This window comes from Patulibacter minatonensis DSM 18081 (genome assembly GCF_000519325.1).
In the GTDB taxonomy this organism is placed as follows: Bacteria; Actinomycetota; Thermoleophilia; order Solirubrobacterales; family Solirubrobacteraceae; genus Patulibacter; species Patulibacter minatonensis.
Map to the genome: position 1 here is coordinate 4,080,121 of NZ_KI912613.1, position 111,572 is coordinate 4,191,692.

Sequence of the window (111,572 nt, forward strand, 5' to 3'; positions counted from 1 at the left end):
GCGCCATCTGGTGGTGCGGGATCATCTGCGACACGAACGCCTTGTCGACCTCCGCCGCCGACGCGGTCGACGATGCGGTGGTCGCGGGGGTGGTGGTCGACGAGCCGGAGTCGTCGGAGCCGCAACCGGTCGCGGCCACAGCGGTCAGGGCGGTGGCGCTCAGCAGCGCCACGGTGCGGGTGGGAAACGTGAACATCGGTGGTCCTTCTGGAAGTGATCGTCATGAAGCACGCCAACCCGAGGGAGAGCGTGCGGCAGGTGCTCCGGCGACCCAGGGGGCGGCCGGTGCGATCGATCACCGTCGAAGGACTTCGTACTGCAGATACAGCGGGCTCGAGCGAGCCCGCGGCAATGGGCCCGCCGGCACGATCCGCACGACGGCCGGCAGCAACGCCCGGAGCGGGCGTGGCACCGTGCGTCGCCGGCGCACGACCGCAGCGACCAGGCCGACGATCGCGACCGTGGCAGCGATCGTGCCGACACACATCGCCGTGGCAGCCATCGAATGGTCGCCACCGTGCATCCCGCCCATCTCGTGCGTCGCACCGGAGTGATGCACGACGACCGAGCAGGCCAGGACCAGGACCGCCAACAGCGCCACGAAGCGCTGGTTGGTCTGCGCCCACCGGGCACGGATGGCCATCGGACCCATGACCCAGTTGTACCCACCAGACCTCAACGGCCACCACCGAACCCGTCTGCTAATACCCCCAGGGGGTATAAGCTCGGGGCATGGATCACGTGACGCATCACGACCACGAAGACGGTGGCGCCCTCACCCGCACCGCGATCAGCGCCACGCTGCACTGCCTGACCGGCTGCGCGATCGGCGAGGTACTCGGCATGGTGCTCGCCACCGCGTTTGGGTGGGGCAACGGCCTCTCTATCGCCGCATCGATCACGCTGGCGTTCGTCTTCGGCTACGGCCTGACATCGATCCCGCTCGTCAAGGCCGGCCTCCCGGCCCGGAAGATCATCGGTCTGGCCCTTGCAGCCGACACGTTCTCGATCGCGACGATGGAGCTCCTGGACTCCCTCACGATCCTGGTCGTCCCCGGCGCCATGGACGCCGGCCTCGACGACCTTCTCTTCTGGGGCTCACTCGTCGGAGCGCTCTTCATCGCGTTCTGGGCCGCCGTCCCGGTCAACCGGTGGTTGATCGGACGCGGCAAGGGCCACGCCGTCGTCCACGCCTACCACTGACCCTGCGAGCACCCACGTAGCGAAACACGAAGACCGCGACACAGCGCTGAGAGCTGCAGCCCCGAGCTGTGATGTTGATCGCTCCCTGGCGCGGTTTCGGCAGCGGTGTCTGGCACTGGCTGGGACGTCCGGGGTGTCCCCGGTCCCGGGTGTCCCCGGTCCGGGGTGTCCCCGGTCCGGGGTGCGGTTCCGGTTACGGGTCGACGAGGATGAGCGCGACGGTGGCAAGGCCGAGCAGCGCGCCGGTCGTGGTGATGATGAGGCTGATGGCGCGGTTGACCTCGGCGAACTCGCCTCGCCGCACGGCCTTGGACACGGCGGCGCGGCGGTGCTCTCCGTAGACCATGCAGAGCACTCCGAGGAGCGCGAAGACGGTGCCCAGGACGAGGTAGGGCCACGTGGTCTTCGAGCCGGAGAGCTCGGGAACGACACGGGCGGCCGCGATCGCGACGGTCAGGCTCGTCAGGCCGGTGCGCCACCACGCCAGGAAGGTGCGCTCATTGGCCAACAGCGTCCGCCGGCTGTAGTCGCGCGGGTCCAACGGGCGCCGCGGATCGTCGGCGGCGATCTCCTCATCCCGCGCGGGGGCGTTCATGCGACGTGGAGCGTGACGCGGCCCCAGGCGTTGTTGACGTACCCCTTGGGGTTCCAGAGCGGCCCCGGGTGCTCGGGCTGCGAGGCGGCGGCGCTGTCCCAGGCGCGGACGACGATCTCGTGGTCGCCGCGGTCCAGGTGCATCTCGGTGCTCCAGAGTCGCCAGGCCCAGCGGCCGAGGTCCTCGTCGAGGTCCGCTTCGACCCAGGTCTTCCCGCCGTCGGCCGAGACGTCGACGCGCGCGACGTGGCGCTCTCCGCCGGCGAACGCGTAGCCGCGCACCGCGACCGGACCGGCGGTCACTCGTGCGTCGTGGTCGGGCACGAGGATCTCGGCGTTCAGCGCGACCTCGCCCAGCGGTGTCCCGACCCCGGGACCGGGCTCCTGCTCGGGCTGCAGGAGGCGGTAGACGACGTCCTGGAAGAAGCCCTCCCACGGGCGGTCGCGGACCTCGACGTGGTGCAGCCACTTGACGCTTCGCGCCCCGATGTAGCCGGGCACCACGACGCGGACGGGGGCGCCGTGGACCGGTGGGAGCAGTTCGCCGTTCATCTCGTAGGCCAGCAGCACCTCGTCGCGCAACGCCTTCTCCAGCCGGATCGACCCACCGAACTCCTGTGGAGGCTCGGCCTCCTCCGACACGTCCGCACCGACCAGGCCGACGTGCGTCGCGGTCCCGGTCGGCCGCGCGAGCGCCAGGACGTCGGCCAGCGCGACGCCGCCCCAGGTCGCGGTGCCGGTCGCGCCGGGCCCCCAGGGCTCCTCGCCCGGGATGTCCCGGACCTCGAGGAGGCCGGACCGCCGGTTGCCCGCGCACTGCAGCGTCGCGGCGACCTCGCGGCGCTGGAGGCCCCGGAGGTCGTCCAGCGAGAGGGTCAGCGGCTGCTCGACCAGGCCATCGATGCGGAGCGTCCACGCCGCCGGGTCCGTGTCGGGTACCGACCCGTGGTTGCGCACGTAGAAGCGATCGGCGGGCGTGAGGTCGTGCTCGGCCAGTGCCGCGCGGGAGGTCTCGGCGTTCAGCGGATCGGCCGTGTGGACGATCATCGTGTCGGTCTTGCCGTAAGCAGCCACGAGGTGGTGCTACCCGTCCGTGCCGCTTGCGCACCTCGCGGCCGGTCCCGCGCGTCACCGAGAGCGCGGGGCGACGTCGTCCACGGCGCGGGCGATCGCGTCCACGTCGTCGAACGCCGAGACCCGCGGGCCCGTCGTCGCACCCCGGGGGACGACGTAGACCGACGGGGTCGCGTCGGTGCCGAGCGCCCGGATGATCCGGTCGTCAGCGGCCGTCAGGGCCCGGGAGTCCGGCGTCTCGCGGACGACGACCTGGCCACCGGTCGTGCCGGGCGCGGCCTCGGCGATGCTCCGCAGGAGCGGCTCGGTCGCCCACTCCTCCCGGGTGTCCCCCTGGTTCCAGAACGTCGTCTGGACGAAGCCCCAGAAGCGGTCCGCAGCAACGAGCCCATACGCGACCCGGCGCGCGAGCGCACCGTCGGTCGTGGCCCGCGCGGGATCGCGGAAGTTCGCGAGCACCATCCGCAGGTTCGCGCGTCCCGTCCGCACGAGACGCTCGACGATCTCCGGCTGCGTCTCGATCGCGTGCTCCTTGCAGCTGGGGCACTTCAGGTCCGAGACCTCCAGGATCGTCACGGGCGCGTCAGGGCGCCCGAGAACGGTCCCCCGCTGGGGCAGTCCCCGCAGCAGCGCAGCGGTCTCGTCGGCGCCACGGATCTCGACCCCACGGACGGTCGTCCGCGAGCCGTCGGCGGCGGGGTCGCGCTTGAACGACCCGACGCCCACCAGCACGGCCACGACGAGCACCGCGACGGCAGCGGCCACGCCCAGGAGCCGCAGGCGCTGACGTCGCTGAGCATCAGCAGGCGACGTTCGACCGTCGGTCGCCGGAGGGTCCGTCAGCGGCGGACGAGTCGCACGGGCCATGACCGAAGTCTGCCCCACCACCAACCCCTCGAGCATTCCTTTTCGGCATACTAGGCTGGCGGGAATGACTGGTGGACCGGCTTCTCGAGGCGCATGCTGTGTTCATGGCCACCACGACGAGCGACCACCACATGACCGCCACACCCGTCACGTCGGGCCGCACGTTCCTCCGCGAGCTGGAGGACCGGGGCGCCGCGTTCGCGCACATCGGCCCCAACTGGTTCGCGTCGGTCATGGGCACCGGCATCGTCGCCAACGCCGCCGCGCTGCTGCCCCGGCAGGTCGCCGGACTGCACGAGTTCGCCGTCGGCGTCTGGGTCATCGCCGCCGCCTGGCTGATCACCCTCACCGCCATCACCGCGGTCCACTGGACCCGCCACACCGACAACGCCAGGGCCCACGCGTCGAACCCCGCGATGGCGCCGTTCTACGGCGCACCCCCGATGGCCCTGATGACCGTCGGCGCCGGCACGCTGCTGGTCGGCCACGACGTCATCGGCATGCCCGCCGCGATCGTCGTCGCGTTCGTCCTCTGGACCCTGGGCACCCTCGGCGGCCTCGCCTCCAGCGCCCTGGTCCCCTACTGGCTCTTCACCCGCCACGAGGTCGACGTGCAGCACACCTTCGCCACCTGGCTGATGCCCGTCGTCCCCCCGATGGTCTCCGCCGCCACCGGCGCCGCACTGATCCAGCACCTGCCCGCCGGCCAGGCCCGCGAGGCGATGCTGCTCGCCTGCTACGCCATGTTCGGCCTCAGCCTGCTCGCCTCGCTCGTCATCATCACGCTCGTCTGGGGCCGCCTGGCCTACGAGAAGACCGGGCCCGTGGCCACCGTCCCCACGCTGTTCATCGTGCTCGGGCCCCTCGGCCAGTCGATCACGGCCGCCAACCTCCTGGGCAACCAGGCCCACATCGCCATCGCCGCACCCTTCTCCACCGGCTTCCAGGCCATGGGCGTCCTCTACGGCGCCCCGGTCTTCGGCTTCGCGATGCTCTGGCTCGTCATCGCCGCCGCGCTCGTCGTCCGCGCCGCGAAACAGGGCATGGGCTTCTCGCTGACCTGGTGGAGCTTCACCTTCCCCGTCGGCACCGTCGTCACCGGCACCTCGCTGCTGGCCACGGACACCGGCCTGGACGCCCTCGCCTGGATCGCCGTCGGCCTCTACGTCCTCCTGCTGGCCGCCTGGGTCACCGCCGCCGTCCGCACCGCCCACGGCGCCCTGCGGACCGGGACCCTGCTGCAGGCCACCTGACCCCGATCACGCGTCGGCCAGCTCTCGGGCGCGCCCGAGGACGTCGTCGAGCATCGGGGCCGTGAGGACGCCGGTCGCGGTGTTCTGGCGGCTCGGGTGGTAGCAGCCCAGGAGCAGCGGCCCGGCCGGCAGCCGGTGCTCCGCGCCATGGCCGAAGCGTGGCCGCGGTGGCGCGTCGAACGCCTTCAAGACCGCGGACCACGTCCAGCCGCCGAGCGCCACGATCACCCGCAGCGCGGGCAATGCCGCCACCTCAGCCCGGAGATACGGCAGGCACCGGTCGCGCTCCCCGGGCGTCGGGCGGTTGCCCGGCGGGGGCATCGCACCACCGATGCCATCCACGCGCCGTCGAGGTGGAGTCCGTCTCCCCGGTGCTCCGACGTCGCCCGACTCGCGAAGCCGGCGCGGTGCATGGCCGGCATCAGCGAATCGGCGCTCGGATTGCCCGTGAACGCGCGGCCGGTGCGGTTGCCGCCGTGCGCGGCCGTCGCGAGGCCGAGCACGAAGACTCGGGCGGCGGGGTCGCCGAAGCCGGGGACCGGGCGCGCCCAGTACGCCGCCCCGGGCACCGCGCGGGAATCGTCAGCGGCCTCCTCACGGCGCGTGACCAGCCGCGGGCAGCGGCGGCAGCCGACGACCGCCGCCTCCACCGCGCTGAGCGGACCGCGCTTCATCGCGCCACCGTACCCGGGCCAGCGCGAGGAGGCACGCCCGAACGGATGGGGACGGGTACGAGCAGGGCATGAAGCTGCTGCACCCCTCCCTCGAGGACCTCACCCCGCGCCACATCGAGCTGTTCTGGCGCTACCAAGTGGTCCGCACCGGCGTCGACTTCAGCGCCGCCATGTGCTTCCTCGTCGGGAGCGCGTTCTTCTTCTTCGCCTCGCTGAGCACCCCCGCGGACTGGCTCTTCCTCGTCGGCTCGATCCTCTTCGCGGTCAAGCCGACGATCGACCTCGTCCGTTCCGCGCACCTCCGCCGACTGCCGACCACCTCGTCGCCCGCGGCGGGCGACCTGCGATGATCATGGTGTTCGCGCCCTCGTGGTGCGTCCGAGTGATGAGGCCCGCTCCATAACCGCCGCCCGCAGTTCGGGGGGCTGATGGCTTCTACGACCACGCCCCGCCCGGGGCGCCGTAGAAGCCCGTGCCACGTCCGTCGCCCGCGCTGCCGCCGCGCCCCGTCCAACGACAGGAGCCGAAGTGCGCACCACCAGCAACATCGTCATCGAGGTCCTCGAGGAGAGCACGGTCCCGGGCCTGATCGCCGCCGGCTGCGCGCGACGCGAAGCCCTTACGCGCGCGGAGAGCGCGCATGAGCATCGAGCAGACCGTCGCCCGCGAAGCCAGACGCCACCACGTGCTGATCGCCGTCTTCTGCGGCGGCGCGCTCGGAACGCTTGCTCGCGCCGCCTCGTCCTCGACGTTTTCCCATGCACCGGACCGGTGGCCGTGGGCGACGTTGGCGGTCAACGTCGTCGGCACGCTGCTGCTCGGGTGGTGGAGCACCCGGCTGATGCGCTCCCCCGACGTCGATCCACGGCTGCGGCCGTTTCTCGCGACCGGGATCTGTGGCGGCCTGACGACGTTCTCGACCCTGCAGATCGAGCTCGTGCTGATGCTCGACGCACACGCCTACGCACTGGCTACCGGCTACGCCGCCACCACGATCGTCCTGGGCCTGGTCGCCATCGTCGCCGGCCAACAGGCCGCCCACGCCCACCACCGCCGGCAACGCCGATCGGGTCGCCGATGAACGGCGCGACGCTCTGGGCGGCGGTCACCGTGGCCGGTGGATGCGGAGCCGTCATGCGGCTGCACGTCGACGAGACGATCCGAAACCGCACGCACGGCGACGCACCGGTGGGGATCTTCGTCGTCAACCTGACGGGCGCCCTGCTCCTCGGCATCCTCACCGGCGCCGCACTGCCCCACCACACGTCACTGATCACGGCCACCGCCTTCGTCGGCGCGTACACCACGTTCTCGACCTGGATGCTCGACACCATCGGCGCCGCGAGTCGACACCAGGCCACCGTTGCCGCCGGCAACCTCGTCGGGAGTGTCGCCTGCGGGCTTGCCGCCGCCGCGATCGGGCGACAGATCGGCGTACACCTCTGAGACCGAAGACCGCGAGATACCGACGATCCCACGAAGGGGCGTCCTACGGGGCACCGCCAGTGCCTATCTGGATGCCGACGACAGTGGCCGGTTCGGGGCGGTGTCCGAGGTCCGCGAAGTAGACGTCTCAGGCCTCGTCGCGCGTCTCCCCCACGCGGGTCTCGTTCCGGCGCCGTCACACGTCTCGATCTGGTGACGTTCGACACGACACCTTCCCGAGCGGCACGGTTCGGGCGTCCACAGCGGCGTGACTACGTCGCCGTGTGCTGGTGGTTCGTGGCCGTTGAGTCGCCGACGAGGTCGGACGATTGGATGGTGAGGATGCAGCCGATCGCGCGCAGCACTCGGACGTAGCGTGCGTCGGTATCGGGGGCGATCGCGATCTGGGTGGCACGGTCCACGCCGAGCTGCCGTCGGAGGTCGTGCAGCACGGCGGCGTGGTCGGCGGGCACGCCGGGGTGAAACTGCGGCGGGCAGCCCGCCGCGAGGGCTGCCGCGACGGCGTCCCCCTCCCCGACGGCAGGGGGAATGCGCGGGTCGCGCTCTCCCGCCGCTTCGATCCGCTCGTAGAGGACCTCGAGGAGCGGCCCGGCGATCGCGATCGTCCCGGAGGGCCGGACGGCCGCGAGGCGGTCGGCGGCTGCCGTCACGGCGCTGGTGCCTGTCATGGGCATCGTTCTCTCAGACGTTGGAGGGGCGACGGCGGGTCGCGGCGTTCTGGGTCGGTCAGGCCGTCGCGGCGACGTCGGTCACGGCGGCGGTGGCGTCCTGGCGGATCATGTCGGCGGCCTTCTCGGCGATCATGATCACCGGCGCGTTGGTGTTGCCACGGACGATGCTCGGCATCACCGAGGCGTCGACGACGCGCAGACCGCGAACGCCATGGACGCGCAGCCGTGCGTCGACGACGGGCCCGATCGCGCAAGTCGAGGTGGGGTGGTAAATCGTCATCGTGTTGGCGGTGACGTAGTCCCAGAGGTCCTCGTCGGAGACGTCGGGTGTGGGGGCGAGGAACTCGCCGGTGATGAAGTCCTTCAGGGCGTCCTGCTGCGAGATCTCCAGCGCGACGCGGGCGCCAGCGAGCATCGTCGCGCGGTCCTCCTCGGTCGTGAGGTAGTTGTGGATGATCCGCGGCTTGGAGTGCGGGTTGGCGGTCCGCAGCGTCACGGAGCCGCGGCTGGTCGGCTTGACGACTCCGGGTCCGAAGGCCACGCCGTGCTCGACGGCCGGACCGAGCCCTTCCTGCCAGAACAGCGCCGGGGCGCAGTGGAACTGGCAGTCGGGTGCGTTGAGGCCCGGGCGGGTGCGGATGAAGCCGCCGGCCTCGGCGATGTTGGAGGTCAGCGGCCCGGTGCCCTCGGTCTGTAGCTGGGCGACGTTCTCGGGCGTCAACGCGGTCATGAGCGATTCGTAGTCCGCCGACCAGTTCATCAGCAGCATGCAGTGGTCCTGCAGGCCCTGACCGACGGGCAGCTCCTTGCGGACCTCGATCCCGAACGGCGCGAGACCCTCGGCGGGACCGATCCCAGAGAGCATCAGCAGCTGCGGGGACTGGTAGGCGCCCGCGCAGACGAGGACCTCGCGGGCGGCGTGGACCTCCTCGATCGTGCCGGCGTGATCGATCTCGACGCCCGACGCGCGGTCGCCGTCAAACAGCAGGCGCAGTGCCGTGGCCTCGGTGAGGACGGTCAGGTTCTCGCGGTCGGTCACGGGGTGCAGGTACCGCACGGCGGTGCTTGCGCGCATGCCGTTCTCCTGCGTGGTCTGGTACCGGCCGAAGCCTTCCTGGCGGGCGCCGTTGAAGTCGGGGTTCTTCTCGTGTCCGGCCTGGTTGGCGGCCTCGACGAACGCGTCGACGACAGGGTTCATCGAGCGGCTCTCGCGCACCGGCAGCGGGCCGCCGGTGCCGTGAAAGAGGTCCTCGCCGCGCTCCTGGTCCTCGGAGCGCTTGAAGTACGGCAGGACGTCGTCGTAGTTCCAGCCCTCAGCGCCGAGGGTCTCCCACTCGTCGTAGTCGACGCGGTTTCCGCGGATGTAGACCATCGCGTTCATTGACGAGCAGCCGCCGAGCACCTTCGCCCGTGGCAGGTAGGCGCGGCGGCCGTTGAGGCCGGGCTCCGGCTCGGTGTGGAAGTCCCAGTCCAGGCGGCCCTTGAAGAGCGCGCCGAACGCGGCGGGGATGTGGATCTCCTGGTCGGTGTCGGCACCGCCGGCCTCCAGGAGCGCCACGGTGACGGTGGGATCCTCGGTCAGGCGGGCGGCGAGGACGGCGCCGGCAGAGCCGGCCCCGACGATGACGTAGTCGTACACGTAAATCTCCTGTTCGGTGGAAGGGTCCGGGAGGGTCCCCGGGGTGCGGCGGCGGGCGCCGCCGGACGTCGGGTCCGGCGGCGCGGGGGCGGCGGTCTGCCGCACCGGGCTCAGGCGTTGGTGGTGACCGGGAAGGTCGTGAGCTGGTTGACGAAGATCGCCGTCGCGTAGCGCGGCTGCTCGGCGAACTCGAGGTTCGGGAAGCGCTTGAGCGTCTCCTCGAACATGACCCGCAGCTCCAGGCGCGCCAGGGCGGTCCCGAGGCAGAAGTGGCGGCCGCCGGCCCCGAACGCCTGGTGCTCGGGGTTGCGCAGGACGTCGAAGCGGTCGGGGTCCTCGTAGACGGACTCGTCGCGTCCGGTCGACGGGTACCACATCATGATCTTCTCGCCGCTCTTGATCGGCGTGCCGCCGAGTTCGGTGTCCTTCGTCGCAGTGCGCCGGAAGTGCGCGAACGCCGGGAACATCCGCAGGCATTCTTCGACCGCACTGGGGATCAGCGACGGGTCGTCGATCAGCTTCTGTCGCTCGCCGGGGTTCTCCAGGAGCGCCTTCATGCCGCTGGAGAAGGTGGACTTCGTGGAGTCGTTGCCGGCGGTGACCAGGAGGATGAAGCCCATCACGATCTCCCAGTCGCTGAGCATCTCGCCGTCGATCTCGGCGTGCACGAGGATGCTCATGAGGTCATCGGTCGGCGCGGCGCGGCGCGCGTCGATGAGGACCTGGCAGCGTCCCACGATCTCGGGAATGACCTTGTCGATCACCGACTGCGGGCCCTCCGGGTTCATCTCCGCGTCGTCGCCGCCGACCAGCTGGTTCATCAGCCGCGCCCAGATCGCGTCGTCGGCGGGGTCGATCCCCATGAACGAGCCGATCACGCGGGAGACGACCGGCGCGGCGAGCTCGGTGACGACGTCGAAGCTCTCGCGCCCCGTCAGGCCGTCGAGGACGCCGATGGTGATCTCGCGGATCGCCGGCTCGTGCTCGGCCGTTCGCTTCGGGGTGAACCCGCGCTGAAACAGCGACTTCAGCCGGTCGTGCTTGGGCGGGTCCATGCCGATGAACATGCCGTTTTGGACCTCGAGCTGGACCCATGGCATCCCGACCATGCCGCCGAGCTCGGACGAGAAGGTCTTCCAGTCGCGGCTGACCTCTCGCACGAGCTCCTGGTTGGTGACCGACCAGAACCCCGGCTCGTCGGGGAACGAGCTCATGCCGTCGGACCAGTGGACCGGGCTGGAGGCCCGCAGCTCGCGGAAGAGCTCCAGCGGCGGGCCCTCACGCCAATGCTCGGGGTCGGCGACGCGGACGGCGTCGAGGTTCTGGTCGATGGTGCTCATGAGGGGGTCCGTGATAGTCGAGGGACGGTGTACGACCGAACCTCCCACAGTGCTTTACAAGCTGTCAACCGGGTGTGTCATACGGTATCGTCGAAGGGGTGTCGTCTGTCCTGTCACGCCGGTCCACGAGCCCTGAGGATCAGCGCGGCCAGACCCGCGCGAAGATCCTCGACGCCACCGTGCAGCTGCTGGGCGAGGACCGCGCCTTTGCGGAGCTGAGCGTCGGCGAGATCTCCGGACGGGCCGGCGTCTCGAGGCCGACCTTCTACTCGTACTTCCAGGACAAGCGCGCGCTCATCCTGGCGCTGGGCGACGGCTTCGAGACGGATGCGCGGACCGCGGCCCAGCCGTGGTTGCGCAACGACACCGATGACCTCCGAGCGACCCTCACGGGCGTGCTGGGCGCGTTTGTCACGCACAAGGCGACGGTGGGAGCGGTCGTCGAGGCGGCGACGTACGACGCCGACGTCGCGGTCTTCTGGCGCGAGTTCCACGAGTGGTTCATCGTCAACACCGTCCAGCGCGCCACGACCTCCGACCCGGACCTCGCGCGCGAGGATGCGGAGGCGCTCGCCTACTCGCTGGTGTGGATGACGGAGCGGTCGTTCACCGAATACCTCGCCTCGCCTCGCGTCTCCGAGGCCGCCCTGCTCCGCGCCATCGAGCGTCTCTGGCGCACGGTCGTTCCCGTCGACTAGCTCCCGGTCCCACCGGCGGTCGCGAGGCATCTCTCAACGGCGTCGGGTCTCCGGGGACGGGCACAACCAGAGATGGCGGGCTGGAGGGCGTTTCCGGACCACCTGAGCTGGTTTGTGGCTCGACGCGACTGTGGCACTTGGTGGTCTTCAATGCAGCTGTCTCCTAACGGCGGCTGGTGCTGACTCTCGGCTTCTAGTCGACCTTTCCATCCGGGGGGCTCACTCCCCCGCGCCGGCCGTCAGCGGAGTTGGTCGGCCGTCACCGGCGCCAGGCGCGGATAGACCTTGTCAGTCCCGGGGAAGTTCTTTTGCGGAACGCACGGCGGGCCGCCCATGCCCGGCAGGTCCAAGATCCCGGTGAGGATGCCCGAAGCGTTGCCCGTGTGGTCGCACGAGAACGACGGGTTTCGACCGGTGCCGGCCAGCTCGAGCTCGCCCGGACGCGGGTACGGGGCGAACCGGCTGTTTGGGTTGCGCGTTGTGGCGCCCTGCACCGTCTCACCGTTGATCGGCAGCTGGAGGCGCAGGTACGAACGCTGCACGCCGAGCGCGTCGGGGGCGGTAGCTTGCGTCGCCGCGCCGGTGTTAGCGAAGGTCACCGACAGCTCGCGCTTGTAGAGGTTCACGAAGCGCGCGATCGGCAGCAGGTCCTGCGTGAGGGGCTCCAGCCCGTCGGACACCGGACGCAGCGCGTTCAGCAGCCGACGGATCGGCGGCATCCCCGTACGCACGCGCTTGAGGACCGGGTCCAGCTCGACGAGCGTCTGCTCCAGCTGCGGAGCCAGGACGGCGAGCCGCTGGAGCGCGGGACGCACGAGCGGGGTGACGGGCCGCAGGTCCGCAATCGCGGGCTTCGCCGCACGGGACGTCGCCTCGACGGTGGTCATGAAGCGGCGGGTCTCGCGTCCGAACGACGGCAGCGTGCGCAGCGTGTCGCGCAGCGCCGGCGTGATCGCGGAGGTCGTCTCCAGCAGCTGCCGCCCGCCCTCGGCGATGCCCTGGATTGCACCGGAGCGCCGGCCGACCGCGGCGAACGTCGTCGCGAAGTCGCGGCTGCCCGACCGCACCTCGGCCGACTGCCGATTGAGGAGGTCGAACAGCCCGTCAGCACCCTCGGCCAGCGGAGCGACCTGGCCGACTGCCGCGTTGAGGTTCTTGCCCTGCCCCTCGGTGCCCTTCGCGATCGAGGTCAGCACGACCTTGAGGTCCTTGCGGGTCTTCTCGTCGAACGCGTCGAGGATCTGGTCCAGCTCGACCGTCGGCTGAATGTTCTGCGCCGGGATCGTGCCACCGTCGGGTATGAACGCCCGTCGGCCGATCTGGTCCTTGCGTGACCCGAACGAGAGGTTCACGAACGTCTCGCCGACCAGCGTCTTCGTCCGCAAGGTCGCCCGAGTGTCCTTGGGCAGCGGCGCGAACTTCGGCTCGATCTTCATCGTGACCTTGGCCTTGCCGCCCTCGCGCACGATCGTCGTGACCTTGCCCACGGTCACACCGCTGACGCGGACGTCGGCGTACCCGGCCAGCTGCGTGCCCTGCGCGAACGCCGTCTTCACCTGGTACGGCCGGCCCTTGAGCGGCACGGGGCCACCGAAGCTCGTCCAGAGGAACAGCAACAGACCGAAGCACGACAGCGCGAACGCCACCATGACCCCGATCTGCACGGGGTGCGGACGGTTCTTGTTCACGCTCGAGCGCCCCTCTTATCGCGGTGCAGAACAACGCGCGCGGTCCCGGAGTCATCGGGTGAGGGGGAACGTTCTTCGTGACCCGATCGAGAGCGTTGGTCGATCGAGCAAAGGCGCTTCGCATGTGCGGGGCCTGCTTCGGTCGGAACCTCCGCGGGCGTGTCGCTGCTAGGACCCGACAGGAGTGGGGGTTCAGGCATCGGGGCTCGGATCGGATGCGGGGCTCCAGTCCTCCCACCCGGGAAGGAGTGCGTGTCCGCCGCTTTCGAAGTGGGTGACGTCAACGATCAAAAAGAGGGCCTGGGCTTCAGCGATGACGGTCTCGTTGTCGAGGAGCCGTCCGTGGAGGTGGAGCTTGCGACCGTCGCGGCCGACCGCCCATGCTTCGATCTGCATCGGGCGCTCGAGGAGCGCGGGTGCGCGGAAGCTGACGTTCAGGTTCGCGGTAACCGCCGGTGTGCCGAGCACGATCAGGAGCGACCCGAGGGAGTCGTCCAGCACCGTTGCGACCGCCCCGCCGTGCACGATGCCGGGGGCTCCCTCGTGCCGGCGGTCAAACGTGATGGTCCCGCGCAGGAGGTCGCCGTCGACCCGGAGGCGGAGACCCATCCCGGCGGGGTTCTGCGAGCCACAGCCGAGGCAGTTGGGGTGGTGTTCGGGGATCGTGCCGTCCGCGGCGACCTTCATATGGTGCGCTCCAGCGCTTGGAGCGCCTCGGGCTCGAGGCGCCGGATCTGCTGGATGACGTCGCGTGCTTCGGCGACCTCGTGCGCTGCGGCTCGGGCGCCGAGTGCCTCCCAGGCGTCGCTGAGGGTGCGGTAGCGCTCGGCAGCGGATCGGACCGTGGCGTCGTCCAGGAGCTCGGCGGTCTCTTCGAGGTAGCCGGCCTGCAGCGAGCGGAACATCGCACCGCCGGTCCCGGCCTTGATGATCAGGACCGCGAGGGTGTCGAGCGCTTCGGGAAGTCGGTCACCGAAACGAGCCGGCCAGTCACCGAAGGTGCCGGCGAAGTACTCGACGCCGTCCAGTCCGGTGCGGCCCTCGAGACTTCCGACCGTCTGGGCGCTCTGGCGCATGTTCTTGGACGTCGCGGACGCCACATCGCGGACGACGTCGGCCAGCGCTGGTAGCTCGGTCGGCCACCGGTACGTGAACATCGCGTTGCGGGTCGGCGCGGGAAAGGACTGGGAGTTGCGCGCGCGGTGCAGGCTGTCCAAGGAACAGGCCTGAAGGTCCTCGCGGTCATTGTCGGCGACCCACGCGATCCCACGGCCTTCGTCGTGGTCGACGATCACGATGTCGTGACGGGTGTTGCGCATCCGGACGCGGAGGTACTCCAGCTCGCCGATGTCCGCCCACACCATCGGCGGGTCTCCGCGATCAATCGCGGCTTTCACCGACTCCCACCCTTGTGCGGCATCGTCGGTCTGCTCGAACGTCACGGGCGCCGCGAGGTGTTCGCCGATGTCCCGCTCCATCGACCCGGTGCGACCGACGAGGTAGAACGGGATCCCGGGCACCTGGTCGGAGAAGAAGAACCCCAGTCCACCGGCGAGCCCGAAAACCATCGGTTCGCTCAGCGGCCCGTGCCCGTAGTCCAGGCCATGGAACTCGAGCAGGTCGCGCAAGGCTCCGGACCCGCAATGGCCCGCTCGGCGGTGTGGGAACGCCTGTGCTCGTACCGACGGCGTCGGCGACAACGAGGTCGGCGTCCTAGGCGGCAGGGTGCTCACTGGTTCAGGGCGCCCGGGAGCATCGGTTGGCTGGTGAGCTGCCGGATCACGTAGGTCGACTCGTCGCTGATCGTCATGTTCGGGGAACGCTTCACAGTCTCTCGCCGAGGATCCCCAGCTGCAGGCGCCATCGCAAAACGAGGGCACAAGTGCTGGACGCCGCCGCGAGCGCCCTAAGCTCGGCGCGTTGACATAGTGTCGAACATAGTGACAAGCAGCGTGTATCGTCAACCGCGAGTGCCGAAGGTCACAGTCGGACCCTGCGGCGCTCGGACGTCCCTGACTCGAAAGGCATCTCGTGCGCGCACCGTCGATCGTTCTCTCTCCCGGCCCCTTGCGGGACCAGATTCAGGCCGCAAGGTGGGCGGAGGACGCCGGCTTCTCGTCGGTCTGGACCACGGAGTTCCACCACCGCTCCGCGACCGTGCCGCTCGGCGCGATTATCCAGGCGACCTCGACCATCGGTGTTGGCACTGCCATCGCCTACGCCTTCGGCCGCACCCCCGTCGTTCTCGCCGCCGAGATCCGGGACCTCGACGAGCTCTCCGAGGGACGCCTGCGATTCGGTCTCGGGACGGGTACGAAGCGGATGCAGCAGAACTGGCACGGTTTGGATGGCGAGCACCCCGCCCCGCGCATGGAGGAGCTCCTCCCGCTGGTCCGCAAGCTCTGGCGGCTGCATGAGGGACCGCAGGCCTTCGAGGGCCGGTTCTACCGCGTGAACGTCAAGCCGACCGTGCCCGTCGATCCACCGCTGCGCCCCGACGTGCCGCTGCTGATGGCCGGTGTGAACCCCCGGATGATCCAGGCCGCAGGCCGGGTCTCCGACGGCCTGGTCGGCCACCCGCTCTTCACCGCCTCCTACATCGAGCACGTCGTCCGGCCCGCCCTGGCCGAGGGGGCACGACGCGCAGGTCGTCCGGCTCCGCCGCTGGTCGGCTACCTGACCTGCTGCATCGATGAGGACGGTGACGTCGCCCGACAGCAGGCCGCGGCGGTCATCGCCTTCAACAGCACGGTGAAGACCTACCAGGGCATCCACGAGCACCACGGGTTCTTGAGCGAGGTCGCCGCGATCCGCGAAGCGTGGAAGCAGGGCGACTTCCCCAGCATGGTCGCTGCAGTCTCCCGCGAGATGATCGACACGATCGCCCTCGCCGGAACTCCGCAGGAGGTTCGGGACCGTTACGAGGAACGGGCCGCGGTCTACGACGACGTGCTCCTCTGGCCTCCGGCCTTTGTCGGTCAGGACGGCATCCGCAAGGTCATCGACACTCTCAGCGTTCGTGACACGTAAATGCTGCTGAACCCCCCTACCGTTATTGGGTGTTCGGGCGCCCTTGCCCGTACGATCAGCTGATGGCGGTCCTTTCGAAGCGCGACGACCCTGAAGCTCGAGGGCGCGCTGAGGCGGAACTGATCGAAGCGGTCGTCGCTCTGCTCACCGACGGGACTCCGTACGCGTCACTGTCGATCAGCAAGATCGCCGAACGAGCGGGACACACCCGCACCGGGTTCTACTTCTATTTCCGCGACAAGCGCGACCTCCTGATGAGCGCCACGAGCCGCCTCGTCGAGGAGCTCTTCCGGGGCACCACCACCTGGCTGGAGGGCCCCGGCGGCAGCGCCGAACTGCAACGCGCGCTTTCTCAGGTCCTGCACGCTTATCGTCGATCCAGCGCGCTGCTGCGTGCGCTCATCGAAGCCACGACCTACGACGCCGTGATCGCGACGTACTGGCACGACGAGATCGGCAGGTTCATCGCCGCCACCGCCCAGCGTCTCGAACGCGACGGTCTCCCCGCCACGCAGGCCCGCGGCACCGCGGACGCCCTGGTCTGGATGGTCGAACGGGTCTACTACCAGCGTGTCCTCAACGACGACCCCGAAGAGGACAAACTCGCGATCGACTCCCTCACCGCGATCTGGGCCCGCACCCTTAACCTCTCGACTTAGCCCTTCGCTCTTGACGGCCGGGGCGTGGAGTACGGCGTGGGAATACACAGAGAGGCGGCGCGGCGTGTTTGGTTCACGCCGCCTGAGCGGAACCCGCGATGAGCGGCCGGACGATCGCGGGCATCCGCCGCCACCGGGCGTCGCGAAGGGCGGTGGTGTCGAAGCCGGCGTTCCGGAGCGCTTCTATGGTGTCGCGGTTGCAGTTGCAGCCGTAGCCGATCGCCCGCCACGGACGGTGCAGCCGGTCCTGGATCCGGGCCAGGCGCGGCCTCGACGAGCGGACGTGCTCGATGAGCAGCAGCCTCCCGCCGGGACGAAGGACCCGGCGGACCTCCCGAAGTGCCTGGTCGGGGTCCTCGACGGTGCAGAGCACCAGCGTGCTCACGACCGTGTCAAACGCGTTCTCATCGAACGGGAGGTCCTCGGCGCCGGCCTGCACCACGCGAGGGTGGCCGCCGAGCCGTTGAAGACGTTTGACCATCGAGGCCTCGGGTTCGGTGAGCGTCAGGCTCGCCACCGTCGGCGGGTAGGCGTTGATGTTCAGGCCGGTACCGGCACCGAGCTCGAGGACCTCACCGGTCGCGCCGGAGAGCACGTCGCGGCGGAGGTCACGCATGCCGGTCCGCTCGCCCCAGGCGAGGAGAGGGTCGTAGATGGCGGTGAAGACGGGGGCGTAGAGCGACACGAGGCGATCGTCCCTGGATCGGAGGGCTGGCTGGATGTGCGCCGGACCCATCGGGTGGGTCCGGTGGGAGGCGGCGGGGTCGTTCAGCGGGGGCGGTAGCGCGCGTCGGCGGCGAGCTCGGCGTCGTGGTGCTCGGTGATGAACGCGTCGATCCTCCGCAGGTCGTCGACGGCCCGCTTGGCCATCGGCAACAGCTGGTGGCCCAGTTCGGTCGGTCGGACCTCGGACGGCAGCCCCTCGGCGAGGACGACCGCGGCGCGTTGCTCGAGCTTGCGGATCCGGCGAACCAACGACGTTGCGGTCACGTCCAGCTCGGCCGCGGCCGCGGCGGTGGTGCCGTGCTTGACGCCGACGACGAACGCTTCGAGGTCCACCAAGGTGATCGGGTAGGGCTGCGAGCGCCTCCCGGGCCGGCGGGAGAGCCGTGCGGCGCCGCGGGTCGAAGCGGGAAGGATCTCGTGCTCAGCGCTCATCGGTTCTGGGTGAGATGGGGTCGGAGGAACTGGTCGACCTGACGGTCGGTGGTGAACTCGCCGGCCTTGATCGCCGTCACGTCACCGGTGGCGTCGACGAGGATCGTCTGCGGGAACACGCCGCCGGCCTGAAACGCACCGGCGATCTGCTCGTCGGGGTCCTGCACGTGCGGGTAGATCGTCGGGTTGGTCTTGAGGAACCGCCGCGCGTTCTGCGCCTTGTCGGCGGCGTTGAGGCCCAGGAACGCGACGCGATCGCCGTAGCGAGCGGCCGCGCGGCGCAGGAGCGTGAACTCCCGCCGGCACGGCGCACACCACGACGCCCACTTGTTGATCAGGACCACGTGGCCCTGAAGGGCCTTCATCTTCGCCACGAACGCGTCGCCGTTCAGATGCAACAGCTGGCCGTGCTGGCGGTACAGCCTCCGGATCGGGGCCGGTGCCCGGGCCGCCGCGCTCTGCACCGCCACCGCCGACGGGGGCGTCCCGCGCGGTGTCCTGGCAGCAGGATCGGACTGCGCCAAGCCGATCACCGCCACGACGGCTACCAGCAGGGCTGCTGCGAGCAGCCGCGCTCGGGTGCTCGTCGCCCGCAGGGCGGTGAGGACTCGTCGAACCATCGACAGCACCGTATCTACTTTCAGTGCTCTACGTACGAATTGCTTTCACAACGGTTCAGTAGTAAAGTGGTGACTATGGAGATGCCCCGCCCGATCCCTGCACCTCTCGTCGAGCTGATCGCGCAGCGCTTCCGGGTCATCGGCGACCCGGTGCGCATCCGCCTGCTCGACCACCTCCGCGACACCCCGTCGACGGTCGGCGAGCTCAAGGACGCGCTGGGCGCGAGTCAGCAGAACGTGTCCAAGCACCTCGGCGTGTTGCACCAAGCCGGGATCGTCTCGCGGACCAAGGAGGGCACCGCGGTGCGCTACGCGATCCAGGACGAGTCGGTGTTCGCGATCTGCGAGCTCGTGTGCGGCGGCCTGCGTCAGCAGCTCAACGAGCTCGACGCGCTCCTCGGTGGCCAGACCGAGGCGACGTCGTGAGCGCCCCGACCATCGTTCCCGCCGCGCCGGCGACCCGTTCTTCGCGGTGGCCGCTGGAGCGGGCACTGTTTCTGATGGCCGGCACCGTGACGATCGTCTCCGTCCTCCTGGCCGTCTCGATCTCGCAGTGGTTTCTCCTGCTGACCGTCTTCGTCGGTCTGAATCAGTGGGTCTTCGTCGCCGTCGGGGCCTGCCCGGCGTCGCTGGTGATGAGTCGTGTCCTCGGCCTTCAGCCCGCATGTGATCGGAGGATTCGATGAGCACCGTTGGTCCGATCGGCCGTCTGGGCCGCTACACCGCCACCCACTTCAAGCAGGTCGCGATCGGCTGGGGCATCCTCGTCCTGGTCCTCGCCGTCTTCGCCCCCCGCGTCGAGTCCGCCCTCTCCGGTGCAGGCTGGGAGGCCTCCGGGTCGGAGTCCGTCCAGGCCCGCCAGCTGATCGACAAGAACGTCGGCGGGCTCTCCAGCTCCGCGTTGCAGGTCGTGGTCCACTCGGAGACGCAGACCGCCACCGACCCGGCCTTCCAGGCTGCGATCGCCAAGACCGAGGCGACGCTGAAGGACACCGAGTTCGTCGGCCGCGTCGTTCCTCCGCAGCCCGGGATGTCGATCTCGAAGGACGGGCACACCGCGATCGTGCAGGGTGCCGCCGCGGGCACGTCCAACGACATGGTCCGCGCCGCCGACGACGCCAAGAAGGGCCTCGAGAAGGCCGGCGCCGACGGGGTCGAGGTGCACCTCACCGGCGCGTCGGGCCTGTGGTCGGACTTCAACCACGCCAACCTCACCGCGATGCTCAAGAGCGAGGTGATCTCCTGGCCGGTGACGATGGCGATCCTCGTCGTCGCGTTCGGGTCGCTGGTCGCCGCCGGGCTGCCGCTGATGCTGACCATCACCGGCCTGGTCGCCGCCGCCGGGTCGCTGTTCCTCGGCGCGCAGGTGCTCGACATCTCGGTCTGGGCGTTCAACTTCGCGATGATGTTCGCCCTCGCGCTGGGCATCGACTACGCCCTCTTCATGGTCATGCGCTTCCGCAGTGCGAGAGCCGAGCACGGCGACCCCGTGCGGGCAGTGACCGAGACGATGGACACCGCCGGCAAGGCCGTCCTGTTCTCCGGCATCACCGTCCTGATCTCGCTGACCGCGGTCATGCTGGTCCCGAGCCCGGCGTTCCGGTCGATGGCGCTGGGGATCATGCTCGCCGTCATCTTCGTGCTCGCTGCGACCCTGACGCTGCTGCCGGCCGTGCTGGGCCGCCTGGACGGCAAGGTCGACAAGGGTGCGCTGCCGTGGCTGCGCTCCGGGGAGGCCCGCTCCCCGCGCTTCGAGGCCTGGGCGACCACCATATGGAAGCACCCCAAGAAGCTCGGCGGTCTCGCGCTGATCCTGCTTCTCGTGGTCATGATCCCCGTGCTCGGCATCAAGACCGGCATGCCGTCGATCAAGGTCGTGCCGTCCGAGGACGGCTCCGCGCAGGGCTACGCCCTGGTGAAGCAGGCCTTCGGTCCCGGTGCGCCCGGACAGCTGCAGCTCGTCACGACGTCGGGCGAGGCGGCCGCGGTGGCGAAGGCTGCCGGCTCCGACCGCGGGATCTCGCGGGTGATGGCGACGATGAACGGCACCGGCGGCGTGGCCGTGGTGCCGGTGCTCCCGAACGTCGACGCGTCGGACCCCGCGCTGGGGACGACGATCGACCGGCTGCGGGCCGAGCTGCCCGCCGGCACGAAGGTCGGCGGTCAGCCGGCCGAGAACCACGACCTCGAGGCCGCGCTCTCGTCGCGGACGCCGGTCGTCGTCGGCGTGGTCCTCGGCCTCGGGTTCCTGCTGCTGCTGCTCGCGCTGCAGGCGCCGATCATCGCCGCCGTCGGCGTCGTCACGAACCTGCTGGCCGTCGGTGCGGCGTTCGGGGTCGGCCGGCTGGTCTTCCAGGACGGCGTCGGCGCGAGCGTGCTGGGCTTCGACTCCCAGGGCTTCCTCGACGCCTGGGCGCCGGTCTTCTTCTTCGCGATGATCTTCGCGATCTCGATGGACTACACCGTCTTCCTGCTCTCGGCCGCCAAGGAGCGCTGGGACCTCACCCACAACCCGCGCGAGGCGATGATCGGCGGCCTCGCCGGGTCCGGTCGGGTGATCTTCGCGGCCGCGGCGGTGATGGTCGCGATCTTCTTCACCTTCTCGCTCTCGGGCCCGATCCCGCCGAAGGAGATGGGCGTGATCCTCGGCGTCGCCGTCCTGCTGGACGCGTTCCTGATCCGCCTGCTGCTCCTGCCCGCCGCGCTGCGGCTGCTCGGGAAGTGGGCGTGGTGGACGCCGAGGTCGCTGGCGAAGGTGCTGCCCGACATCCGCTTCGGGCACGCCTGAGCACCACGCCCGCTCCGGTCCCGCGCTCCGACAGCAGTCGGAGCGCGGCCCCGGGCACCGTCCGCACGACCGACAAGGGAGCACCCCGCATGTTCGGCAGGAAGAAGCACCAAATCATCGACCTCACCCCGAAGGAGGCCGAGCACGCCGCCAAGACCGGTGAGCTCGTCCTCGTCGACGTCCGCGAGGCCGACGAGCGCCGGCAGCTCGCTCCCAAGGTGAAGTCCATGCACATCCCCGTTGGTGGGATCGCCGACAGGACCGGCGAGCTGCCCACTGACCGGCCCGTCGCGTTCGTCTGCAAGGCCGGCGGCCGCAGCATGAAGGCCGCCAAGACCGCCGCCACCGCTGGTCTCGACGTCCGCAACGTGGTCGGCGGGATGACCGCCTGGGACGCTCAGGGCCTGCCCACGAAGAAGGGCTCCGCATGATCTTCCGCCAGATCACCCACGACGACCTCGGCTGCGCCAGCTACCTGATCGGTGACGAGAAGGCCGGCATCGCCGCCGTCGTCGACCCGCGGTTCGAGATCGACGAGTACCTCGACCTCGCGCGCTACATGGGCGTCTCGATCGACCACGTCTTCGAGACCCACAACCACGCCGACCACGTCTCCGGCCACGGCCGCCTCGCCGTCGCCACCGGCGCCACCATCCACGTCCACCGCCTCGCCGAACCCGACTACGCCCACCAGCCGTTCGACGACGGCGACGAGTTCCAGCTCGGCGGCCTCACCGTCCGGGCCATCCACACCCCCGGGCACCGCCCTGAGCACACCGCCTTCGCGCTCATCGACACCAAGCGCAGCGACCAGCCCTGGGCCGTCCTCACCGGCGACACCCTCTTCGTCAACGACGTCGCCCGACCGGACCTCGCGATCGAGAAGGCCGAAGGCGCCCGCGGCATCTTCCACTCGCTCAAGGACAAGCTGCTCGTCCTCCCGCCCGAGGTCGAGGTCTGGCCCGGGCACCTCGGCGGGTCGATGTGCGGCGGCCCCGGCATGGACATGAAGGTCTCCTCAACCATCGGCTACGAGCACCGCGCCAACCCCACGCTCCAGATCGAGGACGAGCAGCAGTTCGTCGACGAGGCCTTGGCGAAGCTCGGGCCGCAGCCGCCGAACTTCCAGGCCATCGTGGAGCTCAATCGCGGACCGCTCGTCACCGAGGGCGTCCAGCTGCTGCCCCTGACGCCCCGCCAGGTCGAGCTCAAGCGCTCCGAGGGGGCACTTGTCGTCGATGTCCGCACCGATCTGCAGTTCGACGAGGCGCACATCCCCGGAGCGATCTGCGCGCCGATGCACCGCGCCGGGTTCGGCTCCAAGCTGGCCTGGCTGGCGGACCGCGAGCAGGAGATCGTTCTGATCGGCCGCGACGACCAGGACGGCCACGAGGCCGGCAAGCTCGCGCTCGCCGTCGGGATCCGCAAGCTCGGCGGGTACCTCCACGGCGGCATGACCTCCTGGCGTCAGGAGAAGCGACCCACCAACACCATCCCGCGCGTGGCCGTGGAGGACCTCGAGGACCACCGCACCGCGTTCCCGGACCTGCAGATCCTCGACGTCCGCGACCAGAGTGAGTACGACGCCGGACATATCCCCGGCTCGACGCTCACGATCTGGCACGACATCACCTCCTGGCCCACGGACCTCGACCCCGAGCTCCCCGTCGCCGTGATCTGCGGTTCCGGGCAGCGTGCCGCGACCGCCGCCAGCCTCGTCGTCCGCCACGGCGGCCACGACGTCGTCCACGTCGTCGACGGCGGCGTCCCGAAGTGGGGACGCCTCGGCAACGACCTCGAGACCACCAGCAGCACCTCGAAGGCGTGAGCCGGGCGACGGACCCTCTCCCGGGACCGTTGGGGTGACGTTGCTGGCGATCCCGTTCGGGATCCTCATCGGACTGATCGTCGGCACCGTCGGCGGCGGCGGCGCGATCCTCGCGCTTCCCGTCCTCGTCTACGTCCTGGGCGAGGACGTCAACCCGGCATCGACCGTATCGCTGATCGTCGTCGCGCTCGCCGCATCCGTCGGCGCCGGCGCACGGGTGCGCGGCGGCCACGTCTGCGCCCGCCTGGCGATCCTGTTCTCGATCCCGGCCGCCGCCGGCTCCCTGGCCGGCACCGTCCTGGGGCAGGAGGTCAGCCCGCGACTGCTGATCCTGACGTTCGTGCCCGTCATGGCACTCGCTGCGGCCCTGACCTGGCGCCGTGCCTGCACCGACCAGACCGGCGACGAAGAGGCCTGCCCCGACGTCCCGATCCGCAAGATCGTGCTCGCCGGAGCGCTCGTCGGGATCCTCACCGGCTTCTTCGGCGTCGGCGGCGGCTTCGTCATCGTCCCCGTCCTGACGCTCTGGTTCGGCATGAGCTTCCGCCGCGCCGTCGGCACCTCGCTGGTGATCATCACCCTCACCGGCCTCGCCGCCCTGGCCAGCCACCTCGCCACTGGCACCACCATCGACCTGCCCGTCACCGCCGCGCTCGCCGGCGCCACGATGCTCGGCGCCCTCATTGGCAGCCGTGTCAGCGACCGGCTCCCGCAGCGTCTACTCGGCCAGGGGTTCGCGCTGACTGTCGGGGCTGTCGCGATCTTCCTCCTCGTCGACACCCTCGCCCTCGGCGGACCGCCCGGCAGCTGAACCCGACGTACCCGGATGTGACATCAACAGTCGCCGCCGCTTGATGCATGGGTGACTGACACGCACGCCTGCACGAGGGCGGTCGCGTTGCTCATGGGGCGCTCCGGGCGGGGGTCTGCAGGAGCGAGATCAGCGGCGTGTCGGGGTCCGCCAACAGCGCGCGGTCGGGCGAGAGCTCTTGGGTGATGGCGCGCTTGCTGAACATGAACTCCTTCGGTCGGTTCACGCAGTCCGCGGCGATCAGCCGGCCGTCGGCAAGGTAGAAGCAGGCGAAGCTGCGGCCGTCAGCGGGGTTTCCCCGCAGCACGACCTCGTCATGGCCGGTGCTCAGGCCGGCGATCTGCAGCTTCAGGTCGTACTGGTCGGACCAGAACCACGGCAGGGCCGAGATCGGCTTCTGCTTGCCGCAGATCGCGCCGGCGATCGCCTTGGCGTGCTCCAGCGCGTTGGCGACGCACTCCAGGCGAATTCGCGTCCCGTACCGAGCGTCGTAGTGGTTGGCGCAGTCGCCGGCGGCGAAGATGCGCGGATCGTCCGTCCGGCCGTGCTCGTCGACGACGATGCCGTTCTCGACCGCCAGGCCGGCGTCGCGGGCGAGCTCGACGTTGGGCAGGACGCCGACCCCGACGACTACGAGGTCCGCGGGGATCTTGGTGCCGTCGGTGAGGCGGACCGCCCGGACGTGCCCGTCGCCCTCAAATCCTGCGACGCCGACGCCGGTGCGCAGGTCGACGCCCTCCTCGCGGTGCACGCGGTCGTAAAACGCCGAGACCTCGGGGGCGGTGACCCGCTGCAGGACGCGGTCGGCAACCTCGAGGACCGCGACCTCGATCCCCAGCTTCCGCAGCGACGCGGCGGCCTCCAGACCGATGTAGCCCGCGCCGACGATGACGGCCCGGCGGGCGGTCCGGAGGGTGCCCCGGATCGCCTCGATGTCGGCGGCGTCCCGCAGGGCGTGAATGCCCGGGAGGTCCGCGCCGGGGACGTCCAGCGGGCGCGGGCGCGCTCCGGTGCAGAGGACGAGCCGGTCGTAGGACAGCGCGTCGCCGTCGTCGAGGGCGACGGTGCCGGCCTCGCGGTCGATCCCGGTGACACGGGCGTGACGGAAGGTCACGTCCTCCTTCTCGTAGAACTCCGGCCCGCGGATCAGGAGGTCAGAAAGCGTCGTCGTGCCGTGCAGGAACGTCTTCGACAGCGGCGGCCGCTGATAGGGCAGCGACGGCTCGTCGCCGACCAGCACGATCTCCCCGTCCCAGCCGCCCTGGCGCAGGCTCACGCAGAGCTGCGCGCTCGCGTGGCCGGCGCCGACCACGATCACCCGGTCGCGTTTCATCCCGTCGTCCCTCTCCGCGTCGCCGTTGCGGCTCAGGCGCCCGAGGTCGCCTCGACGCGGACAGGTGTCTGCTCGCGGACCGGCTTCGGTGTGAGCTGCACCTGCATGTCGCTGTAGCCCTTGACGAAGTTCGACTGCACGTAGCTGGGCTCGCCGATCACCTCGATGCGGTCAAACCGCTCAAGCAGCTCCTCCCACAGGATCCGCAGCTGCATCTCCGCGAGCCGGTTGCCCATGCACCGGTGCACGCCGAACCCGAACGACATGTGGTTGCGCGCGTTCTTGCGGTCGATGATGAAGTCGTCGGCGTTCTCGAACTTCCGCTCGTCGCGGTTGCCCGATACGTACCACATGAGCACCACGTCACCCTTGCGGATGAACTGCCCGCCGAAGTGGACGTCCCTCTTGGCGACGCGGCGCATGTAGGCCAGCGGCGTCTGCCAGCGGATGATCTCCGAGACCATGTTCGGGATCAGCTTCGGGTCGGCCTTGAGCTTCTCGAACTCGTCGGGGAACCGGTTGAGCGCCAGGACGCCGCCGGTCATCGAGTTGCGGGTGGTGTCGTTGCCGCCGACGATCAGCAGCGTAAGGTTGCCGAGGAACTCAAACGGCTTCTTGATCAGGTCCTTGGTGTCCTCCGACGTCTGCATCAGGGTGATGAGGTCAAAGCCGTCCGGCTCGCCGGCGGCGCGACGGGCGGCCTTGTCGTGCCACAACGCCGTGAAGTTGCGCGCCAGGTCCACGGCGGCGGGGAAGAGCTCGTCCTGGTGCGTCGTGCCGCCCGTGGCGTCCGCGGACCCGCTGATCGTGTCGGACCAGTAGGTGAGCTTGTGCCGCTCCTCGAACGGGAAGTCCAGCAGCGTGGCCAGCATGCGGCCCGTGATCTCCTTCGACACGCGCTCGACCCAGTCAAACGGCCGGTCGGTCGGCAGGTTGTCGAGCACGTCCTGCACGCGCTCGCGGATCAGCGACTCCATCTCCTTGAGGTTCTTCGGCGCCACGACGCCCTGCACGGCCCGGCGCTGCACGTCGTGCTTGGGCGGGTCCATCGCGATGAACATCTCGGCGTTGAACGGCGGAGGCCCCAGGACGATGTAGGGCTCGGCCGAGAACACCTCCGCGTTGGAGTCGACGGCCTGGATGTCGGCGTAGCGCGTGACCGACCAGAACGGCCCGAACGGGCTCTTGGGCTGGTAGTGGACGGGGGCCTCCTCACGCAGCCGCGCGAAGTAGGGGTACCACTGGCCCTGACGGTTCATGAACGGGTTGCTGACGTCGATCTCCTCCAGCGGCACGTCCGCCGGATCGGGGATCGGTCGTTCCTCAAACCGCAGCGCCTTCATCATCCCGGCCAGGCGCTTGGCCTTCAGCGTAAGGGCCACGCTTTGGATCACGCGGTCGACCGGCACGGTCGCCTGCACCGTGTCGGTCACGCGGACCTTGGTCCGCTGAAAGAGGGTGCTGTTGGTCGTCATGGTCTCTCGCTTGGTGGTCGTCTGCTCGAACACGGGGTGGGCTACATCTGAAACTCGGGGAGGTGCACCGTCAGCCCGTCGAGCGCGGGGCTGGCCCGCAGCTGGCACGCCAGACGCGAGTTCGGGCCGCACTCCGGCGACATCTCCACCATCTGGCTCTCGAGGTCGGTGCGCGTTCCGGTCGTGGTGATCCAGGCGTCGTCGACGATCACGTGGCAGGTGCCGCACGACGCCTCGCCGCCGCAGTCGCCATCGATCCCCGGAACGCCGTGGTTGGTCGCCAGCTCCATCAGCGACGAGCCGTCCTCCAGCTCGACCTGGTGCGGCGTGCCGTCGTGCTCGACGAACGTGATGGTCCCCATGACTGCCCTCACTCAATTGGTTTGACGAAGCCTGCTCAGCGTCCGGGGCGCTCGCTGGGCGACCCACTGACAGGAATGCGCCGACCGTACCATTTTTCTGCACCGTGCGGTACGTTCTGGGAGTGGATGCAGAATACGACCGATGAGCACCCCGACGCATCTGACTCGCAAGGGCGCCCGGCGTGCCGAGGAGATCCTCGAGGCCACCGTGCGCTGCCTCGCCCGCGACGGGTACGCCGCCACCTCGCTGCAGCGCGTCGCCGAGGAGGCCGGGGTTCCCAAGCGCGCGATCCCGTACTACTTCGCCTCGCGCGAGGGCCTGTTGACGAACGCGGCCGAGCACCTCATCGCCCGCCTCGTCGACCAGATCCTGCAGGCCGTCGCCGCGCTGAAGGACGCCGACAGCATCATCGACGTCGGCTTCGAAGCGTTCTGGGCCGGCCTGACCCGCGACCGGGCGTTCCTGGTCGCATGGCTGGGGCTGCAGACCGAAGCGATCACCAACCCGTCCCTCGCACCAGCAGCCGCAACGGCGACCGACCAGCTGCGCCGGATGATCGACGGCCTGATCGCCGGGCACCGCGCCCGCGGCGGCCATCTCGCGTACCCGGCGCAGACGATCCAGATCACCATCCTCGCATGGGTGCAGGGCCTCGCCCTGGATTGGGCCATCAACGGCAGCACGCCCGCCCTTGAGGACTCCATCGCCGTCTTTCGGACCTGGCTGAAGACCGCAGCACACCCAGACATGGTGCGGTCCGACACCTGAGGCACCGCCGCGCACCAAACCGAAGAGCACCCCGGCGGAGACCCTTCGATCGTGCTCCTCATGGCCGGCGCCGGCCTGTGCCGCGGAGAGGTCGCAGACCTCCACCACGGCCAGTTCGAATACCGACGCCGCTCCAGTTCCCCCGCTCTAGGCGGGCCGTCCGCGGTTCCACCACGATGGCACTCCCGATCCGCGACAGGGCGGAGTCGAGCGGACCGGACCGCCCACCGCCGCCACCGTCGACGCGATCGCCGCTCGAACAATGAGCCGGTTTGATTCCCGGGCAAGGGGCGTTATACGAGGCGCTGAGAGTGCGTTCTGGACGCCGACCGCCAGCGGTGGGTTCGCCGCGGCCGTTCCGAGGCCTGCGGGGTTGACGTTTCGAGTCTTATCGAACGTTCGCCCGCGCTGGTCTCATTTCGGCGCCACCGCCGCTCTCGATCTGGTGACGTTCGACACCGATCTGCTCAAACGCCTTGCAGTACTCGGATCTCATCGGCATATGCGCGCCCTCCGAGCGCGGTGGTCGGCGCGAACAGCTCAAACGCATGCGGACCGCCTGGGTGGAGGTGCAGCTCGACCTCGACGCCGGCCTGCGCCAGCCTGGCCGCGTACGCGACGTCCTCGTCGCGGAAGATGTCCAGATCGCCGACCATCACGTACGTGGCGGGCAGTCCGGAGAGGTCGGTGGCGCGGGCCGGCGCGGCGTAGGCAGACACGTCCGGCCCGCCTGCTGCGTCCCCGAGCAGCGCACCCCATCCGGTGACGTTGTCGTCGTAGCTCCACGTCTGGACCGGCGACGCGTCCGCGGGTGCCTCGACGTTGCGGTCGTCGAGCATCGGGTAGATCAGCACCTGCCGCGTCAGGGCGGGCCCCCCGCGATCACGGGCCAGGAGCGCGACACCGGCGGCGATTCCTCCCCCGGCGCTGTCGCCGGCAACGCCCAGCCGGCCAGGCTCGCACCCGATCGATGTGGCGTTCTCGGCCGCCCACACGAGGGCGGCGTAGGCGTCTTCGACCGGTGTCGGGTGCGGGTGCTCCGGTGCGAGCCGGTAGTCGACGGCAACGAGCGTCGATCCGGACGAGCCTGCGAGGAACCGCAGCAGCGGGTCGTACAGCTCGACGCTGCCGAGGATCATCCCGCCGCCGTGGACGTAGAGCACCAGCCCGCCGGTCGCCGACGTGGGCCGGTAGACGCGAAGCGGGACGGTCGCACCTCCGTGGCCGACGCACGTATCGTCCTGAACGTCCACCGGTGGTGCGTCGGGAAGGGTTGCCATGAACGTCGCCATCAAGCCACCGACGAGCTCGCGCCGCGCGGCGACATCGCCGGGCGGCGGCGGCTCCATCGTCGCCAGTTGGCCGAGCACCGGTGCGAGCACCTCGGCGATTTCGGGGTCGAGCGCTCTTGTCATCGTCCAGGCTCCTTCGGGTTTTGTCGCTGACCAGTGGTGCGCCCAACAGGCGGGTGCGGCATCGGACCGGGGCCGTGCGCAGCCCGCCGTCTGGCCGACCTATTCACTCTGCCCAGGGTCACGGCGACGCCAGTGGCTGGGCCTTGAGGCCCTTGAGCATTACGAGCATCAGACCAGACTCCTCGACCTGGTCGCGTGCTTCGTTCGCCGCCGCAAGGCGGACGCCGCGAAGCCGGGCGGTGCGCGAGGCCTCGCCGGCCATCTGGATTCCGCCCTGGTGGTGGCGGAGCATCAGCTGCAGGAACAGCCGATCGAATGCCCTCCCGCGGAGGCCACTGAGCCGGTTCATTTCGGTCTGGGACGCCATTCCGGGCATCGCGGCAGCTGGTCCACCTGTGGTTGGCATGGCGTGCCCGCCAGAGGTCATTGAGTGGTTCGTGGTCGCCATGTGATGATCCGCCGAGGCCTCGGGGCACGTCCCGGCCGAGCCTCCGGAGTGGGTGCTGTGGCCCGCACACGAGTCATCGTCGGCTGCTTGCGCGTGTCCCATCCAGGTCATCGGCGGCCCGGCGGCGACGATCGGCTTCTCCCAGAGGCCGAGCCAGCCCTGCATCGTTCCGATCTCGACGAGCTGCGTCGTGGCGATGCCGTTGGCAATGGCCCGCACTCCCGGCGTGGCCCGGGTCGGCGCGAGCTGCGCCATCGTCACCGCCTGTTGGTGGTGGACGATCATGTCCTGGCTGAACCCGATGTCGACCGGGCCGGGAGCGGACGCTGCGGCGGGCGCGTGCTCGTGGGCATCGCCGCCACTTGCCACCAACGCCACGCCGATGGCGATCAGGGCGGCAACGACGACCGCGGCGAACGCCACGCGACCACGCCGGCCTGTCGGCCGGATCGTGCCCGCGGCCGCGCCGACCGCGGGCACGACGGATTCAGCTCGTGCGGCCGACACCGCAGGTCCTCAGGGTGCTCGTAGTGGTGACGGTGCGGCGCGTCGTCGACAGCCGTCCGGTGACCCGGACCTTGTACTTCCCGCGGGCCAGCCCGACGAGCGTGACGCGGACGGTCCGACGTCCGACCTTCCTGACGGTGATGCGGCGACCGTTCGCCGTCGCACGTAGCCGCGTGATTCGAGCACCGGTCGGAACCTTCCGGAATCGACGGAGGATCTTCCGGCGGCTGGTGCACGCTGCGGGCGCTGCGGTCGGGTTCAAGGGGTAGGCACCGTTCTTGAACTTGAGCGCCAAGAACCCGTTGTCCTGGCAGGTCGCCCATAGCTCGTCGGAGCCGTGGAACACCGGCGGTGAGGAACACCAGTCCGCGGTCAGGGTGCTGACCGGCCGACCGGACGCGATCGAGCCAGCACGTCCGGCGATGCCGTCGACGAGGCCGTTGAGCGAGCCGGAGATCGCCTGGTCGAGCGTCGGCAGAAGCCCGGCGAGCCCGGCGGCGTGCTCGGAGTCGGGAAGGTCGCCGTTCTTCCCGGTCTGGGCGCCGGGGTTGTAGTAGGCGATTTCCTTCGGGTTCGCGATGTCGCGGATGTCGAACACGCGGATCCCGGAGTTGAAGTAGCCGCACGCCAGGGCGGTTGGGTCCTTCGGCCGATCGACGGTGCAGTAGTGCGCGTCGTAGTGAAAGAGACCGTTTCCGTCGAGGTCCGCGGTGCTGGCGGCGACGTTCTTGGGCAGCTGGATGGCAAGCCGGAGCGTCGAGACCACCTTGGGATCACGCTCGTTGCTGATGTCGACGAAGCGGACGGCACCGCCGCTTCGCGCAACGTTGCCGATCTCGTCGATCGAGATCAACAGCGGCTTCCCGGCTTTCGTGATCGGGACGGTGACCTGCGAGATCAAGCCGTCGTCCCACTGCGCGCCCGAGATCTGGCGGACCGTCGCCCCAGCCTTGCGGGTCTGGATGTCGCTGACGTCGTAGATGTTCACGCCGCCGGGGATCGTCGAGAGGTACATGCGGCTGCCGTCATCGCTGAACGAGAAGCCGTGGTCGCCGACGGCAGTCACGATGCCGGTCCAGAAGATGCGCGGTGCTTTCGGATTGTCGACGTCGATCGCGGTCAGCGAGCCGGGGACCAGGCCGGTTGACCAGTAGGTGCGGCCGTCCGGAGACCAGCCGCCCTCGTGGGCCAGGGCGTTGGCCGGCAGGGTGAGGTCGGAGTCGCCGACGCCGTTGAGGAGCTTGGGGTGGGCGCAGTCGTCTTTGATGTCGTAGACGGAGAACAGGCCACCGGCGACGACCGGTCCGACCGCGACGCCGCCGAGCAGGCCGCGCTTTTCGTTGACCTTCAGCGACTCCCAAGGACCGAACATCATCGCCGGGCTCTTCAGCGTCGCGCTGCGAAACGGTCGTCGCGGGTCGGAGGCATCGATGACGTGCACGCCTGGATCGCCGTCGGTGAAGCTCGCCGGGAACGAGCTCGGGGTGTACGTGCAGTGCTTGTAGGTGGGGCTGACCCACGATGCACCCTTGCCCTGATGCTGGCCGACGAGCTCGAGGTTGCACGACGTCCCCGTCTTGCTCGCCCCCCTCCTGCGTTGGTCGATGCTGACCCGGCCCTGCAACCCGGTCTCGGGCCTCGAGCCCGGGCCACACGTGGCGGGAGCCGCCTGACCTGGGGCAACCCCGGGCGTCGCGGCAGTCGCAGCACCTGGATACACGGCGAGGAGACCAAGGAGCACCGCGACCGGCCCGAGCAACCGGCGGGTGGCAGGGACAGAACGCCGAACGTTGACCCTGACGGACGACGATGAGGCCGGCGGCCCGGAATGTGATGACGAGGACATGCGAGCTCCTTCGGGGGCGGTCTGGCTGACACGCCGCGCGGCGGCGAGGCGGCCACGGTGCGCATCTCGAACCTCTCACCCTCTGTGAGCCCTGTCACCATCCTCGCGCGCCAAACGATGTTCCGCCGAGGAGTACGCAGCATCCGTGGGCCTGGCGTCAGCGCCCGTATCGGTGGTCTGCGGTTGCGTGACCTGCGGCCACGAAGTCGCTGACCATCGTCGGGTCCGCGTAGTACGGGTCGCCGTCGCCCGATTCGTGGCGTCGGCGTCCGTACTCGAAGAGCACGGCCAGACGCCAGAGCGCGAACGCTCCGTACCACGACAGCTCCGAGATGTCGCGGCCTGTCTTCTCGGCGTACCGTGCCGCCAGCTCGCCCGGTGACGGGTAGCCGTCCTCGGTCGTGACCATGCAGAGCCGGGTCAGCGGATGTTCGGGTGCGCCGGGGTACGCCCAGGTCGCGACCAGGTAGCCGAGGTCGGCGAGCGGATCACCGATCGTGCCGAGCTCCCAGTCGAGGACTGCGACGACGGGCTGCTCCTCGTCGGGCCGGAGCATGAGGTTGCCGATCCGGTAATCGCCGTGCACGATCGTGGACGGGCCGCTCTCCGGAATGGTGGCGCGCAGCCGGCCGCCGAGCTCGTCGAGCCCCTCGGGCTGCACTCCGCCGTCGATGAGCTTCCCGAGGCGGCGGAGCTGCCGCTCGAGGTAGCCGTCGGCTTTGCCATAGCCCTCCAGTCCCTGAGCGCGCCAATCAACGGCGTGCAGCGCGGCCAACGCATCGACGAGGCGCTCACCGACGTGACGGCGCGTCGCAGGGTCGGCGTACGGCTCCGGGGTGTCGTCGGTTAGGACCACGCCGGCGACGTGTTCCATCACGTACATCGGGACGTCCGCGACCACGGGGACGTCGTCGACGCCGAGGACCTTCGCAACCGGCACGCCGGTCCCGTCAAGCGCCTGCAGGACCCGGGCCTCGCGGAGCACGTCGTGCGCACCGGGCGGCAGTGGCGGCGGCGGCGGACGGCGCACGACGACCCGCCGGGCCCCGTCGCCGACCAACAGCGTGATGTTCGAGTGGCCGTCGCCGATCGGCCGCATCTCCTCGATGCGCTTCAGCACGCCGCGGTCCACGAGCCACCGCTCCAGCGCGTCGCGATCGACGGCCGCCGGCACCTCGGTGGCGGTCATCGGGCACCGCCCGTCGGGGTATGCGCCGGCGCGTAGAGCGCGTCGATGTCGTCGGCGTAGAGCGCCACCACGCTGCGGCGTTTGAGCTTGCCCGTCGCGGTCAGCTCCTCACCCCCCGGCGTCCACTCGGCGGGGACCACCCCGAAGCGCTTGATCTGCTCGACCCGCGAGAGCCGGCCGTTGCCCGCGGCGACGATGCGCTCGAGCTCCGCCCGCACGACCGGGTCGTCGGCCAGCTCGGCGGGCGTCGCGCCCGCCAAGCCGTGGCGGTCCGCGAAAGACCGCAGGACGTCGGCGTCGAGGACGAGCAGCGCGACGTTGTACGGCCGCGCGTCGCCGACGCACACCACCTGCGCGACAAGCGGGGCACCCAGCTTGATCGCGGACTCGATGTTCGTCGGCGACATGTTCTTGCCGGCCGAGTTGATAATGATGTCCTTCTTGCGGTCCACGATCTTCACGTAGCCGTCCGCGTCGAGCACCCCGACGTCGCCCGTGTGGAGCCAGCCGTCCGGATCGATCGCCTCCGCCGTGCGCTCGGGGTCCTTCAGATAGCCCGGCGTGATGTTCGGGCCGCGCAGCAGGACCTCGCCGTCGTCCGCGAGCCGCAGCTCGACGCCCGGCAGCGCCGTCCCCGCGGTCCCGAGCTTCATGGCGCCGGGCGGGTTGCTCGTGCCGGAGATGCTCTCCGAGCCGCCGTAGAACTCGTTGACCCGCAGTCCGAGCGCATGGAACCGCAGGAGCAGCGCGGCGGGACACGGGGCGCCGGACATGATCAGCCACTCGGCTTGGTCCAGGCCGATCTCCTCGCGGGCGGCGTCGAACGCGACGCGCGCGGCGTTGGGGACGCCCGCCTGCGGGTCCTCGAGCGGACCGTTCTCGGCGATCCACGGCATCCGCTCGTCGAGCAGCGCCTCGAGCGCCGCCACACCGTCAGGGCCCGCCGCGCGCGCGGCCGACGCCTCGGCGGCGACGAGGAGCTTCTCGTAGATGCGCGGGACGCCGAAGAAGCGGGTCGGTCGGACCTCTCGCAGTGCCTCGGCTAGCCGGGGCATCTCGGGCAGCAGCGTCTGCGTTGCGCCGTACGCCATGCCCATGTAGTAGCCGAGCAGCCGCTCCGCGATGTGCGCCATCGGCAGGTACGCGACCACGCGCCCCTCCGGGGAGAGACCGAGCCGCTCGCGAAACGACCGCAGCATGAACATCACGCTGTCGTGCCGGTACTGCACGCCCTTCGGCGGGCCCGTGGTGCCGGAGGTGTAGACGAGCGTGACGAGGTCCTCCCCCGCCACGATCGACGCACCCTCTCGTGCGTCGAAGGCCGTGTCGCGGCCGCGCTCCACGATTTCGGCGAGGCCGATCTCGCCCGGCACGGCCCCGGCGGGGTCGACCTCAACCCCGTCCGCGGGGACGATCACCAACGTCTCGACGATCTCAGGCCTGAGGCCGACCAGTTCGCGCGCGACCGACGCGTACCGCGCGCCGGCGATCACGACCGGTGCCTCGGAGTTGTCGATGTTCTCCAGGATCTGCGTGACTGGTGCGGTGTTGTAGAGCGAGAACGGGACCGCGCCCAGGATCACGGCGCCCATGTCGGCGACCGGGAAGTCCACATCGTTGTCGAGCAACAACGCGACGGGCTGCCTGGGGCGGACGCCAACGGCGTGCAGCCCGGCCGCGAGCTCGGACGCGCCCTCGGCCCATTCCGCGAACGACAGCGACCGCTCCGACCCGTGCTGCCGCACCGCTGTCCGATCGCCGTATGCATCGACTGCGGCGAAGAACGCCGCCGCCACCGTCGGCCGGTCGAGCACCCGCGTCATCGTTTCCTGTGCCATCGCCTGCTCCTCGGTCATTCGCTGGCCGCGAGGTGCTGGACGTAGGAGGTCGGCCAGAGGCACTCCCACTGGCCGTGGCCCGGGGCGCCGTCGATCGTGACGGTGCAGGCGGCCTCGGTCACCGTCGTGTCGGTGCCGAACGGCATGTTCACCACGGCGTAGCGATCCATGACCATCGCGGTGGTGCCGCCCCGCTCGTCGTCGAACTCGACCTCGATGTGCCGCTGGGTCATGTCGTCGTCGTAGCTCGCCGACTGCCGCACCCCGGTGAACGCGACCGGTTCGCCGTCCCGCAGCACGTAGCCGTTGACGCCGAGCTCCCCCCGGGCGATCCAGAGCATCGCGTTCAGGCCGACGCCGTCCGGCGTCTGGGCGCAGAGCCACTTCCAGTGGTGCGGGAAGCGCCAGTTGCGCCGGCCCCAGGAGTGGTCGCGGTGCACCAGCGTGTCGAAGTCGATCGTGCGGCCGTCGACCTTCAGCGTCCCGGTCGCCCTGCCGGTCTGCTCGAACCGGTCGATCGCCATCCACTGCGGGCAGCCGACCGGGTTGCGGGTGTAGCTGAACGGCGCGTGCAGGCCGGTGTAGGAGTACTCCAGCGAGACGCCGTCGCCGGCGTACCGGATCTCGGCGCGCGAGAGCGGCTCGGGCAGGTCGATCTCCAGGCCGCCGACGCGCCAGGCGTCGAAGTCCTGGTCGTCGGGGACCTTGATCCCGTGCTCCATCTCCAGCGCCAGCGGCTCCGGCCCGGGGCCGAAGACGGCGAGCTGCCGGCCGGCCCAGCCGTTGTGATCGACCATCGTGTAGACCTGCAGCCCGAGCTGCTCCTCCGGCAGGATCAGGTTCCAGAACAGGCTGTCCCGGCCCTTCACCCCCTCCGGGACGCGGTGGCGGAGGTCGTCCTGGGCGGTGAGCGTGCTGACGGTCATGGGGTCGTGCGGCGGCATCGAGGCGTCTCTTCTTGAGCGAGGAAGCAGGATCCGGTTGGGCTTTCAGTTCGAGGCGACGTGCACCGTGATGCCGTCGAGCTCGTCGGAGATGACGAGCTGGCAGGAGAGCCGGGAGCGCTCGTCGGCACCCTCGAGGAACTCGAGGAGGTCAGTCTCCTCAGGGTCCGGCTCCGGCACCCGCGGCGCCCATTCGGGGTCGAGGTGAACGTGGCAGGTCGCGCACGAGCACGAGCCGCCGCACTCGGCCACGATCCCGGGCACGTTCTGGGCAACCGCGATGTCCATGACGGTGTTCCCGGAGGCGCCCTGGGCGGAGGTCACGACGCCGTCAGCGTCGATGAAGTTGATGGTCGGCATACGAAGGTGTGGGTCGAGTGGTCGTCAGGATTCAAGCCACGAGCGCAACGGCTCGGAGCGGTGTCTCGGTGTCGGCGAGACGGCGGCGATCGACAGGGACCGCGTCACGGATGAGCTTGCGCCCGGCCATGTAGTCGCGTGCGGAGTTGACCGCCTCCACGGCGACGATGCGACCGTCCTTCAGGTGAAAGAGCGCGAACCGGTCCGTTGCGCGATCACCGCGCACGACGGTCTCCTCCCCCATGTGGACGAAGCCCGCCATCTGCAGTTTGTGGCCGAGCTGATCGGACCAGAACCACGGCACCTCGGTCGCGGGACGATCGTGTCCGAGCATTGCCGCGACGGCGATGCTCGCCTGCTCCGTGGCGCTCGGGATGCTCTCCAGTCGCACGGCCGCGTCTGCTCCGCGCACGAGTCGGCGGGTCGCATCGCCGACGGCCCAGATCGAGGGATCGTCGGTACGCGAGTCCTCGTCGACGAGAACACCGTCGTCGCAGGCGAGTCCCGCATCGCGGGCCAGTGCATCATCGGCCAGCGCGCCGATCCCGACGAGCGCGACGTCCGCCTCGACGCGCCGACCGTCCCTGAGCTGCACACCCGCAAGGGCACCGTCGGGCCGGGGCACGAACGCAGCGACCTCAGCGCCGCATCGGACGCCGATCCCGCTGTTGCGGTGGGCCGCCTCGAGGTGCGCCGAGAGCTCCCGGCTCGCCACCCGCGCGAGCAACCGGTCCTCGCGTTCGATGATCGTCGCGTTGATGCCGTGGGGAGCAACGGCGGCGGCGACCTCGAGACCGACGTACCCGCCGCCGACCACGACGAGCCGCGTCCCGGGGCGCAGCAGTCCCCGCAATCTCTCGGCATCGGTTGCGGTCCGGAGCTCCACCACTCCGTCCAAGTCGCTCCCGGGGACCTTCAGCGGCCGGGATCGGGAGCCGGTGGCCAGGACCAGTGTGTCGTAGCCGATAGTGCCGTGGTGCGCCGTTTGGACGTTCCGATGGCGGCGATCGATTCCGACCACCGACACCCCCGACCGCAGGTCGATCCGCTGGTCCGTGTAGAACGACGTGGGCTTCAGCGGCTGGGCGTGCGACTCGCCCAGGAGCGTCTTCGACAGCGGCGGCCGGTGGTACGGCGCACCGGGCTCGTCCCCGAGGAGCACGATCTTCCCGTCGTACCCCGCCTGCCGAAGCCGTCCGGCGACGGCGACGCCGCCGTGGCCGGCGCCAACGATGACGACGCGGGAGTTCTCGTTGAGCGGACCGGCCATGCGTCGGTCGGCTCAGGCCGCGTTGTAGCGCACGGGCAGCGTCTTGAGGCCGCCGACGAAGTTCGTCTGCAGCCAGGTGGGATCGCCGGTGAGCTCGAACGACGCGACCTTCGGCAGCATCTCCTGCCACAGGATTCGCATCTCGAGCTTGGCGATGTGCTGGCCGATGCACATGTGCGGGCCGTATCCGAACCCGATGTGCCGGTTCGGGCGACGCGACGGATCGAACTCGTCGGGGCGCTCGAAGAGGTCCTCGTCGCGGTTGCCCGAGCCGTAGAGCAGCATCAGGCGCTCCATCGACTCCAGCCGCTGGCCACGGAACTCCGTCGCCTGCGTCGTGTTGCGCATGAAGTGCTTGACCGGCGACGTGTACCGGATCGACTCGTCGACCAGCCCCGGGATCAGCTTGTCGTCGGCCTTGACCGCGTTCCACGCCTCGGGGAACCGCATCATCCCGAGCAGGCCGCCCGCGATCGAGGCGGACGTGGTGTCGTGGCCGGCTGCGGCGATCGCGACGTAGTAGCCGTTCTGGATGTTCTGCGCGAGCGGCTCGCCGTCCAGGGTCGAGTTGGCGATCAGCGACAGCAGGTCTCCCGTCGGCTTGCGGCGCCGTTCGTCCGACAGGGCCGTGAAGTAGTCGTGGAATCCGTCGATTGCCGTCTTCCACTGCTGGGCTGCGGCGGTCGGGTCCATCGCCAGGCCGGCGGCCTCCTGCTCGTCGGGGTCCTGCGTGCCGAAGAAGTCCTGCGTGAGCTGCAGCATCAGCGGCTCGTCCTCCTTGGGCACGCCGAAGAGCGACATGATCACGCGCAGCGGGTAGTGCAGCGCGAACTCGCGGGTGAAGTCCAGTGCGCCGTCGAAGCTGAGGAGCCGCTCGACCGCCTCTTGGGCGTGGCCGCGCATCGCGTCCTCATAGGGCCGGATGCGGGCCGGCATGAACCAGTCCTTGGTGATGCCGCGGACGGCGGTGTGCTCCGGCGCGTCCATGTAGGTCAGCGAGTCGAGCACGCGGATGGTGCCGCCCGCGAGCATCGTCTGGAACTCGTCGCTGGCCTTGTTCTGCAGGATGTTGTTGAGGTCGCCGTTGTGGAAGAGGTCGGCGTTGCGTTCGACCTCCATGATGTCGGCGTGCTTGGTGACGAGCCAGATCGGGTCGTAGCCCTCGATGTCGGCGCGACCGAACGGCATGTTCGCCCGGAGCCAGGCGTACGCCTCGAGGTAGCTCTCGTCCTTGTAGGAGGTCGGGAGGACCGCGGCCTTGGCGATGTCGTCCGGGATGACGGGGATGTCCAACTGGGTGCTCATGTGGGTCAGCCTTGGTTTCGGGGGGTCAGTCGTGGACGAGGACGACCTTCGTCGCCTCACCCCGGTGCTGGGCCTCGACGGCCTCGTTGATGGCCGAGAACGGGAACGTGGTGATCAGGTCCGCGAACGGGAAGCGCCCGTCGCGGTAGAGCTTCAGCAGCTCGGGGATGAACGTCTGCGGGTCGCTGTCGCCCTCGGTGATGCCCTTGACCGTCAGACCGCCGGCCATCGCCGGGATCAGCGGGAGCGCCATGGAGGCGGAGAAGTCGCCCGGGACACCGACGAGCCCGAGGGTGCCGCCAGCCGCCAGGGTGCCGATGATCGACTCGATGACGGGGACCGATCCGCTGGTGTCGAATGCGTAGTCGACACCGTCGGAGAGGTGCGTTCGTACTTGGTCGGCGAGGTCGCCGTCGCGTGGATCGAGGACGTCCGTGGCGCCGAGCTTCAGCGCGAGGGCGCGGCGATCGGCCGAGGGCTCGGACACGATGATCGCGGCGCAGCCTCGGACCTTCGCCGCCATCACGGCGGCCAGTCCGACGGGGCCTGCGCCGACGACCAGGAGCGACGATCCCGTGGGGCAGTCGAGGCTGTTGAAGACGGCACCCGCGCCGGTCTGGATCCCGCAACCGAGCGGTCCGAGGAGCTCCAGTGGCAGGTCCCGGTCGACCTTCACGACGTTGCGTTCCGTCGCGATGGCGTGGGTGGCGAACGACGACTGGCCGAAGAAGCTCGCGGTGACGTCGCGGCCGTCCTGGGTTGTCGTCGTGGAGCCGTCGGGGCGGCGGCCGCCGTAATTGCGGGCCGGGAACTGTCCGCAGTACGCCGGATGGTCCTTCTCGCACGGCCCGCAGTGCCCGCAGCTGTCGAACGACAGGGCGACGTGGTCGCCGACGGCGACGCTCGAGACGTCCGCGCCGACCTGTGCGATGACGCCGCTGCCCTCGTGGCCGAGGACCATCGGGTACGGCAGTCCGAAGATGCCGTCACGTGCCGCGATGTCGGTGTGGCAGATCCCGATCGCGCGGATCTCGACGAGCACCTCCCCCGGCCCCGGATCCGCGAGTTCGACGGGCTCCAGCGCGAACGGTGCCCCTGCCTCATGGGTGACGGCTGCGGTGATGGTGCGGGGCATCAGAGTCCCTCTCCGGAGTCGGCGGCATCGAGGTAAATCGACTTGACCTGCTGGTAGGCGGCGAAGCCCTCGGGTCCGAGCTCACTGCCGATGCCGCTGGACTTGATGCCGCCGAACGGTGCGGTCGGGTCGTTGGCGTAGGCGTTGATGCCGATGGTGCCGGAGCGCACGCGGCGGGCGACGTCGACGCCGCGGCGGGCGTCGGACGTCCAGACGGTGCCGCCGAGCCCGTACTCGCTGTCGTTGGCGATCGCGACGGCCTCGTCGACGTCGGCGTAGGGGATGACGGACAGGACCGGCCCGAAGATCTCCTCGCGGGCGATCGTGGCGGTGTTGTCGACGTCGGCGAAGACGGTGGGCTCCACGAAGAAGCCCTTGTCGAGACCGGCAGGGCGGCCGCCGCCGGTCGCCACGCGTGCGCCCTCGGCCCGGCCCGTGGCGATATAGCCCTCGACGCGCTCGCGCTGGCGGGCGGACGTCATCGGCCCGATCTGCGTGGCGGGGTCCAGCGCATCACCAATCGTGACGCCGCCGGCGAGGCCGGAAAGCACCTCGAGCACGTCGTCGTAGCGGCTCTTCGGGGCCAGGATCCGCGAGTTCAACCAACACGTCTGGCCGTTGTTCATCAGCGTGACGCCGAACAGCGCTTCGAGATTGGACGCCAGGTCGGCGTCGTCGAGCACGATCGCCGCGGACTTCCCGCCGAGCTCGAGCGTGACGGGCCGCAGCAGCTCACCGCACGTGCGGCCGATCGCTCGGCCTGCAGCGGTGGAGCCGGTGAACGCGACCTTGTCGACCCCGGGGTGGGAGACGAGGTGGGCTCCCAGCTCGCGGCCGCCCGGGACGACGCTGACCACGCCCGCGGGAAGGTCGGCCTCGGCCACCGCCTCAGCCAGCAGGAACGCGTCGAATACGGTCTCCGGGGCCGGCTTGATGACGACGGTGCAGCCCGCGGCCAACAGCGGCGCGAGCTTGAGGATCGTGAGCGCCTGCGGGAAGTTCCACGGAACGATCGCCGCGACAACGCCCACCGGCTCGCGCGTCACGAGCGTGTGACCACCGAGCAGACCGGGGCGAACCTCGGCAGCGGGAGTCGTGCGGGCGTGCTGTGCGTAGTAGCGCAGCAACATGGGCGGGAATCCCGCCTCCAGGGCCGTGGAGATCGAGATCGGCATCCCGTTCTGCAGGCTCACCCGCCGGGCCATCTCCGGTCCCCGGGCCTCGAGCGCGACCGCGAGACGCTCGAGCGCCTCCCCGCGAGCGTCGGGGGTCCAGGTGGCCCAGCCGGACGGATCGTCGAACGCGCGGCGTGCGGCGGCGACGGCCCGGTCGGCGTCCGTCTCGGATGCCTCGGGGACGTAGCCGGCGTACTGCTCGGTGCTGGGCGACACGACCTCGATGGTGGACTCGCCGGCGGGTGCCTCCCAGGCTCCCCCGAGGAAGAGCTTGTCGTAGGTGATCGGCGTCGTCGTCGCCTGCTCGGTGGTGGCCATCAACCGTTCCCGGATCTCGTGGTCGCGACCTGTCGGTCGCCCGTCAGTCCGGTGTCCCGGACGTCGTTCGACCCTCCCATCGCGCCGCGTCGCTGCCATTCGCTCCCGACGACAACGTCGACTCCCCACAGGAGCACGTGACCTCGATCACACCCGGGCCGGCGCCGGGCCGCCGGCCGACGCCGGCTCCGTCAGGCGTCGACGCCGATGGCCCGGTGCACGAGCAACGCGGCTTCCAACTCGGTGCGCCGGTCGGCGATCTTCCGTCCGAGCAGGTCCTCGACCTGTTTGATCCGGTAGGCGACCGTCTTCTGATGGACGTGCAGTTCAGCGCTGGCCGCGACGTGGCTCTCGCCGGCTTCCAGATACGCCGCAAGGGTCTCGCGCAGCCGCCGGCGCCCTTCGTCGTCGGAGAGGAGCGGGCCGAGCTCGCTGCGAACGAGCGCCCGCGCTCGCACCGGGTCAGCACAGAGCGCAGAGAGCAGGGCGACGTCGTGGTACCAGGTGGGCCCGGTGCTCCGTCTGAGAGCTGCGATCCGGCGGGCGTCGAGTGCCTCGCGGTAGGTCGAGCGGAACCCGTCGGCGCCGCGTGCCGGCTCGCCGATGCCGAGCCCGCGGACGTTGCCGAGTGAGTCTGCGAGGGCGTTCAGGGTGCGGGTGTCGGGGGTTCCGGAGAGTCCGAACCAGATGACGGTGCCGGCGGCCTCGGAGACGGAGATGGTGAGGGCGCGCACCGCCAGGCGTGCGCGGCTGACGATGCGTTCTGTCTCCCCGTCGGGCAGGAGGTCGGGGATCACCACGGCCACGTGCGTTCGTTCGCTGTCGTAGCTCAGGCGTGCGAGGGCCTCGCGGTCGCCGACCTGTCCGAGGAGGACGCCGCGGACGAGCTCTTCGGGTGAGACGTCGAGGCCTTGGCGATGTCGTCGCCGGGCGTCGGCCCACCGATCAGTGAACTGCTCGGACATGCGGTCCATGAAGGTGAACAGCTGGGCGGTGCTGAGGGCCAGTACCTCGTGGGCCTCGACGGGATCGGAGACCGTGTCGCGGACGTGGGCGGCCCAGATCTGCCAGAGGTCAGAGACGCCGATGCGATACGCCCGGAGGAGATGCAGCAGCCCGTCCTCGCGCTCGGCCATCCGCTCAAACAGCTCCAGAGCGCCGGCCGGGGGCACGATCGTGCTCGCCGGGAGGCCGTAGGCGAGCATCGAGATGACGACACCGATGTTGTCGGCGGAGCTGTGGGCGACGGTCTGCCGCGACACATCGTCGTCGTAGGGCACCAGGGCGGGCACCGCCGCGGTGGCGTGCGCGTTGACGGTCGCCGCGATCTCCGGGACGCGGGGGAGCAGCACGGCGGCGACCTCTTGGACGCGCGCGCCGGTGGCGACGCGGTCCACCACGGTGACCAGGTTGAGGTCACTGAGGTCGACGTCCGGGAGCGGGTTCAGGTCGTCAGGCATTGCGCACCTCGCGAACCCGCGCTCGCGGGGAGAGGAAGATTGTGGAGACGTTCTTGGGGCGAGCATACGCCCGACATCGGCTCCCGAGGGCCGGGGATCCTCCGCCCGCTACGTCGCGGGTCACGCGACCGCCGAGGTGATGGCGTGCTCGGTGAGCGTGGCGTCCGTGAGGATCGCGGAGACGGCACCGTGGCGGATGCAGACGACGCGGTCGCACATGGCGACGAGCTCCTCGGGCTCGCTCGACGCGACCACGACGGTGTGGTCGACGGCAAGCTCCCGGACCGCGGACCACAACTGCGCGCGCGCGCCGACATCGACACCGACGGTCGGTTCATCGAGCACCAGGACACGGACCTCTGCCGCGATCAGCCGGGACACCAGGGCCCGCTGCTGGTTCCCGCCCGAGAGCGCCCCGAGCGGCCGTTCCTGATCGCCCTGGACCGACAGCACGTCGAGGGCTGCCGCTGTCCGTGCGCGTTCGCTCGCGGGCCGCAGCAACCCGATCCGTCCACACCAGCGTTGGAGTGCCGAGAGGCTGACGTTCTCACGGATCGTCATCGCCGTTAGGGCGGCGCGGGTGCGGTCGCCGGCCAGGTAGCCGACTCCGCGGCTCAACGCCGCAGCAGGAGACCGCAGGACGACGTCCACCCCATCGATGCGGACCGTTCCGGTCTCGGGACGGCGTTCCCCGACGAGCAGTTGCACGGCCTCGGTCACGCCGGAGCCCAGGAGGCCGGTGATCCCGAGGACGGACCCCGGAGCCGCGGTCAGCGACAGCCCGCGCAGCCGCTTTCCCGAGACCTCGACAAGCTCAAGCGTGGGCGAAGCCGAGCCCCCGGTCCGGGAAGTTGCGGACTGCGTGTCGGTGGCGACCCCGTCGACCTTCGGGACGTCGGAGGCCGTCACGAGTGGGGCCGCGTCGTCCGCTTCCTGGTCCGTGGCCGGTGCTCCGACGATGAGGGACACGAGCCGCTCGCGCTGCACCTCGTCGCCCGCGATGGTGGCCGCGACGCGGCCACCCCGGATGCAGGTGACACGATCGCAGAGCTCTGCCACCTCGGTGAGGTGGTGCGAGACGTAGATGACCGAGAGATCGTGGTCCAGCAAACGTCGCACCGCGGCGGTGACGAGGGCCGCCTCGTGCTGTGCGAGTCCAGCCGTCGGCTCGTCGAGGATCAGCAGACGAGCACGACGATGCAACGCGCGCGCCATCATCAACATGCGCTGATGCGCCGCCGAGAGCGTCGCAGCCTGCGCGTCGAGGTCGAGGTCGAGGTCCAATACCGCGAGCGCGTCAGCGGCGATCCGCCGGTTGGCGGCGGGGTCACGAAGCCCCCACCGCGTCGCCTCGCTCCCCAGCGTGATGTTGTCGATCACGCTGGCCTCCGGGACCACGGCGATCTCCTGGGGCATCAGCACGATCCGCTGAGCCTGCGCGTCGGCGGGATCATGCAGACGCACGTCCTGTCCGTCGACCGTCACCACGCCCGCGTCGGACGGGACGGCTGCGGACAGCAGCTTGACGAGCGTCGATTTTCCGGCGCCGTTGGGCCCGATGAGGCCGTGCACCTCACCGGCGCGCAGATCGAGGTCGACGCCGTCCAGGGCCAGCACGCCGCCGTAGCGCTTCGACAGACCCCGGCACGTCAGCCACGGCGCGGTCGACGGGGCGGTCACGGCACTCACGCGAGACCCTTTCGACCGCGGGAGGCGATCAGCACGGCCGTCGCGAGCACGATGCCCTGGACGAAGTTCGCCGTCCAAGCCGGGGCGCTCAGCTGCGTCAGTCCGGTCTGCAGCGTCACGATCCACAGGACGCCGAACGCCGCACCAGCGACGGTGAAGCCGCGCCACCGTCCGATCGCCGCCCCGAGGAACGCCGCGGCATAGGTGTTCAGGAGGAAACCGGCGGACGAGTCCGGGTAGTACGACGACGCCCGCGACGTCAGGACGAGCGCGCAGAGGCCGGCCAGGAACGCCGTGATGGCGAACGCCGCGATCCTGACCCGACGCGTCTTCACGCCCGCCAGGTACGCCGCCGTCGCGTTGCCGCCCGTGGCGCGCACGTGACGCCCGAAGCGCGTCCGGTGCAGCAGCACGGCCGCCGCGGCCAGCACGAGCGCGGCGAGCCACACCGGCCACTTCAGGCCCAGGATCGTGTTCGACGCGAGGTCGGTGAACGACGTCGGGATCCCTTGGTAGATCGTCTCGTTGCCGGTGAGCGCGAGCTCCAGGCCGGTCACCGCCGATCCGACCGCGAGGGTCACGATGAACGACGACGCCTGGCCCAAGGTCACGAGGAACCCGACCAGCAGACCCACCACGACGGCGGCCAAGAGCGCGATCAGGCACGCGAGGACCACCGGGACGTCGTGCTGGGCCATCAGAACGATGGCAATGCCGGCCGTCAGCCCCACCGTCGCCGTGAAAGAGAGATCGAACTCACCGACGGCGAGGACCAGCGTCAGGCCGCAGACAAGGATCACCGGGACGGCGGCCTGGTCCAGGACGTCCTTCAGCGTGCCGGACGTCAAGAACGTGTCGCCCGCCGCGATCGAGAAGATCAGCAGCATCACGACGTACGCGCCGACGACGACAGACCGCGAGAACAGCACCGCCAGCCGCGCCGCGCCGGAAGTGGCGGGCGCGGCGCTCGGCGACGCGGCCGGAGGCGCCCCCGGCCCGGAGCCCGGAGCTGCGGTGGCGGGGGTAGCGGCCGACGGCCGCGTCGACGGGGTCATCGCGAGTACTCGGCCTTCCAGCGCTTGACGTACTCCGCGATCTGCGAGTCGGGGTCGTAGACGTACTTGCCGCCGGCCGGCACGTTGCTCTTGTCGATGACCTTGAACTCGTACTTCCCGGCGTCGGCCTTCGGGTCTATCGCCTTCCCGGTGCTCTTCAGACGAGCGATCTGATCGACCGCGGTGAGCACGCCCTGATCCGAGTTCGAAGCCGCGGTGACCACCGGTTCGCCCTTCTCGATCAGCGCGAGCGTGCTCGGGTTGTCGTACCGCGCAGCCTGGATGACGTCGGACTTGCCGGCCTGCTTCAGCGACGCCACCGTGATGGGCGGCGAGAAGTCGCAGCAGCTGAGGATGATCTTCGCCTTCGGGTTGGAGCGGACGAGGTTGACCGTCGCCTTGCCCGTCCCGTTGATGATGTCCGCCGGGTTGATGTCCTGCGTTCCTGCGAGCTTCAGCCCGGCTGCCTGCATCGCCGGGTTGGCCTTCGTGATCAGTGCGTGCGCACCGCTCACGGCCGAGAGGTCCAGGTTCACGTACTCGCTGCCGGCCGGGACCTTGCTCTTGAGGTAGTCCGCGAGGACCTGGCCGAACTGCGAGTCGTCCGGGGCGTACCTCGCGGCGAACAGATCAGAGCCGCTGCCTGCCACCGAGATGCCGGAGGCGATGACGGGGATCTTCGCGGCCTTCGCCGCCTGAAGCTGCGTCGCGACGGCCGGGGGGTCGATCGCCAGCGTGATGATGCCGTCGACCTTCTTGGTGGTGAGGCTGGAGATCGCCTGCGCCCAGCCGGCCGGCGTGCCCTTTCCGTCGATGACCTCGGCCTTCCAACCGAGGTCCTCGGCGGCCTTCTTCGCGGTAGACGCCCACTCAGAGATGCGCTCGGACTGCGCGTTGACCTCGACGATCCCGATCGTCCCGGACTTCAGCGGCGTGCTGCCGGTGAAGTCGGCGTTGGTGCTCGCAGCCGACCCCGATCCACCGCTCGCACCCGTGGACGTCGTGTCGTCGTCGCTGGATCCACAAGCCGTGAGTCCGCCGGCCGCCACCAGCACGGCCGCTGCCGTCGCAATTCGTCGGTTTGCGCGGCTTCCAAAGCCGAGGGTCCTCGTACTCATCGTGTGCTCCTGTCTTCGAGATGCGACCAGCTGGCCGCGTGTGACGCCCGTCTCACTGGGCGCGGCACGACACTCCCAGGGACTCCGCGGTTTGCCATTTGCAGCCGGGGATAGCGCCGACTCCCCGCAGGAGCACCGGAGCAACTTCGAGGCGAAGCCACCGACCACGAAAAGGCTCGCTCGAACGCTGAGGGACTAGGCTTCAGCGTGCTTTTCCTCGCCGCGGAACGATGCCGCGGGCTTAAAGGCCGACACGACACCTGCCTAACCGGCGGCAGCCGTTTGGTTCAGCCGCGGGGGAACGTTCGTCTATTACCGAACCGGAACGCCCCGGCAGGTGGACGGTTCGACGATTATCGAGCGCAGGCTTAATACGGCAGTACCACGTTCGATTCGAGCGAAAGCTGGCTCGCGAGGTCGCGTTATAACGCCCTGGGCCGCCCGACGAGTGTCGGTCCGCGGAAGGCCGTCGTCGATGACGGCGATGGTGATCTGATGCTCGTGTTGGCGATCCCGGTTCAAGGTCGTCTTGACGGTCACGGTGCCGGAGTCGGTGAACTTGATGGCGTTCGAGATGAGGTTCGAGAGGACCTGCCGGAGCCGTCGGCCCGGTCCGCCCTGGTGCGCCCACCGCGTGGGGATCTCGTGACCTAGCCGGCGTCCCGCGGGGCGAGCGGCTGCACCGCCGGCCCCTCGAGCACGCTGCCGTCCCGGGCGTCGAACCGCGACGCGTGGCACGGGCAGTCCCAGCTCTGCTCGGCGCCGTTGAAGTGGACCTCGCACCCGAGGTGCGTGCAGAGCGGGGAGTGCGCGTGCACGACGCCCTCCTCGTCGCGGAACGCGGCCGTCCGCCGGCCGTCGTGGCGGACGACGCGTCCCTCGCCGGGCTGCAGCTCCCCGACCCCACCGCGACGCGCCGGGCGCAGCCGGTCGCCGACGAGGAAGAGCGGCGTCTCCGTGTTCCAGAGCGCCAGGCGCGCGGCGGCCCGCGGCTTCAGCTGGCCGAGCCGCGACGGGTTCCAGAGCGCCGCGTACTCGTCGGACCGCCCGGCGATGCTCCCCGCGATCGCGTGGGCCGCCGCGGTGCCCGCCGACAGCCCCCATTTGCCGAACCCCGTCGCGGTCCACAGGCGGGTGCTGCCAGGGCGGAGCGGCCCGACGTACGGCGCGCGGTCCGGGGTCTGCGGGTCCTGCGACGACCACCGGTGCGTGACCTCGCCGGTGCCGAGCTGCTCGGCCGACCAGGCCTCGAGCCGGGCGTAGCGCTCGGCGGTGTCGGAGACCTTGCCGACGCCGTGGCCCTCGCCGCCGACCACGACGAGCTCCTCGCCGTCCGGACCGGTCGCGGTGCGCACGGAGCGCGACGGCTCGGCGACGTCGTAGAAGCTGCCGAGCGGGAGCGCGTGCCCGACCCGTGCGGCGATCGCGTAGGAGCGCTGGGGCTCCAGGCGCGCGAAGTAGAGCCCGCGGTCGAGGATCGGCACGTGCGTGGCGATCACGACGTGCTCGGCCTCGAACGTCCCGGCGTCCTGGGTCTGCACGCGGCACGGCGCGCCCTCGCGGACGCCCGTCACCCGGACGCCCTCGGCGATCGTCGCGCCGGCGTGCTCGGCGAGGTGCGCGAGCCCCAGGCAGTAGTTCGGCCCGTGCAGCTCTCCGCCGCCGTCGACGCGGACGCCCGCGACGAGCCGCGTCGGCGCCGGGACCGCGTGGACCTCGTGCGCAGGCAGCCCGGCCTCGATCGTCGCCCGCGCCTCGTCCTCGAGCGTCCCCCGCTGCGACGGGTCGCTCGTGTAGGTGAACGCCGGCCGGTCGCGCCAGTCGCACGCGAGCTCCTCGGTCATGATCAGGTCGCGGATCCAGCCGACGGCGTGCTGGTTGGCCTGGGCGTAGAGCCGGGTCCGCTCCGCCCCGATGTCGCGTCGCAGCAGGGAGTAGCGCAGGCCGTGGGCCGCGGTGACCTTGCCGGTCGTCGACCCGGTCACGCCCGACCCGACCTCGCGTGCCTCGAGCACGAGGACGCTCCGACCCTCGCGACCGAGCTGCAGCGCGGTGGTCAGGCCGACCACGCCGGCACCCACCACGATCGCGTCGTACCGCGTCGCGGTGCCGGGTGCGGCGCTCCGGCGGGTCGAGCGGTGGGCGGTCGCGTTCCAGAGGGAGGTCGTCGCAGGATTCGTCATGGGGCGGTCCGGGTCGGGGTGGCGGTCGCTACCCGCCGACCCCCGGACGGACCCGCGGGGTTCGTGCGCCAATCGATACACGAGCGATCTCCGGGTCCGGGCCCTCCGGATGAACGGTCACATGGACCACGGAGCATGATGAGTACGTCTACCGACACCTGCCGCGCCGACCGGGCGACCGCCCCGAGCAGCCTGGCCTGCCGAGGCGCGTCCGAGACGGCGACCCGCCGCTCTATCGGCCAGCTCAACCACGGAGTCTGGTGCTGTGAGAGACGCAGGACGCAAAGAGCGCACGCTCGTGGCCAACGTTCTTGACGTGTCTGGGGATAGGTCCATCCCGAAGCGCGAACGCCGCGTGGCCCACCGCGGTTGCTCACCATGGCGACCGACGGAGCCCGCGTCCTGGTCGGTGCGACGCACCTCGACGAATGTCGGGTTCTGCCGAGGGGGCCCAAGACTTGACAGATCTGGACTCAGATTTCTATTTTTTCGCCGCAAGCGTTCTTCGAACTCGGAGGTGTAAGTCATGACCATCGTTCGTTGGGAGCCCGCCCCCTTCCACGCGGCCACGAGCCACGACGGCGACCTGGTGGTCGCGTCGTTCTCCGATCCGGGCGCGTCAGGCCTGCGGGCCGCGCGATGGATCCCGCCGGTGGACCTTGAGGAGATGGACGAGTCGTATCTTCTCGTCGCCGACCTGCCCGGCGTCGCGCACGACGACGTCGCCATTGACGTCGACAACGACGTGCTGACGCTCAGCGGAACCCGGACCACCGACGCCGCCGGCGACGCTCGTCCGTTCCGTTCGGAGTGCGACCGTGGGGAGTTCGAGCGGCGGGTGAACTTGCCGGAAGGGGTCGATGCGGAGCAGATCAGCGCGTCGCTGGACCGCGGAGTGCTGGAGATCGCAATTCCTAAGCCGACCACGAAGCGACCGCAACATGGGTCGCTCCGCCTCGCCGGCAGCTCCCCCGCTCCCGGCTCCAGGTCCGGCAGCAGCGACGCGCAAACCGACGGTCAGGGTTCAGCGAGCGCGGCGGAAGAACGCGATCCGGAGCCCATCGGTGCCGCCGCGTAGGCCACCGGCAGCGGCCCTGGACAGCCCCCGCCCTCGACCCGTCAGCTTGCGGTGCGAGGGATGTCGGGCGGTGCTTCGCGGCGCACACCCATCGGTCCGGGAGGGTTCCGGGCGAGATGGAGCGCCGTGGGGTTCCGGGCAGATCCGCGGACTTCGGAGCTCGTCGATCTCCTTGAGCTGTTTCGCTGCGGCACCGACATTCACCCACGACGGACGAGTAGCGGCCGGTCGCGTCAGCGATCGGAACCCGTTGGGTGCACCGCGCCCAACTCACCACGGCCCGCAGCACCGGGAACGCCCACGGTCTACGACCATGGGGCCGGACGAATGCGTGCATGCGCGTGGCTCAACGTGGGCAACGTGCGGCCATGTCGGCAACAGGGGAAACCTCCGGCGAACTCGACGGCATGCTGTCGTTGCTCGGACGTCAAACGGTGACGTCGCTCGCCGCCGACCATCCCGGCGCTGCGTACCGTGGAACCGGATGGCGCGGAGCGCTGCAGATTGCCGCTGATCGCAGCGATCAGGATCGCGAGATCCTCGACATCGCTGATGACCTCTACCGGATCGCTCCCAGCATCGAGACCGAGAACGGAGCCCGAGCGTACGCCGAAGCTGCGCTGGTCTTCGTCGGCGGCGTTGCCGCCTGGTCGTTCCTGGTCGGCATGCTTGAGCAACCGACCGGACCGGACCATCGAGCAGGGCACGCGCCATGATGCGCGAGCGAACTGTGTAGGTCGAGCACCCCGACCTGTGCGCTTCTCATCCGCTCGGCTGTCCCCGTTCCGGGCGGGCGACGCCGTTTGCTCGCAAGGGCCGGGGGTATTGATCAGCTCCGGATGGCCCTCCATCTCACCTTCGACGACGGCCCCGACCCGGTCTGGACACCGGTGGTTCTGGATGCCCTTGCCGCCGCCGGTGCGACGGCGACGTTCTTCGTGCTCGGCCCGCGGGTCCGGGCTCATCCCGATCTCGTGCGCGCCACCGTCGCCGCAGGCCACCGCGTCGAGCCGCACGCCGATCAGCACGACCGCCACGACCGCATGGACCGCCATCAGATCCGCGCCGACACCGACGCCGTGGTCGACGCGCTCCGCGCGGTCGACGTGGAGCCCACGCGGTGGCGCACCCCGTGGGGCCTGGTCACGGACGACACACGGCGCGTAGCAGACGACGTCGGACTCGCGCTCGTGGGATGGGACGCCGACACGCACGACTGGCGCGGAGACCTTGCCGAAGAGATGGTCGTCGCCATCAAGCGCGAGGCCCCGAACGGCGGCATCGTTCTCGCGCACGACGGTCTTGGGCCCGGCGCCACACGGCCGGGCTGCGCCGAGACCGCCCGGCTCATTCCAATGGCCGCGGCGTGGGGCGTCGCGCGCGGCCTGACTCTGGAGCCGCTTCCCGAACCTCGGGCTGCGCCCGCGACGCTCGCGTTCGCTGGGAAGCGACCGTGAGCGTCCCCGTGATTCGTGCGGTCGAGGACGTACCAGGCTGGGACCACCTCGTCACCGACGGGCTCACGACAAGCAGCGCCTTTGCCACCCGCGCGGACGAGCACGCCGCTCTGCGGGCCGTTGCTGCCTTGGACCTCGGGCTGGCGCGCGTCCTGGACGGCCATCGCAACGCGCTTGAGCGGTTGCTGCACCACTGCCCCGACCAGGTGGCGGACGACGACCGAGGTCGAGCCGCGGAGGGCGTCGTCCCTCATGGCGTGTGGGGTGCTGACCCCCGAGGGGCAGAGGGAACGCCGGCGACGATCGCTGGCGATCACGTCACGGTGTCTGGTACCAAGGTCTTCTGCTCTGGCGCCGGGCTCGTCGAACGAGCACTGATCCTCGTACGCCCCGAGATCGAATCTCCGGGGAGCGTGTGCGCGCTGGTGGACGTCTCGGACCCCGCGCGCGTGATCGTCGACCGCGACTGGTTCCGCGGCCCCGCTTTGCGTTCGAGCGCGAGCCATCGCGTCGTTCTGGACCGCGCGCCTATCCTCGCGATCCTGGGGCTCCGGCCGGGCGACGGACCCGACCGCCACGGTGCCGGCAACGCACTGCTCGACGAGCCGTGGTTCAGCGGTGATGCGCTGCGCACCGCCGTGACGTGGGCGGGTGCGCTCGACACCGTGTTCGATGGGACGATCGCCGCGCTGCGAGACCGGACGCCGTCGGACGCCGAGGCGGTCCTCGTCGCGCGCGCCGCTGCCGCTCGCGCGACCGTCGACCGGTGGCTTGAGCACGCCACGGCGGTCCGCGACCGCGAGCCCGTCACGGTGGTCCAAAGGGCCGTGCTGCAGGCTCGGCTGGAGATCACCGAGCGCTGCCGCGAGGTGCTGCGCATCTGCGCCGAGCTGACGGGCTCACATCCCATAGCGACCGATGCCCGGACGGCACGCACCCGAGGCGACCTGGACCTGCTGCTGTTGCAGCACCGACTCACCCCCGCCGCAACCCGTCTCGGGCATGACCTCCTCGCCGAAGGCTCCCAATGAGCGCGTTCCCGGAGCGGCCTGCTGCCGACGCCGCGCACTTCGACGCTCGATTTCGTGCGGACCCAGACCCGTGGGGCTACGTCAGCTCGCCGTACGAGCGGACGAAGTACGAACGGACGCTGACGGCGTGCGGGCCGGGACGGTTTGCACGTGCCCTGGAGCTTGGCGCCGCCAACGGCGTCTTCAGCGCATCGCTCGCTGTCCGGTGCGACGTGTTGATCACGATCGACTTCTCACCGACGGCCGTTGAGCTCGCGCGCGAGCGCCTGATCGGTCTGCCGCACGTGAAGGTCCTCGAGGGCCAGATCCCCGGCGACCTGCCGCACGACGGCGCGTTTGACCTCGTGGTGGCGTCCGAGATCCTCTACTACTTGGATGACGACGCGTTTCGCCGCACGCTCGACCGGCTCCCGCGCCTGCTCCGTCCCGGCGGTCGGCTCGTGGCCGCGCACTGGACCGGTCGCGCGCCGGACCTGGCCCGTACCGCTGAGCAGACCCACCGGGCGCTGCGGGCGACGGGGATGCGCGCGGTCCCGGTCGCCGAACCGCCGCACAGCCGGGCGTACCTCCTCGACGCGTTCGAGATGCGATGAGTCCGCTGCGCGCGGTCGTCGTCGTTCCGGCACGGAACGAGCAGGAGCGCATCGGTCCGAGCGTCGACGCGCTGGTTGCGCAGGCTCGCGAGATCGGCCCGTGCTTCGGGGTCGTCGTCGTCGACGACGCGTCGACGGACAGCACGGCCCGCGAGGCCCGAGCGGCGGCCCACCGCGCGCGGTCCGAGCGCGTCGAGGTCCGGGTCATCGCCGGTCCCGGGGCAGGCGTCGGCTGGGCCCGCCGCACCGGCCTGGAGACCGCCGCGGCGTGGCTGCGACGCACCAACACCAGCGCCGGGCTGCGAGACGCAAAACGGGCGCCCGGGCTCCTCGTCACCACCGACGCCGACACCCGGCCGGCGCCAGGCTGGCTCGCCGCGCTCCTCCGCGCAGCCGACGACGGACATGCCGTGATCGCTGGTGACGTCCACATCGATCCGAACACTCCGCTGGACGACGAGCTCGCCCGTCGCCGAACGATGGGCGCCGAGGTGCGGCTTCGTGCCGTTCGTGAGACCGACGGTCCCGACGCAGCCCACCACCATTTCTCCGCGGCGAACCTCGCACTCACCGCCGACGCCTTCGACGCCTGCGGGGGCATGCCGACACCGCGGGCGCTCGAGGACGAGGCGCTCTTGCAGACCGTTCGGGACGCCGACCTCGAGGTGCATCGCACGACGGAAGCCGTCGTGTACACGAGCCCCAGGACGACTGGCCGCGCACCCCGTGGCCTGGCGGCTGACCTGGCGCTCGAGGTCTGGCGCGGCCGCCACCGGCACCACCATCGAGAATTTCGGCTCGACCGCCTCGCCGCGGCCGTCCGTGCGACCGGAACGCGGGTGGTCGTCGTGATCCCGGCAAAAGAGGTCGCCACGACGATCGGCAGCGTCCTCGAGGTCACGGTCGCGCCGCTCGTGGACGCCGGAATCGTCCAGGAGGTCGTCGTGATCGATGCCGCCTCCGCCGATGGGACGGCCGTGACCGCCGAAGCCCACGGCGCGCGGGTCGTCCAGCAAGACACGATCGCGCGGGAACACGGCCCGTGCCGGGGCAAAGGCGACGCGATGTGGCGCGCGATCCAGTGCACCACGGGTGACGTCATCGCGTTTCTCGACGGCGACACCGAGGACCCGTCGTCGGCACACTTGGCCGGCATTCTCGGCCCGCTTCTGACCGATGACGACATCGCCATGGTCCGCGGGTGCTTCGACCGCCCCCGCCGCCAGGGCGACGGCTCCGTGATCGCGCATGAAGGCGGACGCGTCACGGAACTCACGGCGCGTCCGCTGCTGAACCTCCACCGACCGCTGCTCGCCGGATTCCGCCAGCCGCTGGCGGGCGAGTTCGCGGCCCGCCGGACCCTCCTGGAACGGCTGCCGTTTCCGGTTGGCTACGGCGTCGAGATCGCCACCCTCGTCGACGCCCTGGACGCGGTCGGACTCGGCGCGCTCGCCGAGGTCGACCTCGGGGTCCGCCAGAATCGCCACCAGCCGCTGCGGGATCTCGCACCGATGGCGTTTGCTGTCCTGGTGGCGCTGGAACGACGCTTGGGCCGTGACACCATCGTCTCTTCGTCGATGCGCCTGCCGTGGAACGACGACCTGCCCCACGCGGTCCCCGTCGCGGAACGCCCGCCGGTCGCCGAACTCGCCGCGCGCACGGGGCGCCCCGGCCGTGTGCTCCGCAATCCCGATCCGTCGGAGCTTGCGTCATGAGCGGCTCGATCTACCTTGACCTCGACGGCACGTTGCTGGATCCCGGAGGGCTCCTCGTGCAAGACAGCATGAGCACCCTGCAGGTGGTGCGGGACTCCGGCTTTCGCCCGGTGATCCTGACCGGCCGATCGCGGTGGGCAGCCGCGGCGATCGCTCGGACGCTCGGCGTCGAGGACGTCGTGTGCGAGCTCGGCGCCGTCGTACTGCTCCCAGGCATCGTGCAACTCGCAGCGCCCGAGGCCGTCCCATTCCCTCGCGAGGCACTGCTCGCTGCGCTCACCGCGCTCCCTCTGCAAGAGCACGAACCGGGCACGCCGCGAACATCCGGACTGGTCCTGCGCAGCGCCGCGACCGCGGCCACCGTCACGGAGGTGTTGCATGACGCCGGGTTCGGCGAGTGGTGTGCCGTCGACAACGGACCGAGCCATCTGCCAACCGACGACGGCACGCCCTCCAGGGTCGTGCACGTCCTGCCGTCCGGAACGGACAAGGCCACCGGCGTGCGGATGCATCTGCAGTTGCGCGATCTGCTGCCCGAGGCGTGCGGCGTCGTGGGCGATTCGACAGCGGACCTCACCTGCGCGAGCGTCGTGCCGCGAACCTTCTGCGTCCGCTCCGACGACCACGAGGCGTTGCGCCTGGCGGAACATCAAGGCATTCCGGTGACGGAGGCGCGCGGCGCCGGCGGCGCGCTGGAAGCAGTCCGGGCGCTCGTTGCGGGACTCCGACATGACGCTCACTGACGACCTTGGGTTCCCGCGGCACTAACGCGCCCAACGCGACGAGCTCCGGATGCGGTTCGTTCGTCGGCCGCGTTCGTCGCGCGTGCAACGGGGAAGAGATTCCGCAAGACGGCACCCTAGGTCGCACAGAGAAGGAGCGGAGATCGATGCGAGAGAGTCGGGGTCTTAGGCGAGTTCGGGAGACGCTGCGTCAGTCGCGCCGCCACGGACGGTTGTTGTCTTCGCGCGACTCGGATGATGCGGTGCGGCACCCGCCTACTCGGTCCAGACGCTCCGGGTGGAGCCGAGGCCCTGAAGCCGGGAGCCTGCCCGCGCAGCGGCAGGGTAAGAAGGACTCGTAAACGCCCGGCTTGAGAGGTCCGCGCGCGTGCCGGATGTGCGCTCGAAGACGTCCGTGACGTCGGCGCGCGCGGGCGAACTTCATCGGCCGAGGGTGCTCGCAGCGCATCATCGCCGCGCAGCGGGGACCCGCCCGATAGGCAGTGCGCCAGCTCCGACGTGACAAGCTGAGCGACAGAGGATTCAGATCGCCGTCGCGCACTGACCGCGTGCACGGCCTTGCATGTGCATGCTCCTTGCGGGGCGAGCGAGTACGCGGCAACCGAAGGTCACACGTCGGAGGGCTCCCACGTCCGGAGGTCGCGCATCCAGGCCGCTGCGGTCCCGTCGGACGGTGCGCGCCAATCTCCTCGAGGAGAGAGCGATCCGCCGGCGGAGACTTTGGGTCCATTGGGCAGTGCAGAGCGTTTGAACTGGGCGAATTCGAAGAACCGCTGGCAGAACACCTCCAGCCACCGTCGGATCTCTTCGTCGCTGTAGCCGATGCGTTTGGCGTTGGGGAACCCCGGGGGCCATTCACCGGCGTCGGGGTCGTTCCACGCGTGCGACGCGAGGAAGCCGATCTTGGTCGGCCGGAAGCCGCACCGCAGGACGTGAAAGAGCGTGAAGTCCTGCAGGGCGTACGGGCCGATCTTCGATTCGGTGGACTGCAGTTCGTCGCCCGGGACCAGCTCGGGGCTGATCTCGGTGTCGAGGATCGCCTGCAGCGTTTGGTTGACGCGCTCGTCGAACTGGTCGGTCCCCACGACCCAGCGGATCAGGTGCTGGACCAGCGTCTTCGGCACGCCGCCGTTGAGGTTGTAGTGGCTCATCTGGTCCCCGACACCGTAGGTCGACCATCCCAGCGCGAGCTCGGAGAGGTCTCCGGTACCAAGGACGATCCCGCCGCGCTGATTGGCGACGCGAAAGAGGTAGTCCGTACGCAGGCCTGCTTGGACGTTCTCGAAAGTCACGTCGTAGACCGGCTCCCCGCGTCCGAACGGGTGGTCGAGCTCGTTCAACATCAGCGTCGCGGTCTCGGTGATATCGATCTCCGCCTTCGTGATGCCGAGGGCGTCCATCAACCGATGAGCGTTGTCCTTCGTGCCCGAGCTGGTGGCAAATCCGGGGAGCGTGAAGCCGAGAATGTCGGTGCGCGGTCGGCCGGCGCGGTCCATCGCATTGGCCGCAACGATCAGCGCGTGGGTGGAATCCAGGCCCCCGGAGACGCCGATCACGACCTTTGGGTTCCCGATCGCACCAAGGCGCTGCACGAGCCCCGCGACCTGGATGTTGTACGCCTCGTAGCAGTCCAGATCAAGGCGTTCTCGATCGGCGGGCACGAACGGGAACCGCTCGACCCGACGACGAAGACCGAGATCTCCACCCGGCGGTCCTACGGTGAAGCCGATGCGACGAAACGCCCCCGTCGAGGCCGCATGCGACCGGCGGTTGTCGTCGAAGGTGCCCATCCGCATGCGTTCTTGACGCAGCAGGTCCAGGTCAACGTCGGCGACCGACCGCCGGGCGCCATCAGGAAACCGCTCCGTCTCGTCGAGCAGCACCCCGTTTTCGTAAATCATTGTCTGCCCGTCCCACGCCAGGTCCGTCGACGACTCGCCGAGCCCGGCAGCCGCATAGACGTAGGCGGCCAGGCACCGCGACGACGCCGATCGGCACAACAGCCGACGGTCCTCGGCGCGCCCGACCGTGATCGGGCTACCGGAGAGATTGGCCAAAACGGTGGCCCCGGCGAGCGCCGCCGCGGCACTCGGAGGGATCGGAACCCACATGTCCTCACAGACCTCAACGTGCAGCACGAGCCCCGCGATGTCCTCGGCGTCAAACAGCAGATCGGGCCCGAACGGGACGTCGACACCCGCGACCCGGATCGTCCCCCGCTCGTCGACGCCCGCCCGGACCTGACGGCCCTCGTAGAACTCGCGATACATCGGCAGATACGACTTCGGTGCGACCCCGAGAATCCTGCCCCGATGCAGCACGACGGCGCAGTTGTACAGCCCACCCGCACGACGCAGCGGTGCTCCCACGACCACAACGGTCGCCAGCTCCGCACAGCCGGCGACCAAGGCCTGAAGGGCCGACTGCACATCATCGAGAACCGCGTCTTGGTGCAGCAGGTCCTCGATCGAATACCCCGTCAGCGTCAGCTCGGGAAAGACCGCCACCGCGACGCCGTCCTGCGCGCACTCGCGGACCAGGCGCAGCGTCGCTTCCACGTTCGCGGCCGGATCGGCGATCGCCGCGCGTCCGGTGCACGCCGCGACGCGAGCAAACCCGTGCTGGTAGATGCTCCGAAAATCCATGGCGCCGTCCGACCTACCCCGATCCCCACAACGCGAGTCGCCGGATGCTTCTCGAGCGGATCTCACTTTTGCGGTCCGTCGGTTCCGGGCATGCACGCGACATGGAAGAGGGTCTGCCCGATGATCCGCGCACCGAGCTCGGCCGCGGCGACGGTATCGCGCTGGTGATCATCGACATGCTCAACGACTACGACCATCCCGACGGCGACGCGCTTCGTGAGAGCGCCCGAAGCGTCCTTCGCCCGATCGCGCAACTAGTCGACGCCGCAGCCGACGCCGACGTGCCGATCATCCACATCAACGACACCCATGGCCGCTGGGACGCAGGACGCGAAGAACTCACCGCGCTGGCGGAGCAGGGCCTCCCCGACGAGGACGTCGCCGCGATCGTTCCCGCAACGGGGGCACCCCTGCTGCTGAAAGCCCGGCATTCCGTCTTCTACGGGTCGCCTCTGGAGTATCTGCTGCAAAACAACGGGATCGGCCGGCTGGTCTTCACCGGCCAGGTCACCGAGCAATGCGTCCTCTACTCCGCACTGGACGCCTACATCCGTCACTTCAAGGTCATCGTTCCCCGAGACGCCGTCGCGCACATCGACAAGGACCTCGCCGACGCCGCGCTGCGCATGATGGAACAGAACATGCGCGCGCACCTCATCGCGACCAGCGACGACCTCGATCTCTCGAGCTGAGACGGTCGGCAAGCCGACCGCAGCACGTCGCGTCCAGACACCGACACGTCAGACATTCACGAGATCACGCACCGCCCCAGGCACACGCTTTGGGTCGATGGCGCCGATTTTCGAGTTGCAGGTTTGCCTCAGCGTCGATCGGGGTTACGGGTCGGGTGCGTTGCAACGGTGCTTCGCGGGTTCGACGGAACGCTGTCCCTTCTCCCCAGGGACGGAAGTCTGCGCTCTCGCACCGGCCCTCATGGGCGGCTGCCGTTGCTGGCGCCGACACAGCAGAACGGTTCCCCGACGCGACGTGTGCCAGGTCGTCGCTCGCTGGCCGTTCGGAATGCGAACACCCGCCCCCTAGGGAGTCATTCATGCTGCACGAGGCCACCCATCGAGAGCAGATCGATCTCGGGCTGCTGCGGCGCTACCGAGAAACCGGCGACACGTTCGCCCGCGATGAGCTCGCGACGCGCTGCATGCCGCTGGTCAAGTCGATCGCCCGTAAGTACCGAGGACGCGGAGAAGAGCTCGAAGATCTGATCCAGGCCGGCACCGTCGGGCTGGTCAAAGCCATCGACCGGTTTGACCCGGACGCCGGCCACCGCTTCATCTCCTTTGCGGCCCCGAACATCACCGGCGAGATCCGCAGGCACTTCCGCGACACCACCTGGGCCGTCCATGTCCCTCGAGCGATGCAGGAACTCGACGCGAAGGTGCAGCACACGCGCCGCATCTTGACCGCGGCAAGCGGCGAGGAACCGTCCGACGATGATCTCGCGAACGAGCTGCACATCAACGTCACCGACATCGAGGAGGCGAAGTCGGCAGGCAGGGCGTACCGCGCGGTATCACTCGACGCGCCGGTCGAGGACCGCCCCGAGCTGCTGAACACACGGGGCACGATCGAGCGTGGCTACCAGCAGGTCGAGGCGGAAGCGACGCTGGCCGTCGCGATGGAGGCCCTGGACGACCGCGCTCGCCGCGTGCTGGACCTGCGCTTCAACCACGAGATGCTGCAACGCGAAATCGCGGAGGTCATCGGCGTATCGCAGATGCAGGTCTCGCGGATCATCAGCGACTCGATAGACCGGATGCATGATTACGTCGCCCCTGACACGCCGCTCGCTGCCTGAACCCCTCGTCCCCGAGTCCGATGCCGACCGTGAGCACGGTCGGCATCGCTCCGAGGAAGCGTCTCTGACGCGTCGCCGCGCCGGGGGCTGCTTCGCCGACGCGAACTAGGCGTTGGCGTTGGAGGTGTGCTGCTTGACCGTGCTCAACACTCCCGCGCGCCCCTTGTTCGCGCGCTCGTACGCTTCGACGCGATTGGCGAGCTCAGGATCTGCCGTGAGCAGCACCGCCTGGATCTCCTGCACCGTCAGCTCGTCGTACGCCGGCCACGGCTTCTCCTCCGCGGCGCCGGCACCGACGTCCGCGGTACCGCGGCTCTCGGAAGACGAGTCGTCGATCGCGTCCGCGGCGACGTTCGTCGCGTCGTCGGCCACCGCGTCGTCCTTCGCCGCCAGCGAACCGACGACGTCTCGTGCATCTTCGGCGATGTCGGTGGCCTCTCTCCGGACCGTCTTCGTCGCTCGCTTGGCGTTGCCGGCCGCGGACGCCGCGGCCTGGTCGGTGGTCCTCTTGGCGGTGGCCGAGGCCTTCTTCGCCGTCGCCGATCCGCGCTTGGCGGTGCCCTCGCCCTTCGCCTTCGCTACGGTCTTCTGCGTCGTCGCTTTCGCGGCCGACGCGACCTCATCGGCGGACTGTGCGGCCCCGGTCCGGCCGAGATCGAACGACCCATCGCCTTCGACATCGGCCTCGAAGACGGCGTCGGTCAGTGCCGGGAGCTCCTTGAGGACGTGGTCGAGCATGCGCTGCTCGTCGCTGAGGATCGAGGCTGCGAGTTCGGCAGTCTGCGTGTCACCGGCGCGCTCGGCGAGCCGCTTGATGGCGGTGTAGGTCGCGATCTCCAGCGCCTCGGTGGCCGCCGCGTCCTTGGCGTTCTTGAGCACCTTCTCCTCGCCGCCGGTGCCCCGCAGCAGGTCCAGTGGCGTCTTGGTCAGTGCGAGCGCTTGCCCGATCACTGCCTCGGTCGTACCGACCGCCAACGCGATCGGATCGAACCCGTGGTCCAGATCCCGGGCTCGCTGATGCACTCGATCGGCGTGCTCCCGCGTCTCATCGAGGTGCCGTTCCAGTCCGGTGCGGAACGATCCCTCGGGCGTCATCGCGATCTGCGACTGCAGCACGCGCACCAGCGCCAGTTCGCTCGCTCGCGCCTCCTTCAGGTACTGCACGATCTTCTGGTCTGCCGTCGTCATCGAGCTCCCCTCGTCGTGATCGCCGCGCCATGCGGGCAGCGACGGTGCCCCGAGCATCCGAGGCACCACTGGCGGCTACCCGGATGAGGCGGTCACATCAGCCGTTGACCAGTCGCACACGACAGCGACACCCGACCGCCATCCCTGGCCCGAGACGGGTCTGCGCCCTCTGCTCGACGTCTTCGTGTCCCGGGTGAACAGCTGGGTACGGACGGCGCGACTGCGAAACGAGCGGCAAACACCGCGTCTGCGCGACCGACGCAGCCAACCCGAATACCGAAAGGTCCCCCAACCATGATCCTCCGCATCGACCGGTGGCTGACCGAGCTGCCGCCCCCCACCGACCCCGACCCCGCCCAGGCGAAGGTGGTCCAGGAGTTGATGGGCGGGAAGTTCGGCGAGATGTCGACCTTCCTGAACTACACGTTCCAGTCGTTCAACTTCCGCGAGCGCCAGAAGGCCCGCCCGTTCTTTGACCTGATCTCCAACATCGCCGCCGAGGAGTTCGGGCACATCGAGCTCGTCGCCGCGACGATCAACTCGATGCTCACCGACAAGAAGAGCATCAAGGACGAGGTGAACACCCAGAAGTCGCCGCTCTTGGACCTGCCACCGCTGCCTGGCAACGCCCACCACTACGTCAACGGCGGAAAGGGCGCGCTGCCGCAGGACTCCCGCGGCCTGCCGTGGACCGGCGACAACGTCTTCTCCTCCGGCGACCTTCTCTCGGACCTCACGCACAACTACTTCCTCGAGACCGGCGCGCGCTCGGGCAAGCTGCGCGTCTACGAGGCCTGCGACCACCCCGCCGCCCGCGCCCTGACGGGCTACCTGCTCGTCCGCGGCGGCGTCCACCAGGTCGCCTACGCTCGCGCGGTCGAGAACCTCACCGGCGCAGACCTCACCAAGCTGTTCCCCGGACCCAGGGTCCCGTCCGACGCGATCAAGGAATCGCAGCCCTACATCGAGAAGGGCGACCACCGCCGCCTGTACCGGTTCTCGCCCGATGACTACCGCGAGCTCTCCGCGGTCTTCAACGGCAACCACCCCGAGACCGGCGAGCCGCTGGAGGTCGTCGACGAAGATCCCTCGCTGCGGCCGCTGCCGGTCGACCTACCTGCACAGAACGACGTGTTCGCGCCGGGCTACTCGACCGCAGAGATCGACGAGATCGTCGACAAGCTCCGCAAGGACGCCGGCTTCCCCGACGAGGTCATCGGCGAGGTCGCCAACCCCGGGAAGTGATGCTCGGCGGGTCGGCCAACGGCGATCGCGCCGCCAGCCGACCCGCCGCACGCCTCTACGTCGGCGGCGCGTAGAGCTGCAGGTCGTTGCCGTCGGGGTCCTTGAACGGTGCGATCTTGCCCCACGGATGCTCGGTGAGGCCGCCTGGAAACTCGACGCCCTTCTCCTTCAGTTCGTCGACGGCGTCAGCGATCTCGCCGTTCACACCGAAGGCGATGACTGCCCCGCCGTCGCCGGACGGCGACTCGGAGGCGTTGAGGCCGATCCGCTGGTCTCCGGCGGTGACCTCGGACCAGTCGCCGTCGTGCTCCAGGATGTCGAGGCCGAGGGTGTCGCGGTAGAACGCGATGGCGCGATTCATGTCCGAGACCGGCAGCCAGATCGCATCGATCTGCTTGATGGTGGTCGTCACGTGCTGCTCCTCAGTCGGCCGGGGTGGGCTCGTCGTCCTCGGTGCCGGCGGTGCCGTTCTTGGCGACGTCGCGAGCCTGGGTGCCCTCGTCGCTGTCCTGCGGGCCCGCCTGCGGCCCCGAGTTGGGGTGCGCCTTCCCGGTGTCGGGATCAACGATCCCGGTGGTCGGCTCCTGATCGGTCTTCGGATCCGTCATTTCATCCTCCTTCATCGGTCGCACCCTTCACCGGGCGCGTCGCTGGGTCGATACCCACCATGCGGCGCCGCGATCCTGGTGCAGATCCGCAGCGACGGCGAAAGGGGTGAGTCCACCGGGGCGATCCTTCGCGGATATGTCCGCATCAGCCGCGCCGGTCGGGTGCATCGCATGGACCGCATCCGACCGGGCAGTCATAGGGCCACGGGCGTCGGCCTCGCTGCGTGGGGTCGACGCTCGCCGTGCTCTGAGCTACGACTGGATGCCGTCGACGTGGTGTCCATCCTGTGGCCCGGGCCACGCCGGTAGTGCCATCCGGTGAGTGCCTCACACGTTTCTCGAGGCGAGGTTTACGTCGGTCACCGACGGGGTTTTGGGTCGCATACAGAAGCGATGGAGCATTGCGAGCTCGACGGTCTTGGCCCCTGTCGGGGGCTGGTGTCCGCTGGCTCGCGCTCGGCCCTTCGGGGGCTGCTGCCACCGCTTCTGCCGATACAGCAAGGCAGTTCCCCCGGGCGACGTTTCCCCCTCGTGCCTGGTCGGCCGCCGGAATGCACCACCCGTCCCCCTTTGGGAGCCATTCATGCTGCACGAAGCAACCCGCCGCGACCAGATCGACCACGAGCTGCTGCGCCGCTACCACGAGCACGGCGACACGTTCGCCCGTGACGAGCTCGCCGTACGGTGCGCGCCGTTGGTGAAGTCACTGGTCCGCCGCTACAACAACAGCGGCGAAGAGGTCGACGACCTGATCCAGGCCGGCGTGGTCGGCCTCGTCAAAGCGATCGACCGATTCGACCTACGCGCCGGCACCCGGTTCATCTCCTTCGCGGTGCCGAACATCACCGGCGAGATCCGCCGGCACTTCCGCGATCACACCTGGGCCGTCCACGTGCCCCGGTCGCTGCAGGAGCTTGACGCGAAAGTGGTCGGCGCCCGACGCATGATTATCGCCGAGACCGGTCGGGAGCCCACCGACGACGACCTTGCCGTGGAGCTGCAGGTCGATGTTTCCGAGATCCGTGAGGCGCGGGCCGCGAATCGGGCGTACCGCGCGATGTCGCTGGAGACCCCCACCGGCGAGGGCCGAACGATCGCAGACACCCGCGGCGTTCACGATGGCGGCTACGACCAGGTCGACGCTGAACTCACGCTCGGCGTCGCGCTCGAGGCGCTCTCGGACCGCGACCGGAAGGTCATCGACCTGCGCTACCGCGACGGTCTGTTGCAGCGCGAGATCGCGGTGCAGGTCGGCTGCTCCCAGATGCAGGTCTCCAGGATCATCAGCAACGCCATCAACACCATGGGCCATCACGTCGGCGCGACCGAGCCGGCCCCACTCGCCGCCTGACCACCCGCGGCGGGCGCGACGCGACGACCAAACGACACGCGGAGAACCAGAGCGCCGCCGGGAATCGAGATCACCGGCGGCGTCATCGGCGCCTACGCTCGCGCTGATCGACGCCTCCCCCGCCCGTTCCCTGCGGCATCGTCGGAAGGACCCGGTGAGCCGGGCGGTTCCGCGACGTAGGGCGGCACGCCGGCGGCGCCGAAGCACCGGTTGGGTCCACGCCGGAGAACGCCGGCGCGGGTATCCCGAGACCTTGCGTATCCGGGACGGTGCGTCTCGGGTGCGCATCCGTGTCGGTCACGCGGTCCGTACCGAGAGGACGAAGAGGTCCACGAGCCTCGTCGGAGTCCGATGTACGAAGGAAGGTCATCCGATGCGACGAATTCCCCACGCGACCTCCAAGATCACCCTCAGCAGTGACGTCGCTCCCGGTGGGATCATCGGCCGAGGCCGGACTCGGTGTCCGGCGACCATGCGTCGAGTGCGGCGGTGTCTGCGTTCGCGGTGGTGCAACGGCTGCGTCACGTGGCCCGGACCGCCGCGTGGCGGGCCGAGACGGGGATCCTTGACATCGACTCGATCGCCCTCCAGGTGGAAGTGCTGCTGCGCCAGGTCAAGGCCGCGCACCGCACCGATGGGGCGCTGCCGTTGCAGGACGCGACCGCGGCGCGGCGTCAGATCACCGATGCGATGGTGATCGTGGCCGGCCTCTTGGAATGGGCGGAGAACGACGCGACCTGACGCCCGGGCACGTTGGCTCTGACAACACCGCTCCTGTCAGCGGTGCGCGACGTGTCCGGCGCGTCTAATTCCGTGGGGTGCTCGTTGTAGAGATCGCGACGGGCATCGGTCGTGCCGCCCCAGGAACGAGGCCCGGATTCTGTGAGACCTCCGTCCGGGCGCTCCTCAGCAGGTGCCGGGTTGGCCGGGTCCGTCCTGTCTTACCCTGATGCCGAAGGACCGCGATGCCTGAGTCGCTGTCATCCCCCTGTCCGCAACGTCGCCGAACCGGTGCGCGGCGATGACGTCGCACCCAGCCACTCCAGAGGATTGCGACCCCTCGGAAGGGCGTGTCCCGCTCGAGCGGCTGCATGAGCTCCTGGAACGCACCATCGCCACACTTGATCGGCTCATCGAAGAGCTCGAAGACTCCGGTGATGACGATCCCCAAAGCCCCTCAGACCGTTGAGGTGACCGAGCGCCGCGCCCGCACCTGACGCCTTAGGACACCGGGCGATCAACGCGGGTCAAGGATCACGAGCCGGCCGCTGGCGATCGGGCGGCGCGCAGCGATTAGGTCCTGATCTCGTCGGGTCCCGCGCCTGCTGCATTGCGCGGGGAACCCGGGCGAGCTGGTCGATTGCGGCGCCGGTCAGAGATCGCCGTGGCGCAGCGCGCGCTGCCGGGTTCAGGAGATCCGCACGATGAGCGAGATCAGGCGAATCGTCGCCTCGTGACCCCGGGTCGCGGCCGGCTGGGGCGCGACCCGACGTCGCGGGTTGCTGGGGCGCCAGTGGGTAGTAACGGCGCATGCCGAGCTACACCGGAACCGTGCAGAGCCCTAGGCCCGCGTCGGAGGTCTTCCCGTACATGGCGGACTTCTCCAACACCAAGGACTGGGACCCCAACATCACCGAGACCGCCGTCACCAGCGCCGGTAGCCCGATCCAGATCGGGGCGACGTTCCACGTCGTGCAGGGCAGCGGCTTGACCAAGGTCGAGCTGGACTACGAGACGATCGAGCTGACCGACGGCCACAAGGTCGTGCTCCGTGCGGAGACCGACAGCTTGGTCTCGATCGACACCATCACCGTCGACGCCGAAGAAACCGGATCGAAGGTCACCTACGACGTGAACATCGAGCTGAAGGGTGCGCGGAAGCTCGCCGAGCCCGTGATGGCCGTGATGCTGCACCGCATCGGCAAAGAGGCCCGCGAGGGCCTGCAGAAGCAGCTCAGCTGAACCCGAGTCCTTGGCGCCGCCCATGGCTACGAACCGGCCGACCGTCCCCGCGTACAGGTATTGCGAGCAGATATGACCCGAACCGAGACCAAGCCGACCCGCTCGTGTGCGGGGTTCGACCGGTCGCGCGACGCGTGAGTGCGGTCGCTCCGTCGCCTGCCCCCGCGACACCCAGGCCGCCGGCTCCGAACGCCACCGGCGCCGCTTCGGCCGGGCATCGGTCTGCGGGGAGAGCTATCTGGACGGTTCCTGGGGTCTACGCGCCGCAGGACGACACGTGGTTGTTGGCCGAGTGCATCGCGCGTGAGGTCGGGGTCGGTGCCCGGGTGTTGGACCTGTGCACCGGGAGTGGCGCGCTGGCCTGTGCCGCAGCGCGCGCGGGCGCGCGCGGGGTGGTGGCGGTGGACCTGTCGCGGCGTGCCGCGCTGATCGCACGCGTGAACCTGGTGCGCCATCGGTGTCGTCCTGATGTGCGCCGCGGCGATCTGTTCGACGTCCTAGGGGCCGAGCGCTTCGACGTCATCGTCAGCAACCCGCCCTACGTCCCTGCATCGACCGATGCGCTCCCGACACGCGGCCGCGCGCGGGCGTGGGACGCAGGTCGAGACGGCCGAGCAGTGCTGGATCGGATCTGCGCGCAGGCCCCGCAACATCTACGGCCCGGCGGGCGGATCCTGCTGGTCCAAAGCACGGTCGCTGACCCATCCCGAACGGCGGGGATGCTTGAGGAACAAGGCCTGGAGGTGGAGGTGATCGAGCGTCGAGGGGTCGAGTTCGGTCCGGTGATGCGCAGTCGTTCCGCACTGCTCCACGCTGGGGCGATGATCACCGCCGGGCAAGACGTGGAGGACCTCGTCGTCCTGCGCGCGACCGCTCCCCGGTAAGCCGTCATGGACGTCGACGACGTCGTCGAGATCACCCTGCAGACCACCGACCCGGATGGTCTTCAGCGCTTCTACACGGAGGCGTTCGGGCTCGAGGTGCTGTCGGAGGAACGCGACCGGAGCTGGCTGAAGCTCGGCGAACGGACCCGGCTGGGGCTTTGGACCCCCGGCAGGAAGGAGTACGGCGATGAGGGGGGTCGACACGTCCACTTCGCCATGGCCGCAACACCGGGAGGGTTGGACCTGATCTGTCGGCGTCTGACCGACGAGATGGGCGTTGAGGTCAAGGGACCGATCGAGCACGACGGCGGCGACCGGTCGATCTACCTCCGCGACCCCGCCGGCAACGTCGTCGAGGTCTGGGACTACTTCGACCGCCCCCCAGGCCACCACGAAGGCGTCGACGGCCTCGCGTGACCCGGACCACCCGCGCGACCCCGCGAGGCGGCCGGCGAACGACCAGCCCGCGTCCGGGCGGCGCCATCCGGCCGCGCAGGACGACACACCCCGCGGGTTGCGTCATACGGTGACCCACGTCTCGCCGGTCTCGATTCGTGCGATCGCGTCGTGGTGCGTTTCGCCGAGGAGCGTTGCGGTCGCGAAGCTTGCGGCGAGGCCGTCGAACTGGCGGTGGTGGCGGAGCATGGCGTGCTTGCCGCCCTGGACGCTGACGTACGCGACCGACGCAGATGCTCCCAGCCGACGCGCGAGCGCAGCGGAGCGCTCCGGGGACGCGATCCGATCAGCGGTTCCGTGGACGATCAAGATCCGCTGGTCCGACAGGCCACGCGGAAGATCCGACGCGAACACGTAGGGCGCAAGCGCCGCGACGCTGCGGACGTTCGGCTGTGCGGCACTGAGCAGCGCCCCGCGGCCCCCGAGCGAGTGCCCGACGATGCAGACCGGCACCGTTCCGACCCGTTCGGCGATCTGCTCAAGCGCCCACTGGGCGTCCTTGAGGGGTGTGTGGTTGCTGTCCCATCCGCGTCGGGAGTTCAGCAGCCGGAAGACGGCGAGCCGGCCGCGGCCGGCGTGCGCGATCTTCTTCGCGATCGGGATCATCCGGATCACCGACAGCTGCGTCGGGCTGACCATCATGTTCGCCCGACGACTGGCCCCACCGTGGAGCACCAGCACCGCTCCCTCCGGCCGGTCGGGCACGCGGGTCTCGATCAAACGCGGCTGCAAATCCACGCGCCATAGCTACCCACCCGCCGCCCGCCGACGCATCACGAACCCCTTCGTTCGTTCCGTCCGGGGGCGGCGGCGGAGGGGGATCGCGGCAAGGTGGCGTGGGTAGGGACGGCCGGTGCGACGACTCGATCTGGCCCGACACGGCGTCCTGGTGACCGGTGCCACCGGTGGCATCGGACGCGCAATCGCTGAGCACCTGCTGCACCGCGGTTGCCGCGTTGCGTTGATGAGCCGGCCCAGCGAACGCCTCGACGGGCTGCTCGAAGAGCTCGACAGCGACAACGCGATCGCCGCGCCCGCCGAGATCTCCGATCGTGTCCAGGTCACCTCCGCGATCGACGCTGCCGCTGAACGGTTCGGTGGCCTCGATGCGGTGGTCGCGGGGGCCGGGGTCGTGATCCCCGCCACGATCGGCGAACAGACCGAGGAGGAGTGCCGTTCGGTGATCAACACGAACTTCTTCGGCACGCTGTGGACCCTGCAAGCAGCGATGCCGCACCTCAACGCCGCCGGCGGGCACTTCCTCGCGCTCGCATCGATCGCCGGGATCATGCCCGCGCCGCTCTCCGGGGTCTATCCGGCCACGAAGGCCGCCGTCGGCCAGCTCGTCTCGCAGGTCCGGATCGAAACCCGGAACCTGCCGATGAGCGCCGGGGTCGCCTACCTCGGGATGGTCGACACCGAGATGTCCACCAGCATCAGCGACGACGAACGACTCGGTCGAGCGCTCGACAGCACCCCGTCGTTTCTTACCGGGTCGCTGGATCCCGAAGCCACAGCACGGCGCCTGGTCCGCGGCCTACAACGTCGGGAGGCGACCATCATCACGCCATGGTGGCTAACGCCGTCCGCAGCACCGGAACTCGCGCTCAAGCGCGCCACCGAAACCGCCATCCGGTTCAGCGCCCTCGCCCGCGAGCTGCCCACGCGTCGACCCCGCACCCCGCACCCCAACGAATAGCCCGGAGACCGGCCGTGCGCGCCCGGCTTCGGGGCCGCCGGACCAAAGGCAGCGTCATCGCGAGCTCGCGAGATCTCGCTCGCACGGACCAATGGCGTTGGCAGCGGTCGGCGTCACTCGGGGGCGAGGATGAAGACGATCGCGCCGAAGTCGGGGTCTTGACAGGTGTCCGCCAAAACTGCGACGACGTCGCGTTCGATGACCTCGCCGACCGCGGCCCCGAGGGCCGGGGCGATCATGTCTCCGAACACGCGTCGCTGGTCGCGTACGGCCTTGGTCTCACCGGCCTCGCGCAGCGATTCCTCAACGATCGAGAACCCCCCGCGCAACACGGCCAGAACGGTGTCACCGGTCAGGTGAATCTTGACGCTCTCGGGACCTTTCCCGTACCGCGTCTTGTACGCGACGGAGATCGCATCCGAAATTCGCTGCTTCCGCGACCGATCGGACTGCTGCCCCACGGCCGCCTCGTGAGAGTGAGACGACGACATCATCAGCAAAGAATAAGCACCCCAAGGACTCCCAACGCGCTCGCGCACGGCGGCGCCGGCAAGGGCCGCCCGGCCACGAACGCCAGATTGAACTTCGGCTCGCGTTCGATACCAGGCTGACCGCCTGGCGCGTCATGATCATGGTGCTGAAAGTTCGCCCGCGGGCGGGCGATCTTGCACCTGAGGTGGCGGAGGGGCCGATGCTTGTCACGGGGCACCGGCCTTCCAACACCGCCCCTATCGACGCGACACAGACGGCTCCCGTCGGATGATCTCGCCGCCTCGCCGGTCGCTCGCAGAGCGGAGCGCCGGCCGCTGTGGCGCTCGCGAAACCGGGCCACGAGATCCTTGTGGTCCTGCGCGGAGTTCGCGTGCTGCCGCGATTGCGCGTTGCACCTCACGCTCGGCGACCACGGAGCTCACGCGCGCCGAGGCCGCAGGCCTTTGCGGTTTGGGGACTGAGACGGACATGGATCGGTCGTCGCGGTCGGCGGGCCCAGAGCGTCACGGCCGCCGGTGGAGGTCATCGCGCAGGGATGAGCGCGTCATCGCACCGATCGCTCCCCATCCCGCGCAGACCACCAGGTTCCACAGCAGAGGTGCGTCGGCGAGCGCTCCGGTGGCAGCGGAGAACGTTGCGCCGGAGATCGCGATCGAGAGTCCAGCGATCGTCGGGGTCGTCATACATCGAGTCCTTTCGGCATCGGGCGCCGGCCGGGGCCGGTGATGCGGAGAGACCGCCACCGACCCCGGCCGCGCAGGGTCACCTTCGGCACCGGGGCCCGGCCGGACCTCCCACAGCCAGAGCCGGGCCCCGAACCCCGGGGTCAGGCGGTGATCTCGGCGGACTCGCCGCGCTTGCCCGTCGCGGTCTGATCGTCGGTGCCGGCGTCGATCACGTCGTGACCGCCGGTGGTGTCGATCGTGATGCGCCGCGGGCGTGCCTTGACCGGCTTGGGGATCCGGATCTCGAGGACCCCGCGATCGAACGACGCGACGATCTCGTCCGGATCGACGCCGTCGGGCATCGTCAGCTGCCGACGGAACGACCCGTACGAGCGCTCCGCGCGCACCAGTCCCTTGTCCTGCTCGGCACTGCGACGCGACCGCGCGCCGCTCAGCGTCAGGACGTTGCGCTCGACATCGATCGCGACGTCCTCCGCGGACACCCCGGGCAGATCGGCGAGCAGCACGTACCCGTCCTCGGACTCGTGCAGATCGACCTGCGGCACCCACCCCGAACGCCGCGCCCCGGTCCCGCCGGAGAACGACGAGAACAGCTGGTTGATCTCGCGCTGCAGGGACCCGTAATCCCCTGCGGACTCCCAACGAACGATGGCCATGACAAAAACCTCCGTGGTTCGAAGAACAGATCTTGCACCCGGAAAGATAGAAATCTCAGTCGAAGCGTGTCAAGTCTTGAGAGCCCGGAAACCGCTCGAACAGATGCCGACCCCGCCGCATCAAACACGCGCTGAGCGACCACCGACGACCGCGCCACCTGGCCGCCCTCGACACCGGCGACCAAGACACCGCTCCCCTCATCCCGAAGCAGGCGGTGCAGCTCCCGCGACGGCCTGACCTTCCGACCGCTCCCATCGCACGCGCGAAGCGTCGACACTGCGCAGTCGGCTGTTTCCCTGGGTTCGCAGGCCGCGACCCATGGGTCTAGGTGAGGCGATCAAGCAGCCCGTCGATGGTCACCTGCCACCCGCGGCGCTCTCCTGCGGAGGACCACTCGTCGGCGAGCTCGGAGCGTTCGCCGACGATGCGATGGATCGCGGAGCGTGCCAGCGCGCGGACCTCCGGCTCCCCCGCCTCGGGGTGCTTGCTGGCCCACGACAGGACCCCGGCCGGAAGGGCCTCGGGGGTCTCGACCCTGGCGGCCGCGGCGGCGACGACCTCGGCGGCCGCCAACGCTCGCGCGGCCTCGTCCGCGTCGAGGTCCTCGTCGTCCGGTCGACCGGCGGCGACGTTCAATGCGTCGCGGATCCCGCTCAGCGTGCCGTCGGCGGCGAACTCCTCACACCACCTCGTCGCCGTCTCGTTCTCCACCACCGACCCGCCCCACGACTCCACCCCGACCACGTCCTTTCAAGCACCAAACCGTCAACGCGAGTATCGCTCAGGCACGGGCACCGACCGAGCCGCGCGCGAGAACGATCACGAGGCGGAAAACGGCATACGACGCGTCGACCGCACCGGAGCGGCAGAGCGACCAGACATGACCCCGCCAGGCGCAGCATCCGCGCCTCGCCCGGCCGCGTGCGACCGTGGCGCGTAGGGCTGGTACGTCCGCAAGGCGCGGCGAGCGGCCACCACGCGCTGCAGGTCCCGGTCGGTGATCTTCTCCTCAGGATCTCGATCAACGAGCATGCAGCGTCTCTGCCCTGCACCTCTACGGGAAAACCCGAACGCTCGTGCAGTGCTGGACATCAACGAGCGTCCGGCACTCGACGTCCCGGTGCCTGCGTTGAAAGCCCCGTTTGGCCGGTTGATTCGATTGCGTGGCAGGGGGTACGTTCACGGTCGAGACGTCCCCCAACCCGCCGCCTCGGCGACTCCGAGGCAGGCGGCCACGGTCGCCTCCCGGCGTTCTCGCAGACCACAAGCTCCGGTGGGCTGCGAGAACCCGGACACCCCGCGCACCTCTACTCCGAAGCCTCAGTGCTATGCGCTGCCGACACGGATTCGGCATGCCGGCGCGCGGCGAGCTCGCCGGTGGCGTTCGCGCGACCGGACAACCACGCGAAGCCCGCCAGCGCGGTGTCGTTGATCGCACCTATGGTTCCGGCCGCCGCGACCATCCGCGCGGTCTTCGGCGACGCCGCGTGCAGCCCGAGAAGGCCGAGCCCTACCCACGAGCCGGTGCACCTGGTGCACGAAAGCAACTCCCCGATCGCGTAACGCATGCCGCTGCCACGCGGGGTGCGCGAAGCGTCTCCGGGCTCGTCAACGAACGGCCGACGGATCCACTCCTCAACCTTCTGCTCCGACAGCACCCGCGTGAACGTGAACGTCGCCACCCCCAAAGGCCCCAGAGCGCCCGCGCTGGGCGCGTTGCCGGTGCGGCGCGAGATCAGCGTTACGCCCGACAGTGCCGTGGCATAGATCCCGGAGATCAGCGCATAGTTCGCCGGCCGCGTCGGTGTCTGCCGGATCGTCCTCACGACCGGTCCTCCGGCCACCGGCCACGGCGGGCGAAGAACCGACGGGCTCGCGCCTCGTCGTCGCGATCGTCCTGACTGCGGATACCCAATCGGATCCAGAGATCAGCGATGACCGCCACCACCGCGGCCGCCAAGAACACAGACGCCAACGCCAAAGACACCGCGACCCCCGCACCGACCGCCAGCCCAAAAAGAACGATCGGGATCCAGATGCGAGCGACGCGCCGCTGCGTGTGACCGGCAGGCTCGGACGAGGGCGACGGGGACGGCGTTTTAGTGCTCATCAGCTCACCGTCTTCGTACCCGTGAAGAGCGGCGGCTCACAACGACCGCCCGAAGCCCCGGGCTCGAGAGGCGCCCTGAATCGACCGCGAGTACCGAAGCCCTGTTCCCCCCGTCTCGGTCCGGGGACGTCAAGTCCAGTCGAGCGGGTCGACGTTTCGATGCTTATCGAGCGGAGAAGGAGCGGAGAGGGCGAGGTTCCAAATCGGTCTACCGCCCCCTCGGACGTGGGCAACTCCTAGCTGCGGCGGCCGCGACCACCGAGGCCGGGAAACGCAACGCTTCCGTTCATTCTCGACTCGGCGACGACGCCGCTCTCGATCTGCCGACGTTCGACACCTGATCATCCGGGATCAGGAACGCGCGTCTCAGACTCTCCAGCCGAGCGTGCGGCCGACGGCGGAGAGCGCGCGAAAGATCAGGCGCGGCGGGCCGGCCGCGACGATCTCCTCGGGATACTTCGTGAACAACATGGCCGCATAGATCGCCGACTTGGCGTTCCTCGGCGACAGCGCGGTGATCTTGTCGGCGGCGGCGAGCCTCGCGCCGTCGACGAAGAACCCCTCCATGCGCAGAGCCGGGCTGTGCGTGTTGACGACCTTGGCCGGGAACGCGCTGAGGTTCCGGACGGAGTGCCGAGCACCGATCGGGACGACCGCCGTCTCCCCGGCCGTCACCCGACGCCACGTCCCGTCCAGCAGGACCTCGGCCTCGCCCTCCAGCACGGTGAACCGCTCCTCCGCGTGCGGATGGACGTGCACCGGCGGGCCCGCCATCCCGGGCGCGAACCACATCGTCCCGACGAGCAGCGCGCCGTCGGTGTCCTCCGCGCTCTCCGTCGTCTCCCACCGCATCCCGACCCCCGGGCCCCAATCGTGCATCACGGCCTCCCCCACCAAGTAGTACGGACTGACGTACGAAATAGTATGCGGTACCGTACGACCATGTCAACGCCGTTCCCTCCGCCCTCGGCCGTCGCGCTCCTGCGGATGACGTGGGAGGACGCGATCGGCGAGATCCACCACGCACTGAACGACGCGGGCTTCCAGGACATCCGCGCGGCGCACCGCACCGTGCTGCGCGACATCCTCACCTCGGGCCTGCGGCCCACCGAGCTCGCCGGCCGCCTGGGCATCAGCAAGCAGGCGGCCAACGACGTCCTGCGCGAATTCGAGGCCGGCGGCTACATCACCCTCACCCGCGACCCCGACGACGGCCGCGCCAAGCGGATCGTGGCCACCGAACGGGGAGCCGCACTCGTCCGGACCGCCGCACGGACCAGCGCCGGCATCACCGAGCGCTGGATCGACCGCGTCGGCCCCGAACGCTTCGCCGAGTTCGAGTCCGTCCTCCGCGAGATCGCCACCCCCGACGAGGATCTCCGGCGCACCCGAGACCGCCACACCTGACGAGCGCGCCGGGGTCCGTCGACCAACTGGGCTCGCCCTCGTCGGAGGCGACCCTTTCGCACGCTTCCGCCGCCCGAACAGTCCCATCCGTCGAGCGTCGCGGACGCGGGCCGACAGATCAACGGACTCGGGCGCACCCGGGACCGCACCCGCGCCGACCGTCAGTGGTCGTGCATCCCGAAGCCGTCCATGATCTTCGGCGTCGCGCGCTCGATGCGCGCGGTCCGGGTCTTCGACTGCTTGGCGCCGTCGAAGTGGAGCAGCCAGCCGCGCCGCCGACCCGGGGTCAGACGGTCCCAGGCCTCGCGGAGTCCGGGATCCGCCTCGAACGCCGCCTCGAGCTCCTCGGGCCCGGACGACTCCTCGGCCGGCTCCGGCTTCGGGACCTTCAGCCCGGCCTCCTCGACGCGGATCGCGTCGCGGACCAGCGCGACGATCGTGTCCGTCGCGGCGGTGACGTCGGCGACGGAGCCGAACTCGAGGCGCAGCGCCGAGCGGGAGTTCTCGCCCTGCTCCTTCAGCGCACCTTCGGGGTCTTCGAGCAGCGCGCCCTTGAAGAAGAGCAGCGCGCAGAGCTCCTTGAACGGCTGGAAGATGACGATGTTCGCCCCGTCGTGCGTGTAGCACGGCTTCCGCCACTTGACGTCCTCCGCCAGGCCGGTCCCGAACAGCACGGGCCGCAGGGCCTCGAACTCCTCGCGCCACGCGCTCAGCTTCGCGGCGTACTCGTCGACGGTCGGGTTCTTCGGTGCGTCGGTCATGGGCGTTCGAGTGGGTCGGGTCAGGTGGCGCGCGGACGGCCGCGGCGGCGGCACGGAGGCGTCATCGTTCCACGCGCCGCGGTGCCCGGTCGACGACCGCGCCCGGGCGACCGGTCGGACGACGGCCGGCGCGAGGCGTCGGCACGCGCCAGCGGGTCGAAGTCCGCGTCCCACGACGTCGGTCGACCGGGATCGGCGAGCACGGTCCCGGTGCGGCCCCCCGGCGCGCCGGGAACGACGGAGAAGTTCGAGTCGTGCGTGTCGCGCAGGACGATCTCGACGCCGGGGAGCACGTCGATGGACGAGCCCGCGTTGCATTGCCGGCCGAGTGTCGCGAGTCTGTCGAGGTCAACGACCGGAGATGAGCGCGATGCCTTCGATGCAGGTCAACGGAACCACCCTCCACGTCGAGGTCGACGGGCCCGAGGACGCGCCCGTGCTCGTCCTGAGCCACTCCCTGTTCTTCGACCACCGCATGTACGACGCGCAGGTCGCCGGCCTCGCCGCCACGCACCGCGTCGTCCGCTACGACCACCGCGGACAGGGGTCCAGCGCCCGAGCGCCGCGCGCGGAGCTCGACATGGACACGCTCACCGACGACGCGGCGGCCCTGATCGAGGCGCTCGGCCTCGGCCCCGTCACGTTCTACGGCAACTCGATGGGCGGCTTCGTCGCGCTGCGCCTGGCCGCACGGCGCCCCGACCTCGTCGCGGGGGTCGTCGTGGCGTGCTCGAGCGCGGCCACCGAGGGCTCGATCGCCGAGTTCGACCCGCTGGTGACGGCGCTCGGCGAGCACGGCATCACCCCGGTCGTCGACATCGTCGCGCACATCATGCTCGGTGACACGACGCTCACCGATCCGGCCCGCGCGGAGCTGCTCGCGAGCACCCGCGCGCACTTCGCCACGCTCGACCGCGACATCGCCGACGCCGCATGGCAGGTCGTGCACCGCGCCGAGATCACGGGCGAGCTCCCCGGCATCGGTGTCCCGGCGCTCGTGATCGCGGGTACGGAGGACCACGCCTATCCGGTGGCGCTGTCGGAGGAGATCGCACGGCTGGTCCCCGGAGCCGATCTCGTGGTCGTCGACGGCGCCGGACACTCGGTGGCGTGTGAGCAGCCCGAGCGCGTCAACGCACTGCTGACCGACTTCGCCGCACGGACGGCGCCCGTCCCCGGCTGAACGCCGTCCGCGCGCCCGCGGCCGGGACGGCACCCGGCCGAGGGCGTCAGGCGGTCCGCCCGCGCGGGTCCAGTCGCCCGGCGATCCTGCGCGTCGGCAGCCCCAGGCCGGACCGCCACCACCGTCGCCACGCCCGGGGTCGCGTCGCGACGGCCGCGAACAACGGGATCGGGTCGAAGTACGTCGTGCGCCCCTTGACGAAGCCGTCCTCGAACCAGAAGCGGTCGCACGCGACCCAGCCCACGGGTCGCCCGCCGACGGTCCCGCTCAGCCGGACCTCGATGTGGACCCCTCCGTCGTGGACGTGGGCGTCGACGACCTCGCCGCGGAGGTCCGGCACGAGCGCGTACACGCGGGCGAAGAAGTCGAGCATCCCCGCCGGTCCCAGGGCGTCGGGCGCCTGCGGCTGGACCGCGCGGTAGTCGGGGTGCGTCAGCTCCGCGAGCCGGGCGACGCTCGCGAAGTCCCCCGCTCCGAAGGCCCGCCGGAAGACTTCGACCCAGTGCGTCGGGCTCTCCACGCGGGTCGGGAACCCGTCGCCCCGGACCGGTGCGGGCGTCACGAGTCCCCCTCCCCCCGCCGCACCGCGCTCGCGTACCACCCGTCGGCGCGCGCCCGTGCGTAGTCGGCCGGCTCGTAGAACGGCAGGTCTCCCGTGGACGCCGTCCGGTCGATGTAGTCGGCCATCACCTCCCGCGCCTCCGGGCTCGTGAGGGTCGCGAAGAACTCGGCGTTCTCCACGCGCATGCCGGCCTCGAGGACGGCCGAGCCGCCGACGTACGTCGCGCGCTTGACCGCGGCGACCGCCGGCTTCAGCCGCCGGGCCATGTGGGCCGCCAGCTCCTGGGCGCGCTCCAGCAGGTCCGCGGGGTCGAGCACCTCGTCGACGTAGCCCATCTCGAGCGCCGCCCCGGGGTCGACCGCCCCGCCCTCGAGCATGAGCTTCAGCGCCCGTTGCAGGCCCACGAGCCGCGTCAGGCGATGGGTGGCCCCGCCGCCGGGCGGGAAGCCGAGGAGGATCTCCGGCTGGCCGATCACGAAGTCGCCCGACGCCATCAGCCGGTGGTCGCAGGCGAGCGCCAGCTCCGAGCCGCCGCCCAGGGCGGACCCGTTGAGCGCCGCGACGAACACCGCGCCGCAGCGGTTCATGCGCACGAAGGTGTCGTGGAAGTCGACGACCTCGAGGACGCCGCTCAGCGGCGTCGGGCCGGCGGCCCTCCGTCCCCCCGGGATGCGACGCGTGACCTGGGCCGCCCGGACGGCCACCGCGCCGGCACGGGGCGAGACGTTCGGGCTGCCGGCGCCGGCCTCCTGCAGCCACGAGACGTCCGCGTGCGCGGCGAACCGCTCCGGGTGCGTGCCCGTGATCACCACGGCGCCGACGCCGTCGTCGGTCTCCGCCCGGGTCACGAGGGCCGCGAGGTCGGCGGCGATCTCGGGGCCCAGCTCCCCCCGGGGCCCGCCGTGCAGGCGTGCCGTGAGGACGCGACCCCGCTGCGTGACCTCGATCCCGAGGCGGTGTGCGGCGGCGTCGGGCGTCGTCATGCCGCGACCGTACCAGGCTGAGTTGTTTTTTTGTATGTAGATGGAACGGCGCAGCGACGGCTCGGCGCCAACCCGGGACCGCGAGGTCGGGCGGCACCGGCGACGTCAGGCCGGGACCGCCGGGAGCGCGCCCGGCCCGGGGACGATCGCGCCCTCGTCCGGGCTCGTGACGACGTGCCCGTCGGCACAGGTCATCGCGAGCCGCAGGGGTGCGCCGCAGCCGACGTGCTCGACGACGATCGGAGGACCGTCGGGCCCGCCGACATGCCGATCTCCCCACTGCATGAGCGCCATGAGGATCGGCATCAGCTCCTTGCCGGTCGGGGTCAGGCGGTACTCGTGGCGTGCCCGGCTCCCCGGCTCGCGGTACTCCGAGCGCTCCAGGATCCCCTCGTCCACCAGCTTGCCCAGCCGCTCCGACAGGAGGTTCCGCGGGCAGCCGAGCACCGCCATGAACTGCTCGAACCGCGTCGCGCCGAAGAAGCTCTCACGGACGATGAGGAGCGTCCACTTCTCCCCCAGGAGCCGGAGCGTCGCCCCGATGGTGCAGTTGCTCGCCTGGTAGCTGGTGCGCTGCATACCGGCGACGGTAGCAGCGCTGGGTCACGAAACTGAACGGAGCTCCGCCGGCTCCGACACCGGGGGGAGCGCGCCGTCCACGAGCACCCTCGCGACGGCCGCGGCCGTGACGAACGCGTCGGCGTCGAGGACGCGGCTGCGGGCCGACGCGCCGTCGAGGAGCAGCGCCAGCTGCTCCCCGAGCCGCTCGGGATCCGCCGCGCCGGCGTCGCGCGCCGTCTCGACCAGGCGCGCCGTGAAGGCGTGCTTGTAGTCGCGAGCGAAGGCCCGTGCCGGATGGTCCGGGTCCCGGAGCTCGACGGCGGCACCGATGAACGGGCACAGCGGCACGTGCTCGTCGAAGAGCGCGAGGAGCTTCTGCCGGGGCGTCAGATCGGCGCGGTCGAAGAGCTCGGGCAGGACCTCGGGATCGAACCGCCGCAGGTACTCGGCGATCAGCTCGTCCTTGCCGCCGAAGTGCTGGTAGAGCGTCCGCTTCGACACGCCGGCCGCCGTGCAGAGCTGGTCGACGCCGGTGCAGTTGATGCCCTGATCGCGGAACAGCTCCCGCGACGCACCGAGGATGCGCTCGCGCGCGCCTCTCCCCCGGCGCAGGCCCTTCGGCCCCTTCTCGACCTCCGTCATGGACCCAGAGTACCCCAGTTGGAACCGATCGGTGTACGTAACTTGACAGCCCTCGGACTCGCCCCTACGTTACATGCACCGATCGGTGTACTTGACATCGACGCGAAGGCGACGGAACGGAGTCCTCATGGGCAAGCTCGAAGGCAGGGTCGCAGTGATCACGGGTGCGACGAGCGGGATGGCGCTGGCGGGTGCGAAGGTGTTCGCCGCCGAGGGAGCGCACGTGTTCATCACGGGACGGCGGCAGGACGCGCTCGATGCGGCCGTCGCGGAGATCGGTCCGAACGCGACCGGCGTGCGGGCCGACTCGGCCGACCTCGACGACCTCGATCGGCTGTTCGCCACGGTCGGACGCGAGAAGGGGTCGATCGACGTCCTGTGGACGAACGCCGGGGCCGGTGAGCAGGGCGCGCTCGGCGAGATCACACCGGAGCAGTTCGACGCCACCTTCGGACTCAACGCGCGCGGCACGCTGTTCGCGGTCCAGAAGGCGCTGCCGCTGTTCAACGACGGCGGCTCGATCCTCATGACCGGGTCCAACGCGGCGCTCCGCGGCTACCCCGGCTGGAGCGTCTACGCGGCGAGCAAGGCGCTGCTGCAGGCGTACGCCCGGGTGTGGGTGGCCGAGCTGCGGGACCGGAGGATCCGGGCCAACGTGCTCACCCCCGGCCAGGTCGCGACGCCGATGATGACGGCGGTCCTGGACGAGGAGTCCAAGGCGCAGTTCGAGTCGGTCATCCCGCGGCGGGAGATGGGCCGCCCCGAGGAGATCGCGTCGGTCGCGCTGTTCCTCGCGTCGGACGACTCGAGCTACGTCAACGGCATGGAGCTCGTCGCCGACGGCGGCACGACGGCGATCTGAGCTGCGGCGCGTTCGTGATCTTCCCGACCCGCGAGCGCTCGGACCGCGGCCGGACCGGCCACCACCGCATCGGCCTGCGCCACGGGGTCTCGACCGTCACCGCGGGCACCCGCACGGCGCTCGGGACCATCTTTCACGACGCCAAGTAGGCTGCAATACTTAGCCTCGTGGCAAACCATGAGGCACTCGACGAGGTCTTCGCCGCGCTCGCCGACCCCACCCGGCGCGTCGTGATCCGGCGCCTGGGGCGTGGGCCCGCGAGCGTCGGGGAGCTGGCGGCGCCGTTCCCGATCACCCTGCCGTCGTTCATGAAGCACGTCCGCACGCTCGAGGCGAGCGGGCTCATCCGGACCGAGAAGTCCGGCCGGGTCCGCACCTGCACGCTCGTCCCCGAGCGTCTCGCGCTCCTGGACGACTGGCTCGCCGGCGAGCGCCGGGTCTGGGAGGCACGCACCGATCGCCTGCAGGCCCTCGTCACCGACCCCGAGGAGCACCGATGACCCCGACCGACCCCACCCTCGACCTCACGCTCAGCCGGGTGATTCTTGCCCCGCGCCGGGCGCTCTGGAACGCGTGGACCGACCCGGACCTGCTGGCGCGATGGTGGGTCCCGGCGCCGACCGTCGCCCGCATCGACCGGCTGGAGGTCCGGCCCGCCGGGGGCTTCGTCACGAGCATGAGCGACGACGGCACGACGTTCGTCCCGCACACCGACGCGATCTTCCTCGTCGCCGAGCCCGAGGAGCGGCTCGTCTTCACCAACGCGGTCGACAGCGCCTGGCGTCCTGCGTCCCCCGCCCCCGTGGCGATGGCGGCCGAGATCACGTTCTCGGAGCACCCCGACGGCACCGAGTACGGGGTCGTCGTGCGCCACGGCGATCCGGCGGCGCGCGACCGCCACGAGGACATCGGGTTCTTCGACGGCTGGGGCGCGGTCACCGGCGCGCTGGCCGACCTGGCGGAGAGCGGTGCCGCGTCGGGATGACCGGGGTCCCCCGCTCCGCGGACGCGACCACCCGTCCGGACGGGTCCTAGTCCTCGATCCGCACGAACTCGCTCTTCGACGCGCCGCAGACGGGGCAGTACCAGTCGTCGGGGATGTCCTCGAACCGCGTGCCGGGCGGGATGCCGCCGTCGGGGTCGCCCTCATCCGGGTCGTAGGGCGTCCCGCACGACCCGCACTCCCATCGGTCCTCCGGCCCCGGTCCCGTCGACATGGGCGGACCGTACGCGACACCGACCTCGGCGCCGAGTGGCTGGAGCGACAGCGGTCGTCCGTTCCCTGCCACCGAAGCGACCCGCACGGCGGTGTCCCGGAGCGCGACCCCGAGATCGTCCTCGTCGGGATCGATCCGTCATCTCGCCCCGTCCGCGATGTCCTGCGGCCCCGGGCTCCCGGCGAGTTCGTGGTAGGCCACGATCGCCTGCGACCTGTTGATGACGCCGAGTGTGCGCAGCAGGCGCTTGACGTGCGACTTCACGGTGCCCTCCGCCAGTCCCAACTCGGTCCCGATATCGGAGTTGTTGGCTCCCAGGGCGATCAGATCGAAGATCTCTCGCTGTCGCGGCGTCAAGCCCGCGAGAAGTGCGGCGCCGCCATCTGGACCGTACCGGCCTTCGGGGTTGGTGGCCGGGACCGCTCCGTCGAAGTCGATCGCGGCGTCGCAGAACTCGACCACGGTGCGCTCCGTCCTTCGCACGCTCTCGCGGAACAGCGAGCGTTGCTGGTCGAGACGCTCGAGCAGCTCGTTTCGAGCGTAGATGCGCGCAAAGCCGTTGGCGAGCGTTCGAAGAACGTCGCGATCCGCGTCGACGACGAGGGCCACGGACGAGGCCGCGTGGAGGTGGCCGGCTGTCGTTCCGTTGATCACGATCGGCACCCTCGCGGCCGGATGGGGGGCCTGATTGAGAGCGGGCGGCCGATCGGACTCGGGGGCGTAGACGAGTTCCAGGCGCTCGAAACCGAGACGCTCGGCCACGAGCGGGCTGGTCACCATCTCGACGAGGGAGGAGGGAGACGTCGCGACAGAGAGATCCGCGATCACCGCGCGGCATGCGGCGAGGCGCTGACGATGGCGTGCGGCGAGGAGCTCGTGAACGTCCTCGGCGAGCAGTTGCAGGATCGTCAGCCGATCCACGACATCGGCCCGGTGACGAGGGGTCGTGGATGGTGACGCAAGGATCGCGAAGCACTCGTCCGTCAGGGCGGCAAGCACCGCGGGGGCTCGCGCGAGGTCGGCGGACGACCGCTCGATGGGTCCGTGGATCGAGGGTCCCCGGCTCGTTGCTGCGGCGTCGAGCGCCCGACCGAGCCGGGCGACGAGGTCCCGCTCGCGGCCTCCTGCACTTGCGATGGTGCGGAGCCGGAACTGTGGTCTGCGCGTCATCGAAGCTGCCCGCGACGAACTGCGTGGAGATACACGGACACGGCGGACGTCCGGTTGGAGACCTCGAGCTTCTTCAGGATCTGTTTGACATGGGTCGCGATCGTCGAGTCGGCGATCACCAGCCGCTCACGCACCACCGCGTTCGTCGCCCCCGTTGCGAGGAGCTCGAGCACTTCGAGCTGGCGAGGCGTCAGCCGGGTCAGACGCAACGCTGGATCCGCGAGATCGCCGGACCCGGAGGCGACGTCCAGCTCGGGGACCTCCTCGGCAGACCGAAGCGCCCGCGTGTAGGCGTCGCTGATGTTGTGCCGTCGTCGCTTCAGGCGCTCGCTCCCGAGCAGACGTTCGAGGACGATCGCGAAGCCCGCGCCGAAAGCGTCCAACGCGTCCCGATCGTCCTCGTCAGGTGGCTGGCTCCAGGCGAGCGCGTCGGCGTGCAGCAGGCCGAAGACTCCCGTGGGCCCGACGAGAGGGGCGATGACGTGAGCGCGCCTCGACACGACCCCATCCGTGACTCCCGACCCGCGCGCCCGAGCGTCATCGGGCACCAGGGCCGCCGCTCGACGCCGGATGACTGACGCCTCGACGGGTGTCGAGGACAGTGCCACCGGGCCGTTGCCCACGAAGGCGGCCAGCCGATCCGCGTGCGGGGCTGAGACACGCCCGCTGGAGTACGCGGCCCGCGGGAACCACGCCGGGCCGTCGACCCACGAGAGCAGTCCGCTGTCGAAGCCGCACGCCTCGCAGAGCGCGCGGGGCGCGGCGTCGATCGCAGACTCCGCGGACTTGCGCAGCGCGAGCTGGTCCAAAGCCTCGTCGATTCGGTCCTGAGTCCGGAACCGTGCGGCGACCAGACGATCGCGGACGTGTTCCCGGAGGGTCGTGACCTCACGAAGCTGTCGAAGAGCGACGCGTTCGATGCGTGGGTCGCCGGCGGGGTTGCGGAAGGTCTCGGCCACCGCCTCGACCGCGGTCGTCAGCTCGTCCGCGGTCGTGCGGACATCGAGGCGTCCGCTCTCAAGAGCGCGGCGGACCCGATCGATGACCTCGGCGACATGGAAGATGTCGTAGGGCCACGCACACGTGCCGGCGGTGCGCATCCGTGCGGTGTCGTCCAGCGTGGACACGGTCGTGGTCGAGAACCGGGCCGATACGCGGCAGCCGGGGCGAGACGCGCGCCCTAGGCCGCGACCGCCGCCGGGGCGTAGTCGAAGAACCCTCGACCGGACTTCCGGCCGAGCCGGCCCGCGGCCACCATGCGCTTGAGCAGTGGCGGGGGCGCGTATTCCGGCTTCTGGAACTCGCCATGGAGCGACACGCCCACGCCGTAGAGCACGTCGAGTCCGATCATGTCGGCGAGGGCGAGTGGGCCCATCGGGTGCCCGCATCCCAGCTTCATGCCCTCGTCGATGTCCTCGCGCGTCGCGAACCCCTCCTCGACCATCCGCACCGCCGACATGAGGTACGGCACCAGGAGGAAGTTGACGATGAACCCAGAGCGGTCCTTGGTCCGGACTGCGCGCTTTCCGAGGGTCGATGCGAACCGTTCGAGTCTCGCCACGGTCTCGTCCGAGGTTTCGAGCGCGACGACGATCTCGACCAGCTTCATCACCGGGACGGGACTGAAGAAATGCAGGCCGGCGACGCGGTCCGGACGCTCGGTCGCCGCAGCGAGCTCCGCGATCGGGATCGACGACGTGTTGGACAGGAGCAGCGTTTCCGGGCCGACGATCCGGTCCAGACGAGCGAAGACGTCCCGCTTCACGGCGACGTCTTCCTTCACCGCCTCGATGACCACGGACGCGGCCGCGAGGTCGTCGAGATCGGAGGTCCAGGAAACGCGAGCGCGGATCTGGTCGGCATCCAGGGCGGAGAGGTGCCCGCGGTCGACGGTCCGGGTGAGCGACACGCCGAGCCGTTCACGAGATCGCTCCAGGGGGTCGATCGCGGGCTCGTACAAGACGACCGTCGTGTCCGCTCGGGCTGCGGTCTCAGCGATCCCGGTCCCCATCATCCCGGCCCCGACGATGCCTACCAATGCTTCGTTCATGTTCCGTCTGCTCCTCGTCGTCGTGATGCTGCAAGGGATCGCCACCCGACCAGCGCGACGGCGTCGCGGATGAGGCTCCCCGCCTGCAGCTCGTGTGCTGCAGGCGGGGTGATAGCCCGCTCGGCTTGCTCCGTGAGATCGCGCAGGGTGGCTACCAGGCGCTCGCGAAGATCGCTGTCGGCGGCTGCCGCGTCGTCGGCGCCTCGCCCCGGGGCCGGCGGGCCCGGCGCGGCCCTCGCGCACGAGGGCCGCCGCCGTCGCGGCACCGTGCTCAGGCCGGGACGGCGTCCTTCTTCGCAGAGGAGCCCTCGAAGACGAAGCCCTTCCAGCCCTCGTCGATGACCGCCTGCGTCGACGCGCAGTAGGCGGCGACACCCCCGAAGTGGAACAGCACCTTGTGCGGCTTGCCGGGAATGTTCGCCCCGACGAACCACGAGCGCACGCGCTCTCCCTCGGAGAGCACCAAGGCGTTCAGGAGCACGTCGAGGTGCTCCGCCCACTCGTCCATGGCCTCCTGCGTGGCCTCCATCGTCGCGGCGCCGGACTCCTCCAGGTGCGTCAGCGCCTGGGAGAGGAACTCGACGATGTTCTCCGCGACGGGCGGGAAGTTCGCAAACGGCGTCTGGGGACCGAAGACCATGAACAGGTTCGGGAAGCCCTTCGTGGCCACGCCAAGGTGCGTCTGCGCGCCCTCGGCCCACGACTCTTGGATCGTCAGGCCGTCGCGACCGCGGATGTCCATCCGGGTGATGGATCCCGTGGAGGCGTCGAAGCCGGTCGCGAAGACGAGGATGTCGACGTCGTAGTGCGTGCCGTCCGCGAGCGTGATGCCGCTGGAGGTGGCCTCGGCGAGCGCGTTCTCGCTCACGTCGACGAGGTCGACGTTGGGCCGGTTGTAGGCCTCGTAGTAGTAGTGGCCGAGCGGGACGCGCTTGGAGGCGATCGGGTAGCCCTTCGGCGCGAGCTTCTCGGCCGTCTCCGGATCCTTGACGATCTGCCGGATCTTGTTGCGCACGAACTCGGCCACGACCTCGTTGGCCTCGTGCGTGAGGAAGATGTCGTCGAAGGTCTCGAAGATGAAGTGGAAGCCGCCGATCTCCCAGCCCCACTCGAGGATCTTCTGCTGCTCCTCGGGCGTCACGTCGGTGGTGAGGCGGCCGGCCATACCGAGGTCCATGCCGAACCAGTGCTCACGGACGACGTTGGAGATGCGGTCGGCGTCGGCCTTCAGCGACCGCCGATCGGTGTCCGACAACGGGTGGTTCCGCGCGGGGATGACGTAGTTCGGGGTCCGCTGGAAGACCGTGACGTTCGCGGCCTCCTTCGCGAGCTCCGGGATGAGCTGCACGCCGGTCGCCCCGGTGCCGACGATGCCCACGCGCTTGCCACGCACGTCGATGCCGCCTTCGGGCCAGCGAGAGGTGTGGACCCAGGTACCCCCGAAGTCGTCGATGCCCTTGAGGTCGGGCGTGTACCGCGCGGCGAGCGGGCCGCCGGCGACGATGAAGTACCTCGATGTGGACGTGGTGCCGTCCTCGAGGGTCACGGTCCACGTGGACGAGTCCTCGTCGAAGGTCGCACCCTTGACGGTCGCGCCGAGCTGGATGTCCTTGCGCAGGTCGAAGCGGTCGGCGACGAAGTTCAGGTAGTTCTCGACCTCGACCTGGCCGGGGAAGCGGTCGTGCCAGTCCCACTCTTCGAAGAGCTCGCGATCGAACTGGTAGCAGTAGGTCCAGCTCTCCGAGTCGGTTCGCGCCCCCGGGTAGCGGTTCCAGAACCAGGTTCCGCCGATCCCGTCGCCGGCCTCGAAGCACCGGAAGCTGATGCCGAGCTTGCGCAGCTCGATCATCGTCCGCAGGCCACCCAGACCGGCTCCGACGATGATTGCGTCCTGATCGGTGGCGATCGTTTCAGAAGTCATCTTGTTGCTCCTCCGAGCGTCGTGCTGCGACTTCACAGCCACCGTTCTACGATTGGCCGCTGTACCAACCGTATGGTAGCCACTGCAGCCGCAGAGGTGTGAGTTTGTCGTCCCGGTCCGATCCGGGATTCAGCGACGGCGAACGGGTCGCCGCTCCTTCAGGGCACGCGGCTTCAGGAACCGCTCTGGCGCAGCAGGTCGCGCAGCTCTGTGCGCCGGATCTTTCCGCTGACGGTCTTCGGCAGTTCGTCGACGAAGTGGATCTCCCGCGGGTACTTGTACGGCGCGGTCAGGGCCTTCGTGTGGTCCTGCAGCTCCTTCGCGAGCTCGTCGCTCGGCTCGCGGTTCGCGGCCAGGATCACGAAGGCGGTGACGATCTCGGTGCGCTCCGGATCGGGCTTCCCGACGACCGCGGCCTCCATCACCGCGGGGTGCTCGACCAGCGCGGACTCGACCTCGAACGGGCCGATCCGGTACGCCGACGAGGTGATCACGTCGTCGTCACGACCCTCGAACCAGAGGTAGCCATCCGGGTCCCGAGCGGCCTTGTCCCCGGTGAAGTAGTAGCCATGCTGGAAGCGCTCGGCCGTCGCCTTCGGGTTGCCGTCGTAGCCATGGAACAAACCGACGGGCCGTCGTTCGTCCTCGGCCCGGATCGCGATGTTGCCGACCTCACCGTCGGGGACGGGCTCGCCCTGATCGGTGACGACCCGGACGTCCCAGCCCGGCATGGGCAGCCCCATCGATCCCGGCCGGACCGGAAGGGCGCGGTAGTTCGCGACGGTGACGGAGGTCTCGGTCTGGCCGTACCCGTCGTAGACCGTCAGGCCGCCGGTGCCCTCGGACCAGACCTTGATCACCTCGGGGTTCAGCGGCTCGCCGGCGCTGGTGCAGTGCCGCAGCGCCGAGAGGTCGTGCTTCCCGAGGTCCGCCTGCACCAGTGTGCGGTAGAGCGTCGGCGGGGCGCAGAACGAGGTGATCTGCTGGTCGCTGAGGATGCCGAGGATCGTGTCGGCGTCGGGCTTGCCGAGCTGGACCTGCACGATCGTGGCGCGCTCGTGCATCTGCCCGAAGAGCGTGCCGAACGCGGCCTTCGCCCACCCCGGGTCGGTGACCGCCCAGTGCCGGTCGCCGGGGCGAAGGTCGTGCCAGAAGCGTGCGGTCGGGACGTGCGCGAGCCCGTACTCCTGGGTGTGGGTGACCATCTTCGGGTGCGAGACCGTGCCGCTCGTGAAGTACACGAGCATCGGGTCCTCGCGGAGCGTGGGCTCGGACGGCAGGCCGGTCGCGTCCTCGCCGACCGCGGCGAGGAGGTCGTCGAGGGACGACCAGCCGTCGGCCTTCCCGTCGCAGACGATGCGCGTGCGGAGTGCCGGCAGGTCCTGCCCGATGCTCCCGACCTTCTCCGCACCGGACGGATCGACGACCGCGGCCACGGCACCGGATTCGCTGAGCCGGTAGGCGATGTCCTTCGGGGTCAGGAGGTTCGGACCAGGCATGGGGATCGCTCCGATCCGGATCGCGCCCAGGACGGCGACGTACCAGGCCGGCACGCGCGGCAGCATCACGAAGACCCGGTCGCCCTTGCCGACTCCGAGGTCGAGCAGCGCCTGCCCGAACCGTCGGGCGTCGCGCGCGAGGTCGGCGGCCGTCTGCTCGCCGACGACTCTTCCGTCGGGGCCGAGCGACAGCACGGCGAGGTCCTCGGGTGCGTCCGCGGCCCATCCCTCGACGATGTCGACGACGGGGTTGTAGACGCTGGGGACCTCGATGCGGAAGCTGTCGCGCTCTGTCGCGTAGTCCTGCAGCCGGGGCGCCGCGTCGCGGGAGGGGATGGTGGGCTGGGGCACGATGGGTCTCCTGTAGCTGAGTGGCGCGGGTCCTGCCGGCTCATCGCTCGGCGCTCGGCAACCGGCAGGCCGCGGCGATCGCGTGTCCGCAGGTAGGCTTCGGCGAGACGGTACCAACCATTCGGTAGCCGAGGTGGAAATGTGTTGCCGCCCAGCGACTCCCGGCGCCGACGTCGTGGAGCGGGGTCGTCACCGGGCCCTGCCTGAAGGCCGCCGGACCGATCGCCGGGCATGCAGCGACCCGTGACGCCCGTCACTCGTCTACTCGGGTTGACGCAGCTGCTGGGAGCGCGTATACCGCCGGTACCAAACGGTCGGTCCCATCGACGGAACCAGGACCACCCTCCTCCTCGGAGCTCTATGAGCGGCAACCCAGCACCCATTCCCGACCCCTCCCTCCCGAGCGCTGACGATGCGCACGCCACGTCCGTGGTGCACCAAGGCCGGTCGGTCCTTCTCGAGATCATCGGGCTCTCGAAGCGCTTTCCGGGCACCCAAGCGTTGTCGAACGTGGACCTTCGCGTCCGACGTGGCGAGATCCATGCGCTGTGCGGTGGCAATGGCTCGGGCAAGTCGACGCTGATCAAGATCCTGGCTGGCGTCCAGCAGGGCGAGCCGGGCGGCATGATCCGGGTCGGCGACGAGTCGTCTCCGGCGGACGCGGTGACGCCGGCGTTCGCCGACTCGGCGGGCGTTCGGGTCGTCCATCAGGACCTCGGCCTCTTCCCCGACCTCTCGGTGGCGGAGAACATCGCGCTCGGATCGTCGTTCCCGAGGCGTCGCAGCGGCCGCATCGACTGGCGCCGCATGCGGACGAACGCCGAGGAGCTGATCGAGCGCTTCGAGATCCGAGCGTCTCCGAAGACGCTCCTGCGCGACCTCAACCGCGCCATCCAGACGGAGGTGGCGATCGCCCGTGCACTCCAGGGCAGGGAGAGCGGGCACGGTGGGATCCTCATCCTCGACGAGCCGACGACGGCCCTACCGGCTGCAGAGGCGGATGCGCTGATGCGCTCGCTGCGCCGCTACGCGCAGGCCGGTCAGAGCATCCTCTACGTCAGTCACCGTCTCGACGAGATCCTGCGGATCACCGACCGCGTGACGGTCCTACGCGACGGCCACCTCGCAGGCGTCCACGAGACCGCGGACCTCGACGAGGACGCGCTGACGACCGCGATCCTCGGACGGTCGCTCGCCCACGAAGCGGCGGTGAAGCACGTCCCCGTGAGCAGCGCGGGCGTTCCGGTGCTGCAGATCACCGGCCTTCGGGCGGGTCCGGTCCGCGGGGTGGACCTCGAGGTTCGTCGCGGCGAGATCGTCGGGATCGCCGGCTTGCTCGGATCCGGTCGCAGCACGATCCTCCGTTCGATCTTCGGCGATCTCGACCGCGAGGCCGGTGAGATCCGCGTCGCCGGCGCAGTCCTGCCGAAAGGGAGCCAGTCGGCCGCGATCTCCGCCGGCGTCGCGATGGTCCCGGAGGACCGTGCCCGCGACGCCGCGTTCCTCGACCTGCCGGTCGCAGCGAACATCTCCGCTTCCGTCATCGCTCGGTACTACGCGCATCTGCGGATGCAGGACCGGAAGATGACCCGCGACGCGGCGTCACTGATGGCGACCTTCGGCGTCAAGGCCGCGTCGCCGGCCGTGCCGATCAACACGCTCTCCGGCGGGAACCAACAGAAGGCGATCCTCGCCCGCTGGCTGCGCCGCGACCCGGAGCTCCTGCTGCTCGACGAACCGACGCAGGGCGTCGACGTCGGTGCGCGCGCCGAGATCTACCGCGTGGTCCGCGACGCCGCCGACGCCGGGACGGCTGTCCTGGTCGTGACCTCCGACGTCGAGGAGCTCGCCGCGGTCGTGGACCGGGCCGTCGTCCTCCGCGGCGGCCGCTTCGTCGCCGAAATCGCCGGGAGCGCACTGCTGCCCCAGCACCTCAACGAGCTCATCTACAAGGACGTGCCCCATGTCGACAGTGTCTGACGCCGGAACCACCGGTTCCACCCGTCCGCGCCGCAGCGCACGCGCCGCCGGCGTCGACGTCCTCGAGCGCACCGGCCTGGTGCTCTTCCTGATCGCGCTGATCCTCTGGTTCACGATCGACTCGACGAGCGGCGACATCTTCACGTCGGGGGCGAACATCCGGCAAGTCCTGTCGAACCAGTCGGTGACCGGGATCATCGCGCTGGCGATGGTCGCACCGCTCGTCGCCGGCTACTTCGATCTCTCGGTGGCCGCGATCGCGGGGATGGCCAGCGTGACGATGGCGGCGCTCGTCGGCACGCACGGGTATCCGGTCTGGCTCTCGATCGTGCTGACCCTCCTCGTGGCCGGCATCGCCGGCGGCGTCAACGGGGTGCTCGTCGCCAGGTTCAAGCTGAACGCGTTCATCGTCACGCTCGGCACCTACACCCTGATCGGCGGGCTGCTGCAGCTCTACACCGAGGGCCAGAGCATCGCCAACGGGATCCCGGAGAGCTTCGGCAACTGGGGCTCGCTCACGTGGCTCGGCGTCCCCCGACCGTTCTGGCTGCTGATCGTCGCGGGCCTCGTCCTCTGGTACGTCCTCACCCAGATCCCGTTCGGTCGACAGCTCGAGAGCATCGGCTCCAACGAGCGCGGTGCACGGCTCGTCGGCATCCGGGTCGACCGCACGATCTTCCTGGCGTTCGTCTCGTCCGGGCTGCTTGCGGGCGTCGCCGGGGTCCTGCTGACCTCGCGCGCCGGGTCCGCCGACCCGACCGCCGGCTCGGCGTACCTCTTCCCGGCACTCGCAGCGGTGTTCCTCGGGGCCACCACGCTCCGACCGGGCAAGTACAACGTCTGGGGCACGATCGTCGGCGTCTTCGTCGTGGCGGTCGCGGTGAACGGCTTCACCCTGCTCGGCGCCGACGCGTGGGTCACGCCCGTCTTCAACGGGGCTTCCCTGTTGGCCGCGGTGATGATCTCGACGCTCTTCGCCCGCCAACGCGAGTCGATGGCGCGGAAGGTGCTGCTGGACGGATTCAAGCGCGAGGAACCCGCGGATCCGAACACGAACGAACTCGAGCGCTGAGCTTCAGCGCGAGCGTCCGCGGCGCTGTGCCGCGGACGAGGAATGCCGGCTCATGACGGGCCGGCGACACACGGAGGAGAGAGACATGGGAACCAGGATGTTGCGAACGGCCCGCATCGGGCTCACGACGGCAGGCGTCACCGCCGCGCTCGCGATGGCGGGCTGCGGCTCGGACGACGAGGACACGACGAGCAACTCGACGCCGACGACCTCGTCCGACGCCTCCGGTGGCTCGGCGAGCGGCGCGTCCGGTGTCACGTCCCTCGCCGACCTGACCGGGAAGGGGACCGAGGGCACCCCGCCGACGTCCTCCCCGGCCCCGGCAAAGGGAAAGACGGTCTGGTGGGTGTCCTGCGGCGCGGTGGCGCCAGACTGTGCGGCCCCGGCCGCGGCGGCGAAGGAGGCCGCCGGCAAGCTCGGCATCACCTTCAAGGTCGCGGACGGCAACCTCAACCAGGCGGGCAAGTACCTGACGGCCACGCGCGAGGCGGTCGCCGCGAAGCCTGACGGGATCATCGTCCACGCCCTCGACTGCATCGCGATCAAGCCCGCACTGGAGGAGGCGAAGAAGGCGAACATCCCCGTCCTCGGCGTGGAGACGCCGGACTGCGACACCCCGCCGAACACCCAGGCGCCGCTCCTCACCGAGGACATGAAGTACGCCCCGGAGATCCCGGACACCGAGGCCTACTTCAAGTCCTGGGGCAAGGGCGCGGCCGAGTACCTCATCAACAAGACCGGCGGCAAGGCACAGGTCATCCTGAACGAGGGCACCGACTCGGTGTTCCCGCTCATGAACCAGGGCTTCACCGAGACGCTGAAGAAGTGCTCCGGGTGCAAGATCGTCGACACCGTGAAGTTCACGGCGGCCGAGCAGATCCCGAACGGCCCGTGGATCCAGCGCTTCCGCACCGCGGTCACGAAGAACCCGACGGCGACGGCGACGTTCATCCCGTCGGACTACGCGATGACCGCGCTCGGCGGCGGCAAGGCCGTCCAGGAGGCCGGCTCGAAGGCGCTCGTCGTGGGTGGCTCGGGCTCGGCGGCCGGCATGGACGGCGTGCGCTCCGGGGCGGTCGCCGCGGACACGTTCGCCCATGACGTCGCCTGGATGGGCTACGGCGCGATGGACAACATGAACCGGATGCTCCAGGGTGATCCGACGGTCGTCGAGGGGGTTGGCGCCAAGGTGGTGACGAAGGACGCGAACCTGCCCGCGAAGCCCGGAACGCCCTACCAGTCCAAGGTGGACTTCAAGGCCGCCTACGAGAAGGCCTGGGCCGCCGGGAAGTAAGCGCGAGGAGAGAGGGCGTCCGTCGAAGGTCGACGGACGCCGATCGGCCGACCGTTCGGTAGCTTGACGCCTGTGCGGGACCGCGGCCGCCCGGCCGGGTCCTCGAGCTCCAGCACCGTCATGGACGCCCCGGCCCCTCCTCCGCTTCCGTGCCTCGGGGTGTTCCTCGCCTACTGGCCGTGGATCGGGCCCGGCGAGCAGGTCGAGCTCGCCGAGATCGCGGACCGCGGCGGCCTCGACGCGCTCTGGGTCGCCGAGGCCTGGGGGCAGGAGGTCGTCGCGACGCTCGGCGCCCTCTCCGCGCGGACCTCGCGGATCGCGCTGGGGACGGCGGTCATGCAGATCCCCGCCCGTCGGCCCGCCACCGCGGCGATGGCCGCCGCGACGCTGCAGATGCTGAGCGGCGGGCGGTTCCGGCTCGGCCTCGGAGTCAGCGGACCGCAGGTCAGCGAGGGGTGGTACGAGCAGCCGTTCGACCGCCCCGTCTCCCGGACCCGCAGGTACGTCGAGGTCGTCCGCGCCGCCCTGGCCGGCGACGAGCTGCCGCCCGACGACGACGTCGGCGGCGAGATGCCCCGGCTGAAGCTGCTCCTCCCCCGCGATCGTCAGCCGCCCCCGATCTACCTCGGCGCGCTCGGCCCGAGGGCGATCGACCAGTGCTACGCGATCGCCGACGGCTGGCTGCCGTTCATCGTCGGGACGGACATGCTGGGCGAGCGCCCGCGGCCCGACCGGCCGTTCGACGTCTCCCCCGTGGTGCCGCTGGCCGTCGCAGCCACGGTCGAGGAGGCCCGCGACGCCGTGCGACCCTGGCTCGGCTTCTACTTCGGCGCCATGGGGACGCCGAAGAAGCACTTCCTCATCGAGCTCGCCGAGCGTCAGGGTCTCGGCGCCTCAGCGCGTGAGGCCCAGCGGTGCTACCTCGCGGGCGATCGCGACGGCGCAGGGGCGGTGCTCGCCGACGAGCTCATCGACGCCACCGCGATCGCCACCACCCCCGACCGCGTGGCCGGTCGCCTCCGGGAGCTCCGCTCCGCCGGGGCCGACTCCGTGATCAGCGTGCCCCTCGGCGACCGGCGCGCGGCCGTCGAGACCCTCGTCGCGGTCAGGTCGAGCGACGTCGATATCGCGCCCTGACTCCCGTGGCGTCGGACGCGCGCGGCGGTCGTGGGACGACCCCGGAACGCCTCCGCCTAGGGGCCGTCAGCGTCGGGCCGCGCTGCGCCGGACCCGGGGCTCAGCGCCCGTCGATGCGACGGGCCAGGCCCCATGCCGACGGCAGGACCGCTGCCCCCACGGCGGCCTTCACGAGGCCGCCGACGATGAAGACGGTGAACCCGTCGTGCACCGCCGTGGACCACGTGCCCCCGATCACCGCGTGCAGCACGAGGACACCCGGCACGAAGATCAGCAGCTGGGCGAGGACGAAGGCCGCGAACGCGGTCGGGACGCGGCGGTCGGCACCGCGCTCGGCAAGCCACCCGATCAGTGCTGCCGCCAGGACGAACCCGAGCAGATAGCCGCCGCTCGCACCCCAGAGCCGCTCGACGCCGGAGGCGCCGTCGGCGTAGACCGGCAGGACGAACCCCAGGACGACGTAGAGCAGGATCGACGCCGCGCCGCGCCGCATCCCGAGGGTCGCACCGACGACCCCGACGGCGAGCGTCTGACCCGTCATCGGCACGGGCGTCATCGGCACGACCACCTGCGCCGTCAGCGCCGTGAGGACCGCGCCCGCGAGCACGAGCGCCGCGTCGCGAGCGCGCGCACCCGGGAGGGCGTCGGCGAGGACGAGACGCCGGGTCGTGGGAAGGGCTGCGGTGGTGCTCATGGTGCTCCTGCGTCGAGAGTCCGGGCACGGACGATGCCCGGGACCGCGAGGCTACCAAACGGTTGGATCTGTCAGAACCGCGTCCCGACGCGCATGCCCTCCCGACGGGCTCAGCTCCGTGCCGTCGCTCCCAGCGCGATGCGGGCGTCGATCCCGTACTGGTGCGGGACCCCGAGGTTCTCGCGAAGCGTCGCGCCCGCATACTCCTCCGGGTAGATCCCGCGTCGACGGAGCTCGGGCACGACCTCGTCCACGAACGCGTCGACGCCGTCCTCGTAGACGTCGGGGAGGATCCAGAACCCGTCGGCGGCGCCGGCCTCCAGCCAGTCCTGCAGGTGGTCCGCGTGGACCGCCGCAGGGCCGACCGTGGTCGGGTGGTAGTCGATCACCCCGTGGGCGAGGGCGTCGCGCGGGGACCATCCCTCCCGGGCGACCCTGAGCGCGATACCGGACCGGGGGTCGCCCGGGGACGCCCGGGCCGCGGCCAGCTGCTCCGCGGTGAGCGGCTCGTCGTAGCGGCTCGGGTCGATGCGCAGGCCCAGCAGCGCTCCGAGGTGGGGAAGGCGTGCGTCGACGACGTCGCCGCCCAGCGCCAGGCGGCGGTCGAGCCCCTCCCGCGTGGTCGGGGCGACCGTCGTCATGAGTCCGGGGAAGTACTTGACGTCGTCGGGATCGCGTCCCGCCTGCGCGGCCGCGTCCCGCACGAGGTCCCGCTGTGCCCGCGCCTCCTCGATCGTCCACACCTCGGCGATGAAGCCGCTCGCGTAGCGGCCGGCGAGCTCGAGGAGGTGCGGGCTGGGCCCCCCGGAGGCGAAGATCACCGGCTGGCCCTGCTCCGACGGCGGGATCGGCAGCGGGCCGCGCGAGGCGACGTGCTCACCCCGGAGGTTGACGGGCCGGAGCTTCGACGCGTCGAGGAATCGGCCGGCGGCCTGGTCCTGGAGCCAGGCGTCCTGTTCCCAGCTCCCCCAGAGCGCCTGGACGATCTGGATCGCCTCGTGCGCACGCCCGTACCGCTCGGCGCGACCCGCGACGGACCTGCCGTAGTTGGCCGCGACCGTCGGGTCGCTCGTGGTGACGGCGTTCCACCCGGCGCGGCCGTGGCTCATCACGTCGAGCGCCTTGAACTGGCGCGCGGTGTTGAACGGCTCCTGGAACGTGGTCGATCCCGTCGCCACGAAGCCGATCCGCTCCGTCGCCTGCGAGATCGCGGCCAGGACCATCATCGGCTCGAGGACGTTCTGGATGCCGTCGGCCTCGACGTCCCCGCGGACGGCCGGGAAATCCGGGGTGAAGAGGAACGAGAACCCTCCCCGTTCGGCCGCCTGCGCGTAGCGGACGTTCGCCTCGACCTTCGCGTAGTTGCCCGGGTCCACGTGCGGGGCCCGCCAGGAATCGGCGAGCGTGCCGTACCCGGCCGTCATCCCGAGCCCCAGGATCATCGTCTTCCCTGCCATGCAGCGTCCTTTGAACGTCGTGCTCCCGTGTCGCGGGCCCCGAGGACCGCGATGCCGCCGCGACGTCCTCGGAGGTCGCCGACCGCACACCCATGACGATAAGGAGCTAGTCTCCGTTTTACAAGGAGACTGTCTCCGCTTCATGACAGGGCGGTGCAGCACGACGAAGGAGTCCACCATGAAGATCGCCGTTCTCGGAGCCGGGTCCATCGGCAGCACGCTCGCCGGAGCGTTCGCCGCTCACGGCCACGACGTCGCGCTCGCGAACTCGCGAGGCCCGGAGACGATCGCCGATCTCGCGGCGTCGCTGGGTGCGCGAGCGACCACCGCCGAGGAGGCCGTGCGGAGCGTCGAAGTGGTCGTCACGTCGATCCCGCTGAACCGGCTGCAGAGCCTGCGGCCGGTCCTCGCCGCGGTCCCTGCCGACGTGCCGGTCGTCGACACCGCCAACTACTACCCCCAGCGGGACGGGCGGATCGCCGCCCTCGACGCCGGGCAGCTCGAGGCGCACTGGATCGGCGAGCAGCTCGGGCGCCCCGTCGCCCGCGCGTGGAACGCGGTCCTCGCCGGCACGCTCGCCGAACGCGGCGTGCCGGCCGGCACGCCGGGACGGATCGCGATCCCCGTCGCCGGCGACGACCCCGACGCGCGGCGGATCGCGGCGACCCTCACCGACATCACCGGCTTCGACGCCTACGACATCGGCGGCCTCGACAACACCTGGCGGATCCAGCCGGGCAACCCGGCCTACTGCACCGACCTCACCCGGGACGCCCTGGAAGCAGCGCTCGCGCGCGGGGACGCCGCCATCGCCCCGACGCGGCGGGACCTCGTCATGGCCGTCTTCGCGACCTGGGACGGAAACGTGACGGGGAGCGAGATCCTGGCCCTCAACCGTGCGATCACGCGGGTGGCGTAGGGGCCGCCCACCCTCTGCGGAGGAGCTCCTTCAGCGACTCCGCGGAGGCGTCGTCGGCCATCACGGCGCCGCGCGCCCACGAGGTGGCCAGCGCGCCGAGGAAGAGGTCCCGCCCCCGCACACCGGGCTGCGCCTGACCCTGACGCTGGGCCGGCACCAAGAACTCGTCGGTGTCCGTGACGAAGCCCTGGCACGTGATCGCCAGGGGCGAGGCCTCGTCCGACAGGGCAGTACGCAGGGGCTCCGGGAGTCCCCTGAACGCCGAGAGCCACTCGTCGATGGCCTCGAGCCAGAGCCCGAGCGCGACACCCGGATCGTGCCCTTCGGCCCAGATCTCGTCACGGCGATCCGCAAGCACCTCGTTGCGGGCCTGCAGGAGCGCGGCGAGCAGGGCCTCGCGGGTGGGGAAGTGGCGGTACAGGGTGCCCGCCCCCACCCCGGCGCGCTTGGCGATCGCGTCGAGCGAGCCGCTCACGTCCGCCGCGGAGAAGTACTCGTCGGCGACCTCCAGGATGTGCTCCCGGTTTCGCGCCTTGTCCTTGCGCTCCCGACGCACGCCGCCACTCGTCTCACCCATCTGTGCCCCACCTCTCCCTTGACGAACCGGAGATAGTCTCCGTATTGTCCGAAGCGAAACGGAGACCACCTCCGCCGGACGAACGATCGCACCTCGGACGCCCGAGGTCCAGCGGCCCTGCGGCGCACCTCCGCCCACGCGCTCCACGAGGACCCCGATGAGCACCCATCCACACACCGAACGCCGCGACCTGCTCGCGCTCTACGTCCTGTGCCTCGGCATGCTCATGATCGTGCTCGACAGCACGATCGTGAACACCGCGCTGCCCGTCCTGAAGGACGACCTCGACTTCTCCGACAGCACCCTCACCTGGGTCCTGAACGCCTACCTCATCCCGTTCGGTGGCCTGCTGATGCTGTCGGGTCGCATCGGTGACCTGATCGGTCAACGCCGCATGTTCCTCTGGGGCATGTCGCTCTTCACGCTCGCCTCCCTGCTCTGCGGGCTGGCGCAGAGCCAGGAGGTCCTCATCGCCGCGCGCTTCCTGCAGGGCGTCGGCGGCGCCCTCGGCTCGTCGGTGATCCTCGGGATGATCATCACGATGTTCCAGGAGCCCCGGGCGCAGGGCAAGGCGATCGGCGTCTACGCCTTCGTCGCGACCGCCGGCGGCTCGTTGGGGCTGCTGCTCGGCGGCCTGCTGACCGACGTCCTGTCGTGGCACTGGATCTTCTTCGTCAATCTGCCCGTCGGCGTGGCGACCGTCCTGCTGGCCACCCGCCTCGTCCCGCACCGTCCCGGGTTGGGGCTGCGCGACCACCGGGTCGACGTCACCGGCGGCGTCCTGCTCACCGCCGGCCTGATGATCGCCGTCTACGCCATCGTCGGAGCCGAGCGCGAGGGCTGGGGCTCGTCCTCGACCCTCGGGTTCGGAGCGGTGGCCCTCGTGCTGGTCGCGGGCTTCGTCCTGCGTCAGGCCCGCACCGCCCATCCGCTGGTTCCGCTGCGGATCTTCCGCTCCCGCGACGTGACGGGCGCGAACCTGATCGTGCTCGGGCTGCTCGCCGGGGTGTTCGCGGTCTTCTTCTTCGGCGCCCGCTACACCGGCGAGATCCTTGGCTACAGCCCCTTCGCGATCGGCCTCGCGTTCCTGCCGCTCACCGTCGTCAACGGCACGGTCTCCACCAAGCTCGCCCAGCCCGCGAAGGAGCGCTTCGGGGCGCGCGTCGCCCTGATCGGCGGCCTCCTGTGCGTCGCGGCCGGCGCCCTCCTCCTCACGCAGACCCCGGTCGACGGCAGCTACGTCGCGAACCTGATGCCCGCGATGCTGCTCGTCGGCTTCGGTGCGGGCATGAGCTTCCCGTCGATCATGGGCCTCGCGATGTCGAGCTCGACCGCACAGGACTCCGGGGTGGCCTCCGGTCTCATCAACACCTCCCAGCAGATCGGCGGGGCCGTGGCCCTCTCGGTCCTCGCCACGTTCGCCGCGGACCGCACGGCGTCGGAGCTCGCGGGCAGCGCGAACGCGACGGACGCCCTGAACTCGGGCTTCCACGTCGCGTACGTCATCGCCGCGGGCATCGTGCTGGCCGCCGCTCTTGTCGCCGCGTTCGTCGTCCAGGACGAGCCCGACGCGGCGCCCGCGACCGACGCCCGTCCCCGCAAGAAGGCCCACTCCCATGCCTGACCTGTTCGACCCGATCCGCCTCGGCCCGGCCACCCTCGCGAACCGGATCGCGATGGCCCCGATGACCCGCGGGCGCCGCCCCGACGAGCGCGCCGACGCCATGACGGCCCGGTACTACGGCCAGCGGGCGACCGCGGGGCTCATCGTCACCGAGGGGACCACGGTGTCCGAGCAGGCCCGGGGTGGCGTCTCCGTCCCGGGGATCTGGACCCCGGAGCAGACCGCCGGTTGGCGCCTCGTGACGGAGCGGGTGCACGCCGAGGGCGGACACGTCTTCGCGCAGCTCTGGCACGTCGGCCGGTTGTCGCACGCGGCGCTGCAGCCCGGTGGCGGTTCGCCGGTCAGCTCGTCCGCGACACCGCTCGCGGACGACCCGGACAACCGCGTGTTCGCGACCCTCGAGGACGGCGTGCCCGGGTTCGTCCGGGCCACCCCGCCGCGCGCGCTCGAGCTCGCCGAGATCGCCGACGTCGTCGGGGACTTCGCCGCGGCGGCGCGCAACGCGATCGACGCGGGATTCGACGGCGTCGAGATCCACGGTGCCAACGGGTATCTCGTGGAGCAGTTCCTGAACCCGAACATCAACCGGCGCGAGGACCGCTACGGCGGCTCGATCGAGAACCGCAGCCGCCTCGCGATCGAGCTCGTCGACGCGGTCGCCGCGGCCGTCGGCGCCGACAGGGTCGGCATCCGGCTCTCGCCGTTCGGCCGCGGCTTCGACAACGCCGCGTACGCCGAGACCGTCGACACCTACCTGCTGCTCGCGCGCGAGCTCCAGGAGCGGGGCGTCGTCTACGTCCACCTCAACGACCAGCGACCGGACGGGGAGCGCATCGACGAGGGGTTCCTGCGCGCGTTCCGGTCGATCTACAGCGGCGTCCTGCTTCTCGCGGGCGGCCTCGACAAGACCGAGGCCACCGACCTCATCGCTCGCGACCTCATCGACGTCGCCGCGTTCGGCAGGCACTTCATCGCCAACCCCGACCTCGTGCGGCGACTCGCCGCCGACCACCCGCTCGCGGAGCCCGACGTCGCCACGTTCTACGGCGGCGGCGACGCGGGCTACGTCGACTACCCGCCCGCCGAGCGCGACGCCGACGCCGCCCGCCCGTAGGTCGGACGCACCCGCCTGCCGCCCGAGGCCGGTGCGCTCAGACGATCGTCAGCCCACCGTCGACCACGTACCCGGCACCGTGCACGAAGTCCGCCTCGTCGCTCGCCAGGAACGCGATGACCTTGGCCACGTCCTCGGGACCCGCGATCCGACCGGCGGGGACGCCCTCGTACACCGGGACGGCGGGGCTCTCGGGCCCCAGGAGCGCGGCGGTCATCGGGGTGCGGATCGCACCCGGCAGCACGGCGTTGACCCGGATGCCCTGCGGTCCGAGCTCGATGGCCAGCGACTTGGTCATGCCGTGGACGGCGTGCTTCGAGGTGGTGTAGGAGACACCGCCCGCGTTGCCGATCACCGCAGCGACCGAGGAGAGGTTGACGACCGCGGCCTTCCCGCCGGCCGCGAGGAGCATCGGCAGCAGCGCCTTCGTCACGAGGAACGTGCCGGTCACGTTGATGCGCAGCACCCGGTCGAGGTCGTCGCCGGTGGAGTCGGCGAAGGGCTGCCCGTTGTCGAAGACCCCCGCGTTGTTGACGAGGATGTCGACCGCGTCGTGCTGCTCGCCGATCGTCGCGACGAACGCGTCGATCGACGCGGGATCGCCGATGTCGCCCGAGAGGGCGCCGGCGGTCCCGCCCTCGCCCGAGATCAGCTGCGCGGTCTCCTCGGCCCCGGCCTCGTCGATGTCGACGACCACGACGGTCGCCCCCTCGCGGGCGAGCAGCAGCGCCGTCTCCCGGCCGATCCCGGATCCACCGCCGGTGACCACGGCGACCTTGCCCTTCACGCGATCCGTCACGGGTCAGTCCTTCTCGAGGTCGATGGTGATCTTGCCGAAGTGCTTGCCGGCCACGAGGTGGCCGAGTGCGTCACCGATCTCGGAGAACGCGAACGACCGGTCGATGACGGGCTTGACGTCGACGGTCGAGAGGAACTCGACGAACTGCTCCTGGTGCGCATGGCTCGCACAGGCGAGGGGCCGGAGCCGCTGCTGCTTGTACATCAGGGCGGGGAGGAAGATCGTGGCGTCCATGCCCGTCAGGAGTCCGACGAGCACGATGTGGCCGCCGTAGCGGCAGGCCGCGATCGACTGCCCGATCGTGTCCGGCCCGCCGACCTCGACGACGAGGTCCACGCCCCCCTCGGTCAGGTCCCGGACGGTGTCGCCCCAGGTCTCGTCGGTGCGGTAGTTGACGACGTGGTCGGCACCGAGGTCGCGCAGCTTCTGCGCCTTCTCGTCCGACGACGTCGTCGCGTAGACGGTCGCGCCGGTGGCCTTCGCGAACTGGAGCGCGAAGATCGACACGCCGCCACTGCCCTGCACCAGCACCGACTGCCCGGGCTGGAGGTCCGCGATGTCGTAGAGCGCCCGCCAGGCGCTGACCCCGGCGCACGGGAGCGTCGCCGCCTCCTGGAAGGACCAGCCCTCGGGCATGCGCGTCACCCACCCCTCGGGCAGGACGCTCACCTCGGCCGCGCACCCGTCCACGGAGTCGCCGAGGACCCGCGTGGTCGTCTCGAGGGTGGGCTCGCCGTCGATCCAGTCCGGGAAGAACGTGCTCATCACGTGGTCGCCGGGCTTCCAGGCCGTGACGCCGTCACCGACCTCCAGGACCTCGCCGGCGCCGTCGGACACTGGGATGCGCCCGCCGTCCGCCGGCATCAGGCCCGCGGCGACGGCGTAGTCGTGGAAGTTCAGGGACAGCGCGCGCCAGCGGACCTTGATCTGTCCGGGCCCGACCGACGGCTCCTCGCCGGTCTCGACGACGAGGGACTCGAGTGTCGGCGGTGCGCCGACGCGCGCAATGGCGACGGTCATCAGATGCGCCTCGATCCGGTCCGCGGAGTGCGATGAACGACCGCGCGCCGGTGCTCGTCTGCGGTGTGGTGCTGCATGGGTGCTCCCTCTCGTGGTGCTTCGTGACGCTCAGTGCGCGCTGTACCCGCCGTCGACCGGGATCGACGCGCCCGTGACGAACGACGAGCGGTCCGACCCCAGCCAGACCACGGCGTCGGCGATCTCGCGGGACTCCCCGATGCGGCCGATCAGGTGCTTCGGGGTCAGGCTCTCGATGAAGCCCGGGTGCAGGCGCCCCGCCTCCTCGACCATCGGGGTGTTGATGACGCCGGGACAGACCGCGTTGACGCGGATCCCCCGGGACGAGTAGTCGTTGGCCGCCGCCTTCGTCAGCCCGATCACCCCGTGCTTCGAGGTGATGTACGCGCTCTGCTGCGTGAGCGACATCAGACCGGCCACGGAGGCGCAGTTGATGATCGATCCCCCGCCCTGGGCCAGCATCTGCGGGAGCTGGGCCTTCATGCTCAGGAAGACGCCGATGAGGTTGACCGCGATCACGCGCTCGAAGCGCTCGACCGGCATGTCGGCGACGTCGAGGCCACCGTCGTCGATGCCCGCGTTGTTGAACGCGACGTCGAGGCGTCCGAACGCCTCGACCGCCGCCGCGACCGCCCGCTCGTTCGAGGCCAGGTCGGTGACGTCGTTCTGCACGAAGATCGCGTCGCCGCCGGCACCGAGCTCGTCGAGCGTCGCGCGGCCCGTCTCCTCCGACAGCTCCGAGACGACGACGCGGGCGCCGTCCTCGAGCAGCGCGCGCACCGTCACCCGCCCGATGCCGCCGCCGGCGCCCGTCACGATCGCGACCTTGCCGTCCAACAATCCTGTCATCGCTGTTCCCTTCGCCTGGTGGTGGTGATTCGGTGAGCGCGCCCGTGCATCCGCACCTGCGCAGGGCCCGGTGGCCCCGCGAAGGGCCGGGCCGCTCGGCCCTCAGATACGTTCGATGAGCGCAGCCATGCCCAGGCCGCCGGCGACGCACATCGACTCGATGCCGTAGCGGCCGTCTTTGGCCTCCAGGCCGTTGATCAACGTCGTCATGATGCGCGCGCCGGTCATGCCGAAGGGGTGGCCGAGGGCGATCGCGCCGCCGAACGGGTTGAGCTGCTCCGCGTCGATCCCCAGCTCGTCCATGCACGGCACGATCTGCGCGGCGAACGCCTCGTTGATCTCGACGATGTCGACGTCCTCGATCTTCATGCCGGTGGCTGCGAGGAGCTTCTGGATCGCGGGGATCGGGCCGACGCCCATGATTTCCGGACGCAGCGCCGCGACCGACGTCGCGATGATCCGCGCGCGCGGCGTCAGACCGAGCTTCTCGGCCTTCTCGGCGCTCATGATCAGCGTCGCCGCCGCACCGTCGTTCAACGGGCACGCGTTGCCCGCCGTGACCGTGCCGTTCTCCGGGTCGAACACCGGCTTCAGACCCGCGAGCTTCTCGACCGTCGTCCCCGGACGCGGCCCGTCGTCCTGCGAGACGACCGTGCCGTCCTCCAGGGTGAACGGCACGATCTCCTTCTCGAAGTGCCCCGAGTCCCGCGCCGCGACCGCACGCTGCTGGCTCTTCGCCGCCCACGCGTCCTGCGCCTCGCGGGAGACCTTCCACTGCTTCGCGACGTTCTCCGCCGTCAGGCCCATCGGGATGTACACGTCGCAGAGCGCGCCGTCGGAGCCGTCCAGCTTCGGGTTCCGCTCCCACGGCGTCTCGGTCTGGTACCGCGAGACGGCTTCGACGCCGGCGGCGATGAACTGCTCGCCCTCCCCCGCCCTGATCGCATGGAACGCGGTGCGGATCGTGTGCAACGACGACGCACAGAACCGGTTCGTCGTCGCACCCGGAACCTCGAACGGCAGCCCCGCCAACAGCGACGCCGTCCGCGCGATGTTCTGGCCATGCTCACCGTCGCCGGCCGCCGCACCCATCAGAACGTCGACGGTCTCCGCGAAGTCCACCCCCGGGTTGCGCTCGATCAGCGCCCGGATCGGCGCTGCCGCCAGCTCGTCCGCGCGGACGTCCTTCAGCGACCCCTTCACCGCACGCCCGATGGGCGTACGGACGGCATCGACGATCACAGCTTCAGGCACGGTGCTCTCCTCGTGGTCGGCGCCGGAGCGATGTCCCCGGCGCCGTCAGTGTCGGTGTCGATCTACTGCAGCCCGGCGAGGACCCGCCGGGCGTCGGCCATGACGCCGGGCACGTACTCGGCGACGTGGATCAGATCCTTGATGCCGGAGGCCACCTGGCCCATCGGCAGGATGCCGCCGTCGATGTCGCCGTCGCGCTGCGCGGAGATCAGGCGCTGGTCCTTCCACTGCGTGACCGCGTCGACGTCCGCGAACGCACCGGTCTCCTCGAGCTCGGCGAGCTCGGCGAGCCCCGGCGTGCGGAGGGCCCGCGACGGCCCGTAGACGGCCTTGAAGACGACGTCGTCGCCCTCACCCGCCTCGACGACGGCTTTCGCGTAGGCCTCGTTCCAGTCCGGGTTGTCGTGGCTGGCGACGAAGCGCGTGCCCATCGCCACCGCGTCGGCGCCGAGGGCGAACGCCGCGGCGACCGTCCGGCCGTCGCGGATGCCGCCGGCCAGCACGACCGGGATGTCGACCGCCTCGGTGACGTTCGGGCCGAGGACGATCGTGTGGACGGGACGCGAGTGGGTGTGGCCCCCCGCCTCGTAGCCCGACGCGATGATCGCGTCGACGCCGTCGGATTGCGCGCGGAGCGCCTGCCGGGTGCCACCGACCTTGTGCAGGTGGACGAGCCCGCTGCCCTCGATGATCGGCCGGACCACCGACGGCGCACCCGCGGAGGTCGTGATGACCTTCAGCCGCTTCGCGATCTCCGGATCGGCGCGGGCGTCGACGACGGCCTGCACGTAGGCCGCGCTGAACGGCAGGACCTTGCCCGACGAGTCCGCACCGACCGGCACGTTCACGGCGAACGGCTTGTCGGTCATGGTGCAGGCTTCCTCGATGTACCCGCGCAGCACGCGGGCCCCGTCGAGGTCGGTCATGCCCGGCATGCTCACCGTACCGAGGCCGCCGGCGTTCGAGACCGCGGCGGCCAGGTGCACGAGCCGGTACGGCCCGAGCCCCTCCTGGACGACGGGATGCTCGATGCCGACGAGCTCGGTGAAGCGGGTGCTCAGGCTCACGACGCGGTCCACTTCGGGGCGCGCTTCTCGCGGAACGCCAGCGGCCCCTCCTGGGCGTCGTCGGAGAGGTAGACGTGCTCCCAGAGCTCGTCGGCCGCCTCGTAGCCCTCCATCAGCCCGAGCGACGCGGACTGGTAGACCATCTTCTTGCCGGCGCGAACGGACAGCGGGGCGTTCTTGGCGATCGCCTTGGCCATCTCCTCGGCCGCGTCCAGCAGCTCGGCGTGCGGGACGACCCGGTTGACCAGGCCCACCTGGTAGGCCCGCTCGCACGAGATCGGCTGCGCCGTGGTCAGGAGCTCGAGCGCGACGCGCGGCCCGACGATCCACGCCAGCGGCGACGCCCACGGGGCCCCGCGGCCGACCTTCGGCTCGGAGATCGCGTACGTCGCATGGTCGGCGGAGATCACGAGGTCGCACATCTGCGCGATCCGGAACCCGCCCGCGAACGCGTGGCCGTTGACGGCGGCGATCGTCGGCTTGTCGGTCTTCAGGTCGGTGATGAAGTCCAGGAACAGGTTCTTCGGCGGGACGCCCATCTTGTCCTGGGACATCTCCTTCAGGTCCGCCCCGGCGCAGAACGCCTTGTCCCCGGCTCCCGTGACGACGAGGACCGCCGCGTCGTCGTCCGCCGCGAACGACTCGGCGGCGTCGCGGAACGCGTCACGCATCGCCTTGTTCAGCGCGTTGCGGGCCTCCGGGCGATCGATGGTGAGCCACGCGATCCCGTCGCGGACCTCGTACTTGATGTGTTCGGACACGTGTTGCTCCTCTTCGGGGATCAGATGCGCAGCACGCCACCGGGCGTGCGGGTGATGGGTGCGTTCAGGGCGGCCTCGAACGCCAGGCCGAGGACGGCGCGCGTGTCGGTCGGGTCGATGAGCCCGTCGTCGCGCAGCTCGGAGGTCAGGTGGTACGGGTGCGACGTGCGCTCGAAGTAGTCGCCGACGTCGTCCCGGATCCGCGCGACCTCCTCGTCGGTCGGCTCGCGCTGCTCCTCGCGCTTGAGGTTCGCGATGCGGACCTGCGTCAGCACGTTGACCGCCTGCTCGGCACCCATGATCGACGACCGGGAGTTGGGCCACGCGAAGACGAACCGCGGGTCCCAGGCCGGGCCGGCCATCGCATAGTTGCCCGCACCCTGCGAGGCGTTGACGTAGACCGAGATCTTCGGCACCGTCACGTTCGCCTGGACCATGAGCATCTTCGCGCCGTTCTTCGTGATGCCGCCCCGCTCGTACTCCAGGCCGACCATGAAGCCGGTGATGTTGTGCAGGAACAGCAGCGGCACGCCGTCGCGGTCGCAGAGCTGCATGAACTGCGACGCCTTGTTGGCGGCCTCGGAGAACAGCACCCCGTTGTTGCCGAGGATCCCGATCTTCATGCCCATGAGGTAGGCCCAGCCGGTCACCATCGTGTCGCCGTAGTCCGGCTTGAACTCCACGAAGCGCGAACCGTCGACGATGCGGGCGATGACTTCGCGGACGTCGAACTGCTTCTTGATGTCGTCCGGGACGATCCCGTAGAGCTCGTCGGGGTCGTAGAACGGCTCCTCGATCTCGCGCCGGTCGACGTCGGTCTTGGTCTGCTTGGGCCAGGTGCCGACGATCTCGCGGCAGAGCGCGAGGCCCTCACGTTCGTCGTCGACCGCATAGTCGGAGGTGCCGGAGACCCCGGCGTGCATGTCGGCGCCGCCGAGCTCCTCGTTCGTGACGTCCTCGCCCGTGGCGGCCTTCACCAACGGCGGGCCGGCGAGGAAGACGAAGCCGGTGTCACGGACGATGATCGACTGGTCGCACAGCGTGGGCAGGTACGCCCCGCCGGCGGTGGCCGGTCCGAGCGTGAGCGCCAGGGTCGGGATGCCTTCAGCGCTCAGGCGGCAGAGGCTGTAGTAGATGTGGCCGCCGGCCGCGTAGATCTCATCGCCCAGCGGCAGGAACGCGCCGCCGGAGTCGACGAGGTTGAGCACCGGCAGGCGGTTTCTCAGGGCGATCTTCAGCGCGCGGACGATCTTGTGGACCGACAGCGGGTACCACGAGCCGCCCTTCAGCGACGAGTCGCCGGCGGTGATCATGACCTCACGGCCGTTGATGATCCCGATCCCCGTCACGACGAGCCCCTGCGGGGCGTCGCCGTTGTACGCATCCATGGCGGCGAGCGGGGAGAGCTCCAGGAAGGGCGTCCCGGGGTCCAGGAGCAGCTCCAACCGCTGGCGGACCGTGAGCTTGCCGCGCTCCTCGAGGCGCTTCAGCGACCGCTCGGGGCGGTCGTACCGCGCAGCGTCCAGATGCTTCTTCAGGTCGGCGGCGAGGCCCAGGTTGGCCTCGCGGTTCGTCCGGAACTGGTCGGACGTTGTGTCGACGTTCGACACCAGGCGTCGCATCAGGCGATCTCCTCTTCCTCTGCGGCTTCTTCGTCTTCTGCGACGAGCGAGACCAGGGCGGCGCCCTTCTCGAACGACTCGCCGACCTGCAGGTGCACGCGCTCGACGACGCCCGCGCGCGAAGCGGTGATCTCGCTCTGCATCTTCATGCTCTCGATGACGAGGAGCACCTGGCGGTCCTGGACCTCGTCGCCGTCGGCGACGCTCACGGTCACGACCGTCCCGGGGGTGGGTGCGACGACGGTGTCCTCGCCCCCGGCCTCGCGCGCCTTGCGCTCCTCCGGGTCGACGACCGGGACGGCGTGCGCCCGGCCGAAGGCGTGCACGTAGACCGTGTCGCCGTCGACGACGTACCAGATCCGTTCGCTGCGGTCGCCGACCTGCAGGTCGGCGCCGGCGGGTCCGTCCCGCAGCGCGGCGTCCTGCGCGACGCCGTCGATCCAGACCGTTGCGCTGCCATCCGCCTTGCGGACGACCTGGATCTCGTTCTCACCGATGCGGATCATGCGCGCCACCCCCCGAGGGCGGAATGGACGGTCGACAGCGTGTGCCGCTCGTCGAACCAGGGACTTGCGAGGGCTGCTGCGCAGATGAGCGCGCGCTCCTCGTCGACCTCCAGAGGAGGCGTAGCGAGCTCGTCCTCGTAGAGCGCCAGGAAGCCGGTGTGGGTGGCCCCCGAGATGAAGTCCCGGTGGCCGACGATGCGCTCGAGGTAGGCGGTGTTCGTCGTCAGGCCGAGGAGGACGGTCTCGCGCAGCGCCTTCCGGATCTTCGCGATCGCCTCGGTCCGGTCGGCCCCGAAGCCGACGACCTTGGCGATCATCGGGTCGAACGCCGCGCCGACGACCTGTCCGCTCTGCACGCCGTGGTCGACGCGGACGCCCTCGCCGGACGGGAAGTGCACGAGGTGCAGCGTCCCGGTCTCCGGCGCGAAGTCCTCGTCGGGGTTCTCCGCGTAGACGCGACACTCGATCGCGCTGCCGGTGATCGAGATCGCGTCCTGGTCGTACCCGAGCTCCTCGCCCCGCGCGATGCGGAGCTGCTCGGAGACGATGTCGATGCCCGTGACCAGCTCGGTGACCGGATGCTCGACCTGCAGGCGGGTGTTCATCTCGAGGAAGTACGCCTCGCCCTGCTCGTCCATCACGAGCTCGACCGTGCCGGCGGAGGCGTATCCGACCGTCTGCGCGAGGGATACGGCCTGCGCGCCGATTCGCTGACGGGTCTCCTCGTCCACGACCGGCGACGGTGCCTCCTCCACCACCTTCTGGTAGCGGCGCTGGATCGAGCACTCGCGCTCGCCCAGGTGGACGGCGGCACCGTGCTGGTCGGCGAGGACCTGCACCTCGATGTGGCGCGGTCGCTCGACGAAGCGCTCGACGAAGACGCGACCGTCGCCGAAGGACGCCCGGGCCTCGTTCGAGGCGCTGGTGAACGCGTCGATGCACTCGGCGCGGTCGTGCGCGATGCGCATGCCCTTGCCGCCCCCGCCTGCGCTCGCCTTCAGGAGCACCGGGTAGCCGATCTTCTCCGCCCACTCGACGGCGTCGTCGACGTCGGCGAGCGCGCCCGGCGATCCGGGGAGGATCGGCACCCCGGCCTCCTCGGCCAGGCGCTTGGCCTCGATCTTGTCGCCCATCGACCGGATCGCGTCCGGCTTCGGGCCGACCCAGATCAGTCCGGCGTCGATGACGGCCTGCGCGAAGTCGCCGTTCTCGGCGAGGAACCCGAAGCCGGGGTGGACCGCGTCGGCCTCGGAGCTCTTCGCGGCCGCGATGATCTGCTCGACGTCGAGGTAGGCCGAGACGGGCGGCGAGCCATGGAGCTCGACGGCCTTGTCGGCGAGCTTGACGGCCAGCGACTCCGCGTCGGCCTCGTGGTACACGACCACACCAGTCAGGCCCTCGCGGTGGAGCGTCTTCAGGATGCGGACGGCGATCTCGCCGCGGTTGGCGATCAGGACGGACTTCATGCCGGTGCTCCCGGGCCGAGGAGGTCGCTCAGTTCGTGCGGGACGACGACGGGGATCCCGAGCAGCTGCGCGGCGAACGACTTGCCCTGTGCGTCGTAGCGCAGCGTCGAGGTGCCGCCGGTGCCCCCGAGGACGTCGTCGAGGAGGAAGTTGAACGCCGAGATGCCCGGGAGCTCCCAGGCGTCGATCTTCTGGCCGCCGAGCAGGTGCTCGAAGGCGGAGGCCACCCGTTCGGTGCTGACCTGCGCGCGGATCAGCTCCACGAACTCGGGGCGTCGCGCGATCAGACCGATGTTGGCCTTGTTCCCCTTGTCGCCGCTGCGCCCGTACGCGATCCGCCGCAGCGGGACGACGGTGCCGCGCGTCGGCTTCTCGGGCGGTCCGCTCGCGGTCGTCGGAGACGGCTCGGGACGGTCGACCTCGCCCGGCGCGACGTCGATCGACGTCGACTGGTCGCCCACCACGACGGTCACCGGGACCGCGGCCTTGCTCGTCAGCAGGTGGTAGACCGCGAACACCGGGGCGACACGCGGACGACCGGCATAGGCACCGGACATGCCCATCGCGACGAGGGCGATGGCCGCGGACTCGCGGGCGAACACCTCGAGCGCCGGCTTCTCCTTGTGCCGCAGACCGACCTTCAGGACGGCCTCGCCGACGTCTGCGGTGGCGTAGCTGCCGCCGATCAGGTCGCCCCCGCCGACGACCTCGATCGAGACGTGACTCAGCGGCTCGAGGCCGGCCTCGGCGTTCAGCCGCTCCGTCCGGCTCACCATCGCCTCGCCGGCGCGCCGGGCGCGGGCCGCGGCGTCGAGACCGGCGAACATCCACGTGGCCATCACGCGGTAGCCGTCGTTGTACGTCGCCGTGACCTTGTAGGTCGTCGTCGGCGGGGTGCCCTTCGCCCCCGAGACGGCGACGCGGTCCGGGCCGGCCTGCTCGAGGGAGATGTTCCGCCAGTCGCAGACGACGTCCGGGGTGATGTAGTTCCCGGGGTCGCCGATCTCGTAGACGACCTGCTCGCCGACGGTGGCGGGTGTCACGAGCCCGCCGGTCCCCTCCGGCTTCGTGATGATCGCGGTGCCGTCGGCCTTGATCTCCGCCACGGGGTAGCCCATGTCGTCCCAGCCCGGGACGGCCCACCAGTCGGTGTGGAGGCCGCCCATTCCCTGGGGTCCGCACTCGACGAGGTGCCCGACGAGCGTGCCGCCGGAGAGCAGGTCGTAGTCGGTGGCCGTCCACCCGAACTCGTGGATCAACGGGCCGAGAACGACCGCGGCGTCGACGCACCGGCCGGTCACCACGATGTCGGCACCGTCGGCGAGCGCGCGCGCGATCGGGAACGCCCCCAGGTAGGCGTTCATCGACGAGAGCTCGGCGGGGATCTCCTCGTCGGTGAAGAGGTCGCGCGGGTGGTCGGCGAGGAACCGCTCCTTCTCCGGCAGCAGGTCGTCGCCGTGGACGGCCGCGACGCGGAGCCCGGCGCCGGCCTCGTCGACCGCGGCCTGCAGCGCCGTCGCCATCG

At 70.2% G+C, this 111,572-nt stretch carries 114 protein-coding genes, 1 pseudogene and 1 riboswitch (2 of these 116 only partly in view); of the genes and pseudogenes, 44 read left to right on the forward strand and 71 right to left on the reverse strand.

What is annotated here, in order from left to right; translation table 11 throughout:
* Positions 1-196, reverse strand: the 5' portion of a protein-coding gene (locus PATMI_RS31635; RefSeq protein ID WP_051472037.1) for a DUF305 domain-containing protein. Its footprint begins 494 nt before the window's first position; the window shows 196 of its 690 coding nt (coding positions 1-196); it begins with the start codon at positions 194-196; its stop codon lies beyond the left edge, outside the window.
* A 99-nt stretch (positions 197-295) separates the two neighbouring features.
* Positions 296-652, reverse strand: coding sequence for a hypothetical protein (locus PATMI_RS0119030; RefSeq protein ID WP_026912027.1), 357 nt, complete (start codon positions 650-652; stop codon positions 296-298).
* A gap of 80 nt (positions 653-732) precedes the next feature.
* On the opposite strand from PATMI_RS0119030, the gene PATMI_RS0119035 reads away from it, so the two are divergent.
* Positions 733-1,203: a DUF4396 domain-containing protein gene (locus tag PATMI_RS0119035; protein ID WP_026912028.1), complete on the forward strand. Its 471-nt coding sequence runs from the start codon at positions 733-735 to the stop codon at positions 1,201-1,203.
* 193 nt (positions 1,204-1,396) lie between these two features.
* On the opposite strand, the gene PATMI_RS31640 is transcribed toward PATMI_RS0119035, so the two are convergent.
* From PATMI_RS31640 to PATMI_RS35080, 3 genes are read right to left on the reverse strand one after another with little or no spacing between them, the layout of a single operon-like run.
* Positions 1,397-1,798, reverse strand: a complete 402-nt coding sequence (locus PATMI_RS31640) for a YidH family protein (protein WP_051472038.1) — start codon at positions 1,796-1,798, stop codon at positions 1,397-1,399.
* A complete protein-coding gene (locus PATMI_RS0119045; protein ID WP_211241754.1) occupies positions 1,795-2,871 on the reverse strand; it encodes a sulfite oxidase in 1,077 nt (358 codons plus the stop codon). Before PATMI_RS0119045 ends, PATMI_RS31640 begins: the two co-directional genes overlap by 4 nt.
* A gap of 54 nt (positions 2,872-2,925) precedes the next feature.
* Complete coding sequence (locus tag PATMI_RS35080) at positions 2,926-3,636, reverse strand: thioredoxin domain-containing protein (protein ID WP_026912030.1); 711 nt, start codon at positions 3,634-3,636, stop codon at positions 2,926-2,928.
* Between the two features lie 206 nt (positions 3,637-3,842).
* On the opposite strand from PATMI_RS35080, the gene PATMI_RS0119055 reads away from it, so the two are divergent.
* Positions 3,843-4,991 carry a TDT family transporter gene (locus PATMI_RS0119055; protein ID WP_026912031.1) on the forward strand — a complete coding sequence of 383 codons (1,149 nt, stop codon included), beginning with the start codon at positions 3,843-3,845 and terminating at the stop codon, positions 4,989-4,991.
* A 6-nt stretch (positions 4,992-4,997) separates the two neighbouring features.
* On the opposite strand, the pseudogene PATMI_RS38815 reads toward PATMI_RS0119055, so the two are convergent.
* Positions 4,998-5,560, reverse strand: a pseudogene (locus tag PATMI_RS38815) (uracil-DNA glycosylase family protein).
* Positions 5,561-5,733: 173 nt separating this feature from the next.
* Here PATMI_RS38815 and PATMI_RS31655 point away from each other — a divergent pair.
* From PATMI_RS31655 to crcB (PATMI_RS0119080), 3 genes are all read left to right on the forward strand, one after another.
* Positions 5,734-6,015 (forward strand): YrhK family protein, encoded by a 282-nt coding sequence (locus tag PATMI_RS31655; protein ID WP_036726131.1) that lies wholly within the window; start codon positions 5,734-5,736, stop codon positions 6,013-6,015.
* Between the two features lie 22 nt (positions 6,016-6,037).
* A riboswitch (Fluoride riboswitch) is annotated at positions 6,038-6,110 on the forward strand.
* A gap of 195 nt (positions 6,111-6,305) precedes the next feature.
* Complete coding sequence (gene crcB, locus PATMI_RS31660) at positions 6,306-6,746, forward strand: fluoride efflux transporter CrcB (protein ID WP_051472039.1); 441 nt, start codon at positions 6,306-6,308, stop codon at positions 6,744-6,746.
* On the forward strand, positions 6,743-7,111 hold the full coding sequence (crcB, locus tag PATMI_RS0119080; protein ID WP_026912033.1) for a fluoride efflux transporter CrcB: 369 nt from the start codon (positions 6,743-6,745) through the stop codon (positions 7,109-7,111). The genes crcB (PATMI_RS31660) and crcB (PATMI_RS0119080) overlap by 4 nt, the downstream gene beginning before the upstream one ends.
* A 251-nt stretch (positions 7,112-7,362) precedes the next feature.
* Here the strand turns inward: crcB (PATMI_RS0119080) and PATMI_RS0119085 are convergent, their stop codons facing one another.
* The 3 genes from PATMI_RS0119085 to PATMI_RS0119095 all read right to left on the reverse strand — a co-directional run bounded on the left by PATMI_RS0119085 (position 7,363) and on the right by PATMI_RS0119095 (position 10,761).
* Positions 7,363-7,779 (reverse strand): hypothetical protein, encoded by a 417-nt coding sequence (locus PATMI_RS0119085; RefSeq protein ID WP_026912034.1) that lies wholly within the window; start codon positions 7,777-7,779, stop codon positions 7,363-7,365.
* A gap of 58 nt (positions 7,780-7,837) precedes the next feature.
* Positions 7,838-9,421: a GMC family oxidoreductase gene (locus PATMI_RS0119090; RefSeq protein WP_026912035.1), complete on the reverse strand. Its 1,584-nt coding sequence runs from the start codon at positions 9,419-9,421 to the stop codon at positions 7,838-7,840.
* A 110-nt stretch (positions 9,422-9,531) separates the two neighbouring features.
* A complete protein-coding gene (locus PATMI_RS0119095; RefSeq protein ID WP_026912036.1) occupies positions 9,532-10,761 on the reverse strand; it encodes a cytochrome P450 in 1,230 nt (409 codons plus the stop codon).
* 98 nt (positions 10,762-10,859) lie between these two features.
* Between PATMI_RS0119095 and PATMI_RS0119100 the strand changes: the two genes are divergently transcribed.
* Positions 10,860-11,459 (forward strand): TetR/AcrR family transcriptional regulator, encoded by a 600-nt coding sequence (locus PATMI_RS0119100; RefSeq protein ID WP_026912037.1) that lies wholly within the window; start codon positions 10,860-10,862, stop codon positions 11,457-11,459.
* A 239-nt stretch (positions 11,460-11,698) separates the two neighbouring features.
* Here PATMI_RS0119100 and PATMI_RS0119105 read toward each other — a convergent pair whose 3' ends face one another.
* From PATMI_RS0119105 to PATMI_RS0119115, 3 genes are all read right to left on the reverse strand, one after another.
* A complete protein-coding gene (locus PATMI_RS0119105) occupies positions 11,699-13,147 on the reverse strand; it encodes an MlaD family protein (RefSeq protein ID WP_026912038.1) in 1,449 nt (482 codons plus the stop codon).
* Positions 13,148-13,339: 192 nt separating this feature from the next.
* Complete coding sequence (locus PATMI_RS31665; protein ID WP_245604207.1) at positions 13,340-13,834, reverse strand: PaaI family thioesterase; 495 nt, start codon at positions 13,832-13,834, stop codon at positions 13,340-13,342.
* Complete coding sequence (locus PATMI_RS0119115) at positions 13,831-14,880, reverse strand: BtrH N-terminal domain-containing protein (RefSeq protein WP_281171329.1); 1,050 nt, start codon at positions 14,878-14,880, stop codon at positions 13,831-13,833. Before PATMI_RS0119115 ends, PATMI_RS31665 begins: the two co-directional genes overlap by 4 nt.
* Before the next feature lie 298 nt (positions 14,881-15,178).
* On the opposite strand from PATMI_RS0119115, the gene PATMI_RS31670 reads away from it, so the two are divergent.
* Together PATMI_RS31670 and PATMI_RS0119130 are read left to right on the forward strand one after the other, a co-directional pair.
* Entirely contained in the window at positions 15,179-16,177 is a 999-nt protein-coding gene (locus PATMI_RS31670; RefSeq protein ID WP_084270080.1) for an LLM class flavin-dependent oxidoreductase, read from the forward strand.
* Between the two features lie 62 nt (positions 16,178-16,239).
* A complete protein-coding gene (locus PATMI_RS0119130) occupies positions 16,240-16,836 on the forward strand; it encodes a TetR/AcrR family transcriptional regulator (RefSeq protein ID WP_026912040.1) in 597 nt (198 codons plus the stop codon).
* Between the two features lie 73 nt (positions 16,837-16,909).
* Here the strand turns inward: PATMI_RS0119130 and PATMI_RS0119135 are convergent, their stop codons facing one another.
* The 3 genes from PATMI_RS0119135 to PATMI_RS0119145 all read right to left on the reverse strand — a co-directional run bounded on the left by PATMI_RS0119135 (position 16,910) and on the right by PATMI_RS0119145 (position 18,614).
* Positions 16,910-17,521 (reverse strand): class I SAM-dependent methyltransferase, encoded by a 612-nt coding sequence (locus tag PATMI_RS0119135; RefSeq protein WP_026912041.1) that lies wholly within the window; start codon positions 17,519-17,521, stop codon positions 16,910-16,912.
* An 83-nt stretch (positions 17,522-17,604) separates the two neighbouring features.
* Positions 17,605-17,994 carry a LysR family transcriptional regulator gene (locus PATMI_RS0119140; RefSeq protein WP_084270082.1) on the reverse strand — a complete coding sequence of 130 codons (390 nt, stop codon included), beginning with the start codon at positions 17,992-17,994 and terminating at the stop codon, positions 17,605-17,607.
* Positions 17,991-18,614, reverse strand: a complete 624-nt coding sequence (locus tag PATMI_RS0119145; protein ID WP_084270083.1) for a TlpA family protein disulfide reductase — start codon at positions 18,612-18,614, stop codon at positions 17,991-17,993. Before PATMI_RS0119145 ends, PATMI_RS0119140 begins: the two co-directional genes overlap by 4 nt.
* Positions 18,615-18,695: 81 nt before the next feature.
* Between PATMI_RS0119145 and PATMI_RS0119150 the strand changes: the two genes are divergently transcribed.
* From PATMI_RS0119150 to PATMI_RS0119175, 6 genes are all read left to right on the forward strand, one after another.
* Entirely contained in the window at positions 18,696-19,040 is a 345-nt protein-coding gene (locus tag PATMI_RS0119150) for an ArsR/SmtB family transcription factor (protein WP_245604214.1), read from the forward strand.
* Positions 19,037-19,300: a hypothetical protein gene (locus PATMI_RS0119155; protein WP_084270084.1), complete on the forward strand. Its 264-nt coding sequence runs from the start codon at positions 19,037-19,039 to the stop codon at positions 19,298-19,300. The genes PATMI_RS0119150 and PATMI_RS0119155 overlap by 4 nt, the downstream gene beginning before the upstream one ends.
* The gene (locus tag PATMI_RS0119160) at positions 19,297-21,402 is read left to right on the forward strand and encodes an MMPL family transporter (protein WP_026912046.1); all 2,106 of its coding nucleotides are present in this window, start codon (positions 19,297-19,299) and stop codon (positions 21,400-21,402) included. The genes PATMI_RS0119155 and PATMI_RS0119160 overlap by 4 nt, the downstream gene beginning before the upstream one ends.
* An 89-nt stretch (positions 21,403-21,491) precedes the next feature.
* The gene (locus PATMI_RS31675; RefSeq protein ID WP_036726137.1) at positions 21,492-21,833 is read left to right on the forward strand and encodes a rhodanese-like domain-containing protein; all 342 of its coding nucleotides are present in this window, start codon (positions 21,492-21,494) and stop codon (positions 21,831-21,833) included.
* Positions 21,830-23,230, forward strand: coding sequence for an MBL fold metallo-hydrolase (locus PATMI_RS0119170; RefSeq protein ID WP_026912047.1), 1,401 nt, complete (start codon positions 21,830-21,832; stop codon positions 23,228-23,230). The genes PATMI_RS31675 and PATMI_RS0119170 overlap by 4 nt, the downstream gene beginning before the upstream one ends.
* Before the next feature lie 34 nt (positions 23,231-23,264).
* Complete coding sequence (locus tag PATMI_RS0119175; RefSeq protein ID WP_026912048.1) at positions 23,265-24,041, forward strand: sulfite exporter TauE/SafE family protein; 777 nt, start codon at positions 23,265-23,267, stop codon at positions 24,039-24,041.
* A gap of 91 nt (positions 24,042-24,132) precedes the next feature.
* Here PATMI_RS0119175 and PATMI_RS0119180 read toward each other — a convergent pair whose 3' ends face one another.
* Genes PATMI_RS0119180 through PATMI_RS0119190 form a run of 3 tightly spaced genes read right to left on the reverse strand, consistent with a single transcriptional unit; the run spans position 24,133 to position 27,211 of the window.
* On the reverse strand, positions 24,133-25,374 hold the full coding sequence (locus tag PATMI_RS0119180) for an NAD(P)/FAD-dependent oxidoreductase (RefSeq protein ID WP_026912049.1): 1,242 nt from the start codon (positions 25,372-25,374) through the stop codon (positions 24,133-24,135).
* Between the two features lie 32 nt (positions 25,375-25,406).
* Positions 25,407-26,849, reverse strand: coding sequence for a cytochrome P450 (locus PATMI_RS0119185; RefSeq protein ID WP_051472409.1), 1,443 nt, complete (start codon positions 26,847-26,849; stop codon positions 25,407-25,409).
* A 41-nt stretch (positions 26,850-26,890) separates the two neighbouring features.
* Positions 26,891-27,211, reverse strand: a complete 321-nt coding sequence (locus PATMI_RS0119190) for a 2Fe-2S iron-sulfur cluster-binding protein (RefSeq protein ID WP_007578589.1) — start codon at positions 27,209-27,211, stop codon at positions 26,891-26,893.
* Positions 27,212-27,353: 142 nt separating this feature from the next.
* On the opposite strand from PATMI_RS0119190, the gene PATMI_RS35085 reads away from it, so the two are divergent.
* The gene (locus PATMI_RS35085) at positions 27,354-27,980 is read left to right on the forward strand and encodes a TetR/AcrR family transcriptional regulator (RefSeq protein WP_026912051.1); all 627 of its coding nucleotides are present in this window, start codon (positions 27,354-27,356) and stop codon (positions 27,978-27,980) included.
* Between the two features lie 467 nt (positions 27,981-28,447).
* On the opposite strand, the gene PATMI_RS0119200 is transcribed toward PATMI_RS35085, so the two are convergent.
* The 17 genes from PATMI_RS0119200 to PATMI_RS31695 form a co-directional block, all read right to left on the reverse strand.
* A complete protein-coding gene (locus PATMI_RS0119200; protein WP_026912052.1) occupies positions 28,448-29,395 on the reverse strand; it encodes an alpha/beta hydrolase in 948 nt (315 codons plus the stop codon).
* A 118-nt stretch (positions 29,396-29,513) separates the two neighbouring features.
* Positions 29,514-30,350: a DUF305 domain-containing protein gene (locus PATMI_RS0119205; RefSeq protein WP_157260862.1), complete on the reverse strand. Its 837-nt coding sequence runs from the start codon at positions 30,348-30,350 to the stop codon at positions 29,514-29,516.
* A complete protein-coding gene (locus PATMI_RS31685; RefSeq protein WP_211241755.1) occupies positions 30,331-32,196 on the reverse strand; it encodes an LVIVD repeat-containing protein in 1,866 nt (621 codons plus the stop codon). The genes PATMI_RS0119205 and PATMI_RS31685 overlap by 20 nt, the downstream gene beginning before the upstream one ends.
* 157 nt (positions 32,197-32,353) lie before the next feature.
* Positions 32,354-33,385, reverse strand: a complete 1,032-nt coding sequence (locus tag PATMI_RS0119215; protein WP_026912054.1) for a phosphotransferase family protein — start codon at positions 33,383-33,385, stop codon at positions 32,354-32,356.
* Positions 33,382-35,223 (reverse strand): AMP-dependent synthetase/ligase, encoded by a 1,842-nt coding sequence (locus PATMI_RS31690; protein WP_169738395.1) that lies wholly within the window; start codon positions 35,221-35,223, stop codon positions 33,382-33,384. Before PATMI_RS31690 ends, PATMI_RS0119215 begins: the two co-directional genes overlap by 4 nt.
* A 14-nt stretch (positions 35,224-35,237) precedes the next feature.
* On the reverse strand, positions 35,238-36,149 hold the full coding sequence (locus PATMI_RS0119225) for a DUF7064 domain-containing protein (protein ID WP_157260863.1): 912 nt from the start codon (positions 36,147-36,149) through the stop codon (positions 35,238-35,240).
* Positions 36,150-36,212: 63 nt separating this feature from the next.
* On the reverse strand, positions 36,213-36,527 hold the full coding sequence (locus PATMI_RS0119230) for a 2Fe-2S iron-sulfur cluster-binding protein (RefSeq protein WP_026912056.1): 315 nt from the start codon (positions 36,525-36,527) through the stop codon (positions 36,213-36,215).
* 31 nt (positions 36,528-36,558) lie between these two features.
* Positions 36,559-37,797, reverse strand: coding sequence for an NAD(P)/FAD-dependent oxidoreductase (locus tag PATMI_RS0119235; protein ID WP_026912057.1), 1,239 nt, complete (start codon positions 37,795-37,797; stop codon positions 36,559-36,561).
* Positions 37,798-37,809: 12 nt separating this feature from the next.
* Positions 37,810-39,102: a cytochrome P450 gene (locus PATMI_RS0119240; RefSeq protein WP_036726140.1), complete on the reverse strand. Its 1,293-nt coding sequence runs from the start codon at positions 39,100-39,102 to the stop codon at positions 37,810-37,812.
* Positions 39,103-39,127: 25 nt separating this feature from the next.
* The gene (locus tag PATMI_RS0119245) at positions 39,128-40,237 is read right to left on the reverse strand and encodes an NAD(P)-dependent alcohol dehydrogenase (protein ID WP_026912059.1); all 1,110 of its coding nucleotides are present in this window, start codon (positions 40,235-40,237) and stop codon (positions 39,128-39,130) included.
* Positions 40,237-41,730, reverse strand: a complete 1,494-nt coding sequence (locus PATMI_RS0119250) for an aldehyde dehydrogenase (RefSeq protein WP_036726141.1) — start codon at positions 41,728-41,730, stop codon at positions 40,237-40,239. The genes PATMI_RS0119245 and PATMI_RS0119250 overlap by 1 nt, the downstream gene beginning before the upstream one ends.
* A 191-nt stretch (positions 41,731-41,921) precedes the next feature.
* Positions 41,922-43,190: a PucR family transcriptional regulator gene (locus PATMI_RS0119255; protein ID WP_026912061.1), complete on the reverse strand. Its 1,269-nt coding sequence runs from the start codon at positions 43,188-43,190 to the stop codon at positions 41,922-41,924.
* A 120-nt stretch (positions 43,191-43,310) separates the two neighbouring features.
* A complete protein-coding gene (locus tag PATMI_RS0119260; protein WP_051472043.1) occupies positions 43,311-44,879 on the reverse strand; it encodes a sugar ABC transporter ATP-binding protein in 1,569 nt (522 codons plus the stop codon).
* Complete coding sequence (locus PATMI_RS0119265; RefSeq protein ID WP_026912063.1) at positions 44,876-45,808, reverse strand: ABC transporter permease; 933 nt, start codon at positions 45,806-45,808, stop codon at positions 44,876-44,878. The genes PATMI_RS0119260 and PATMI_RS0119265 overlap by 4 nt, the downstream gene beginning before the upstream one ends.
* Before the next feature lie 122 nt (positions 45,809-45,930).
* Entirely contained in the window at positions 45,931-46,989 is a 1,059-nt protein-coding gene (locus tag PATMI_RS0119270; RefSeq protein ID WP_026912064.1) for a sugar ABC transporter substrate-binding protein, read from the reverse strand.
* 375 nt (positions 46,990-47,364) lie between these two features.
* Entirely contained in the window at positions 47,365-47,790 is a 426-nt protein-coding gene (locus PATMI_RS38820) for an ATP-binding protein (protein ID WP_169738396.1), read from the reverse strand.
* Positions 47,703-49,235 (reverse strand): FAD-dependent oxidoreductase, encoded by a 1,533-nt coding sequence (locus tag PATMI_RS31695; RefSeq protein ID WP_051472044.1) that lies wholly within the window; start codon positions 49,233-49,235, stop codon positions 47,703-47,705. Before PATMI_RS31695 ends, PATMI_RS38820 begins: the two co-directional genes overlap by 88 nt.
* Positions 49,236-49,761: 526 nt before the next feature.
* Here PATMI_RS31695 and PATMI_RS35090 point away from each other — a divergent pair.
* The 7 genes from PATMI_RS35090 to PATMI_RS0119310 all read left to right on the forward strand — a co-directional run bounded on the left by PATMI_RS35090 (position 49,762) and on the right by PATMI_RS0119310 (position 55,852).
* Positions 49,762-50,313, forward strand: coding sequence for an Hsp20/alpha crystallin family protein (locus PATMI_RS35090; RefSeq protein ID WP_051472045.1), 552 nt, complete (start codon positions 49,762-49,764; stop codon positions 50,311-50,313).
* Between the two features lie 335 nt (positions 50,314-50,648).
* The gene (locus tag PATMI_RS0119285) at positions 50,649-51,029 is read left to right on the forward strand and encodes a hypothetical protein (protein ID WP_211241756.1); all 381 of its coding nucleotides are present in this window, start codon (positions 50,649-50,651) and stop codon (positions 51,027-51,029) included.
* Positions 51,030-51,152: 123 nt separating this feature from the next.
* Positions 51,153-51,770 (forward strand): polysaccharide deacetylase family protein, encoded by a 618-nt coding sequence (locus PATMI_RS31705; RefSeq protein ID WP_051472046.1) that lies wholly within the window; start codon positions 51,153-51,155, stop codon positions 51,768-51,770.
* A complete protein-coding gene (locus PATMI_RS0119295) occupies positions 51,767-52,801 on the forward strand; it encodes an acyl-CoA dehydrogenase middle domain-containing protein (RefSeq protein WP_026912066.1) in 1,035 nt (344 codons plus the stop codon). The genes PATMI_RS31705 and PATMI_RS0119295 overlap by 4 nt, the downstream gene beginning before the upstream one ends.
* The gene (locus tag PATMI_RS31710) at positions 52,798-53,394 is read left to right on the forward strand and encodes a class I SAM-dependent DNA methyltransferase (protein ID WP_051472047.1); all 597 of its coding nucleotides are present in this window, start codon (positions 52,798-52,800) and stop codon (positions 53,392-53,394) included. Before PATMI_RS0119295 ends, PATMI_RS31710 begins: the two co-directional genes overlap by 4 nt.
* Positions 53,391-55,109, forward strand: coding sequence for a glucosyl-3-phosphoglycerate synthase (locus PATMI_RS38015; protein WP_051472048.1), 1,719 nt, complete (start codon positions 53,391-53,393; stop codon positions 55,107-55,109). The genes PATMI_RS31710 and PATMI_RS38015 overlap by 4 nt, the downstream gene beginning before the upstream one ends.
* A complete protein-coding gene (locus PATMI_RS0119310) occupies positions 55,106-55,852 on the forward strand; it encodes an HAD family hydrolase (RefSeq protein ID WP_026912067.1) in 747 nt (248 codons plus the stop codon). Before PATMI_RS38015 ends, PATMI_RS0119310 begins: the two co-directional genes overlap by 4 nt.
* A gap of 608 nt (positions 55,853-56,460) precedes the next feature.
* Here the strand turns inward: PATMI_RS0119310 and PATMI_RS0119315 are convergent.
* Positions 56,461-58,497, reverse strand: a complete 2,037-nt coding sequence (locus tag PATMI_RS0119315; protein WP_026912068.1) for an NAD(+) synthase — start codon at positions 58,495-58,497, stop codon at positions 56,461-56,463.
* 101 nt (positions 58,498-58,598) lie between these two features.
* On the opposite strand from PATMI_RS0119315, the gene PATMI_RS0119320 reads away from it, so the two are divergent.
* Together PATMI_RS0119320 and PATMI_RS0119325 are read left to right on the forward strand one after the other, a co-directional pair.
* The gene (locus tag PATMI_RS0119320; protein WP_051472410.1) at positions 58,599-59,189 is read left to right on the forward strand and encodes a cysteine hydrolase family protein; all 591 of its coding nucleotides are present in this window, start codon (positions 58,599-58,601) and stop codon (positions 59,187-59,189) included.
* Positions 59,190-59,548: 359 nt separating this feature from the next.
* Positions 59,549-60,310, forward strand: coding sequence for a SigB/SigF/SigG family RNA polymerase sigma factor (locus PATMI_RS0119325; protein WP_051472049.1), 762 nt, complete (start codon positions 59,549-59,551; stop codon positions 60,308-60,310).
* Positions 60,311-60,415: 105 nt separating this feature from the next.
* Here the strand turns inward: PATMI_RS0119325 and PATMI_RS35100 are convergent, their stop codons facing one another.
* Positions 60,416-61,498, reverse strand: a complete 1,083-nt coding sequence (locus tag PATMI_RS35100; protein ID WP_169738397.1) for a YciE/YciF ferroxidase family protein — start codon at positions 61,496-61,498, stop codon at positions 60,416-60,418.
* A 294-nt stretch (positions 61,499-61,792) separates the two neighbouring features.
* On the opposite strand from PATMI_RS35100, the gene PATMI_RS31725 reads away from it, so the two are divergent.
* Positions 61,793-62,743 (forward strand): manganese catalase family protein, encoded by a 951-nt coding sequence (locus PATMI_RS31725; RefSeq protein WP_051472051.1) that lies wholly within the window; start codon positions 61,793-61,795, stop codon positions 62,741-62,743.
* 55 nt (positions 62,744-62,798) lie between these two features.
* Here PATMI_RS31725 and PATMI_RS0119340 read toward each other — a convergent pair whose 3' ends face one another.
* Both PATMI_RS0119340 and PATMI_RS0119345 read right to left on the reverse strand, forming a co-directional pair.
* Complete coding sequence (locus PATMI_RS0119340) at positions 62,799-63,155, reverse strand: VOC family protein (protein WP_211241757.1); 357 nt, start codon at positions 63,153-63,155, stop codon at positions 62,799-62,801.
* 10 nt (positions 63,156-63,165) lie between these two features.
* Positions 63,166-63,351 (reverse strand): hypothetical protein, encoded by a 186-nt coding sequence (locus PATMI_RS0119345; protein ID WP_026912072.1) that lies wholly within the window; start codon positions 63,349-63,351, stop codon positions 63,166-63,168.
* A 583-nt stretch (positions 63,352-63,934) separates the two neighbouring features.
* On the opposite strand from PATMI_RS0119345, the gene PATMI_RS31730 reads away from it, so the two are divergent.
* The 5 genes from PATMI_RS31730 to PATMI_RS31740 all read left to right on the forward strand — a co-directional run bounded on the left by PATMI_RS31730 (position 63,935) and on the right by PATMI_RS31740 (position 67,965).
* Entirely contained in the window at positions 63,935-64,702 is a 768-nt protein-coding gene (locus tag PATMI_RS31730) for a SigB/SigF/SigG family RNA polymerase sigma factor (RefSeq protein WP_051472052.1), read from the forward strand.
* A 489-nt stretch (positions 64,703-65,191) separates the two neighbouring features.
* A complete protein-coding gene (locus PATMI_RS0119355) occupies positions 65,192-65,443 on the forward strand; it encodes a hypothetical protein (protein ID WP_026912073.1) in 252 nt (83 codons plus the stop codon).
* A 789-nt stretch (positions 65,444-66,232) separates the two neighbouring features.
* Positions 66,233-66,664 (forward strand): SRPBCC family protein, encoded by a 432-nt coding sequence (locus tag PATMI_RS31735; protein ID WP_084270090.1) that lies wholly within the window; start codon positions 66,233-66,235, stop codon positions 66,662-66,664.
* A 236-nt stretch (positions 66,665-66,900) separates the two neighbouring features.
* Positions 66,901-67,548 carry a HemK2/MTQ2 family protein methyltransferase gene (locus PATMI_RS0119365; protein ID WP_026912074.1) on the forward strand — a complete coding sequence of 216 codons (648 nt, stop codon included), beginning with the start codon at positions 66,901-66,903 and terminating at the stop codon, positions 67,546-67,548.
* 6 nt (positions 67,549-67,554) lie between these two features.
* Complete coding sequence (locus PATMI_RS31740; RefSeq protein ID WP_036726144.1) at positions 67,555-67,965, forward strand: VOC family protein; 411 nt, start codon at positions 67,555-67,557, stop codon at positions 67,963-67,965.
* 102 nt (positions 67,966-68,067) lie between these two features.
* Here PATMI_RS31740 and PATMI_RS0119375 read toward each other — a convergent pair whose 3' ends face one another.
* Complete coding sequence (locus PATMI_RS0119375) at positions 68,068-68,742, reverse strand: alpha/beta hydrolase (protein ID WP_026912075.1); 675 nt, start codon at positions 68,740-68,742, stop codon at positions 68,068-68,070.
* 115 nt (positions 68,743-68,857) lie between these two features.
* On the opposite strand from PATMI_RS0119375, the gene PATMI_RS31745 reads away from it, so the two are divergent.
* The gene (locus tag PATMI_RS31745; protein ID WP_084270091.1) at positions 68,858-69,703 is read left to right on the forward strand and encodes an SDR family oxidoreductase; all 846 of its coding nucleotides are present in this window, start codon (positions 68,858-68,860) and stop codon (positions 69,701-69,703) included.
* 113 nt (positions 69,704-69,816) lie between these two features.
* Here PATMI_RS31745 and PATMI_RS0119385 read toward each other — a convergent pair whose 3' ends face one another.
* The 7 genes from PATMI_RS0119385 to PATMI_RS31765 all read right to left on the reverse strand — a co-directional run bounded on the left by PATMI_RS0119385 (position 69,817) and on the right by PATMI_RS31765 (position 74,527).
* Positions 69,817-70,164 carry a Na-translocating system protein MpsC family protein gene (locus PATMI_RS0119385; RefSeq protein ID WP_036726146.1) on the reverse strand — a complete coding sequence of 116 codons (348 nt, stop codon included), beginning with the start codon at positions 70,162-70,164 and terminating at the stop codon, positions 69,817-69,819.
* Between the two features lie 534 nt (positions 70,165-70,698).
* Positions 70,699-70,878, reverse strand: coding sequence for a hypothetical protein (locus tag PATMI_RS31750; RefSeq protein WP_036726149.1), 180 nt, complete (start codon positions 70,876-70,878; stop codon positions 70,699-70,701).
* Positions 70,879-71,021: 143 nt separating this feature from the next.
* Positions 71,022-71,537, reverse strand: a complete 516-nt coding sequence (locus PATMI_RS31755; RefSeq protein ID WP_051472055.1) for an Hsp20/alpha crystallin family protein — start codon at positions 71,535-71,537, stop codon at positions 71,022-71,024.
* A 325-nt stretch (positions 71,538-71,862) separates the two neighbouring features.
* Entirely contained in the window at positions 71,863-72,282 is a 420-nt protein-coding gene (locus PATMI_RS0119395; RefSeq protein WP_026912077.1) for a DUF4259 domain-containing protein, read from the reverse strand.
* Positions 72,283-72,845: 563 nt separating this feature from the next.
* Entirely contained in the window at positions 72,846-73,364 is a 519-nt protein-coding gene (locus PATMI_RS35105; RefSeq protein ID WP_051472056.1) for a DUF1360 domain-containing protein, read from the reverse strand.
* Positions 73,361-73,648 carry a hypothetical protein gene (locus tag PATMI_RS0119405; RefSeq protein WP_026912078.1) on the reverse strand — a complete coding sequence of 96 codons (288 nt, stop codon included), beginning with the start codon at positions 73,646-73,648 and terminating at the stop codon, positions 73,361-73,363. Before PATMI_RS0119405 ends, PATMI_RS35105 begins: the two co-directional genes overlap by 4 nt.
* 366 nt (positions 73,649-74,014) lie before the next feature.
* Positions 74,015-74,527 carry a cupin domain-containing protein gene (locus PATMI_RS31765; protein ID WP_157260865.1) on the reverse strand — a complete coding sequence of 171 codons (513 nt, stop codon included), beginning with the start codon at positions 74,525-74,527 and terminating at the stop codon, positions 74,015-74,017.
* A 63-nt stretch (positions 74,528-74,590) separates the two neighbouring features.
* Between PATMI_RS31765 and PATMI_RS31770 the strand changes: the two genes are divergently transcribed.
* Positions 74,591-75,055 (forward strand): MarR family winged helix-turn-helix transcriptional regulator, encoded by a 465-nt coding sequence (locus PATMI_RS31770; RefSeq protein ID WP_051472058.1) that lies wholly within the window; start codon positions 74,591-74,593, stop codon positions 75,053-75,055.
* A 161-nt stretch (positions 75,056-75,216) separates the two neighbouring features.
* Here PATMI_RS31770 and PATMI_RS0119420 read toward each other — a convergent pair whose 3' ends face one another.
* Positions 75,217-75,816: a YdeI/OmpD-associated family protein gene (locus PATMI_RS0119420; RefSeq protein WP_026912079.1), complete on the reverse strand. Its 600-nt coding sequence runs from the start codon at positions 75,814-75,816 to the stop codon at positions 75,217-75,219.
* A 361-nt stretch (positions 75,817-76,177) separates the two neighbouring features.
* Between PATMI_RS0119420 and PATMI_RS0119430 the strand changes: the two genes are divergently transcribed.
* A complete protein-coding gene (locus tag PATMI_RS0119430; protein WP_211241759.1) occupies positions 76,178-76,999 on the forward strand; it encodes an alpha/beta fold hydrolase in 822 nt (273 codons plus the stop codon).
* A gap of 46 nt (positions 77,000-77,045) precedes the next feature.
* Here PATMI_RS0119430 and PATMI_RS35110 read toward each other — a convergent pair whose 3' ends face one another.
* The 4 genes from PATMI_RS35110 to PATMI_RS0119450 all read right to left on the reverse strand — a co-directional run bounded on the left by PATMI_RS35110 (position 77,046) and on the right by PATMI_RS0119450 (position 79,747).
* On the reverse strand, positions 77,046-77,561 hold the full coding sequence (locus PATMI_RS35110; RefSeq protein WP_051472059.1) for a nuclear transport factor 2 family protein: 516 nt from the start codon (positions 77,559-77,561) through the stop codon (positions 77,046-77,048).
* On the reverse strand, positions 77,558-78,544 hold the full coding sequence (locus PATMI_RS31780) for an enoyl-CoA hydratase/isomerase family protein (RefSeq protein ID WP_051472060.1): 987 nt from the start codon (positions 78,542-78,544) through the stop codon (positions 77,558-77,560). The genes PATMI_RS35110 and PATMI_RS31780 overlap by 4 nt, the downstream gene beginning before the upstream one ends.
* A gap of 105 nt (positions 78,545-78,649) precedes the next feature.
* Positions 78,650-79,123 (reverse strand): winged helix-turn-helix transcriptional regulator, encoded by a 474-nt coding sequence (locus PATMI_RS0119445; protein ID WP_026912082.1) that lies wholly within the window; start codon positions 79,121-79,123, stop codon positions 78,650-78,652.
* Between the two features lie 24 nt (positions 79,124-79,147).
* Positions 79,148-79,747, reverse strand: a complete 600-nt coding sequence (locus tag PATMI_RS0119450) for a TetR/AcrR family transcriptional regulator (RefSeq protein ID WP_026912083.1) — start codon at positions 79,745-79,747, stop codon at positions 79,148-79,150.
* Positions 79,748-79,874: 127 nt separating this feature from the next.
* Here PATMI_RS0119450 and PATMI_RS0119455 point away from each other — a divergent pair, with 127 nt between their 5' ends.
* Genes PATMI_RS0119455 through PATMI_RS0119470 form a run of 4 tightly spaced genes read left to right on the forward strand, consistent with a single transcriptional unit; the run spans position 79,875 to position 81,594 of the window.
* Entirely contained in the window at positions 79,875-80,609 is a 735-nt protein-coding gene (locus PATMI_RS0119455) for an SDR family NAD(P)-dependent oxidoreductase (RefSeq protein WP_026912084.1), read from the forward strand.
* 14 nt (positions 80,610-80,623) lie between these two features.
* Positions 80,624-80,758 (forward strand): 2OG-Fe(II) oxygenase, encoded by a 135-nt coding sequence (locus PATMI_RS36130; protein ID WP_211241760.1) that lies wholly within the window; start codon positions 80,624-80,626, stop codon positions 80,756-80,758.
* 18 nt (positions 80,759-80,776) lie between these two features.
* Positions 80,777-81,109: an ArsR/SmtB family transcription factor gene (locus PATMI_RS0119465; protein ID WP_026912085.1), complete on the forward strand. Its 333-nt coding sequence runs from the start codon at positions 80,777-80,779 to the stop codon at positions 81,107-81,109.
* Positions 81,106-81,594 (forward strand): SRPBCC domain-containing protein, encoded by a 489-nt coding sequence (locus PATMI_RS0119470; RefSeq protein WP_026912086.1) that lies wholly within the window; start codon positions 81,106-81,108, stop codon positions 81,592-81,594. The genes PATMI_RS0119465 and PATMI_RS0119470 overlap by 4 nt, the downstream gene beginning before the upstream one ends.
* 46 nt (positions 81,595-81,640) lie before the next feature.
* On the opposite strand, the gene PATMI_RS0119475 is transcribed toward PATMI_RS0119470, so the two are convergent.
* The 6 genes from PATMI_RS0119475 to PATMI_RS0119500 all read right to left on the reverse strand — a co-directional run bounded on the left by PATMI_RS0119475 (position 81,641) and on the right by PATMI_RS0119500 (position 88,817).
* Complete coding sequence (locus PATMI_RS0119475; protein WP_026912087.1) at positions 81,641-81,826, reverse strand: rubredoxin; 186 nt, start codon at positions 81,824-81,826, stop codon at positions 81,641-81,643.
* A 138-nt stretch (positions 81,827-81,964) separates the two neighbouring features.
* Entirely contained in the window at positions 81,965-82,825 is an 861-nt protein-coding gene (locus PATMI_RS31785) for a helix-turn-helix transcriptional regulator (protein ID WP_169738400.1), read from the reverse strand.
* A gap of 167 nt (positions 82,826-82,992) precedes the next feature.
* The gene (locus PATMI_RS0119485; RefSeq protein ID WP_026912089.1) at positions 82,993-84,123 is read right to left on the reverse strand and encodes a helix-turn-helix transcriptional regulator; all 1,131 of its coding nucleotides are present in this window, start codon (positions 84,121-84,123) and stop codon (positions 82,993-82,995) included.
* Between the two features lie 53 nt (positions 84,124-84,176).
* Entirely contained in the window at positions 84,177-85,046 is an 870-nt protein-coding gene (locus PATMI_RS0119490) for a 3-hydroxybutyryl-CoA dehydrogenase (protein WP_026912090.1), read from the reverse strand.
* 271 nt (positions 85,047-85,317) lie between these two features.
* Entirely contained in the window at positions 85,318-86,967 is a 1,650-nt protein-coding gene (locus tag PATMI_RS31790; protein ID WP_211241761.1) for a flavin-containing monooxygenase, read from the reverse strand.
* Positions 86,968-87,140: 173 nt separating this feature from the next.
* A complete protein-coding gene (locus PATMI_RS0119500; protein WP_211241762.1) occupies positions 87,141-88,817 on the reverse strand; it encodes an acetate--CoA ligase in 1,677 nt (558 codons plus the stop codon).
* A 510-nt stretch (positions 88,818-89,327) separates the two neighbouring features.
* Here PATMI_RS0119500 and PATMI_RS31795 point away from each other — a divergent pair.
* The 4 genes from PATMI_RS31795 to PATMI_RS0119520 all read left to right on the forward strand — a co-directional run bounded on the left by PATMI_RS31795 (position 89,328) and on the right by PATMI_RS0119520 (position 94,300).
* Positions 89,328-90,797, forward strand: coding sequence for a sugar ABC transporter ATP-binding protein (locus tag PATMI_RS31795; RefSeq protein ID WP_211241763.1), 1,470 nt, complete (start codon positions 89,328-89,330; stop codon positions 90,795-90,797).
* Entirely contained in the window at positions 90,781-91,869 is a 1,089-nt protein-coding gene (locus PATMI_RS31800) for an ABC transporter permease (RefSeq protein ID WP_084270097.1), read from the forward strand. The genes PATMI_RS31795 and PATMI_RS31800 overlap by 17 nt, the downstream gene beginning before the upstream one ends.
* An 85-nt stretch (positions 91,870-91,954) precedes the next feature.
* Entirely contained in the window at positions 91,955-93,163 is a 1,209-nt protein-coding gene (locus PATMI_RS0119515; RefSeq protein ID WP_169738401.1) for a sugar ABC transporter substrate-binding protein, read from the forward strand.
* A 159-nt stretch (positions 93,164-93,322) separates the two neighbouring features.
* Positions 93,323-94,300, forward strand: coding sequence for an LLM class flavin-dependent oxidoreductase (locus PATMI_RS0119520; RefSeq protein WP_051472062.1), 978 nt, complete (start codon positions 93,323-93,325; stop codon positions 94,298-94,300).
* A 100-nt stretch (positions 94,301-94,400) separates the two neighbouring features.
* Here the strand turns inward: PATMI_RS0119520 and PATMI_RS0119525 are convergent, their stop codons facing one another.
* Together PATMI_RS0119525 and PATMI_RS0119530 are read right to left on the reverse strand one after the other, a co-directional pair.
* Positions 94,401-94,994, reverse strand: a complete 594-nt coding sequence (locus PATMI_RS0119525) for a biotin transporter BioY (RefSeq protein WP_026912094.1) — start codon at positions 94,992-94,994, stop codon at positions 94,401-94,403.
* Positions 94,995-95,104: 110 nt separating this feature from the next.
* Positions 95,105-96,451, reverse strand: coding sequence for an NtaA/DmoA family FMN-dependent monooxygenase (locus PATMI_RS0119530; RefSeq protein ID WP_026912095.1), 1,347 nt, complete (start codon positions 96,449-96,451; stop codon positions 95,105-95,107).
* Between the two features lie 178 nt (positions 96,452-96,629).
* On the opposite strand from PATMI_RS0119530, the gene PATMI_RS0119535 reads away from it, so the two are divergent.
* Positions 96,630-97,370 (forward strand): NAD(P)-binding domain-containing protein, encoded by a 741-nt coding sequence (locus PATMI_RS0119535; RefSeq protein WP_026912096.1) that lies wholly within the window; start codon positions 96,630-96,632, stop codon positions 97,368-97,370.
* Here the strand turns inward: PATMI_RS0119535 and PATMI_RS0119540 are convergent.
* Positions 97,354-97,947 (reverse strand): TetR/AcrR family transcriptional regulator, encoded by a 594-nt coding sequence (locus PATMI_RS0119540; RefSeq protein ID WP_026912097.1) that lies wholly within the window; start codon positions 97,945-97,947, stop codon positions 97,354-97,356. The two genes, PATMI_RS0119535 and PATMI_RS0119540, sit on opposite strands and share 17 nt — an antisense overlap.
* 157 nt (positions 97,948-98,104) lie before the next feature.
* On the opposite strand from PATMI_RS0119540, the gene PATMI_RS31805 reads away from it, so the two are divergent.
* Together PATMI_RS31805 and PATMI_RS0119550 are read left to right on the forward strand one after the other, a co-directional pair.
* The gene (locus PATMI_RS31805; protein WP_084270099.1) at positions 98,105-99,571 is read left to right on the forward strand and encodes an MFS transporter; all 1,467 of its coding nucleotides are present in this window, start codon (positions 98,105-98,107) and stop codon (positions 99,569-99,571) included.
* Entirely contained in the window at positions 99,564-100,685 is a 1,122-nt protein-coding gene (locus tag PATMI_RS0119550) for an alkene reductase (RefSeq protein WP_051472063.1), read from the forward strand. Before PATMI_RS31805 ends, PATMI_RS0119550 begins: the two co-directional genes overlap by 8 nt.
* Before the next feature lie 37 nt (positions 100,686-100,722).
* On the opposite strand, the gene PATMI_RS0119555 is transcribed toward PATMI_RS0119550, so the two are convergent.
* The 10 genes from PATMI_RS0119555 to PATMI_RS0119600 form a co-directional block, all read right to left on the reverse strand.
* Entirely contained in the window at positions 100,723-101,484 is a 762-nt protein-coding gene (locus PATMI_RS0119555; protein WP_026912099.1) for an SDR family NAD(P)-dependent oxidoreductase, read from the reverse strand.
* A 3-nt stretch (positions 101,485-101,487) separates the two neighbouring features.
* The gene (locus PATMI_RS0119560; protein WP_051472064.1) at positions 101,488-102,504 is read right to left on the reverse strand and encodes a zinc-dependent alcohol dehydrogenase family protein; all 1,017 of its coding nucleotides are present in this window, start codon (positions 102,502-102,504) and stop codon (positions 101,488-101,490) included.
* A gap of 108 nt (positions 102,505-102,612) precedes the next feature.
* Positions 102,613-103,371: an SDR family NAD(P)-dependent oxidoreductase gene (locus PATMI_RS0119565; protein WP_026912101.1), complete on the reverse strand. Its 759-nt coding sequence runs from the start codon at positions 103,369-103,371 to the stop codon at positions 102,613-102,615.
* Between the two features lie 102 nt (positions 103,372-103,473).
* Complete coding sequence (locus tag PATMI_RS0119570; RefSeq protein ID WP_026912102.1) at positions 103,474-104,625, reverse strand: acetyl-CoA C-acyltransferase; 1,152 nt, start codon at positions 104,623-104,625, stop codon at positions 103,474-103,476.
* Positions 104,626-104,687: 62 nt separating this feature from the next.
* Positions 104,688-105,692: an NAD(P)H-dependent flavin oxidoreductase gene (locus PATMI_RS0119575; protein ID WP_051472414.1), complete on the reverse strand. Its 1,005-nt coding sequence runs from the start codon at positions 105,690-105,692 to the stop codon at positions 104,688-104,690.
* Entirely contained in the window at positions 105,689-106,453 is a 765-nt protein-coding gene (locus PATMI_RS0119580) for an enoyl-CoA hydratase/isomerase family protein (protein ID WP_026912104.1), read from the reverse strand. The genes PATMI_RS0119575 and PATMI_RS0119580 overlap by 4 nt, the downstream gene beginning before the upstream one ends.
* A gap of 20 nt (positions 106,454-106,473) precedes the next feature.
* A complete protein-coding gene (locus PATMI_RS0119585; protein WP_026912105.1) occupies positions 106,474-108,075 on the reverse strand; it encodes an acyl-CoA carboxylase subunit beta in 1,602 nt (533 codons plus the stop codon).
* Positions 108,075-108,581 (reverse strand): acyl-CoA carboxylase biotin carboxyl carrier protein subunit, encoded by a 507-nt coding sequence (locus PATMI_RS31810; RefSeq protein ID WP_036729114.1) that lies wholly within the window; start codon positions 108,579-108,581, stop codon positions 108,075-108,077. The genes PATMI_RS0119585 and PATMI_RS31810 overlap by 1 nt, the downstream gene beginning before the upstream one ends.
* Positions 108,578-110,047 (reverse strand): acetyl-CoA carboxylase biotin carboxylase subunit, encoded by a 1,470-nt coding sequence (locus PATMI_RS0119595; protein ID WP_026912106.1) that lies wholly within the window; start codon positions 110,045-110,047, stop codon positions 108,578-108,580. Before PATMI_RS0119595 ends, PATMI_RS31810 begins: the two co-directional genes overlap by 4 nt.
* A protein-coding gene (locus PATMI_RS0119600) for an acyclic terpene utilization AtuA family protein (RefSeq protein WP_026912107.1) crosses the window boundary here: on the reverse strand, positions 110,044-111,572 show its 3' portion. The gene runs 271 nt beyond the window's last position; the window shows 1,529 of its 1,800 coding nt (coding positions 272-1,800); the start codon falls outside the window, past its right edge; its stop codon occupies positions 110,044-110,046. The genes PATMI_RS0119595 and PATMI_RS0119600 overlap by 4 nt, the downstream gene beginning before the upstream one ends.

Coding starts and splice junctions, on each gene's coding strand:
- PATMI_RS0119030 (WP_026912027.1), bottom strand. CDS start 652: ATGGGTCCGATGGCCATCCGTGCCCGGTGGGCGCAGACCAACCAGCGC.
- PATMI_RS0119035 (WP_026912028.1), top strand. CDS start 733: ATGGATCACGTGACGCATCACGACCACGAAGACGGTGGCGCCCTCACC.
- PATMI_RS31640 (WP_051472038.1), bottom strand. CDS start 1,798: ATGAACGCCCCCGCGCGGGATGAGGAGATCGCCGCCGACGATCCGCGG.
- PATMI_RS0119055 (WP_026912031.1), top strand. CDS start 3,843: ATGGCCACCACGACGAGCGACCACCACATGACCGCCACACCCGTCACG.
- PATMI_RS31655 (WP_036726131.1), top strand. CDS start 5,734: ATGAAGCTGCTGCACCCCTCCCTCGAGGACCTCACCCCGCGCCACATC.
- crcB (WP_051472039.1), top strand. CDS start 6,306: ATGAGCATCGAGCAGACCGTCGCCCGCGAAGCCAGACGCCACCACGTG.
- crcB (WP_026912033.1), top strand. CDS start 6,743: ATGAACGGCGCGACGCTCTGGGCGGCGGTCACCGTGGCCGGTGGATGC.
- PATMI_RS0119085 (WP_026912034.1), bottom strand. CDS start 7,779: ATGACAGGCACCAGCGCCGTGACGGCAGCCGCCGACCGCCTCGCGGCC.
- PATMI_RS0119095 (WP_026912036.1), bottom strand. CDS start 10,761: ATGAGCACCATCGACCAGAACCTCGACGCCGTCCGCGTCGCCGACCCC.
- PATMI_RS31665 (WP_245604207.1), bottom strand. CDS start 13,834: ATGAAGGTCGCCGCGGACGGCACGATCCCCGAACACCACCCCAACTGC.
- PATMI_RS0119130 (WP_026912040.1), top strand. CDS start 16,240: ATGGCGGTCCTTTCGAAGCGCGACGACCCTGAAGCTCGAGGGCGCGCT.
- PATMI_RS0119140 (WP_084270082.1), bottom strand. CDS start 17,994: ATGAGCGCTGAGCACGAGATCCTTCCCGCTTCGACCCGCGGCGCCGCA.
- PATMI_RS0119145 (WP_084270083.1), bottom strand. CDS start 18,614: ATGGTTCGACGAGTCCTCACCGCCCTGCGGGCGACGAGCACCCGAGCG.
- PATMI_RS0119150 (WP_245604214.1), top strand. CDS start 18,696: ATGCCCCGCCCGATCCCTGCACCTCTCGTCGAGCTGATCGCGCAGCGC.
- PATMI_RS0119160 (WP_026912046.1), top strand. CDS start 19,297: ATGAGCACCGTTGGTCCGATCGGCCGTCTGGGCCGCTACACCGCCACC.
- PATMI_RS31675 (WP_036726137.1), top strand. CDS start 21,492: ATGTTCGGCAGGAAGAAGCACCAAATCATCGACCTCACCCCGAAGGAG.
- PATMI_RS0119170 (WP_026912047.1), top strand. CDS start 21,830: ATGATCTTCCGCCAGATCACCCACGACGACCTCGGCTGCGCCAGCTAC.
- PATMI_RS0119180 (WP_026912049.1), bottom strand. CDS start 25,374: ATGAAACGCGACCGGGTGATCGTGGTCGGCGCCGGCCACGCGAGCGCG.
- PATMI_RS0119185 (WP_051472409.1), bottom strand. CDS start 26,849: ATGACGACCAACAGCACCCTCTTTCAGCGGACCAAGGTCCGCGTGACC.
- PATMI_RS0119190 (WP_007578589.1), bottom strand. CDS start 27,211: ATGGGGACCATCACGTTCGTCGAGCACGACGGCACGCCGCACCAGGTC.
- PATMI_RS35085 (WP_026912051.1), top strand. CDS start 27,354: ATGAGCACCCCGACGCATCTGACTCGCAAGGGCGCCCGGCGTGCCGAG.
- PATMI_RS0119200 (WP_026912052.1), bottom strand. CDS start 29,395: ATGACAAGAGCGCTCGACCCCGAAATCGCCGAGGTGCTCGCACCGGTG.
- PATMI_RS31685 (WP_211241755.1), bottom strand. CDS start 32,196: ATGTCCTCGTCATCACATTCCGGGCCGCCGGCCTCATCGTCGTCCGTC.
- PATMI_RS0119215 (WP_026912054.1), bottom strand. CDS start 33,385: ATGACCGCCACCGAGGTGCCGGCGGCCGTCGATCGCGACGCGCTGGAG.
- PATMI_RS31690 (WP_169738395.1), bottom strand. CDS start 35,223: ATGGCACAGGAAACGATGACGCGGGTGCTCGACCGGCCGACGGTGGCG.
- PATMI_RS0119225 (WP_157260863.1), bottom strand. CDS start 36,149: ATGACCGTCAGCACGCTCACCGCCCAGGACGACCTCCGCCACCGCGTC.
- PATMI_RS0119230 (WP_026912056.1), bottom strand. CDS start 36,527: ATGCCGACCATCAACTTCATCGACGCTGACGGCGTCGTGACCTCCGCC.
- PATMI_RS0119235 (WP_026912057.1), bottom strand. CDS start 37,797: ATGGCCGGTCCGCTCAACGAGAACTCCCGCGTCGTCATCGTTGGCGCC.
- PATMI_RS0119240 (WP_036726140.1), bottom strand. CDS start 39,102: ATGAGCACCCAGTTGGACATCCCCGTCATCCCGGACGACATCGCCAAG.
- PATMI_RS0119245 (WP_026912059.1), bottom strand. CDS start 40,237: ATGCCCCGCACCATCACCGCAGCCGTCACCCATGAGGCAGGGGCACCG.
- PATMI_RS0119250 (WP_036726141.1), bottom strand. CDS start 41,730: ATGGCCACCACCGAGCAGGCGACGACGACGCCGATCACCTACGACAAG.
- PATMI_RS0119255 (WP_026912061.1), bottom strand. CDS start 43,190: ATGCCTGACGACCTGAACCCGCTCCCGGACGTCGACCTCAGTGACCTC.
- PATMI_RS31695 (WP_051472044.1), bottom strand. CDS start 49,235: ATGACGAATCCTGCGACGACCTCCCTCTGGAACGCGACCGCCCACCGC.
- PATMI_RS35090 (WP_051472045.1), top strand. CDS start 49,762: ATGACCATCGTTCGTTGGGAGCCCGCCCCCTTCCACGCGGCCACGAGC.
- PATMI_RS0119285 (WP_211241756.1), top strand. CDS start 50,649: ATGCGCGTGGCTCAACGTGGGCAACGTGCGGCCATGTCGGCAACAGGG.
- PATMI_RS31705 (WP_051472046.1), top strand. CDS start 51,153: ATGGCCCTCCATCTCACCTTCGACGACGGCCCCGACCCGGTCTGGACA.
- PATMI_RS31710 (WP_051472047.1), top strand. CDS start 52,798: ATGAGCGCGTTCCCGGAGCGGCCTGCTGCCGACGCCGCGCACTTCGAC.
- PATMI_RS38015 (WP_051472048.1), top strand. CDS start 53,391: ATGAGTCCGCTGCGCGCGGTCGTCGTCGTTCCGGCACGGAACGAGCAG.
- PATMI_RS0119310 (WP_026912067.1), top strand. CDS start 55,106: ATGAGCGGCTCGATCTACCTTGACCTCGACGGCACGTTGCTGGATCCC.
- PATMI_RS0119315 (WP_026912068.1), bottom strand. CDS start 58,497: ATGGATTTTCGGAGCATCTACCAGCACGGGTTTGCTCGCGTCGCGGCG.
- PATMI_RS0119320 (WP_051472410.1), top strand. CDS start 58,599: ATGGAAGAGGGTCTGCCCGATGATCCGCGCACCGAGCTCGGCCGCGGC.
- PATMI_RS0119325 (WP_051472049.1), top strand. CDS start 59,549: ATGCTGCACGAGGCCACCCATCGAGAGCAGATCGATCTCGGGCTGCTG.
- PATMI_RS35100 (WP_169738397.1), bottom strand. CDS start 61,498: ATGACGACGGCAGACCAGAAGATCGTGCAGTACCTGAAGGAGGCGCGA.
- PATMI_RS31725 (WP_051472051.1), top strand. CDS start 61,793: ATGATCCTCCGCATCGACCGGTGGCTGACCGAGCTGCCGCCCCCCACC.
- PATMI_RS0119345 (WP_026912072.1), bottom strand. CDS start 63,351: ATGACGGATCCGAAGACCGATCAGGAGCCGACCACCGGGATCGTTGAT.
- PATMI_RS31730 (WP_051472052.1), top strand. CDS start 63,935: ATGCTGCACGAAGCAACCCGCCGCGACCAGATCGACCACGAGCTGCTG.
- PATMI_RS31735 (WP_084270090.1), top strand. CDS start 66,233: ATGCCGAGCTACACCGGAACCGTGCAGAGCCCTAGGCCCGCGTCGGAG.
- PATMI_RS31740 (WP_036726144.1), top strand. CDS start 67,555: ATGGACGTCGACGACGTCGTCGAGATCACCCTGCAGACCACCGACCCG.
- PATMI_RS31750 (WP_036726149.1), bottom strand. CDS start 70,878: ATGACGACCCCGACGATCGCTGGACTCTCGATCGCGATCTCCGGCGCA.
- PATMI_RS31755 (WP_051472055.1), bottom strand. CDS start 71,537: ATGGCCATCGTTCGTTGGGAGTCCGCAGGGGATTACGGGTCCCTGCAG.
- PATMI_RS0119405 (WP_026912078.1), bottom strand. CDS start 73,648: ATGAGCACTAAAACGCCGTCCCCGTCGCCCTCGTCCGAGCCTGCCGGT.
- PATMI_RS31765 (WP_157260865.1), bottom strand. CDS start 74,527: ATGCACGATTGGGGCCCGGGGGTCGGGATGCGGTGGGAGACGACGGAG.
- PATMI_RS31770 (WP_051472058.1), top strand. CDS start 74,591: ATGTCAACGCCGTTCCCTCCGCCCTCGGCCGTCGCGCTCCTGCGGATG.
- PATMI_RS0119420 (WP_026912079.1), bottom strand. CDS start 75,816: ATGACCGACGCACCGAAGAACCCGACCGTCGACGAGTACGCCGCGAAG.
- PATMI_RS0119430 (WP_211241759.1), top strand. CDS start 76,178: ATGAGCGCGATGCCTTCGATGCAGGTCAACGGAACCACCCTCCACGTC.
- PATMI_RS31780 (WP_051472060.1), bottom strand. CDS start 78,544: ATGACGACGCCCGACGCCGCCGCACACCGCCTCGGGATCGAGGTCACG.
- PATMI_RS0119445 (WP_026912082.1), bottom strand. CDS start 79,123: ATGCAGCGCACCAGCTACCAGGCGAGCAACTGCACCATCGGGGCGACG.
- PATMI_RS0119450 (WP_026912083.1), bottom strand. CDS start 79,747: ATGACGGAGGTCGAGAAGGGGCCGAAGGGCCTGCGCCGGGGGAGAGGC.
- PATMI_RS0119455 (WP_026912084.1), top strand. CDS start 79,875: ATGGGCAAGCTCGAAGGCAGGGTCGCAGTGATCACGGGTGCGACGAGC.
- PATMI_RS0119470 (WP_026912086.1), top strand. CDS start 81,106: ATGACCCCGACCGACCCCACCCTCGACCTCACGCTCAGCCGGGTGATT.
- PATMI_RS0119475 (WP_026912087.1), bottom strand. CDS start 81,826: ATGTCGACGGGACCGGGGCCGGAGGACCGATGGGAGTGCGGGTCGTGC.
- PATMI_RS0119490 (WP_026912090.1), bottom strand. CDS start 85,046: ATGAACGAAGCATTGGTAGGCATCGTCGGGGCCGGGATGATGGGGACC.
- PATMI_RS31790 (WP_211241761.1), bottom strand. CDS start 86,967: ATGACTTCTGAAACGATCGCCACCGATCAGGACGCAATCATCGTCGGA.
- PATMI_RS31800 (WP_084270097.1), top strand. CDS start 90,781: ATGTCGACAGTGTCTGACGCCGGAACCACCGGTTCCACCCGTCCGCGC.
- PATMI_RS0119515 (WP_169738401.1), top strand. CDS start 91,955: ATGGGAACCAGGATGTTGCGAACGGCCCGCATCGGGCTCACGACGGCA.
- PATMI_RS0119525 (WP_026912094.1), bottom strand. CDS start 94,994: ATGAGCACCACCGCAGCCCTTCCCACGACCCGGCGTCTCGTCCTCGCC.
- PATMI_RS0119530 (WP_026912095.1), bottom strand. CDS start 96,451: ATGGCAGGGAAGACGATGATCCTGGGGCTCGGGATGACGGCCGGGTAC.
- PATMI_RS0119535 (WP_026912096.1), top strand. CDS start 96,630: ATGAAGATCGCCGTTCTCGGAGCCGGGTCCATCGGCAGCACGCTCGCC.
- PATMI_RS0119540 (WP_026912097.1), bottom strand. CDS start 97,947: ATGGGTGAGACGAGTGGCGGCGTGCGTCGGGAGCGCAAGGACAAGGCG.
- PATMI_RS31805 (WP_084270099.1), top strand. CDS start 98,105: ATGAGCACCCATCCACACACCGAACGCCGCGACCTGCTCGCGCTCTAC.
- PATMI_RS0119550 (WP_051472063.1), top strand. CDS start 99,564: ATGCCTGACCTGTTCGACCCGATCCGCCTCGGCCCGGCCACCCTCGCG.
- PATMI_RS0119560 (WP_051472064.1), bottom strand. CDS start 102,504: ATGACCGTCGCCATTGCGCGCGTCGGCGCACCGCCGACACTCGAGTCC.
- PATMI_RS0119565 (WP_026912101.1), bottom strand. CDS start 103,371: ATGACAGGATTGTTGGACGGCAAGGTCGCGATCGTGACGGGCGCCGGC.
- PATMI_RS0119585 (WP_026912105.1), bottom strand. CDS start 108,075: ATGCGACGCCTGGTGTCGAACGTCGACACAACGTCCGACCAGTTCCGG.
- PATMI_RS31810 (WP_036729114.1), bottom strand. CDS start 108,581: ATGATCCGCATCGGTGAGAACGAGATCCAGGTCGTCCGCAAGGCGGAT.
- PATMI_RS0119595 (WP_026912106.1), bottom strand. CDS start 110,047: ATGAAGTCCGTCCTGATCGCCAACCGCGGCGAGATCGCCGTCCGCATC.